At 40.0% G+C, this 115343-nt stretch carries 101 protein-coding genes and 1 tRNA gene (2 of these 102 only partly in view); 96 read left to right on the top strand and 6 right to left on the bottom strand.

All coding sequences use genetic code 11. From position 1 onward, the window contains the following. The 11 genes from BPR_RS13360 to thiI all read left to right on the top strand — a co-directional run. Positions 1-239, top strand: partial view of a DUF6465 family protein gene (locus BPR_RS13360; RefSeq protein ID WP_013282016.1) — the final stretch only. It extends 253 nt beyond the left edge of the window; 239 of the gene's 492 nt are visible here — the last part of the coding sequence; its start codon lies off the left edge, out of view; its stop codon occupies positions 237-239. A gap of 395 nt (positions 240-634) precedes the next feature. Continuing rightward, positions 635-4930: a S8 family serine peptidase gene (locus tag BPR_RS21475; protein ID WP_013282015.1), complete on the top strand. Its 4296-nt coding sequence runs from the start codon at positions 635-637 to the stop codon at positions 4928-4930. Beyond that, on the top strand, positions 4920-5723 hold the full coding sequence (locus tag BPR_RS13350; protein WP_042257109.1) for a fibronectin type III domain-containing protein: 804 nt from the start codon (positions 4920-4922) through the stop codon (positions 5721-5723). Before BPR_RS21475 ends, BPR_RS13350 begins: the two co-directional genes overlap by 11 nt. 217 nt (positions 5724-5940) lie before the next feature. Next, on the top strand, positions 5941-6972 hold the full coding sequence (gene hrcA / locus BPR_RS13345) for a heat-inducible transcriptional repressor HrcA (RefSeq protein WP_013282013.1): 1032 nt from the start codon (positions 5941-5943) through the stop codon (positions 6970-6972). A 47-nt stretch (positions 6973-7019) separates the two neighbouring features. Beyond that, positions 7020-7721: a nucleotide exchange factor GrpE gene (gene grpE, locus BPR_RS13340; RefSeq protein ID WP_013282012.1), complete on the top strand. Its 702-nt coding sequence runs from the start codon at positions 7020-7022 to the stop codon at positions 7719-7721. An 80-nt stretch (positions 7722-7801) separates the two neighbouring features. After that, positions 7802-9685 carry a molecular chaperone DnaK gene (gene dnaK, locus BPR_RS13335; RefSeq protein WP_013282011.1) on the top strand — a complete coding sequence of 628 codons (1884 nt, stop codon included), beginning with the start codon at positions 7802-7804 and terminating at the stop codon, positions 9683-9685. A gap of 111 nt (positions 9686-9796) precedes the next feature. Further along, a complete protein-coding gene (dnaJ, locus tag BPR_RS13330) occupies positions 9797-10972 on the top strand; it encodes a molecular chaperone DnaJ (protein ID WP_013282010.1) in 1176 nt (391 codons plus the stop codon). Between the two features lie 100 nt (positions 10973-11072). Beyond that, positions 11073-12110 (top strand): 50S ribosomal protein L11 methyltransferase, encoded by a 1038-nt coding sequence (gene prmA, locus BPR_RS13325; RefSeq protein WP_013282009.1) that lies wholly within the window; start codon positions 11073-11075, stop codon positions 12108-12110. Next, the gene (locus BPR_RS13320; RefSeq protein ID WP_013282008.1) at positions 12110-12862 is read left to right on the top strand and encodes an RsmE family RNA methyltransferase; all 753 of its coding nucleotides are present in this window, start codon (positions 12110-12112) and stop codon (positions 12860-12862) included. The genes prmA and BPR_RS13320 overlap by 1 nt, the downstream gene beginning before the upstream one ends. A 30-nt stretch (positions 12863-12892) precedes the next feature. After that, positions 12893-14050, top strand: a complete 1158-nt coding sequence (locus BPR_RS13315; protein WP_013282007.1) for a cysteine desulfurase family protein — start codon at positions 12893-12895, stop codon at positions 14048-14050. A 14-nt stretch (positions 14051-14064) separates the two neighbouring features. Next, positions 14065-15267, top strand: coding sequence for a tRNA uracil 4-sulfurtransferase ThiI (thiI, locus tag BPR_RS13310; RefSeq protein WP_013282006.1), 1203 nt, complete (start codon positions 14065-14067; stop codon positions 15265-15267). Positions 15268-15365: 98 nt separating this feature from the next. Here the strand turns inward: thiI and BPR_RS13305 are convergent, their stop codons facing one another. Then, positions 15366-15596, bottom strand: a complete 231-nt coding sequence (locus BPR_RS13305; protein WP_013282005.1) for an HPr family phosphocarrier protein — start codon at positions 15594-15596, stop codon at positions 15366-15368. Positions 15597-15710: 114 nt separating this feature from the next. Between BPR_RS13305 and mtaB the strand changes: the two genes are divergently transcribed. The 13 genes from mtaB (at position 15711) to BPR_RS13240 (ending at position 27615) form a co-directional block, all read left to right on the top strand. After that, on the top strand, positions 15711-17075 hold the full coding sequence (gene mtaB, locus BPR_RS13300; protein ID WP_013282004.1) for a tRNA (N(6)-L-threonylcarbamoyladenosine(37)-C(2))-methylthiotransferase MtaB: 1365 nt from the start codon (positions 15711-15713) through the stop codon (positions 17073-17075). Positions 17076-17170: 95 nt separating this feature from the next. Next, positions 17171-17446: an IreB family regulatory phosphoprotein gene (locus tag BPR_RS13295; RefSeq protein WP_013282003.1), complete on the top strand. Its 276-nt coding sequence runs from the start codon at positions 17171-17173 to the stop codon at positions 17444-17446. 19 nt (positions 17447-17465) lie between these two features. Continuing rightward, the gene (gene ruvX / locus BPR_RS13290; RefSeq protein ID WP_013282002.1) at positions 17466-17903 is read left to right on the top strand and encodes a Holliday junction resolvase RuvX; all 438 of its coding nucleotides are present in this window, start codon (positions 17466-17468) and stop codon (positions 17901-17903) included. Positions 17904-17916: 13 nt separating this feature from the next. Next, on the top strand, positions 17917-18180 hold the full coding sequence (locus tag BPR_RS13285; protein WP_029231832.1) for a DUF1292 domain-containing protein: 264 nt from the start codon (positions 17917-17919) through the stop codon (positions 18178-18180). 60 nt (positions 18181-18240) lie between these two features. Beyond that, positions 18241-19920 (top strand): ribonuclease J, encoded by a 1680-nt coding sequence (locus tag BPR_RS13280; protein ID WP_013282000.1) that lies wholly within the window; start codon positions 18241-18243, stop codon positions 19918-19920. A gap of 28 nt (positions 19921-19948) precedes the next feature. Continuing rightward, complete coding sequence (locus BPR_RS20015) at positions 19949-20422, top strand: endolytic transglycosylase MltG (protein ID WP_052301829.1); 474 nt, start codon at positions 19949-19951, stop codon at positions 20420-20422. Then, entirely contained in the window at positions 20415-21056 is a 642-nt protein-coding gene (locus BPR_RS13270; protein ID WP_408606967.1) for an O-methyltransferase, read from the top strand. The genes BPR_RS20015 and BPR_RS13270 overlap by 8 nt, the downstream gene beginning before the upstream one ends. 49 nt (positions 21057-21105) lie before the next feature. Beyond that, entirely contained in the window at positions 21106-22434 is a 1329-nt protein-coding gene (locus tag BPR_RS13265) for a peptidase U32 family protein (RefSeq protein WP_013281997.1), read from the top strand. 118 nt (positions 22435-22552) lie between these two features. Then, the gene (locus tag BPR_RS13260) at positions 22553-24676 is read left to right on the top strand and encodes a glutamine synthetase III family protein (RefSeq protein WP_085954370.1); all 2124 of its coding nucleotides are present in this window, start codon (positions 22553-22555) and stop codon (positions 24674-24676) included. A 152-nt stretch (positions 24677-24828) separates the two neighbouring features. After that, positions 24829-24901 (top strand) — tRNA-Gln (locus BPR_RS13255). Positions 24902-25034: 133 nt separating this feature from the next. Beyond that, complete coding sequence (locus BPR_RS13250; RefSeq protein WP_042257096.1) at positions 25035-25757, top strand: acyl-[acyl-carrier-protein] thioesterase; 723 nt, start codon at positions 25035-25037, stop codon at positions 25755-25757. Between the two features lie 73 nt (positions 25758-25830). Continuing rightward, positions 25831-26661 (top strand): CvfB family protein, encoded by an 831-nt coding sequence (locus BPR_RS13245; RefSeq protein ID WP_042257094.1) that lies wholly within the window; start codon positions 25831-25833, stop codon positions 26659-26661. Positions 26662-26688: 27 nt separating this feature from the next. Continuing rightward, positions 26689-27615 carry a CPBP family intramembrane glutamic endopeptidase gene (locus tag BPR_RS13240; protein WP_013281993.1) on the top strand — a complete coding sequence of 309 codons (927 nt, stop codon included), beginning with the start codon at positions 26689-26691 and terminating at the stop codon, positions 27613-27615. A gap of 50 nt (positions 27616-27665) precedes the next feature. On the opposite strand, the gene BPR_RS13235 is transcribed toward BPR_RS13240, so the two are convergent. Continuing rightward, positions 27666-27854: a YjfB family protein gene (locus BPR_RS13235; RefSeq protein WP_042257091.1), complete on the bottom strand. Its 189-nt coding sequence runs from the start codon at positions 27852-27854 to the stop codon at positions 27666-27668. A gap of 282 nt (positions 27855-28136) precedes the next feature. Between BPR_RS13235 and BPR_RS13230 the strand changes: the two genes are divergently transcribed. The 28 genes from BPR_RS13230 (at position 28137) to BPR_RS13095 (ending at position 57829) form a co-directional block, all read left to right on the top strand. After that, on the top strand, positions 28137-29219 hold the full coding sequence (locus BPR_RS13230; RefSeq protein ID WP_013281992.1) for a PucR family transcriptional regulator: 1083 nt from the start codon (positions 28137-28139) through the stop codon (positions 29217-29219). Between the two features lie 35 nt (positions 29220-29254). Then, complete coding sequence (gene ftsE / locus BPR_RS13225) at positions 29255-29995, top strand: cell division ATP-binding protein FtsE (RefSeq protein ID WP_013281991.1); 741 nt, start codon at positions 29255-29257, stop codon at positions 29993-29995. Then, the gene (gene ftsX, locus BPR_RS13220) at positions 29985-30881 is read left to right on the top strand and encodes a permease-like cell division protein FtsX (RefSeq protein ID WP_013281990.1); all 897 of its coding nucleotides are present in this window, start codon (positions 29985-29987) and stop codon (positions 30879-30881) included. The genes ftsE and ftsX overlap by 11 nt, the downstream gene beginning before the upstream one ends. 24 nt (positions 30882-30905) lie before the next feature. Next, on the top strand, positions 30906-32129 hold the full coding sequence (locus BPR_RS13215) for a murein hydrolase activator EnvC family protein (protein ID WP_013281989.1): 1224 nt from the start codon (positions 30906-30908) through the stop codon (positions 32127-32129). 18 nt (positions 32130-32147) lie between these two features. Continuing rightward, positions 32148-33449 carry a S41 family peptidase gene (locus BPR_RS13210; protein ID WP_013281988.1) on the top strand — a complete coding sequence of 434 codons (1302 nt, stop codon included), beginning with the start codon at positions 32148-32150 and terminating at the stop codon, positions 33447-33449. Between the two features lie 120 nt (positions 33450-33569). Then, entirely contained in the window at positions 33570-34352 is a 783-nt protein-coding gene (locus BPR_RS13205; protein ID WP_013281987.1) for a PP2C family protein-serine/threonine phosphatase, read from the top strand. 7 nt (positions 34353-34359) lie between these two features. Further along, positions 34360-35313: a serine/threonine protein kinase gene (locus BPR_RS20010; protein WP_013281986.1), complete on the top strand. Its 954-nt coding sequence runs from the start codon at positions 34360-34362 to the stop codon at positions 35311-35313. After that, on the top strand, positions 35310-35555 hold the full coding sequence (locus BPR_RS13195; RefSeq protein WP_013281985.1) for a hypothetical protein: 246 nt from the start codon (positions 35310-35312) through the stop codon (positions 35553-35555). Before BPR_RS20010 ends, BPR_RS13195 begins: the two co-directional genes overlap by 4 nt. A gap of 101 nt (positions 35556-35656) precedes the next feature. Continuing rightward, the gene (uvrB, locus tag BPR_RS13190; RefSeq protein ID WP_013281984.1) at positions 35657-37648 is read left to right on the top strand and encodes an excinuclease ABC subunit UvrB; all 1992 of its coding nucleotides are present in this window, start codon (positions 35657-35659) and stop codon (positions 37646-37648) included. Positions 37649-37724: 76 nt separating this feature from the next. Beyond that, the gene (gene uvrA / locus BPR_RS13185) at positions 37725-40601 is read left to right on the top strand and encodes an excinuclease ABC subunit UvrA (RefSeq protein WP_042258059.1); all 2877 of its coding nucleotides are present in this window, start codon (positions 37725-37727) and stop codon (positions 40599-40601) included. Between the two features lie 147 nt (positions 40602-40748). Beyond that, positions 40749-41741: a rod shape-determining protein gene (mreB, locus tag BPR_RS13180; RefSeq protein WP_013281982.1), complete on the top strand. Its 993-nt coding sequence runs from the start codon at positions 40749-40751 to the stop codon at positions 41739-41741. 56 nt (positions 41742-41797) lie between these two features. Continuing rightward, the gene (locus BPR_RS13175) at positions 41798-42631 is read left to right on the top strand and encodes a flagellar hook-basal body protein (protein ID WP_013281981.1); all 834 of its coding nucleotides are present in this window, start codon (positions 41798-41800) and stop codon (positions 42629-42631) included. A 119-nt stretch (positions 42632-42750) separates the two neighbouring features. Continuing rightward, positions 42751-43581, top strand: coding sequence for a flagellar hook-basal body protein (locus tag BPR_RS13170; RefSeq protein ID WP_013281980.1), 831 nt, complete (start codon positions 42751-42753; stop codon positions 43579-43581). Between the two features lie 59 nt (positions 43582-43640). Next, complete coding sequence (locus BPR_RS20005; protein WP_013281979.1) at positions 43641-44063, top strand: hypothetical protein; 423 nt, start codon at positions 43641-43643, stop codon at positions 44061-44063. An 80-nt stretch (positions 44064-44143) separates the two neighbouring features. Beyond that, the gene (gene recD2 / locus BPR_RS13160; protein ID WP_143754307.1) at positions 44144-46414 is read left to right on the top strand and encodes an SF1B family DNA helicase RecD2; all 2271 of its coding nucleotides are present in this window, start codon (positions 44144-44146) and stop codon (positions 46412-46414) included. Continuing rightward, a complete protein-coding gene (locus BPR_RS13155) occupies positions 46398-47168 on the top strand; it encodes a ComF family protein (protein ID WP_013281977.1) in 771 nt (256 codons plus the stop codon). Before recD2 ends, BPR_RS13155 begins: the two co-directional genes overlap by 17 nt. A gap of 19 nt (positions 47169-47187) precedes the next feature. Next, the gene (locus BPR_RS13150; RefSeq protein WP_013281976.1) at positions 47188-47595 is read left to right on the top strand and encodes a flagellar protein; all 408 of its coding nucleotides are present in this window, start codon (positions 47188-47190) and stop codon (positions 47593-47595) included. A 9-nt stretch (positions 47596-47604) separates the two neighbouring features. Beyond that, positions 47605-48000 (top strand): hypothetical protein, encoded by a 396-nt coding sequence (locus BPR_RS13145; protein WP_013281975.1) that lies wholly within the window; start codon positions 47605-47607, stop codon positions 47998-48000. A gap of 4 nt (positions 48001-48004) precedes the next feature. Then, positions 48005-48949: a hypothetical protein gene (locus BPR_RS13140; RefSeq protein WP_013281974.1), complete on the top strand. Its 945-nt coding sequence runs from the start codon at positions 48005-48007 to the stop codon at positions 48947-48949. 22 nt (positions 48950-48971) lie between these two features. Then, positions 48972-49829 carry a diadenylate cyclase CdaA gene (gene cdaA / locus BPR_RS13135; RefSeq protein WP_013281973.1) on the top strand — a complete coding sequence of 286 codons (858 nt, stop codon included), beginning with the start codon at positions 48972-48974 and terminating at the stop codon, positions 49827-49829. Next, positions 49826-51109, top strand: coding sequence for a CdaR family protein (locus BPR_RS13130; protein ID WP_013281972.1), 1284 nt, complete (start codon positions 49826-49828; stop codon positions 51107-51109). The genes cdaA and BPR_RS13130 overlap by 4 nt, the downstream gene beginning before the upstream one ends. A 13-nt stretch (positions 51110-51122) precedes the next feature. Next, the gene (gene glmM, locus BPR_RS13125) at positions 51123-52472 is read left to right on the top strand and encodes a phosphoglucosamine mutase (protein WP_013281971.1); all 1350 of its coding nucleotides are present in this window, start codon (positions 51123-51125) and stop codon (positions 52470-52472) included. A gap of 1 nt (position 52473) precedes the next feature. After that, on the top strand, positions 52474-52737 hold the full coding sequence (locus BPR_RS13120) for an HPr family phosphocarrier protein (RefSeq protein WP_013281970.1): 264 nt from the start codon (positions 52474-52476) through the stop codon (positions 52735-52737). A 27-nt stretch (positions 52738-52764) separates the two neighbouring features. Next, positions 52765-53961 (top strand): DUF3048 domain-containing protein, encoded by a 1197-nt coding sequence (locus BPR_RS13115; RefSeq protein ID WP_013281969.1) that lies wholly within the window; start codon positions 52765-52767, stop codon positions 53959-53961. A 99-nt stretch (positions 53962-54060) separates the two neighbouring features. Continuing rightward, positions 54061-54930: a dTDP-4-dehydrorhamnose reductase gene (gene rfbD / locus BPR_RS13110; RefSeq protein WP_013281968.1), complete on the top strand. Its 870-nt coding sequence runs from the start codon at positions 54061-54063 to the stop codon at positions 54928-54930. A gap of 30 nt (positions 54931-54960) precedes the next feature. Then, complete coding sequence (locus tag BPR_RS13105) at positions 54961-55419, top strand: divergent PAP2 family protein (protein WP_013281967.1); 459 nt, start codon at positions 54961-54963, stop codon at positions 55417-55419. A 27-nt stretch (positions 55420-55446) separates the two neighbouring features. Further along, a complete protein-coding gene (locus BPR_RS13100) occupies positions 55447-57249 on the top strand; it encodes an LIC_10190 family membrane protein (protein ID WP_013281966.1) in 1803 nt (600 codons plus the stop codon). Between the two features lie 142 nt (positions 57250-57391). Further along, positions 57392-57829 (top strand): CAP domain-containing protein, encoded by a 438-nt coding sequence (locus BPR_RS13095; protein ID WP_013281965.1) that lies wholly within the window; start codon positions 57392-57394, stop codon positions 57827-57829. Positions 57830-57887: 58 nt separating this feature from the next. Here BPR_RS13095 and BPR_RS13090 read toward each other — a convergent pair whose 3' ends face one another. Both BPR_RS13090 and gmd read right to left on the bottom strand, forming a co-directional pair. Next, positions 57888-58829 carry a GDP-L-fucose synthase family protein gene (locus tag BPR_RS13090; protein ID WP_026661776.1) on the bottom strand — a complete coding sequence of 314 codons (942 nt, stop codon included), beginning with the start codon at positions 58827-58829 and terminating at the stop codon, positions 57888-57890. Between the two features lie 16 nt (positions 58830-58845). Next, a complete protein-coding gene (gmd, locus tag BPR_RS13085) occupies positions 58846-59937 on the bottom strand; it encodes a GDP-mannose 4,6-dehydratase (protein WP_013281963.1) in 1092 nt (363 codons plus the stop codon). 204 nt (positions 59938-60141) lie between these two features. Here gmd and BPR_RS13080 point away from each other — a divergent pair, with 204 nt between their 5' ends. The 13 genes from BPR_RS13080 (at position 60142) to BPR_RS13020 (ending at position 74718) form a co-directional block, all read left to right on the top strand. Beyond that, complete coding sequence (locus BPR_RS13080; RefSeq protein WP_013281962.1) at positions 60142-61002, top strand: AraC family transcriptional regulator; 861 nt, start codon at positions 60142-60144, stop codon at positions 61000-61002. Between the two features lie 108 nt (positions 61003-61110). Further along, complete coding sequence (locus BPR_RS13075; RefSeq protein ID WP_013281961.1) at positions 61111-62049, top strand: glycosyltransferase family 2 protein; 939 nt, start codon at positions 61111-61113, stop codon at positions 62047-62049. Next, complete coding sequence (locus BPR_RS13070; RefSeq protein ID WP_013281960.1) at positions 62049-62795, top strand: glycosyltransferase family 2 protein; 747 nt, start codon at positions 62049-62051, stop codon at positions 62793-62795. The genes BPR_RS13075 and BPR_RS13070 overlap by 1 nt, the downstream gene beginning before the upstream one ends. A gap of 21 nt (positions 62796-62816) precedes the next feature. Continuing rightward, positions 62817-64223: an exopolysaccharide biosynthesis polyprenyl glycosylphosphotransferase gene (locus BPR_RS13065; RefSeq protein WP_013281959.1), complete on the top strand. Its 1407-nt coding sequence runs from the start codon at positions 62817-62819 to the stop codon at positions 64221-64223. 21 nt (positions 64224-64244) lie between these two features. Next, positions 64245-65381: a YveK family protein gene (locus tag BPR_RS13060; RefSeq protein ID WP_013281958.1), complete on the top strand. Its 1137-nt coding sequence runs from the start codon at positions 64245-64247 to the stop codon at positions 65379-65381. Positions 65382-65392: 11 nt separating this feature from the next. Continuing rightward, positions 65393-66211 carry a glycosyltransferase gene (locus BPR_RS13055; RefSeq protein WP_143754305.1) on the top strand — a complete coding sequence of 273 codons (819 nt, stop codon included), beginning with the start codon at positions 65393-65395 and terminating at the stop codon, positions 66209-66211. Continuing rightward, entirely contained in the window at positions 66212-67339 is a 1128-nt protein-coding gene (locus tag BPR_RS13050) for an EpsG family protein (protein ID WP_013281956.1), read from the top strand. A gap of 14 nt (positions 67340-67353) precedes the next feature. Further along, positions 67354-68292, top strand: a complete 939-nt coding sequence (locus tag BPR_RS13045) for a glycosyltransferase (RefSeq protein ID WP_013281955.1) — start codon at positions 67354-67356, stop codon at positions 68290-68292. Between the two features lie 2 nt (positions 68293-68294). Beyond that, positions 68295-69575, top strand: coding sequence for a glycosyltransferase family 4 protein (locus tag BPR_RS13040; protein WP_013281954.1), 1281 nt, complete (start codon positions 68295-68297; stop codon positions 69573-69575). Between the two features lie 15 nt (positions 69576-69590). Continuing rightward, positions 69591-70790 carry a glycosyltransferase family 4 protein gene (locus BPR_RS13035; RefSeq protein WP_013281953.1) on the top strand — a complete coding sequence of 400 codons (1200 nt, stop codon included), beginning with the start codon at positions 69591-69593 and terminating at the stop codon, positions 70788-70790. A 10-nt stretch (positions 70791-70800) separates the two neighbouring features. Continuing rightward, complete coding sequence (locus BPR_RS13030) at positions 70801-72024, top strand: hypothetical protein (protein WP_013281952.1); 1224 nt, start codon at positions 70801-70803, stop codon at positions 72022-72024. Beyond that, the gene (locus BPR_RS13025) at positions 72017-73027 is read left to right on the top strand and encodes a glycosyltransferase family 2 protein (protein ID WP_013281951.1); all 1011 of its coding nucleotides are present in this window, start codon (positions 72017-72019) and stop codon (positions 73025-73027) included. The genes BPR_RS13030 and BPR_RS13025 overlap by 8 nt, the downstream gene beginning before the upstream one ends. Continuing rightward, a complete protein-coding gene (locus BPR_RS13020; protein WP_013281950.1) occupies positions 73027-74718 on the top strand; it encodes a hypothetical protein in 1692 nt (563 codons plus the stop codon). Before BPR_RS13025 ends, BPR_RS13020 begins: the two co-directional genes overlap by 1 nt. 67 nt (positions 74719-74785) lie before the next feature. Here BPR_RS13020 and BPR_RS13015 read toward each other — a convergent pair whose 3' ends face one another. Both BPR_RS13015 and BPR_RS13010 read right to left on the bottom strand, forming a co-directional pair. Then, positions 74786-76537: a DUF6044 family protein gene (locus BPR_RS13015; protein ID WP_013281949.1), complete on the bottom strand. Its 1752-nt coding sequence runs from the start codon at positions 76535-76537 to the stop codon at positions 74786-74788. Further along, positions 76534-77679, bottom strand: coding sequence for an N-acetyl sugar amidotransferase (locus BPR_RS13010; protein WP_013281948.1), 1146 nt, complete (start codon positions 77677-77679; stop codon positions 76534-76536). The genes BPR_RS13015 and BPR_RS13010 overlap by 4 nt, the downstream gene beginning before the upstream one ends. 112 nt (positions 77680-77791) lie before the next feature. Between BPR_RS13010 and BPR_RS13005 the strand changes: the two genes are divergently transcribed. The 31 genes from BPR_RS13005 to BPR_RS12855 form a co-directional block, all read left to right on the top strand. Beyond that, positions 77792-78889 (top strand): glycosyltransferase family 52, encoded by a 1098-nt coding sequence (locus BPR_RS13005; protein WP_143754359.1) that lies wholly within the window; start codon positions 77792-77794, stop codon positions 78887-78889. A gap of 82 nt (positions 78890-78971) precedes the next feature. Beyond that, positions 78972-79448 carry a GNAT family N-acetyltransferase gene (locus tag BPR_RS13000; RefSeq protein WP_013281946.1) on the top strand — a complete coding sequence of 159 codons (477 nt, stop codon included), beginning with the start codon at positions 78972-78974 and terminating at the stop codon, positions 79446-79448. A 3-nt stretch (positions 79449-79451) separates the two neighbouring features. Further along, entirely contained in the window at positions 79452-80507 is a 1056-nt protein-coding gene (pseI, locus tag BPR_RS12995; protein WP_013281945.1) for a pseudaminic acid synthase, read from the top strand. Positions 80508-80515: 8 nt separating this feature from the next. Then, the gene (pseG, locus tag BPR_RS12990) at positions 80516-81616 is read left to right on the top strand and encodes a UDP-2,4-diacetamido-2,4,6-trideoxy-beta-L-altropyranose hydrolase (RefSeq protein WP_013281944.1); all 1101 of its coding nucleotides are present in this window, start codon (positions 80516-80518) and stop codon (positions 81614-81616) included. Then, entirely contained in the window at positions 81613-82644 is a 1032-nt protein-coding gene (locus BPR_RS12985) for a glycosyltransferase family 2 protein (RefSeq protein WP_013281943.1), read from the top strand. Before pseG ends, BPR_RS12985 begins: the two co-directional genes overlap by 4 nt. Beyond that, a complete protein-coding gene (gene pseF / locus BPR_RS12980) occupies positions 82645-83331 on the top strand; it encodes a pseudaminic acid cytidylyltransferase (protein WP_013281942.1) in 687 nt (228 codons plus the stop codon). A gap of 30 nt (positions 83332-83361) precedes the next feature. Continuing rightward, the gene (locus BPR_RS12975; protein WP_013281941.1) at positions 83362-84453 is read left to right on the top strand and encodes a PseG/SpsG family protein; all 1092 of its coding nucleotides are present in this window, start codon (positions 83362-83364) and stop codon (positions 84451-84453) included. Positions 84454-84486: 33 nt separating this feature from the next. Beyond that, complete coding sequence (locus BPR_RS12970) at positions 84487-86238, top strand: ABC transporter ATP-binding protein (protein WP_013281940.1); 1752 nt, start codon at positions 84487-84489, stop codon at positions 86236-86238. A gap of 17 nt (positions 86239-86255) precedes the next feature. After that, on the top strand, positions 86256-87389 hold the full coding sequence (locus BPR_RS12965) for an acyltransferase (protein WP_013281939.1): 1134 nt from the start codon (positions 86256-86258) through the stop codon (positions 87387-87389). Continuing rightward, positions 87383-89143, top strand: a complete 1761-nt coding sequence (locus BPR_RS12960) for a hypothetical protein (RefSeq protein WP_013281938.1) — start codon at positions 87383-87385, stop codon at positions 89141-89143. Before BPR_RS12965 ends, BPR_RS12960 begins: the two co-directional genes overlap by 7 nt. 8 nt (positions 89144-89151) lie before the next feature. Next, positions 89152-89643 carry a GtrA family protein gene (locus BPR_RS12955; protein ID WP_013281937.1) on the top strand — a complete coding sequence of 164 codons (492 nt, stop codon included), beginning with the start codon at positions 89152-89154 and terminating at the stop codon, positions 89641-89643. Positions 89644-89646: 3 nt separating this feature from the next. After that, a complete protein-coding gene (gene rffA / locus BPR_RS12950; RefSeq protein WP_013281936.1) occupies positions 89647-90783 on the top strand; it encodes a dTDP-4-amino-4,6-dideoxygalactose transaminase in 1137 nt (378 codons plus the stop codon). Between the two features lie 60 nt (positions 90784-90843). Continuing rightward, positions 90844-92667: a hypothetical protein gene (locus BPR_RS12945; RefSeq protein ID WP_042257081.1), complete on the top strand. Its 1824-nt coding sequence runs from the start codon at positions 90844-90846 to the stop codon at positions 92665-92667. Then, positions 92664-93191, top strand: coding sequence for a GNAT family N-acetyltransferase (locus tag BPR_RS20000; protein WP_013281934.1), 528 nt, complete (start codon positions 92664-92666; stop codon positions 93189-93191). Before BPR_RS12945 ends, BPR_RS20000 begins: the two co-directional genes overlap by 4 nt. Positions 93192-93228: 37 nt before the next feature. Continuing rightward, a complete protein-coding gene (locus BPR_RS12935; RefSeq protein ID WP_013281933.1) occupies positions 93229-94176 on the top strand; it encodes a glycosyltransferase family 2 protein in 948 nt (315 codons plus the stop codon). Next, positions 94163-95857 (top strand): DUF6020 family protein, encoded by a 1695-nt coding sequence (locus BPR_RS12930; protein ID WP_042257079.1) that lies wholly within the window; start codon positions 94163-94165, stop codon positions 95855-95857. Before BPR_RS12935 ends, BPR_RS12930 begins: the two co-directional genes overlap by 14 nt. 42 nt (positions 95858-95899) lie before the next feature. Further along, a complete protein-coding gene (locus BPR_RS12925; protein WP_013281931.1) occupies positions 95900-98524 on the top strand; it encodes a hypothetical protein in 2625 nt (874 codons plus the stop codon). Beyond that, positions 98517-100463, top strand: a complete 1947-nt coding sequence (locus tag BPR_RS12920; RefSeq protein WP_013281930.1) for a polysaccharide biosynthesis protein — start codon at positions 98517-98519, stop codon at positions 100461-100463. The genes BPR_RS12925 and BPR_RS12920 overlap by 8 nt, the downstream gene beginning before the upstream one ends. Positions 100464-100487: 24 nt before the next feature. Next, positions 100488-101759, top strand: coding sequence for a DegT/DnrJ/EryC1/StrS family aminotransferase (locus BPR_RS12915; RefSeq protein WP_013281929.1), 1272 nt, complete (start codon positions 100488-100490; stop codon positions 101757-101759). A 111-nt stretch (positions 101760-101870) separates the two neighbouring features. Beyond that, positions 101871-102485 (top strand): sugar transferase, encoded by a 615-nt coding sequence (locus tag BPR_RS12910; protein ID WP_013281928.1) that lies wholly within the window; start codon positions 101871-101873, stop codon positions 102483-102485. A gap of 9 nt (positions 102486-102494) precedes the next feature. Then, positions 102495-103445: a 1-aminocyclopropane-1-carboxylate deaminase/D-cysteine desulfhydrase gene (locus tag BPR_RS12905; RefSeq protein ID WP_013281927.1), complete on the top strand. Its 951-nt coding sequence runs from the start codon at positions 102495-102497 to the stop codon at positions 103443-103445. 2 nt (positions 103446-103447) lie between these two features. Beyond that, complete coding sequence (locus BPR_RS12900; RefSeq protein WP_013281926.1) at positions 103448-104437, top strand: ATP-grasp domain-containing protein; 990 nt, start codon at positions 103448-103450, stop codon at positions 104435-104437. A 16-nt stretch (positions 104438-104453) separates the two neighbouring features. Further along, positions 104454-105551 (top strand): glycosyltransferase family 4 protein, encoded by a 1098-nt coding sequence (locus BPR_RS12895; protein WP_013281925.1) that lies wholly within the window; start codon positions 104454-104456, stop codon positions 105549-105551. 60 nt (positions 105552-105611) lie between these two features. Next, positions 105612-106928 carry a nucleotide sugar dehydrogenase gene (locus BPR_RS12890; protein WP_013281924.1) on the top strand — a complete coding sequence of 439 codons (1317 nt, stop codon included), beginning with the start codon at positions 105612-105614 and terminating at the stop codon, positions 106926-106928. Positions 106929-106942: 14 nt separating this feature from the next. Further along, positions 106943-107917, top strand: a complete 975-nt coding sequence (locus BPR_RS12885) for an SDR family oxidoreductase (RefSeq protein ID WP_013281923.1) — start codon at positions 106943-106945, stop codon at positions 107915-107917. A gap of 60 nt (positions 107918-107977) precedes the next feature. Continuing rightward, positions 107978-108727, top strand: coding sequence for a DUF2334 domain-containing protein (locus tag BPR_RS12880; protein WP_013281922.1), 750 nt, complete (start codon positions 107978-107980; stop codon positions 108725-108727). A gap of 10 nt (positions 108728-108737) precedes the next feature. Next, positions 108738-110183, top strand: a complete 1446-nt coding sequence (locus BPR_RS21690; protein ID WP_013281921.1) for a glycosyltransferase — start codon at positions 108738-108740, stop codon at positions 110181-110183. Next, positions 110183-111382 (top strand): glycosyltransferase, encoded by a 1200-nt coding sequence (locus BPR_RS12870; RefSeq protein ID WP_013281920.1) that lies wholly within the window; start codon positions 110183-110185, stop codon positions 111380-111382. The genes BPR_RS21690 and BPR_RS12870 overlap by 1 nt, the downstream gene beginning before the upstream one ends. 12 nt (positions 111383-111394) lie before the next feature. Continuing rightward, the gene (locus tag BPR_RS12865; protein ID WP_013281919.1) at positions 111395-112495 is read left to right on the top strand and encodes a glycosyltransferase; all 1101 of its coding nucleotides are present in this window, start codon (positions 111395-111397) and stop codon (positions 112493-112495) included. Positions 112496-112514: 19 nt separating this feature from the next. Further along, the gene (asnB, locus tag BPR_RS12860) at positions 112515-114458 is read left to right on the top strand and encodes an asparagine synthase (glutamine-hydrolyzing) (RefSeq protein WP_013281918.1); all 1944 of its coding nucleotides are present in this window, start codon (positions 112515-112517) and stop codon (positions 114456-114458) included. Between the two features lie 21 nt (positions 114459-114479). Further along, positions 114480-115343 carry the 5' portion of a glycosyltransferase gene (locus BPR_RS12855; protein WP_143754304.1) on the top strand. Its footprint extends 369 nt past the window's final position, so 864 of the gene's 1233 nt are visible here — the first part of the coding sequence; its start codon is at positions 114480-114482; the stop codon falls past the right edge of the window.

Raw genomic sequence — 115343 nt, 5'->3', positions numbered from 1 at the left:
CAGCTAAGAAGACTGTTGCCAAGGAAGCTGCACCAGCACTTAAGACAAACATCGTTCTTCAGTATGCTGACAAGAATGTAACCTATGATACACTCAAGGAGAATGCTGAGAACGTTTATCAGTTTGATATGGGCAAGAATATTGCTGATATCAAGAAGCTTGATCTCTATGTTAAGCCTGAAGAGAATACAGTTTACTTTGTTGTTAACGACAAGGAACTTGGAAACTACGGTTTATAATTTATGATGAATTGCCCTGGGCGGTCGATATTTCGACTTCCTGGGGCTTTTTTTGTATATTAGGAAATTCCTCCGGATTTCCTAATATATAAAAAACGCTCCGCTTTGGATGATGCTGATAGCTGTAACTTATCGGAAACTATAGATTTTATTTTTAGAATTTCTTTAGATTTTATTAATATTTTCTTGACTTAAATTAATATGGAATTTAAACTATAAATACGGTAGGCAGATTAAAAAATGTCTATTTTTTTTACTGGAAACGCTTTATTGCTTAAAAGCGATAACGAGCCGACGCTTTAAATCAGATTAGTTTTGTCAGACTATTACGAGGAACAGATAAAAACGTACTAATTAAAAGTACTTTTTATAAATAATAAGTGGAGGATAAGTGTATGAAAAGAAAAGTTGGACCCGCTAGGGTGCTGGCAGTGATCTTGAGCGCAACTTTTGCGTTTACAAATGTAATTACTGCTGCAGCTACTTCTGGGGATGACGCTGCTTCTCTTTCTACAAGTGAGGAAGAAGTAGTTTTCGAAACAGACGATCAGAGCTCTTCTGAAGAAGAGACTGTAGTTGCTGACGAGAGCGCACAAGAAGCATCATCTGCCGCAGAAGCTGATTCAGAAAAAGCTTCATCTGAAGAAAATGAGGATGCACCTTTGTTTGAAAAGGTAGATCCTAAGGAAGAAGGACTTGAAGATCCTTCAACAGCTCTTAATGGGGAAGTAACAGAGCTGCCTGAAGAGAAAAAGGATCCGGATGAGCAGACTCGTGTCATCATCGTTATGGAAGGTGATGCGGTCCTTGATAAAGGATTTGACACAGAGAATCTTGCTGATAACAGTGAGGCTATGAGCCTCTCAGAGAATATCATTGCTGAGCAGGAGGAGACTATTGAGAAGATTTCTGAGGAAGCTCTCGATGGAGAGGAACTTGATGTTAACTATAATCTCTCAATTCTTACAAATGCAGTATCAGCTGATGTTGCTTACAAAGATATTGAAAATATCGTTAATGTAGACGGCGTTGCTGCTGTTTATGTGGCTCAGAAGTATGATCCACAGGAGACTGCAGAGCCTATGACAATCACATCAGGTGATATGGTTGGAAGTTATACAACATGGGCAGCAGGTTATACAGGCGCAGGCACAAGAATTGCTATAATTGATACCGGTATTGATGCTGATCACCCATCATTTGATGCAGGTGCTTTTGATGCTCATTTGAATGAGACAGCAGAAGCTGCCGGAAAGAGTGTTGCAGATTACTCACTTCTTACAGCAGAGGAAATTGCAGCAGTTCTTCCAAATCTTAATGTTGCACAGAAAAATCAGGGTGTTACTGCTGAGCAGTTATACCTTAATGAAAAAATCCCATTCGCATTCAACTATGTTGATAAGGATCTTGATGTAACTCATGATAATGATAACCAGGGCGACCATGGTACACACGTATCTGGAATTTCTACAGCTAACTACTATGTTCCAAACTCATCTTCTGAGAGTGGATATGCAAGACAGGATGTTGGTGTTGTAGGTATTGCTCCTGATGCTCAGCTCATTACTATGAAGGTATTTGGTAAGGGCGGCGGTGCATATAGTGATGACTATATGGCAGCTATCGAGGATGCTCTTCTTCTTAAGGCTGATGTAGTTAACCTTTCACTTGGTTCAAGTGCAGCCGGTTACTCTTCAGATTCAGAAGAATATGTAAACGGAATCTTCAAAAAGCTTGAGGGAACAAGCACTGTAGTATCTATTTCAGCAGGTAACTCCGGACGTTGGACTGATGATTCAACATATGGTGTTAACCTCAGCAAGGATGTTAACCAGGATACAGTAGGATCACCGGGATCATATACAAATGCGCTTACTGTAGCAAGTGCTGTTAATAACGGAATGGTTGGTAACTACTTTGCAACAGCTGATGGCAAGAAGATTTTCTATACAGATGGTAATGATACACTTGCTCCTAAGTTTGCTACTTTGGATACAACAGGAAACGGAACAGATTATCCATTTGTACTTATTGCCGGAACTGGCGTGCCTACGGATTATGAGGGACTGGATGTTACTGATAAGATTGTATTTGTTCAGCGTGGAGCCATCACATTTGGTGAGAAGCAGATGAATGCTGAAGCAGCAGGCGCTAAGGCTGTTATTATTTATAACAATCAGCCTGGTACGATCAGCATGACACTTCAGGGCAGCACAGCTGTTATTCCTGCAGTATCGATCACTCTTGCAGATGCACAGATAATTGCAGCTGATTCTGAGCAGATAGCAGATAATGCTTTTGCGGGAACAATCACTGTTTCTTCCAAGATTGGCGTTAAGACAGATACATCTGATGGATATACAATGAGTGATTTCTCATCATATGGTGTTCCAAGTTCTCTTGATCTTAAGCCTGAGATTACAGCACCTGGTGGAAACATCTATTCAACAAGAGACGGTGGTACATATGGTCTGATGAGCGGAACTTCAATGGCTGCTCCTTCTATTTCAGGTCAGAGTGCACTTGTAGAACAGTATATCCGTGAAAATGGACTTGCAGACAAGACAGGTCTTTCCGTTCGTACACTGGCACAGACACTTCTCATGAGTACAGCTATTCCTCTTCACGAGGATAACGATCCTAGCGCTCCTGAGTTCTCACCTAGATCACAGGGTGCAGGTCTTGCAAATGTATATAACGCAGTTTCTACTCCTTCATATGTTCTTGTAGGAGACAAGGCTGGAAACGATGGTAAGGTTAAGGTTGTTCTCGGCGAAGATCCTGAGAAGAGCGGAAATTATAGTTTTGCTTTTGATGTTTACAACATGACAGATGTTCCTCAGTACTATGTACTTGACTCTACAGTAATGACTGAGCAGCTCTATGAACAGAGCGGTATCACATATTTTGCAGGATCATCACATGTACTTAATCCTTCTGTTTCTCTTTCTGCTAGTGATACAGCACTTGTATATGACATCAATGCCGATGGTACAGTTAACAAAGACGACAGAAAGGCATTACTTCAGGTAATAAATGATTCAGCTGAGAATCAGGTTATTGATCAGAATCAGGATTACTTTGATCTGAATGATGATGGAGTTCTTAATACTAAGGACGTATATCTGTTTGGTAAGGTTTTGAATGGCAAGTCAGATGTTGCAAATCTTGGACTTGAGGTTGTAAGAGTTACAGATCAGACTACAGTTAATGTAAATATCAATCTTTCAGACGCTGACAGAGAATATCTTGCAGGCTTTGAGAATGGTATTTATGTAGATGGTTTCGTATATGTAAAGGGTAATGTGGATCTCTCAGTTCCTTTCCTTGCTTTCTATGGAAGCTGGATGGATTCTTCAATGTTTGAAGACTTTGACTTTGAAGAGAGCGTACACAATCCTGCGTACAGCGCACAGACATATACAGGTATCTCCAAGACTAACTTCCTGTCAGTGTACCCATTAGGTGATTACTCATCTGAAAACGAGATGTACTTTATTCCTAATCTTGTTACTGATGATGCTCAGTATGTTCCTGACAGAAATGCTATCAGCTCACAGAATGGAACAGCACTTGGAAGTATGTACTACTCACTTATCAGAAATGCAAGCAGAGTTATCATGTCTATCACAGACAGAAATACTGGAGAAGTTTACTACGAGGATACTCAGCTTGAGAACTATGCAGCATTCATTTATCAGGGCCAGTGGGAGAATTACATCCAGTATCTTGATCTCATGTGGAAAGGAACTGATAAGGATGGTAATGCTCTTGAAGATGGTGTAGAAGTTGATGTTACACTTGAGGCAGTTCCAAGCTACTATGATAATGTAGAAGATCCAACTACACTTAAGGGTAAGGGACTTTACCTTACAACACCTATTGCTATCGATAATACTGAGCCTGAAATTGTAGGTGCTGCTCAGAATGAAGATGGCAAGTACAATATTTCTGTTTATGATAACAGATATGTATCATCTGTTCTTATACTTAACAGAAATGGCGATATCGTTAGCAGATATGCTGTTAACCAGCTTGAAAAGGGTGTTGATTCTGTAGTTACTATTGATGCTCCTGAAGATGTTTTCTATGTAGAAGTATTTGACTATGCTTTGAATACATCTGTATATCGTTTCAATAACACAGGTCATGCTGATACTAAGTTTGTAACAGAGATCACTTTGGATAAGACAGAAGTATCTGTAAGAGAGCGCTCTAGAACACAGGTAGTTGCAACAGTTGGTCCTAAGTGGCTTGAAGAAGGCTATGACGGAGTAGAATGGACATCTTCTGATGAGAGCGTTGCAACAGTAAATGCAAACGGTGTCATCACAGGTGTTAAGGAAGGAACAGCTGTAGTAACAGCTACAACAGTTGCTACTGATAAGGATGGCAATCATCTTTCAGCTGAAGTAAAAGTAACAGTTACAAAGCGCGGCGGCTGGAATGGCACAGAAGATCCTGATGATGAGTCCGTTGAGGATGCAAGCACAGATAATTCTTCTGTAGATGAAACAGCAGTTGATGAAGCTGATGAGGATTCATCTGAAGAAATATTCTATGATATTAACGATGAGAAAAAAGATAATTCAGCCGATGAGGCTAGTGTAGAAGCTAGTGCAGAAAGCTCAGATTCATCTGCAGATGCAGCTTCAGAAGAAACTACAGAAGGAGGAGAGAATGATGATTAAGTCTATTAAAAAAGCTTTCGTTCTCGGAATGACTTCACTTATTCTTTTCGCTGGACTGCCTGCAACAACAGCACATGCGGCTGACAGCGAACCAATTCATACAGTTACAAGTGTATCAGGTAAGGAAAGCAATCCTGTTGTTACATATGAACTTAAGTTTGATAAAACAAGAGTTACTGATGGAAGAATAGCAGTTTTATATGATCCTGAAGTTCTCACACTTGCACAGGGTAAGGGAAACGTCAATTTCAGCGAAAGAGACTTCAACAAGGATTATAAGGAAGGCGACCAGACAGGTGTTTCTTTCGCATTCGTACATGATGAAGGCAAGTATGTTAAGGGATCTCTTTTAACACTTACATTCTATGTTAAACCTGGAATTGAGAGCCAGAGTACTACATTTAAAACAGAAGTATTCCAGATAAGTGATGGCGATAAAGATGTTTTGACAAATGTTGTACTTGATGATACGGTTGAGGTTGGAAGACCTAAGCTTGTAGCTCCTGCAAATGTTCAGGCTACACAGGGACTTATCGGAGTAGATGTATCATGGGATGAAGTTCCGGGTGCTGATGGCTACACAGTTTACCGTGCTGAGTCAGAAAATGGAACATATAAAGTGCTTGGTTCAACTTCTGGAAACAGCTACAATAACTTATGGGTAAACAAGAACAGAACATATTATTTCCAGGTTAAGGCTTACCAGAAGCAGGGCAAGGAAAAAGTTTATTCTGAGCCATCTGCTCCAGTATCTATAAAAGTTAAAGGTCTGCTTGAGAAATTAGGCGGCTGATATATTAGTTAATAAGTAGGAGCTTGCTTTTAGCAGGCTCCTATTTCTATGAAAAAAGACTATTAACATTTATTTTATAAAAGCAAGGTTGACATGTGAGCTTCATAGTGATAACTTATGATACAGAAGATGTTAGCACTCAAATGAAGTGAGTGCTAACACTTCAAAAATCAATACCATTCCAATGAATTTACCGGTGATTACAGAGGAAGGGCTTATGGAATTAGACGAGAGAAAAAGAAAAATACTTCATGCTATAGTCAAGAATTATTTGGAAACGGGAGAGCCTGTTGGCAGTAGAACGATTTCCAAATATACAGACCTTAACCTTAGCTCAGCTACAATACGTAATGAAATGGCAGACCTTGAAGAGATGGGGCTTATAATTCAGCCGCACACCTCAGCCGGACGTATTCCATCAGATATGGGCTACAGAGTATATGTTGATGAGATGCTCAGGGACAAGGAAGCTGAAGTTGAGAACATGAAGGAAATGCTTCTTGATAAGGAAGAGAAGCTTGAGAATCTTCTCAAGCAGGTGGCCAAGACTCTTGCAGTTGATACGAATTACGCCACTATGATCTCTGCTCCTCAGATCAGGAAGAATAAACTTAAATTCATACAGATATCCAAGGTTGATGATGAACATCTGTTGGCAACCATAGTGATAGAAGGCAATGTTATCAAGAACAAGATCATCACTGTAGAGGAAGTACTTGATGATGCTACGATGCTCAAGCTTAACATCTTGATGAATACCAGACTTGACGGACTTGCTGTTGAGGACATAAATCTTGGATTAATAGCTGCAGTCAAGCAGGAAGCGGGAATCCATAGTGAGATCATCGGCAATGTTATAGATGCAGCAGCAGAGTCAATTACAGCAGATGAGGATCTTCAGATATATACAAGTGGTACGATGAATATTTTCAAGTATCCGGAGCTTACAGATTCTGCCAAGGCCAGCGAATTGATCAGTACCTTTGAAGATACCAAGGACTTGTCCAGTATCGTAGAGGGAACTCTTTCAGCAGACGCCGAGGAGACTGGAATTCAGGTATACATAGGTAATGAAACTCCTGTCCAGGCCATGAAGGATTGCAGTGTTGTAACAGCAACATATGAGCTCGGAGATGGAATGAAGGGTACAGTTGGTATCATCGGACCTAAGAGAATGGATTACGACAAGGTAATCACTACACTTAAGAATATGAGGCATGCGCTTGATGATCTGTATAAGAAGGATTAGCAAATGTGCATTTTGAGATAGAAAGATTTGTATAGGAGGCAGTTGATTTGAGTAACACAGACAAGAACAAGCCTGTAAGCGAGCAGGACAAAGAAGTCCTTGAGAATATCATGGAAGAACTTGAGGCTGAAGCCAAAGAGAAGGCTGAGGCTACAGATAAAAAGGCTGACGAGGCAGCAGATAGTGCTGCTGAGACAGAGACTGTAGCTGAAGAGACATCTGAGGATACAGCTGAAGATAAGACTTCTGAAGACAATGCCGAAGGCAAGGAACACAAGAAAAAGAATCCTTTCGCCAAGAAGGACAAGAAAGATCCACTTAAAGAAAAAGTTGACGAGCTTAATGACCGTGTCATGAGACAGATGGCTGAGTTCGATAACTTCAGGAAGAGAACTGACAAAGAGAAGGCTCAGATGTTTGAGCAGGGTCAGAGTAATGTATTAGAGAAGCTTCTTCCTGTTATAGACAATTTTGAGAGAGGCCTTGCAGCAGTTCCAGAAAATGAAAAAGATGGAGCTTTTGCAGAAGGCATGAACAAGATTTACAAGCAGCTTGTTACAGAGCTTGAAAATCTTGGGGTAACCCCGATTGAAGCTGTGGGTAAAGAGTTTGATCCAAATCTTCACAATGCAGTAATGCAGGTAGAAAGTGGAGAATATGAATCAGGAATAGTTGCACAGGAACTTCAAAAGGGATATAAATTCCACGACACCGTGCTCAGACATAGCATGGTAGCTGTTGCACAATAAGTGATATAGGATTGCAGCAATTAAGCAATCCGAAAATTCAGATGATTTGTACATTATTCAAATAAACGGAGGAAAATAAGATGAGTAAGATTATCGGTATCGATCTTGGTACAACAAATAGCTGCGTAGCAGTTATGGAAGGCGGACAGCCTACAGTTATCGCTAACGCTGAAGGCGCAAGAACAACACCTTCTATCGTAGCTTTTACAAAGAATGGAGAGAGAATAGTAGGTGAGCCTGCTAAGCGTCAGGCAGTAACTAATGCAGATAATACAATTGCTTCAATTAAGAGAGATATGGGTACAGACAATGGTCGTACAATTGATGGCAAGAAGTATTCTCCTCAGCAGATTTCAGCTATGATTCTTCAGAAGCTGAAGGCTGATGCAGAGCAGTATCTCGGCGAAAAAGTAACAGAGGCAGTTATCACAGTTCCTGCATATTTCAATGATGCACAGCGTCAGGCAACTAAGGATGCAGGTAAGATTGCAGGTCTTGAGGTTAAGAGAATTATCAACGAGCCTACAGCAGCAGCTCTTGCTTATGGTCTTGATAATGAAAAAGAACAGAAGATCATGGTTTATGACCTTGGTGGTGGTACATTCGATGTATCTATCATTGATATCGGTGATGGCGTTATCGAAGTTCTTTCAACAAATGGTGATACACATCTTGGTGGTGATGACTTCGACCAGGCAATCATCAACTGGATGGTTCAGGATTTCAAGAATAAAGAGGGCGTAGACCTTTCCGGTGATAAGATGGCTATGCAGAGACTTAAGGAAGCTGCAGAGAAGGCCAAGAAGGAACTTTCTTCTTCTACAACAACTAACATCAACCTTCCATTCATTTCAGCAGGCGCAGATGGCCCTAAGCACTTTGATGTAGATCTTACAAGAGCTAAGTTCGAAGAACTTATTCATGATCTTGTAGAGAGAACAGCTATTCCTGTTCAGAACGCTATGAAGGATGCTGGTCTTACAAATGCAGATATCGGTAAGGTTCTCCTTGTTGGTGGATCAACTCGTGTTCCTTGCGTTGTTGAGAAGGTTAAACAGCTTACAGGTCAGGAACCTTCCAAGAACCTTAACCCTGATGAGTGCGTAGCTATCGGTGCTTCTATCCAGGGTGGTAAGCTTGCCGGCGATGCAGGTGCAGGTGATATCCTTCTTCTTGATGTAACACCTCTTTCACTTTCTATCGAGACAATGGGTGGTGTTGCTACAAGACTTATCGAGCGTAACACAACAATCCCTACCAAGAAGAGCCAGGTATTCTCAACTGCTGCTGATAACCAGACAGCTGTAGATATCAACGTACTTCAGGGTGAGAGACAGTTTGCCAAGGACAATAAGTCACTTGGACAGTTCAGACTTGATGGAATTCCTCCAGCAATGAGAGGAGTACCTCAGATCGAGGTTACATTCGATATCGATGCAAACGGTATCGTTAACGTATCAGCTAAGGATCTTGGAACAGGTAAGGAGCAGCACATCACTATCACAGCTGGTTCTAACATGTCAGATGAAGATATCGATAAGGCTGTTAAAGAGGCTCAGGAGTATGAGGCTCAGGACAAGAAGCGTAAGGAAGGAATCGATGCACGTAATGATGCAGATGCATTCGTATTCCAGACAGAGAAAGCTCTTCAGGATGTTGGAGATAAGGTAGATGCTTCTCAGAAACAGACTGTAGAAGACGATATCAAGGCTCTCAAGGAACTCCTTGAGCAGACTAAGGATAAAGAACTTTCAGACTCTGAGATTGATTCTCTTAAGAGCCAGAAAGAAAAGCTCATGAACGACGCTCAAGCAGTTTTTGCTAAGATGTATGAGAATGCTCAGGGAGCAGCTGGTGCTGGTCCAAACATGGGAGCAGGTGCAGGCCCTGATATGGGAGGCGCTTCTCAGAACACTTCTGCAGGTGATGACAACGTTGTTGATGGAGATTATAGAGAAGTTTAATTCTTTTATAATTTTATTTTACTGATGATGGTATTATACTGTTACTGTTCACTACAAAGGCGCAGTGAACAGTAGCAGTATGCTTATTATATAGAATTATTCAGGAGTAATATGGCAGAACAGAAGCGTGATTATTATGAAGTCCTTGGCGTAAGTAAAGGCGCAAGTGAGGATGAGATTAAAAAAGCATACAGAGTGCTTGCCAAGAAGTATCATCCGGATATGAACCCGGGAGATGAGGCTGCAGCTGAGAAGTTTAAAGAGGCATCAGAGGCTTATGCTGTACTGAGTGACCCGGAGAAGAGACGTCAGTATGATCAGTTTGGTCATGCTGCATTTGATGGCGGTCAGGGCGGCTTTGGTGGCTTTGATTTCAATGGTGCTGATTTCGGAGATATTTTCGGAGATATATTTGGAGATTTCTTTGGTGGCGGCAGAGCCAGAGGCGGTGCAAGAACAGGCCCTTCCAAGGGTGCTAATTTGCGTGCCAGCGTGAGGATCACATTCCTTGAGGCTGTATTTGGATGTGAGAAAGAGCTTGAGCTTACCATCAAGGATCCATGCCCAACATGTCATGGTACAGGTGCTAAGCCCGGAACATCAGCTCAGACATGTTCTAAGTGTGGTGGTAAGGGACAGATTGTTTATACTCAGCAGTCATTCTTTGGAACTGTCAGAAATGTTCAGACATGTCCTGAATGTGGTGGTACCGGTAAGGTTATCAAGGACAAGTGCGTGGATTGCCACGGCACAGGGTACATTGCCAGCAGGAAGAAGATCAAGGTTTCAATTCCTGCAGGTATAGATAATGGTCAGAGCGTCAGAATCAGAGAAAAGGGTGAGCCCGGAGTTAATGGCGGACCTAGAGGAGACCTTTTAGTAGAGGTAGTTGTATCAGATCATCCTATTTTCCAAAGAGAAGGATATGATATTTACTCCGTAGTTCCGATGTCATTTGCTATTGCTACCCTTGGTGGCACAGTTATCATTGATACTGTAGATGGTAAGGTAGCTTATGATGTTAAGCCGGGAACACAGACTGATACCAGAGTAAGACTTCGTGGAAAGGGCGTTCCTTCACTTAGAGACAAGGATTCAAGAGGCGATCATTATGTGACTCTTGTAGTTCAGATCCCTGAGAAGATTTCCAAGGAAGCCAAGGAACTTCTCAAGCAGTTTGATGAGAAGACAGGTGATTCTCTTGGAGCAGCAGACAGAGTTATGGGCGGCAGTGATGATAAAGGCCCGGACAATGGTGGCAGGAAAAAGAAGGGCTTCTTCAAGTAAAATTCATAAAATATTGACAGATATGTTATACTTCCGTAGTTAAAGTAGTGTATATTAACTACGGAAGTATTTGTGCGTTATATATAGAGGATAATTTATTATGAAATGGATGAGATTTAGAGTACGTACCAATGAAGAATCTGAAGATATCATTATCAGCTATTTGGAGGATATAGGACTTGAGGGTGCACAGATTGAAGATAACGCACCTCTTTCAGCAGCTGATAAAGAGCAGATGTTCATAGATGCTCCTGAGCTTGAACCTGATGAGAAGGATACCGGAATTGACAGTGGTGTGGCTTATCTTAATTTCTTTTTGGAGATTGACGATGAGAATATGCTTACAGTCGAACTTCCTGATGAGAACGGAGAATATGTACAGGAGAAGAGAACTCCTGAGCAGATGCAGGCGGCTATCAGAGAGAAGCTTGATGAACTTAAGAGCTTTTCAGATATTGGAGATGGCACTATCTCTGTAGACGTTACTGAGGATATAGACTGGATTAATAACTGGAAGCAGTATTTCCATAAGTTTTATATAGATGATATCCTGGTTATCCCATCCTGGGAGAAGGAAACGGAAGATGACAAGGATAAAGCTGAGATGGTTCTGCATATTGATCCCGGCACAGCTTTTGGAACCGGAATGCATGAGACTACACAGCTTTGCATTAGAATGCTTAAGAAGTATGTTACTTCAGAAACTGAGCTTTTGGACGTTGGTACCGGAAGCGGTGTATTATCAATTCTGGCTCTTATGTTCGGAGCTAAGCATGCAGTTGGAACTGACCTTGATAAATGTGCGGTCCCTGCTGTTAAAGAGAATATGGAGAACAATGGTATAGCTGCAGATAAGTTTGATATGATGATTGGCAATATCATTGATGATAAGGCAGTTCAGGATACAGTTGGGTACGATAAGTATGACATTGTTGTTGCCAATATTCTGGCCAATGTTCTGGTTCCGCTTACTCCGGTTATCCTGAATCAGCTCAAAAAGGGCGGAATATATATTACATCTGGTATTATTAACACCAAGGAAGAAGAAGTTAAAAAAGCACATCTTGATGCCGGACTCGAGATTCTTGAGATTCATCATCAGGGAGACTGGGTTTCAATCACTTCGAGGAAGAATTAATGTATCACTTTTTTGTTGAGAGTAGTCAGGTTACGCCTGATTTTAAAACTGTTGAGATCACAGGAAATGATTATAATCATATTGCCAACGTCCTTCGTATGCAGAAGGGTGAACAGTTTTCTGTCAGCATAAGGGATGATGACGAGGGCAAAGAGATCTTTTATGAAATAGAAGATATCACTGACTCCAGCGTGATCGGACATCTGTGCTTTATCGAGAAGGTGGGTAATGAACTGCCTTCCAAGATATATCTTTTCCAGGGACTTCCCAAGGTTGATAAAATGGAGCTTATTATACAGAAAGCCGTTGAACTTGGCGCATTTCAGATAGTTCCTATGTCAACCAAGAGATGCGTTGTCAAACTGGATGATAAAAAGGCAGAGAATAAGATAAAAAGATGGCAGGCTATTTCTGAGGCAGCTGCCAAGCAGAGCAAAAGAGCAATCATTCCGGAAGTGACCATGCCTATGACTATGAAACAGGCTGTGGAATTTGCCAAGGATATGGATGTTAAGATAATTCCTTACGAGAATGCCAAAGGAATAGAAGAAACCAAGCGCATTATAGAGAATATTAAGCCGGGACAGAACATCGCTGTTTTCATTGGACCGGAAGGCGGCTTCTCAGAGCAGGAGATTGACCTTTGCAGAGAAAATGATATAATGCCAATTACGCTTGGAAAGAGAATTTTACGTACAGAGACAGCGGGATTTACGATTATTTCATGGCTTATGTATCATCTTGAAGGTTGATATAAATATATGAATCAAGGTAATTAGAAAATGGAAGCATATTTAGATAATTCAGCAACAACCAGAGTGTTTGATGAAGTCGCAGCTGCTGTTGTGAAGACGATGACAGAGGAGTACGGGAACGCTTCTAGTGTTCATCATATGGGAACAGTTTCCGGAGAAAGAGTAGCTCAGGCCAGAGAGACAATAGCAAGTACTCTGAAAGTTGATCCACAGGAAATCTTTTTTACTTCAGGTGGAACAGAATCAGATAATCTTGCTGTAATTGGAGCAGCAAGAGCAAATAAGTGGCGCGGTCAGCATATCATTACAACTTCTATAGAGCATCCTGCCATTCAGGAGACAACAACTTTTTTGGAAAAAGAAGGCTTTGAGACTACTTACCTTCCTGTTGGCCCTGATGGTGTAGTTGATATTGAGACTTTAAAGGCTGCTATAAGACCTGATACAATTCTTGTATCAATGATGTTTGTAAATAATGAGATAGGTGCAATTGAGCCCATTGAAGAGGCTGGAAGAGTTATCAAGTCTATTAATCCTGATATAGTTTTTCATGTAGATGCAGTTCAGGCTTACGGCAAGGTTATGATCAGACCAAGGAGCATGAACATAGATCTTTTGTCTGTATCTGGACACAAGATTCATGGACCTAAGGGAATTGGATTTTTATATATCAAAAAGGGAACCAAGATTGTGCCAATCTGCTACGGAGGCGGTCAGCAAAAGGGTATGAGATCCGGAACTGAGAATGTACCGGGTATCGTAGGACTGGCTCTTGCAGCCAAGATGTGCTATACAGATTTTGATGCTCATATTGAAAAACTCTATGAGCTCAAGAAATATCTTGTGGAATCTCTCAAAGAAAAGCTATCAGATATTCAGATAAATGGACCGGAAGTGACCAAGGGAGCGCCACACATAGTCAGTGTTTCAATAAGGGGACTTGCTGCGGAAACAGTGCTCAATATGCTCAGCAGCAAGGGAATTTATGTGTCTGCCGGAAGTGCATGTACATCGAACAACCCTCATGTATCTGATACACTTAAGGCTATCGGACTGGATAAGAATCTTTTGGAATCCACAATCCGTATCAGTATGTCCATGATGACGACCAGAGAAGAAATAGATTATTTGATAGATACACTTTGTTCACAGGTAGATACAATGAGAAAATTCTACCGCCACTAATGAAAGGATATTATATGCAGTATCATGCTTTTATAATCAAGTATGCAGAAATCGGAGTTAAAGGCAAAAACAGATATATTTTTGAGGAAGCTCTTGTTAAGCAGATAGAGAGAGTTCTTGCTAAGTGTGATGGCTCTTTTAACGTATCAAGAGTTGCAGGCAGAATATATATTGAAGCTGAAGGCTTTGATTTCAATGAGACAGTAGACCAGCTCGGAACAGTATTCGGGGTTACAGGAATCTGCCCAGCTGTTACCATTAACAGAGATGGTGAAAATCATCTTCCGGATATTGACGGCGTGACCAAGGCGGTTCTGGATTTCATAGATGGAGTTTATCCTGACAAGCATAAAACATTCAAGGTTAAGGTCCGCAGAGTAGACAAGAGCTATCCTATGGATTCTATGGAAATGGGTGCTGAGCTTGGCGCAAGGATACTTGATGCATATGAGGATATGAAGGTTGATGTACATAACCCTGATATTCTCATAAACGTTGAACTCAGAGAGAAGCTTAATATATTCTCTGAAATTATTCCGGGGCCCGGAGGAATGCCAATAGGAACTGCAGGAAAGGCTATGCTTCTTTTGTCAGGCGGTATTGATTCTCCTGTTGCCGGTTACATGGTAGCCAAAAGAGGTGTTGATATTGAGGCTATTTATTTCAATGCACCACCATATACAAGTGAGAAGGCCAAGCAGAAGGTAATTGATCTGGCCGGCGTTGTTGCTAAGTATACAGGCAAGGTAAGACTCCATGTCATAAACTTTACTGATATTCAGATGTACATTTATGAGAAGTGTCCACATGATGAGCTTACTATCATCATGAGAAGATATATGATGAAGATTGCAGATATCATTGCAGGACAGACAGGATGTATGGGGCTTATCACAGGTGAGAGCATCGGACAGGTTGCTTCACAGACTATGCAGAGCCTTATGTGCACTGGCGAAGTTGTAACTGATATGCCTGTTTACAGACCACTTATCGCTTTTGATAAGCAGGATATTGTTGATATTTCTGTTAAGATCGATGCTTACGAGACTTCAATCCTTCCTTATGAAGACTGTTGCACAATATTCGTAGCTAAGCATCCTGTTACTAAACCAAGACTTGATATTATCAAGAAACATGAGGAAAACCTTGTAGAAAAAATTGATGAGCTTATGAAAGTCGCTCTTGAGACTGATGAGATTATTACTATAGAAAAGTGATGTGAAGTACATCTCTGCACATGAAAAAAGACCATCTTAAACTATTAGTTTAGGATGGTCTGTAATAAACTTTTTAAATGGATCTAATCCATAAAAGATTAGATCATGTAAGGCTTGAGAATCTCAAGAACCTCATCTGCGCCGTCTTCAGCATGGATATTAAGATCGATTGGCTTAGAAAGATCCAATGAGAAAATACCCATAATAGACTTTGCATCGATAACGTATCTTCCTGAAACGAGGTCGAAATCATAATCAAACTTCGTAATATCGTTTACAAAAGATTTAACCTTATCGATAGAATTTAAAGAAATTTTAACGGTCTTCATTGAGCAGATACCTCCTTCTTTTACATTTATAGTAAACGTAGAAAAGATAAAAGTCAATGACTTAAGACTTAAAAGGTAATGAGTTTTTTTAAAAAATAAATGAGATTAGGTGAAATGTTGAACAATACACTAAATAACGTAAATGGAATGAGAGTTGCTATGCATAACCTTGGCTGCAAGGTTAACAGCTATGAGATGGATGTAATGTCGATCAGGCTAAAAGAGGCTGGTTGTATAATCGTTCCTTTCACGGAAAAAGCTGATATTTACATTATCAATACCTGCACTGTGACTAACATTGCGGACAGAAAATCAAGACAGATGCTCCATAAGGCCAAGAAAGAAAACCCGGATTCCATTGTTGTTGCTGTGGGCTGCTATGTAGAGACAGGCATCGATGGAGTTAAAAAAGATGACTGTGTTGACCTTGCTGTGGGCAATAATAAAAAATCTGAAATTGTCGATATTTTGAATACATTTCTCGAGGCAAGAGGTGAGTATGATGACAAGACTCTTGGCGGAAATTCGATAATAGACATTAATCATACAAACGAATACGAGAATATGCAGCTATCAGAAATGCCTGAACATACAAGGGCATATATCAAGATTCAGGATGGCTGTAATCAATTTTGCTCATACTGTGTAATTCCTTATGCCAGAGGAAGAGTTCGCAGCAGAGAAATGAGTGAAATACTCACAGAGATAGAGGGACTTGTGCAAAAAGGATGCAAAGAAGTAGTCCTGACAGGAATACATATTGGCTCTTATGGGCTTGATAAGGGAGAGCCAATGCTTGTAGATCTTGTTGAGAAGATTGCAGATATTTCCGGAATTGACAGGATAAGACTGGGTTCTATCGAGCCACGACTTATAACAGCTGAGAATACAAGAAGGCTCGCAGCAATCGATAAGCTTTGCCCACACTTCCACTTATCACTTCAGAGTGGTTGTGATACAGTCCTTAAGAGGATGAACAGACACTATACTGCTTCAGAATTTGAAGAGAGTGTAAGACTGCTGCGTGAAGCCTTTGACAGACCTGCAATTACAACAGATGTAATTGTAGGATTTCCTGGTGAAACAGAGGAAGAATTTGAAGAGTGCCGAGCATTTGTGGAGAAAATTGATTTCTACGAGATGCATGTATTTAAATATTCACCAAGAAAAGGTACAGTTGCTGCCGGAATGAAGGAGCAGCTTACAGACAGAGAGAAAACTGTCAGAAGTGATGTGCTTCTCAAGCTTACCAAAGAGCAGTCCAAATTATATCGAGAGTCGTTTATTGGAGAAAAAGTAGATGTCCTTTGGGAGGATAGTGAGGAGATAAACGGTAAAAAATATATGATAGGTCATACTGACAGATATGTCAGAATAGCTGCCCTTGAGGGAAGTGAAAGGTATGAATCTGCCGTTTCCGGAGAAATCACTACAGAGGCGGTTCGCGGCTTTGTCAATTCAGATACGTTGCTTATTTAATTTTGTTAGTGTAATATTAATTATATTCAGACCGATCTTATGAGAGCGTGTGATGATACTCTCTAAAATAATAATATAACGAATGGAGAATAGACATGGCAGATCAGGATTTAGGAAATACCCAATATTTTAAAGTTGAGGTTGAACCGGAAACTGGTGTTAAGAAGGTTCTCTCAGTTGTTTATGATGCTCTTTTGGAGAAGGGCTATAATCCGGTTAACCAGATCGTTGGATACATTATGTCAGGCGATCCTACATACATTACTAGCCATCAGGGAGCCAGAAGCCTTATCATGAAGGTTGAGCGTGATGAACTTGTAGAGGAGATGCTCACTGAGTATATTAAGAGCAACGACTGGGCTAGAAAGTAATTATAGGGAATTAGTTAGTATGCGAATTATGGGACTTGATTACGGTTCCAAGACTGTTGGAGTCGCTATTAGTGATGAGCTTCTTTTGACAGCTCAGGGACGCGAAATCATCCGTAGAAAAGAAGAAAACAAATTACGAAGAACTTTAGCGCGCATTGAGGAGCTTATTGTTGAGTATGGGGTAACTAAGATAGTTCTGGGACTTCCGCTTAATATGGATCAGACTCCCTCTGAGCGCTCACAGTTGTGTCTGGAATTCAAGGACAAGATAGAGCGAAGGACAGGAATCCCGGTAGTAATGTGGGATGAGAGACTTACAACAGTAGAAGCTGACGAGATTATGGATGAAGCCGGGATCAGGGGACGAGACCGGAAAGAATATGTAGATATGATAGCTGCGCAGATCATTCTTCAGGATTATCTTGATAATACTGACAAAGCTATCGATGAGAAATGAACGGAGAATATTTTTGGAAAAGATTATTTTTAGTCCGGACGGAGAAGAGCCGGTAGAATTCTATTGTTTGGAACAGACAGTTATTGGTGCCAAGACTTACCTTCTTGTCACAGATGAAGAAGATGGTGACGGAGAAGCGCTTATTTTGCGCGACGACTCCGATATTAAAGATGAGCAGGCGCTTTATGCGATCGTGGATGATGACCTGGAACTTGAAGCAGTTGCAGGTGTATTTCGCAAGCTCCTTGCCGAGGATGATATAGATCTCGATATTTAACGGGGACTTTGGTTAATATCTTGTTCTACATCTCCGCCAATTATTTATGGAGGAATTAATTTGAGTAAAAAGAAAATTGAAAATACGTCCAAACTGCAGGTCATCCCATTAGGTGGCCTTGAGCAGATTGGAATGAACATCACTGCCTTCAGGTATGAAGACAGTATTATTGTGGTGGATTGCGGTTTGTCTTTTCCCGACGACGACATGCTTGGAATTGACCTTGTAATCCCTGATATCACATATCTGCAGGAAAATATTGATAAAGTAAAAGGCTTTGTGATCACACACGGACATGAGGATCATATTGGAGCGCTTCCATATGTACTGCATGAATTAAATGTCCCTGTATATGCTACAAGGCTTACTATGGGCATAATTGAACATAAGCTCGAGGAACACAATCTTCTTGGAAATACAAGGAGAAAGGTTGTTAAGTTTGGACAGTCAATAAATCTTGGCCAGTTCAGAGTTGAGTTTATCAGGACTAACCATTCGATTGTTGATGCTGCGGCTCTTGCTATATATTCTCCTGCCGGAATAGTAGTTCACACAGGTGATTTTAAGGTTGACTACACACCTGTTTATGGAGATCCTATCGACCTTCAGAGATTTGCAGAAATTGGTAAAAAAGGCGTTCTTGCACTCATGTGCGATTCAACCAATGCAGAGAGACCAGGCTTTACAGCTTCTGAGAAAACTGTTGGAAGAACTCTTGCATCTCTTTTTGATGAGCATGAGAATAACAGAATTATTGTAGCTACTTTTGCTTCTAACGTAGACAGAGTTCAGCAGATCATCAATACAGCGCATAAATGCGGCAGAAAGGTTGTTGTAGAAGGCCGTAGTATGGTCAGCATCATTGATATTGCTCAGAAACTTGAGTGCATACAGATACCTGACAATACACTTATCGATATAGATCAGCTCAAGGATTATCCTGAGAATAAGACAGTTATCATTACTACCGGAAGCCAGGGAGAGAGTATGGCTGCCCTTAGCAGAATGGCAAGTGGTCAGCACAGAAAACTGTCCATAGGTGCCGGAGATACAGTTATTTTCTCATCACACCCTATTCCGGGCAATGAGAAGTCAGTGACAAATATTATCAATGAGCTTCAGATGAAGGGTGCAGATGTTATATTCCAGGATGTGCATGTTTCCGGACATGCATGTCAGGAGGATATCAAACTGATCTATACTTTGGTTAAACCCAAGTATTCAGTTCCTGTTCACGGTGAGTACAGACATCTTATTGCGCAGGCCAATATCGCCAGAGACCTTGGAATTGCCAAGGAGAATATTTTTATCCTTCATTCAGGAGATGTTCTTGAAATGGATGATGAAGGTGCCAAGATTAAGGGAAAAGTTCCTTGCGGAGCAATTCTTGTCGATGGACTCGGAGTTGGTGATGTAGGTAATGTGGTCCTGAGAGATAGACAACATTTGGCAGAAGATGGTATTGTAATAGTTGTATTTGGAATCGATAAGGAGAACGGACAACTCATATCGGGACCAAGTATTGTTTCCAGAGGCTTTGTATATGTCAGAGAGTCAGACAAGCTGATAGATGATGCTACAGATCTTGTACTTGATGATGTGACAGAAGCGCTGGATAAAGGCATTACCGATTGGGGTAAACTCAAGAACATCGTCAAGGATGCTCTTAGTGATTATATTTGGAAAAAGACAAAGAGAAGACCGATGATCATGCCTATCATAATGGATACTAATTATTGATAGAATGTTCATGGGCCGGGAGAGACCAATGAGTGTTAGGAAATTTGTTCTTGGTCTGCTTGATGCGGCAGTTAAAATTGCATTTGTTATTGTTGTGATATTGCTTATCAGCAGATATTCCAGCTTGGCCTACAATTATGGATACCACATTTTTAACCAGGTTCCTGTATCCTCCGGAACGGGCAGAACGGTGACTGTGACTATCTCTGAAGGTGATTCTGCAAGTACTATCGCAGACAAGCTTGCAAGTGTAGGACTTATTACAGACAAAAACTTATTTAAACTTCAGGAGAAACTATCAGATTATCACGGGATGGAAGCTCCTGGTACATATGAACTGAGTACAGCCATGACACCTGAAGAGATGCTTCAGATTATGGCTGCGGGTTCTGTGAAGACTACAGAATCCGGTGCTCAGGCAGGCGAGGATGGCTCTGATAGTGAAACGGATAGTTCAGAAGATGCTGAGCCAGAGGTTCAAGAGGAAACAAATGGTGGTTGAACAGGATAGAATGACAGCTTTCATCAATTCACTTGATCCGGGTAATACCCCTTACCTTGATGAACTTGAGAGAAAAGCTAAAGAGGATGATGTTCCTATTATTCGTAAGGATACGCAGGCGTTACTTAAATTTCTGATGGTACAGTCAAAGCCCAAAAACATTTTGGAAGTTGGCTGTGCTGTTGGCTTTTCTGCTCTTCTTATGGCAGAATACAGCAGCGCAGATACTAAGATTACTACAATTGAGAAGTATGAAAAGCGTATTCCCATAGCCAGACAGAATTTTATACAGTACGACACTAATAATAAAATCACACTCATGGAAGGTGATGCGACTGAAATACTTAAAACGCTCTCTCCGGGGTATGATTTTATTTTTATGGATGCGGCAAAGGGGCAGTATATCAATTTTTTACCGGATTGTCTCAGAATTCTTAATAAAGGAGGATTATTGGTTTCCGACAATGTCCTTCAGGATGGAGATGTGATAGAATCCAGATTTGCTGTTACAAGAAGAGACCGTACTATTCATGCGAGAATGCGGGAGTATTTATATGAACTCAAGCATAATGATGCTTTAAATACAGTTATATTGACAGTGGGAGATGGAATGACCCTGTCAGTTAAACTGTGATATATAGTTTGTTAGTGTGTTAATTGTTTTTAGAAATATGGAGAAATCGATGAAAAAACCAGAGTTACTAATTCCGGCAAGCAGCCTGGAAGTATTAAAAACAGCTGTTATGTTTGGCGCAGATGCAGTTTACATAGGCGGTGATGCCTTTGGACTTCGTGCCAAGGCCAAGAACTTTAGCCCTGAAGAAATGAAAGAGGGTATAGAGTTTGCTCATGCTCACGGAGTTAAGGTGCATGTTACAGTTAATATCCTTGCACACAACTATGATCTTGATGGCGTAGAAACATATCTTCACGAGTTAAAAGAGCTTAAGCCTGATGCTCTTATCATAGCTGATCCGGGAATTTTTATGAAAGCCAGAAGAATTTGCCCTGAAATTGACATTCATGTTTCAACTCAGGCCAATAATACCAACTATGAAACATATAATTTCTGGCATGATCTTGGTGCTAAGAGAGTAGTGGCTGCAAGAGAATTGTCACTTCGCGAGATCAAGGAGATAACATCAAGAATTCCGGAAGATCTTGAGATGGAGTGCTTTATCCACGGAGCTATGTGTATTTCCTACTCTGGAAGATGCCTCCTCTCCAATTACTTTACCGGAAGAGATGCCAATAAAGGCGCGTGCACTCATCCATGCAGATGGAAATATTCTGTCGTTGAGGAAAAAAGACCCGGGGAATATCTTCCTGTATATGAGAATGAGCGCGGAACCTATATTTTTAATTCCAAGGATTTGTGCATGATAGAACATATTCCAGAGATGGTTGATGCAGGAATTGACAGCTGCAAGATCGAAGGAAGAATGAAAACTGCACTCTATGTAGCTACTGTAGCCAGAACCTACAGAAAGGCTATCGATGATTTCTTTGAATCTGAAGAGAAGTACAGGGAAAATATGCCATGGTATCTTGATCAGATTTCAAAGTGTACATACAGACAGTTTACAACCGGTTTCTACTTTGGCAAGCCAAGCGATGAAGCACAGATATATGATAATAATACCTATGTTAATGAATACATATATCTTGGAATAGTTAATGAAATAGATAACAGAGGTTATGCTAAATTTGAACAGAGAAACAAATTCTCTGTTGGAGATGATATTGAGATAATGAAACCTGACGGAACTGACGTCAAGGTTAAGGTTGAGGCTATGTTTGCTGAGGATGGAACAGCAGTGGATTCATGTCCTCATTCCAAACAGACCCTTTTTGTCAAATTATCAGAGCAGCCTGAAAAGTATGATATTTTGAGGGTTAAATCNAAAAGAACCACAGGAAAAAGAAAATATACCGGATTGCGGTATTTAAAAAAATACAGATGCCATGGGTTAATAGATGTATATTCAATTATGCATCTTAGGGACAAGTAACCTATGACATCTGTTTTTGTGTAATAGAAAGTGTGTAAAAAACACTTTGCGTTTTTAATATCTTGTTGTAATATGTAAGTGTTTTTTAGCTTTTACTCTAAATAATAGTGCGAAAGGAATGTGGAATTACATGGGTAACAATGTGAATGTTGAAGAGATTTTCGGGCAGAATGTCTTTACTCTTGCCAAGATGAGAGAGCGCCTTCCCAAGAATGTTTACAAGGAAGTTGTAAATGTTACGGAGCATGGCGGAGAGCTGTCCAAGGAATCAGCTGATGTGGTAGCAAATGCGATGAAGGAGTGGGCTGTAGAGCACGGCGCTACTCATTATACTCATTGGTTCCAGCCTCTTACAGGTATTACTGCTGAGAAGCATGATTCATTTGTTGGTAGTGCTGACAAAGATGGACGTATGCTTACTTCTTTTTCCGGCAAAGAGCTTATAAAGGGTGAGCCTGATGCATCTTCTTTTCCATCAGGAGGACTTCGTGCCACATTTGAGGCAAGAGGTTATACAACCTGGGATATTACTTCACCTGCTTTCTTAAAAGAATCAGGCGCAGGTGTTACACTTTGCATTCCTACAGCATTTTGTTCTTATACAGGAGAAGCACTTGATAAGAAGACTCCACTTTTAAGATCAATGGAGGCGATTAACAGAGAAGCTCTTCGAATTGTAAGATTATTTGGAAATACAACTGCTACCAAGGTTAACGTATCTGTAGGACCTGAGCAGGAGTACTTCCTTGTGGACTGGGACAAGTCCATGAAGAGAGAAGACCTGATCTTTACAGGCAGAACACTTTTTGGTGCTCAGCCTCCTAAGGGCCAGGAGATGGAGGATCACTATTTTGGTGTAATCCGTGAGCGCGTAGGCGAGTTCATGAAGGATCTCAATGTAGAACTTTGGAAGCTTGGAGTTCCTGATAAAACTCAGCACAATGAGGTTGCTCCCGGACAGCATGAGCTTGCACCTGTCTATGAGACAGCCAATATTGCAGTAGATCATAACCAGATCATCATGGAAACTATGAAGCGTGTGGCAGAGCATCACCATATGAGATGCCTTCTTCACGAGAAACCATTCGCGGGAGTAAATGGCTCAGGTAAGCATGATAACTGGTCTCTTTGCACAGATGACGGTATCAACCTTCTTGATCCCGGCGATACACCTAATAAAAATGTTCAGTTCCTCTTTGTTCTTGCCTGCATCCTTAAGGCTGTAGACACACACGCAGATTTGCTCAGACAGAGTGCTTCAGATGTTGGTAATGATCACAGACTTGGAGCAAACGAGGCACCTCCTGCTATCATTTCAGTATTCCTTGGTGAGCAGCTTGAGGATGTTGTAAGACAGCTTATCGAGACAGGTGTAGCTAAGTCCAGCAAAAAAGGCGGTAAGCTCAAGACCGGCGTATCTACACTTCCTGAGTTTGAAAAAGATGCTACAGATAGAAACAGAACATCACCTTTTGCTTTTACAGGTAATAAGTTTGAGTTCAGAATGGTTGGATCATCAGATTCAATGGCAAGCTCAAATACTACACTTAACACTATAGTTGCAGAGGCATTCTGCGAGGCTGCTGATAAGCTTGAAAAGGCCAAGAATTTTGATGAGGCAGTTCATGATCTTATCAAGGAGTATCTGACAGATCACCAGAGAATTATTTTCAATGGTGACGGATATTCAGATGCCTGGGTAGAGGAGGCTAAGAGACGCGGTCTTCCTAATATTGCATCAACTATTGAGGCTGCAGATACTCTTACTACCAAGAAGGCAATCGAGCTGTTTGAGAACTTTGGAGTATATACCAGGACTGAGCTTGAATCCAGAAAAGAGATCATATTTGAATCATATGCCAAGACTATCAATATTGAGGCTCTTACTATGATAGATATGGCTTCCAAGCAGATCATTCCTGCTGTTATGAAGTATTCAGGAAGACTAGCCAAGGATGTAAATGAAATAACTAATGCAGGAGTGGATGCTTCTGTACAGCTTCAGGAACTTAAAGATATTCAGAGCAATCTTTCACTGATGAAGAAGGCACTGGATGAACTTAAGAAGCTTGAGGCTAAGGCTGCCAAGATTGATGATCAGAGGGAGCTTGCTTTCTTCTACAAAGACAAGGTAAGGCCTGTTATGGCAGCGCTCAGAGAGCCTGCTGATGCTCTTGAAATGCTTGTTGATAAAAAAGATTGGCCATTCCCTACATATGCAGATTTATTATTTGAGGGCTGATTTTAAAAAAATTGAAAAAGACAAAATGGGCAGAATGCGCTCTGAGAGCGCGTTCTGCCATATGTTTATAAGCTTGAGAAAAATTTTTTAAAAAAATTTTAAAAAAGTACTTGCATTTTTATATAAACATCCGTATAATCATTTCTTGTCGATGGGCTATCGCCAAGCGGTAAGGCAACGGACTCTGACTCCGTCATTACGTAGGTTCGAATCCTACTAGCCCAGCTTTGAAACGAGATTGATTCCGATCAATCTCGTTTTTTTTTTCGTTATTGCTATTATCTTTGGAGTTCTTATAACTTATAAATGCACCATGATGTATGCGCGCATTTATAGTCAGTTTTGTCAGGGGGAAGATATGTATTCATTTGATTCAAGGATCAGATATAGTGAAGTTGATAGCAATGCAGTTCTGACAATAGAATCTCTTATAGATTATTTTCAGGATTGCTCAACATTCCAGACGCAGGATGGGCCTGCAACAATGGAGTATCTTAGGAGCAAGGGAATTGCATGGGTGCTTAATTCCTGGCAAATAGAAATAAAGAGACTTCCAAAACTCTGTGAAGAGGTAACGACAGGTACAATTCCATACATGTTGAAGGGACCTATGGGTCTTCGTAACTTTTTTATGAAGACTACAGAGGGTGAGATGCTTGCGGTAGCCAATTCCGTATGGACTCTTTTTGATTTTGAAAAGGGCGTTCCTACGAGGGTGACTCCTGAGATCATAGCGGCTTATCCTGTAGAAGAAAAGCTTGAGATGGAGTACCTTAGCAGGAAAATAGATATTCCTGATGGGGATAGCAGAAACGGCGAGGAAATACCAATTAGGAGACATCACCTGGATACTAATAACCATGTAAATAATGGTCAGTATATCAGAATGGCGCTTGAAAGTTTGCCTGATAAAACTCTGGATGTTACGCATCTTCGCGCAGAATACAAGAAGCAGGCTCTTTTGGGAGATGTCCTATATCCGGTTGTGATTAGAAGTAATATAGGAGATAATAAAGTATATACAGTAAGCCTTAATGACAAGGACAAGGAAGCAGTGTGCATTGTCCAGATTTGGGCTTAATGATATAGATAAGTGATCAGTAGTATGTTTTATGCATGTGCAATACATGCTCAAAGAAAGGACGGAAGACATTATGATTAGACTTGGAGAAAAGCAGAAATTATCTGTGATCAAGAAGGTAGACTTCGGAGTTTATCTTGCAGAAGAAGGGGCAGAAGAAAAAGTTCTTTTACCTATTAAGCAGGTTCCGGAAGGAACAGAAATAGGCAGTGAAATAGAAGTTTTTATTTATAAAGACTCAGATGACAGGCTTATAGCAACGACCAAAGAGCCCAAGATCATGCTTGGTGATGTAAGGGTATTGAGAGTCAAAGAAACAAGTAAGATTGGCGCTTTTATGGATTGGGGACTTGAGAAGGATGTTCTTTTACCATTTAGAGAGCAGACCAGAAAAGTCAAGGCCGGAGAAAATGTTCTTTGTGCGCTTTATGTGGATAAGAGCAGTCGTCTTGCTGTAACTATGAACGTATATCCTTACCTTAGAAGTGACAGCCCATATTCCAAGGACGATAAGGTCATAGGAACTGTATATGAATTAAGTGATAACTTTGGTGCCTTTGTGGCAGTTGATGATATTTATTCGGGCCTTATTCCCAAGAAGGAGCTGTTCGGCGATATTAAGATCGGAGACAGTGTAAATGCCAGGATCACATCTGTTAAAGAGGATGGAAGACTTAACCTCAGTGTACGCGAGAAGGCATATCTTCAGATGGACTCAGACGCAGAGAAACTTATGAAGATGATAGAGGAGGGTGGCGGTAAGCTTCCTTTTACAGATAAGGCTTCACCTGAGCTTATAAGGAATAAAACTCAGATGAGTAAAAATGAATTCAAGCGTGCGGTTGGACGTCTTCTCAAGGAAGGTCGTATCACAATTGGCAAGGATAGCATAGATAAGATTTAAGGCAATAAAGTTTAGAGGTAGGACCCTATGGATTACAGGAGAGCTAACAGAGCGTATTTATACATGATCCTTTCTACGATTGGCCTTGTTTTAGTACTCTCTTTATGGTATTTGAACGGCGGCGCGGAAGTATCAATCCTGATGAATAATATCCTGAGTGAAGCGGTAGTGCTGATACCTGCACTTGCAGCTGTTTTTTACAGCGGTGACAAGTTGTCGGTTCTTATACCCTTTCACAAGATTCACATTTCATCAGCATTACTTATAGTGGTGTATGTGCTGACTCTTTTTCCTTTGGTAGCATTTGTAAATTCAGTTTCGATGCTGTTTGTAGAAAACACGGTGTCGGCTCTAAGTGATGATGTTATCGCGATGCCTATGTGGGTAATGATCCTTTCAATTGGTCTTTTAGGACCTTTTATCGAGGAAGTTGTGTTCAGAGGGATCATATTGCAGAGCTATCAGAGAACTGGCAGAATAATTGGCTCTATAGTGTTGTCATCAGTTCTTTTTGGTATGATGCATATGAATTTCAACCAGTTTGCGTATGGCGCGGTTATGGGAGTAATGCTTGCACTTTTGGTGGAGGCTACGGGTACAGTTCTTGCATCGTTTATTGCCCATGCTGTGTTTAATACCATAGAAGTGGTTATGATGTTCTTAAGTAGTGATGCACTTGATGAGGCCTCAGAACTTGCAAGTGACTACATGGGTGAACTAGGTGGAACTGTTTCAACGATCATTTACCATGCATATCTGCTTCTTGCAGCTGTTTTATTTACTACGGTTTCGGTTCTGATTGTCAGGAAGATTTCTGAAATAGAAGGAAGAAAAGAATTTTTGATCGGCATTCCACGCAATAAGAGACAAGGATATAAACTTGTTACTATTCCGCTTATCATTGCAATTATAGTAGCGGTAGCATTTATGTTCTTTTCTGCAGGCTTGATTTAAGAAAAATGATGATCCCCATAACCATTAAGGCTATGGGGATCTCTTGTATCTCAGACTCTAATATCGATATTGGCGCCAACATTGGGGTTAACAGAAAGCTCTGCAGCCGAATCTATCGTCGATACTAGCGCTTCTCCAGCGCTCTCCATAGTATCAAGACTTTTTGCCAACACCGCCACTCCAACATCGTTTAGAATTTTGTTCTGAGATAATGCCATTGATAAAGCGGGAATATCCATAAGCACCTCCTGTGCAACTGCAATGTAACGTCAGATTAATTAGAATCTGTGCACATATACACTTTATCCTATCTTTTATATCGGCTTTATTTTTCTTGGCATTATACTTGCAGAGTAATCTTACCCACAAAAAAGAATGCGCGTTTTTGTTAGTTTTGACGACAAAATCAAAAAAATGAACAAAAAACGCCTGTTGGGATATAGATTTTTTTGTACATTTATATTAAAATGTCTTTAGTTTTTATTATCGCAGCGTTTATCTGGTTGCAGAAAGAGTGATAAATGATTTCTAATCAAATTCTCCAGAATACAATTGATGGGCTCAAGACTATAGCGCACGTGGATCTGTGTGTGCTTGATATTGATGGCAAGGAGGTTGCTTCTACAACTACTGACATAGGCAACGTAACTGTTGCTGCCAGAAATTTCGTGGAATCACCGGCTGACTCTCAGGAGATTCAGGGACATCAGTATTTTAAAATTTATGATGAACAGCAACTTGAGTATATTCTCATTTGTACAGGTAGTGGAGAGAATACTTATATGCTGGGCAAGATGATTGCTTATCAGATACAGAGTCTTCTGGTGGCTTACAAGGAGAGGTTCGACAAGGATAACTTTATCAAGAACCTTTTGCTTGATAACCTTCTTCTGGTTGACATTTATAGCAGAGCCAAGAAACTCCACATTCAGACGGATGCCAAGAGAGTTGCTATGATAATTGAGTCTGAGAATGGTCGTGATAATAACGCACTTGAGATTACCAGAACTCATTTTGGAAATGGCAATGACTTTGTTACAGAGGTCGATGAGGACAATGTCATAGTTGTCAAGGATGTCACAGACATGCTCAAGCCTTCTGAAATTTCCAAGGTTGCAGAGGACATGCTACAGACTCTTGAAAAAGAGGGACTTAGCGGAGTGAGAGTGGCTTATGGTACTGTAGTAGGTGAGATCAAGGAAGTGTCACGTTCCTACAAAGAGGCCAAGATGGCACTTGATGTTGGCAAGATATTCTTTGATGAGAGAAAAGTTATCTGCTATAGCGAACTGGGAATCGGACGTTTGATCTACCAGTTGCCTATACCTCTTTGCAAGATGTTTATCAAGGAAATATTCGGGGGAAGAAATCCAGACGACTTCGATCAGGAAACCCTTACTACCATAGACAAGTTCTTTGAGAACAGCCTCAACGTTTCTGAAACATCCAGACAGTTGTTCATTCACAGAAATACACTTGTGTACAGGCTGGATAAATTGCAGAAGAGCACAGGACTTGACCTTAGAGTCTTTGATGATGCTATCACATTCAAGATAGCGCTCATGGTTGTAAGATACATGAAGTATATGGAGAGGTTTACTTGATTAAACATAAATAAGCTTTTCCGGGGGAGTAAATTATGGAAAGAGGATACAGAAGAAAAAGAATAAGCAGGCAAATACCTGAGGATGAGGTTATCACGCTTGAAAACGTGACGAAATCTTATTCTACGGGTGCGCCTGCATTAAACGGAGTCACCCTTCATATCAAGAGGGGTGAATTTGTTTTTATTGTGGGTGACAGTGGATCGGGCAAATCAACTTTGATCAAACTGTTACTGCGTGAGCTTGTGCCTACTGATGGCGAGATTACAGTTTTAGGCTATAACCTCAGGAGGATCAAGCACAGTAAGATTCCTAAGTTCAGGAGAAATCTGGGCATTGTTTTCCAGGATTTCAGACTTCTCAAGGACAGGAATGTTTATGAGAACGTTGCCTTTGCGCAGAGAATAGTTCAGACTCCTTCAAGGGAGATTAAGAGAAACGTACCTTCAATACTTGCTACAGTCAATCTTGCGGGCAAGTATAAGAGCAAGATCAACCAGTTATCCGGTGGTGAGCAGCAGAGAGTTGCGCTTGCAAGGGCCTTAGTAAACAGACCTACCATTCTGCTTGCTGATGAGCCTACGGGAAACCTTGATCCTAACAATTCATGGGAGATCATGAAGCTCATGGAGCAGATCAATGAGAACGGTACTACTGTTATTGTGGTTACACATAACAGAGAGATCGTTAATGCCATGAAGAAGCGAGTTATTACCATGAAAAAGGGCGTCATTATAGAAGACGAGGAAGAAGGTATGTACATCGATGAGGATTAATAGTTTCTTTTATACGATTGGCCAAGGCTTTAAAAACCTTGGGAGAAATAAGTGGTACACACTTGCTTCTGTTGCAACTATAAGCGCATGTCTGTTTTTATTTGGAATTTTTTATGCAATCATTACTAACTTCCAGCATGTTGTTAAGACTGCCGAGGAAGGTGTTTCTGTAACTGTATTCTTTAACGAGGGAACTACAGAAGATCAGATCCTTGCAGTTAAGAGTGATCTTGAGAACAGAGCTGAGGTTAGAGAAATTGTTTATGTATCTGCAGATGAAGCATGGGAAGGCTTCAAGGATCAATATCTTGGTGAGTATGCAGACGGATTTACAGAGAATCCACTTGCAGATTCTGCAAACCTGCAGATTTACTTAAATGATGTTTCATTGCAGCCTGCGCTTGTTACATACGCGGAGTCAATATCAGTTGTCAGAGCAGTTAATCGTTCAGAAGTAACAGCTACAACTCTTAGCGGCGTTAACAAGTTGATTGCATATGTTTCAGGAGGAATCATAGTAATTCTTTTGCTGGTATCAATATTCCTTATCAGCAATACTGTTACAATGGGTATCTCTGTGCGTAAGGACGAGATCAATATCATGAAGTATATTGGTGCTACGGATTTCTTTGTTAGAGCACCTTTCGTGGTAGAGGGTATCCTGATTGGAATAATTGGCTCTATAATACCGCTTGTTATTGTATATTTTGTGTATACCAAGGCTATCGAGTATGTTATGTCCAAGTTTACAATGCTCAGCTCCCTGCTGAACTTTTTGCCTGTTGAAGTGGTTTATAACAAATTAATACCGATTTCTTTGGCAATTGGTATCGGTATTGGTTTCTTTGGTAGTTTTACGACAGTCAGAAAGCATTTGCATGTGTGATTCAGAAAAGGAAGTTTATTTGGTTTGAGCAGATTAATATCAGTCAAGAAAAAGAGAATCCTATACTTTTTTCTGAGTATAGTTATGATGGTATCTCTTTGGGGGAGCAATACTGTTATTTCTCATGCGGATGTAACTGAGGAGAGTATTAAGGCCAAGGAAGAACAGATTTCCAATGCCAAAAAAGAGCGCGATTCCCTAAAGAAGACCAAAACGGACCTTGAAAAAGTTAAAAAAGATCTTGAGAGCAGCAAATCCAATCTAAACAGTTACATTGCCAAGATTGATGCTTCTCTTACAGATGTACAGGAAAATATAGATTCGCTGGACGAACAGATTACTATCAAAGAAGGGCAGATAGAAACAACGACTCAGGAACTTGCCGAAGCTGAACAGGTTCAGAAGAATCAGTATGAAGCCATGAGAACTCGAATCAAGTTTATGTATGAGAGAAGTGGCAGTATTTATCTGGAACTATTGATCAAATCCGGCTCTTTTGCGGAAATGCTTAATAAGGCAGACTACATTGAGAGTATATCTGCTTATGACAGAGCTAAGCTTGAAGAGTACAAAGAGACTACACAACTGATTGCTTTGACCAAAGAGGCTCTTGAGGAAGAAAAAGCGACACTTGATGAAGCCAAGGAAGCAAAAGAGGCTGAACAGGCTAATCTTGAGAATCTCTTAGATCAGAAGAGTGCAGAGCTTAATAATGTACAGGCGAGTATCACTGACAAAGAGGCCGCAATTAAGGAATATGAGGCTGAGATCAAGGCTGAAAATGCAGCTATTGCAGCTCTTGAAAAAGAAGTTGCGGCTGATAAAGAGGCTTTATACAGCAGGTATACCTATGATGGAGGTATGTTCACCTGGCCATGTCCTAAATATACCAGAATATCAGATAACTATGGAATGAGAATGCATCCGACTCTTGGAATCGAGAAGATGCACAATGGTATAGATCTGGCTGCTCCGGCAGGTTCAGCCATCCTGTCTGCTTATGCAGGAACAGTTGTAGCGGCGTCATATGAAGGCTCGATGGGCAACTATGTTATGATCAATCATGGCGGTGGTTTGTATACTGTCTATATGCATTGTTCAGCTCTTTATGTTTCCAAAGGGCAGGATGTTTCTGCCGGAACAAAGATAGCAGCTGTTGGTTCTACCGGAAGATCAACGGGTAATCATCTCCATTTTGGTGTAAGATTAAATGGAGCTTATGTAAGCCCTTGGAATTATCTTAAATAAAGATTAGAGGTGTGCTAATTGGATAGTAATAATGGATTAAATCAGATCACAGAGCCTGTAGTAGAAGTGCCAAATGCGCAGGGCACACGTGCTTATGATGGCAGACTTACAAGAAGATTTATAGCCGGAATACTTATTGGCTTTTTGGTTTCGGTTTTGGTTGTTTCTGCAGCAGTTCTGTCGCTACTTTATGTGTATAAAGGAAATGGCGTACCCGGGCTTAGTGTGACCGGAGAAAGCGACCTTTTAAACGAAGACACGCTTAATAAGATTCAGGCTCTTGAAGATGTAATAGACACCTACTACTACAAGACAGATGTAGACAAGCAGGATGAGGCAGATGGAATCTATAAAGGCTTGATGAACTCTTTGGGAGATCCATACTCTGTATATTACACAGAAGAGGAACTTGATGAAATGATGAACAGCACCAAGGGGATTTATTACGGCATTGGTGCATATGTAAGCTTTGATAACACCATAAATATGGCCAGAATATCAGGTGTTATGCCCGGAAGCCCGGCAGAAAGTGCTGAGTTATGTGTTGATGATATCATTTATGAGATCAATAAAGAATCAACACAGGGGCTGACTCTTGAAGAGGTTGTTAGCCTTATCAAGGGCGAGGCTGGCACAACAGTTCATCTGACACTGGTTAGAAATGGCAGTACTTCAAACGTAGAAGTTGATGTAGAACGAGCTCAGATTGAAGTTCCGACAGTCAGCTCAGAGGTATTTGATAACAATGTGGGATATCTCAAGATTACAGAGTTTGATGAGGTAACATATTCCCAGTTCGTTGAGAACATGGCTGAACTTCGTGCTCAGAATATAGAAGGCCTGATAATTGATCTTAGATCAAATCCGGGAGGAAATCTCTCAACGGTTTGCGATATCGCAAGACAGCTCCTTCCAAAGGGAGTGATCGTTTATACAGAAGACAGAGAAGGTAACAGAGAAGACTACACCTGCGACGGACAAAATGAAATAGATATTCCGGTAGTAGTATTGGTCAATCAGTACTCTGCAAGTGCCAGTGAAATTCTTGCTGGTGCAATCAAGGATTACAACCTGGGCAAACTTGTAGGTAAGACAACCTATGGAAAAGGAATAGTTCAGAGAATCTTTGACCTGAGAGATGGCACAGCTGTCAAACTTACTGTCAGCAGTTACTTTACTCCAAATGGAATAAACATTCACGGAGTAGGTATTGAGCCTGATGTAGAAGTAGAATATGACGGCGAAGCATATGCCAAGGATAAAACAGATACCCAGCTTGACAAGGCTAAAGAGGTTATGCAAGAACTTCTTGACAAATAAAATATTAAATAGTAATATTCATGACTGTGTTTTTTCATAGAACACAGTCATTTTTTTCGGCTCATTTCGAGCGAGTTATTCCACTTTTGTTTAGGCAGATTTTGGTAAGGAGAGGAAGTTATGAGAGTAAAAGCATGTATTTGTACTGATATTGGAAACACAAGAGATATTAACCAGGATTCGGCGCTTATCAAAGTTGCCAATACAAAAAATCATGGAAGAATATCACTGATTGCGGTTTGCGATGGGATGGGCGGATTGTCCAAAGGAGAAGTGGCCAGTTGCAAGGCGATAAGAACTTTGGAGTCATGGTTTCATGAGGAGCTTAGTATGCTGCAGAATCTTACGGAAAATGAGTTATGGGATGCTGTAGAGAGCTCTTTTGACAGAATGATCAGAAGAATAAACGGTGACCTGAAAAGATATGGTAAGCACAGAAACCTTCATTTGGGAACGACTTTGACTGCTTTTTTACAGATTGGTAATAAATATATTTCGGTGAATATTGGAGATTCCAGGATTTATGCTGTCAGGGCCAAAGAGGTTGAGAAACTGACTAAAGATCAAAGCCTTGTGCAGGATAAAATTGATAAGGGGCTTATTACAGAAAGTGAGGCTCTTAGTGGCGATGAAAAGTCTGTATTATTGCAGTGCCTTGGAACTTCGCATGTTCCTATGCATGAGATCAGAAAGGGAGTGCTGAAGGACAATACTACGATCATTGCCTGCAGTGATGGCTTTTGGAGGACGTTAGAGACAGAAGAGATCAGAAAGAAGCTATGTCCGCAGATGTGCCTTACGGATGAAGATATGCTACATCAGTGCAAAAAGCTTGTTGAAAAAGCTAAGTCAAGGAATGAAGAAGATAATATCACCGTTGCGGCCGCATGTCTTGAAATGTGAGGATGGCATGGAAGAATACAATATAATAAAACCTCTTGGCAGTGGAGGGAACTGTAACGCATTCTTGGGAAAAGAGATATCATCAGGAAAACTGGTTACAATTAAGAAAAGAAAAACTGAAGATTCTAATCTTTTTAATGAGTCTGTAATACTAAAAGAGCTGGACCATAAATCTGTACCGTCTTTGTACAAAAGAAGCTCTGAAGAACTGATTCTTGAATATATCCCCGGTAATAGTCTTGAAAAAACACTAATAAGAAAAGGCCTTTTCACAGAAAAAGAAGCTTTGCATATAGCTTACGAGCTTGCAGGAATAATGAGATATCTTCATGGAAGGCGAAAACCGGTTATATATAGGGATTTAAAACCTTCCAATATTGTTATGAAGCCCGATGGACATATATGCTTGATTGATTTTGGGGCAGCAAGATTCTATGAGGCGGGAGATGCATCTGATACGCTGAATCTGGGAACACTTGGCTTTGCAGCTCCGGAGCAATTCGGAAATCTTGGACAGACTGACCCGAGAACGGATATCTACTGCTTTGGGATGACAATACTTCAGCTGGTATCAGGAGTTGATACCAAAGATAAGGATGAAGTGGAAAGCTTCAAGAAAAAAGGCATTAAAGGAATATCGGATGAATTTATAGCTATTGTTGATAAATGCACTAGGGCGGACAGAGAGGACAGGTTCAGGTCTTTTAGAGAAATACAGGAAGAATTAGAGGCAATACCTAAACGAAGAAAGGCGAAGAAGTTTATTAAGGCAGCTAAGGTTCTGGCACTGGCTGTAGTATTATCGGGGGTTATTTCTGTAGGAATCATGAATGCAGAAGAAGTGACGATCTATGCAACAAATGATTTTAATGAGAGAATGCCGGCGGTCAAAATGAGACTTGGATATGCGAGAACGTGGATTGAAGAATTTTTAGAGGAAAATGAGGTTGTAATAAAATGATGATTTTTGTTTTAACATTTGGAATAGTGCTTATAGCGCTGCTCGTTATCCTGGGGATTGGAAGTCTTCTCGGAAATGCGGGAAAAGAGCCATCGCGGATTACAGAGGGGAGAGCTACAGCAGCAATGTGCACAACAAGACTTTTGGAAACAGAGGATTATAGTGAGGAACTTTCTGAGGATGATTTTGTAATTGAACAGGATCTTGTTTACACATACGACTCACTGAACATATGTTCCTAAAATTATAGACATATATTTTTATTGATGTTATACTTGCTCCATAATTAGATAGTTGTGATTTATTATAGGACGTTGATCGATTTCACGAGAAAGCGGGCAGTATGGAGTTCAAGATACACAGCGAATATAAACCTACAGGTGATCAGCCCAAAGCCATCAAGGATCTGGTTGAAGGGTTTAAGGCGGGAAACCAGTTCGAGACGCTCCTTGGAGTTACGGGTTCCGGTAAGACCTTTACCATGGCCAACGTTATACAGGCTCTTCAGAAGCCTACCCTGATCATTTCACATAACAAGACTCTTGCGGGACAGCTTTATGGCGAGATGAAGGAATTTTTTCCGGAAAATGCAGTAGAGTACTTTGTGTCCTACTATGATTACTATCAGCCTGAGGCATATGTCCCTCAGACCGATACCTATATTGCCAAGGATTCGGCAATTAACGATGAGATAGATAAGCTAAGACTATCGGCGACTGCTTCTCTTGCAGAGCGCAAAGATGTGATCGTTGTTGCCAGTGTTTCATGTATATATGGACTTGGTAGTCCTGAGGAGTTTAAAGGGATGTCTATTTCCCTACGCCCGGGAATGAATAAGGATAGAGATGAGACCATCAAAGAGCTGGTAGCTATCCAGTATAATCGTAATGATCTGGAACTTAGCAGATGTAACTTCAGGGTTCGGGGTGATACAATCGAGATTTTCCCTGCTAATGCGGATGACTACCTCATTCGTGTTGAGTTCTTTGGGGATGAGATAGACAGAATATGTGAGATTGAACCGGTTACGGCCAAGGTCAGGAGTGAGCTCAGCCATGTGATGATATACCCGGCTTCTCATTATGTTGTTCCACAGGAGAAGATTAATATGGCCTGTGACAATATAGAAAAAGAGCTTGAGGAACAGATCAGGTTTTTCAAGGGAGAAGACAGGCTTATAGAGGCGCAGAGAATATCAGAGCGAACTAATTTTGATGTTGAGATGATGAGAGAGACAGGTTTTTGTTCAGGTATTGAGAACTATTCGAGACATCTTAACTTCATGAAACCGGGAGAGCCACCACTCACACTTTTGGACTTCTTTGACAGGGACTTTCTGATAATTGTTGATGAGTCGCATATGACTATTCCTCAGATAGGAGCCATGTACCATGGTGACAGGAGCAGGAAGCTGACTTTGGTAGATTACGGTTTCAGACTTCCATCAGCTCTTGATAACAGACCTCTGAATTTTGAAGAGTTTGAAGAACATATCGATCAGATGTTATTCTGCTCTGCTACTCCGGGTAAATATGAGGAAGAACATGAGCTTCTGAGAACTGAGCAGGTGATCAGGCCGACCGGCCTATTAGATCCGGAGATTTCGGTCAGACCGGTTGAGGGACAGATTGATGATCTGATCGGAGAGATCAGGACGGAGGTTGACAAGAAGAACAAGGTTCTGGTTACAACCCTTACTAAGAGAATGGCGGAAGATTTGACGGAATACCTGGCTGAGTCAGGAATCAGAGTCAAATATCTTCACTCGGATATAGATACACTGGAGAGATCTGAGATCATCAGGGATATGAGACTTGATGTTTTTGATGTACTTGTTGGTATCAATCTTCTAAGAGAAGGCCTTGATATACCGGAGATTTCGCTGGTTGCCATAATTGATGCTGATAAAGAGGGATTCCTCAGGTCAGAAACCTCACTTATCCAGACAATAGGACGAGCAGCCAGAAATGCAGAAGGTCGCGTTATCATGTATGCCGATAATATGACAGACTCAATGCAGAAGGCTATTGATGAGACTAAGAGACGACGGGCAATTCAGGAAGAATACAACAAGGAACATGGCATTACTCCACAGACTATCAAGAAAGCTGTCCGCGATCTCATAGCTGTCACCAAGGCAGTGACCAAGGAAGAGTTCAAATTTGAGAAGGATCCTGAGTCAATGGATCAGGCTGAACTTGAGAAGCTTATCGGAGATGTGCAGAAGAAGATGAAGAGAGCTGCTACAGAGCTTGACTTTGAAACAGCTGCAACTTTACGCGATCAGATGATAGAACTCAAGAAGATATTAAATGACCTGACTGAGGGGAAATGAGTATTGTCCCTGTGATTGGATACTGATTATAAAGAGCTAATTTACGGAGTTTAGTATGACTGTAGAAAATAGTAAGATGACCAAAAAAAACACCACGACCAAGAGAATTTTGCCCTCTGACATACATGACTATATCAGGGTTCGCGGTGCCAATGAGCATAATTTGAAAAATGTGAGTGTCAAAATACCAAGAGAGACACTTACAGTATTTACCGGACTTTCCGGATCAGGTAAGTCTTCTCTTGCGTTTGATACCATTTTTGCAGAAGGACAGAGAAGGTACATGGAATCATTGTCCTCCTATGCCAGAATGTTTCTTGGACAGATGGATAAACCAAATGTCGAGAGAATTGAGGGATTATCACCCACTATTTCAATAGATCAGAAATCCACCAACAAGAATCCCCGTTCAACCGTTGGTACCGTTACTGAGATTTATGATCATTTCAGGCTTTTGTATGCGAGAATTGGTATTCCGCATTGCCCTAATTGCGGAAGAGAGATCAGACGCCAGACAGTTGACGAGATGTGCGATCAGATCATGTCGCTTGGAGAGAATACCAAGCTGCAGATCTTGGCACCTGTTGTCAGAGGTAAAAAGGGTGAGCATGCCAAAACTCTGGACAGAGCCAGAAGAGCCGGATATGTAAGGGCGAGGATTGATGGCAGTCAATATGAGATTTCAGAAGAAGAGATCAAGCTTGATAAGAATATTAAGCATTCCATTGAGATTATCGTAGACAGACTTGTCATTCATGCAGATAATGAGAACCTCAGAAGAAGATTAACAGATTCTGTTGAGAGTGCTCTTGCGCTTGCTGATGGTCTTTTGCTGGTAGATGTTATTGACGGGCAGGAACTTAGCTTTAGCCAGAACTTTGCATGTCCTGATTGCGGAGTAAGTATTCCGGAAATTGAGCCCAGAAGCTTTTCTTTTAATAATCCATTTGGAGCATGCCCTGATTGCTTTGGACTTGGATACAAAATGGAGTTTGATGAGGATCTGATGATTCCCGACAAGAAGCTTTCGCTTAATGATGGATGCATAGTGGTTATGGGATGGCAGTCTGCCAATAAAGAGGGAAGCTTTACTAACGCTACACTTAAGGCCTTGGCCAAAGCATATAAATTCAGCATGGATACTCCTTATGAAGATCTTCCTGAGAAGGTACGCCATATGTTGATATATGGAGCTGATAAGACAGTATCTGTTCATTATGAGGGCAGCAGAGGGGTAGGAGATTATCCGATCCTCTTCGACGGTCTTATCAAGAATGTGGAGCAGAGATATAAAGAGACCTTTTCCGAGACTATGAAAGCTGAGTATGAAGAGTATATGAGGATAACTCCCTGTCAGCTTTGCGGTGGTCAGAGACTTAAAAAGGAATCCCTGGCAGTAACTATTGATAACAAGAATATTTATGAGATTACTTCTATGTCCATAGGAGAGCTTCATGATTACCTGGAAAATCTCAACCTTTCTGAACAGCAGGTAGTGATCGGAGCGCAGGTTCTCAAGGAAATAAGGGCAAGAGTTGGATTCCTCATCGATGTTGGACTCAATTACCTGTCTCTTTCAAGAGCGACAGGAACGCTTTCAGGTGGAGAGGCTCAGAGGATAAGGCTCGCAACTCAGATTGGTTCGGGACTCTGCGGGGTATGCTATATTCTTGATGAACCCAGCATCGGACTTCATCAGAGAGATAACGACAAACTCCTCAATACTCTTAAGAATCTGAGAGACTTGGGCAATACGCTTATTGTTGTTGAGCATGATGAAGATACAATGAGAGCTGCGGATTATATTGTTGACGTAGGACCGGGGGCAGGCTCTCACGGAGGCAAGATTGTAGCTACCGGAACTGCAGAAGAAATTATGCAGGTCAAGGAATCAATTACAGGACAGTACCTGTCAGGTAAGCTCAAGATAGAGGTTCCCGATGTCAGGAGAAAGCCAACCGGTTTTATCAAGGTTATAGGAGCAAGTGAGAATAACCTCAAGAATATTGATGTGGAGATTCCACTTGGAGTAATGACAATTGTTACAGGTGTTTCAGGTTCAGGTAAGAGCTCGCTTGTAAATGAGATACTTTATAAGAGGCTTGCACGAGACCTTAACAGAGCTAGATGTATCCCTGGTAAACATAAAGATATAGAGGGCCTTGACCAGGTTGATAAGGTTATAGCGATTGATCAGTCACCTATAGGAAGAACTCCAAGGTCTAACCCAGCTACATACACAGGAGTCTTTGATATGATAAGAGATCTTTTTGCCGGAACACCGGATGCTAAGGCAAGAGGCTACAAGAAGGGAAGATTTTCTTTTAACGTCAAAGGCGGAAGATGTGAAGCCTGCGGCGGAGATGGAATCATCAAGATTGAGATGCATTTCCTTCCGGATGTTTACGTCCCTTGTGAGGTGTGTGGCGGAAAGCGCTACAATCATGAAACTCTTGAGGTCAAGTACAAGGGAAAGAGCATATATGATGTACTTGATATGACAGTTGAAGAGGCTCTTGGCTTTTTTGAGAACGTCAAGACTATTAAACGTAAGATCCAGACCCTTTATGATGTGGGCCTTGGTTATATTAAGCTTGGACAGCCAAGTACTGAACTTTCAGGTGGAGAAGCTCAGCGAATCAAACTGGCTACAGAACTTAGCAGAGTTGGAACAGGCAAGACAGTTTACATTTTGGATGAACCTACTACGGGTCTTCATTTTGCCGATGTACAGAAACTTGTTAAGATCATGCATAAGCTGGTAGAACAGGGAAATACTGTTGTTGTTATAGAGCATAATCTCGATGTCATCAAGACCGGTGATTATATCATTGATATGGGACCTGAAGGCGGATCAGGAGGAGGTACAGTTGTTGTTAAGGGAACTCCTGAAGAGGTTGCCAAATGCAAAAAGTCATATACTGGTGCATATATTAAAAAAATGCTTAAGTAAAGCGCCTAAACTGCCGATACAATATACGGATGGATTTGCCTCTTTTAAAACTGCCTGTTTTGGTTTATAATCGAAATGATATTATGACCTAATTGGCAGAACCGGAAACGATTTTGCTTTTATATTTGAAAGGGGTACTAAGGAATTATGCAGTACGCAGATATTGGAATTGATTTAGGTACAGCCTCTGTACTTGTTTATATCAGAGGTAAGGGCGTAGTACTTAAGGAGCCATCAGTTGTGGCTTATGACAGAGATACAGAAGAGATCAAGGCCATTGGTGAGGATGCCAGACTTATGCTGGGCCGTACACCTGGCAATATTGTCGCAGTAAGACCACTTAGACAGGGCGTTATTTCCAACTATAAGATTACAGAGCAGATGATGAGATATTTCATCAAGAAGGCTATTGGACGCAGAATCCATCGTAAGCCATTTATTGCAGTTTGTGTTCCAAGTGGTGCTACAGAAGTTGAGAAGAAGGCTGTAGAAGACGCTACAAGACTTTGTGGCGCCAGAGATGTTAAGACTATTGAAGAGCCTATCGCTGCAGCTATCGGAGCAGGAATCGATATTACAAAGCCTTGTGGCAACATGATTGTTGATATAGGTGGCGGTACATCTGATATTGCTGTTATTTCCCTTGGCGGAACAGTTGTAAGCACATCAGTTAAGGTTGCAGGAGACGATTTTGACGAAGCTATTGTTCGTTACATGAGAAAGAAACACAATCTTCTTATAGGTGATCGTACTGCTGAAGATATTAAGATCAAGATTGGATCAGCTTACCCACGTGCTGAGGATGACTATATGGATGTCAGAGGAAGAAACCTTGTAACAGGTCTTCCAAAGACTGTAAGAGTTTCATCTGAGGAAACTGAGGAAGCACTCAGAGAGCCTACATCACAGATTATAGAAGCTATCCACAGTGTTCTTGAGAACACACCACCAGAACTTGCAGCAGATATTGCTGACAGAGGAATTGTTTTAACAGGTGGCGGAGCACTTCTTCGCGGACTTGAGGATCTTATCTATTCTAAGACAGGCATCAACACTATGACCGCAGAGGACCCTATGACAGCAGTAGCTATCGGAACAGGTCGTTATGTGGAGTTTATCGTTGGTTACCACGAGGATTAATACCCTGTTCAAGGACTGAACGGGCGATAAGACCAGGATGGTATGAGGAAAATTGGATGGTAAAAGGTCTTTATACTGCTTACACCGGTATGATCAATGAACAGCGCAGGATGGATGTGCTTACCAACAATCTTGCTAATGCCAATACTAACGGATACAAAAAAGAAGGATTAACAGCGAGAGCTTTTAGTGATCAGCTCGCGCTGAAAATAAAGGATTATACTGATGCCCCAAACACTGCACGTGGATTGGGCATCATTAATCCTGGTGTAAAAATTGGAGAGAGCTACGTTGACTGGAGCGAAGGCCCAATGAAGGAGACTAAGAATACCTTCGACTTCGCTATTGGTGGACGTGGCTTTTTTGCTGTAGAATACACAAATAAAGCGGTTAACATTGAGAGAGATACGGCCGGGCAAATGGATGTAATGTATACCAGGGACGGATGTTTTACTATGAATGTTAACGGCGAGATCACTACGCAGGACGGGGATTATGTCCTTGACGATAGTGGAAGCCATATCCAGCTTGATCCTAATCTGCCTGTAGAAATAGACACACTTGGAAACGTGATACAGGATGGGGCTGTCGTTGCTAAGATCGGAGTATATGATTTTGAAGCCACGACTTACCCTGATGGGAGGATAAGTTACGACAATCTTCTTCATTACGGCGAGAATTTCTTCATTCCTGCTGGGGATGACGCTGGCGCAGAGGTTGTGGAAAATGCCAGAGTGTATTCAGGATTCCTTGAGCAGTCTAATGTTTCTGTTGTCGACGAAATGGTAAATATGATAGCGACACAGAGAAATTATGATACGAACCAGAGAATGATAACTACCATAGATGATACACTTCAGATTGCTGCAAACCAGATTGGAAAAGTTTGATATTAAAATTTAGAATATTTTAATAAAGTCTTCTAGTGCTAAGACCGATATATAGATAGAACAAAGATTACCAGTCACGGAGGACGGTAATAAGGCATTATCGAAATCGGAGGTGGCTTATGGTAAGAAGCTTATGGTCCGCTGCAACGGGTATGAATGCCCAGCAGACGAATGTTGATACTATATCTAATAACCTGGCCAATGTTAATACAGCAGGATACAAGGCACAAGGTGCTCAGTTTAAATCTCTCCTTTATCAGGAACTTCAGACAGTTACAACTACAGCTAATGGCGCTCCCAAGCCTGTTACTTCACAGGTTGGTTTGGGTACCAGAGTTGCGTCCATAAATCAGTATTTTAAGCAGGGATCTTTTTTGACAAATGATAACCCTGCGGCTATGGCTATCAGCGGAGATGGATTCTTTGGATACCTTGGAAGCGATGGGACATCCAAATATTATACAAGAAATGGTAACTTTAGCTGGGCTTTATCTGAGGCGGGCGGAACAACTCTTGTACTGACGACTGCTGAAGGAAATAAAGTTATGGACATCAACGGTGCTGAAATTACAGTTGATGGTAACAGAGTTGCCAGCAGAATCACAATTGGCGGTGATGGTAAAATCTATTATCCTGATGATGCAGGTGTTCCACAGGATCTTGGTAAGCAGATTGGATTATGGCAGTTTCCTAACAGAGAAGGTCTTGAAAGAATAGGAAGTGTTGCATTCCAGGAGACTCCGGCTAGCGGAGCAGCAATAAACGAGAATACTGCGGCAGCAGGAATCAAGAAGAGCGAAATTGTTCAGGGATATCTTGAAGGCTCAAATGTTAACGTAGCTACTGAAATGGTTAACCTTATAGTTGCTCAGAGAGCATATGAGATGAATTCAACAGCTATCCAGACTACAGATGAGATGATGCAGACGGCTAACGGCCTTAAGAGATAATTCCTAGGTGATATGTAGTATAGGATTCAGACAAGTAATTTGGTAGCGGGGGGAAAGCTATGGCAGGACTTGATATAAAAGGGATAAATGCTACGGCGCTAACTGAATATGCTATAAATGAGAGTAAAAATGCTTCTGCAACTATGATACAGAACAAGATTAAAAATGTATCTGACAAATCATCTGATGATGAGTTGTGGGCGGCGTGTAAAGGTTTTGAAGCTTATTTCCTCGAGCAGATGTTTAAAGAAATGCAGAAGTCGGTAGACTCCCTTAAACCTGATCCGCAGGACAGATCAACAAGTACTCTTGTAGATTTCTTTAAGGGCGAAACTCTTCAGGATATATGTGGAACAGCGGTTGATACACAAAGTAATGGCTTTGCTCAGATGTTATATGAAAATCTTAAACGAAATTATGATATTCCTACAGCCCCTGAAGAGGCTGCAGGTGGGACAGTTACAGAGGATGTCAATAAATAATTTTGAAATATGCTTAAAAGCGCTAAATTCTTAAGAAAGATTAAGAATTTAGCGCTTTTTATTGTGTTATAATGCCTATTATGGAAAATGAGAACGAAGTAATAAAAGGATATATTGAGCATTTTATTTACAAGAACGCCGAGAATGGTTATGGGGTTGTTAATCTGATCTCAGAGGATGAAGAAATTGTCTGTACAGGTAATTTCAAGGATGCAGATGTTGGAGACAATCTTGAGATACAGGGGACTTTTGTAACTCATCCTGTTTATGGAGAACAGCTTAAGGTAACAAGCTTTAAAGTTGTCCTTCCTGATGATGCTGTTTCTATGCAGCGCTATCTTGGATCTGGAGCCATTAAGGGAATTGGAGAGGCTCTTGCGGCCCGCATTGTTAAAAAGTTTGGTGATGATACCTTCAGGATAATAGAGGATGAGCCTGAACGCCTTGCGGAAATCAAAGGAATCAGTGAAAAGAAGGCAATTGACATTGCCGTTCAAATGGCAGAGAAAAGAGAAATGCGTGATGCCATGATATTTTTGCAGCAATACGGCATCAGCAATACTCTTGCAGTTAAGATCTTTAGTAAATACGGCAGCAGGATTTATTCAATTATTAAGGAAAACCCATACCAACTAGCTGATGATATAAGCGGAGTAGGATTCAAGACAGCTGATGAGATTGCCGGTAAGGTAGGAATAGCAGTAGATTCTGAGTATCGCATCAAGTCGGGGATATTGTATTGTCTTTTACAGGCATCTCTTGATGGCAATACTTATTTGCCAATGGAGCAGCTGATAGATAAGACTGTAGAAATCTTATCAGGAGGCCCTGGGGGAGTGATAGACAGGGATAATGTGAACACACAGATCAGCAACCTCATGATGGACAAAAAACTTGTCTGCAAGAATAATGACCAGATATACTCTGCAAGTTATTACTATGAGGAGCAGGGGTGCGCCGTGATGCTGGAAGGACTGAACCTTGCAGAAGATGTCACGGCAGATGAAAGACAGCGATATCTTGATAGGATCAAGGATATAGAAACAAGACGGGGAGTGCAGCTTGATGACCTGCAAAGAGAGGCGGTTTTAAAGAGTATCTCTAATGGTATTGTCATTATTACCGGAGGTCCCGGAACCGGTAAGACTACAACTATCAACACTATCATCAATTATTATGCCGGAGAGGGGCTTGATATTATGCTTGCTGCGCCTACAGGAAGGGCAGCTAAGAGAATGACGGAAGCTACCGGGTATGAGGCAAGAACAATACACAGACTTCTTGAGGTCTCAGGACAGGTAAGTGATGATGATGACGGTCGCCAGGGAGGCGTTCATTTTGAAAAGAACAGGGAAAATCCTCTTGAAGCCGACGCGATAATAATCGACGAGATGTCTATGGTCGATATTCATCTCTTTTATGCACTGCTAAAAGCACTTGTACCGGGGACTCATCTTATTCTTGTGGGAGACAGTTCACAGCTACCAAGCGTAGGACCTGGACAAGTCCTCAAGGATCTTATTGGAAGCGGGAAATTTCCGACTATTATTCTGCAAAAGATATTCAGACAGGCAGAAGAAAGTGACATTGTTATGAATGCGCACAGAATCCACAATGGTGAAAGGCCTGTTATTGATAACAAGAGCAAGGATTTCTTTTTCCTGGAAAGAGATGACAGTAATGTTATTTACAAACATATGATACAGCTGATAAGAGACAAGCTTCCAGGGTATGTCGGGGCAGAATCTTATGATCTGCAGGTTCTTACTCCTATGCGCAAAGGGCCTCTTGGAGCAATACAGCTAAATCTTGTCCTTCAGGAATACTTAAATCCGCCTGATGCGTCCAAAAAAGAGCATGCATATGGTGATCAGGTTATTCGTGAAGGGGACAAGGTCATGCAGATCAGGAACAACTATCAGGCCCAGTGGGAAGTAATGGGCAAATACAATGTTCCGATTGATTCCGGAATGGGTATCTTTAATGGCGATATGGGAATTGTAAGAGAGATTAATGAGTATTCACAGGAAGTGGTGGTTGAATACGATGAGCACAGACGCGTCAGATATCCGTTTTCGGATCTGGATGAAATTGAGCTCTCTTATGCCATTACAATACATAAATCTCAGGGAAGCGAGTACCCGGCGGTTATAATGCCTATTTTAGGTGGCCCGAGAATGTTACTTAACAGAAATCTTTTATATACAGCAGTGACTAGAGCTAAGAACACAGTCTGTATTTTGGGGAGCAGTCAGACTCTTTTTAATATGGTGGATAATGAGCAGCAGCTCAAAAGGTACACGGGACTAAAGGATAGGATATTAGATATTTTTAATGCTTCAGAGTGTTAGTGATAGTTTTACGGAAGTAGTGTATGGCGCGATCAGACTTATATATCCCAGACATTGTCCTGTTTGCGATGGCCTTCTTCCGTGGGCAGAAATTGAAAATGGGAAAATAATTAAAGGGCGTCTTATACATAAATCCTGTGCCGGTAAGATCAGATATATCAGAGGGGCAACGTGTATGAAATGCGGCAAACCTCTTGGAAAGTCTGATAAAGAAAATGAATACTGCTCGGATTGTATCAGAGTCCATCATGTTTTTGACAGAGGGTACTCGGTTTTTGATTACAGAAGCATCTCGGGTTCTATTTATAAGTTTAAATATATGGGCAGGCAGGAATATGCTACATTTTACGGGGTAGCTGTTAAAAGGCATCTGAGAAAAGAGCTGTTGAAACTTGGAATAGATGCAATTATTCCGGTGCCGATGTATAAAGATAAACAACGTTTAAGAGGATATAACCAGGCAGACTTACTATCTGATGCTGTTGGAAGAGAATGCAATATTCCAGTTTATAAAAATGTTATAAAAAGGAATAAAAATACGCTTCCAATGAAGAAATTAGACGCTCGCGGGCGTCGCAATAATTTGAAAAAGGCTTTTAATATAGTACAAAATGATGTAAAATTTAAATGCATACTTATTATCGATGACATCTATACAACTGGAAGTACTATTGACGAGATCGCCCATGAGTTTCGGATTGCTGGTGTAGACAGAATTTATTTTCTGACTCTTGCAATCGGGCAAACTACTTAAAATAAACGGAGGTCACTATATGAACTTACGGAATTGTGCAAGATGCGGTAAAATGTTTAATTACATCGGAGGTCAGCCTATTTGCGATCCTTGTAAGAAAGCGATAGAAGAAGATTTCCAAAAAGTAAAGCAGTACATTGTCGATAATCCGCGTGCAGGGCTCAAGCAGATCGCTGAGGATAATCAGGTTACTACTAAGCAGATTCAGCAGTGGATCAGAGAAGAGCGACTCATGTTTACAAGTGATTCTCCAATTCAGCTTCAGTGCGAGAATTGTGGACAGCTTATTCAGACAGGAAGATTTTGTGCTAAATGTAAGGGATCAATGGCGAACAATCTGAATCAGACTTTCGCTAAACCTCAGCCTCAGATACAGCAGCCGGTCAAAAAAGAACAGAAGGCTGGAATGCGCTTCCTGGATACATAAGGAGCAGCAATGTTAGATGAAGAAAAAGTCATTTTGATGACCAAAATGACTGCGTTCATAGATCGTGAAGGCAAGAAAAATGACGCGATCAACACTTATTTTAGAAGTGATTATGTTGGTTTCAATATAATTAAATCTGTTATAAGCGCAACGATTGTATTTTGCATTTTTCTTGGGACTTATGTTCTATGTAAATTTGAGGAGGTTGTATCAAACCTCTATAACACAGAGAATCTATTGTCAGTAGGCAGGAAGTGGTTGATATACTACCTCCTGCTTGTTGGCGTGTATTCACTTGCAACATATGTCATTTATTCCATTCGATATACCAAAATGCGAAAGAGTATGAAGGCATATTATAGCAATTTAAAAAAACTAGCTAGAATGTACGAGAAAAAGGATTGATAATATGACTTCTTTATTGGAACTAAAGCAATACATCAGCAAATTCTATATCAAGAATGAAACTTATATTTCATATGTTTGGAAGTTTCTTCTGGCTTTGATCACAATTGCGATCATCAACAATAAACTTGGATATATGCAGCCACTTAACAATATAGCCATTGTTCTGATGGCTTCACTTTTGTGTGCTATTTTGCCTGCTAATTTTATTGTGTTTATCGCAGCAGTGTTTATTCTGGGGCATCTATATTCCGCAGCAGTGGAAAGTGCGCTTGTTGTAGCTATTATTTTTCTTTTAATGTTTCTTTTGTATTTTAGATTTTCTCCTAAGGATACATTGGCAGTTCTTTTGACTCCAATTTTCTTTTTTATGCATATTCCTTATGTTATGCCACTTGCAATGGGACTTTTGGGCTTACCAACATCGGCAGTGTCTGTTGCTTTTGGACTGGTGATCGCGTATATGATCAACTATTTTTCTGCAGGAAACAGCGTGGGCAAAATAGGAACAGATGTGGAAGAAACCTCAACACAGTTCCAGTCAGTACTCAAGGGAATACTGGGAGACAAGACAATGCTTGTTATGATCATTGTTTTTGCAATAGCAATCGTTATTGTATATATGATCAGAAGAGCTTCAATCGACTATTCTTGGAGAATCGCTATAGCAGCAGGCTCCATCAGCATAATAGTAGGAATGCTTGTTGGAGATCTGGTTTTGGAAACACAGATATCATTTTTGGGTGTGATACTTGGGACAGTTGTATCCGCTGCATTGATGCTTGTGGTTGAATTTTTTGCATTTAATGTGGATTATACGAGAACTGAGAAAGTACAGTTTGAGGATGATGATTACTATTATTATGTCAAGGCTGTACCTAAGGTAACAGTATCTGCTCCTGAGAGGAGAGTTAAGAAGATAAATCGTGCCAATGGAAGGCGCAGATGATATAAAGGAAATATTGTAGCATATGGATTTTCTCTTTGATATTAACAGAACAACTTTACATATGCCTACTATCAGGTTCTTTGATGTACTGGAAATATTTATTATTGCATTTTTGGTATATCACATTCTGGTTTGGGCCAAAGATACCAGACTATGGTCCCTGTTAAAAGGGGTCATAGTTATTGTTGTGTTTATTCTTATAGCAGCAATATTCAATATGTCTACTATTTTGTGGATTGTTGAAAAGGTTATTGGTATCGCTATTACAGCCATGGTTGTTATTTTGCAGCCTGAGCTTCGTAAGGCGCTGGAAGAACTGGGAAGAAAGAACTTTTTTGCCAATCTTTTTGCTATTGGTGATGGAAGAACAGAGGAGAGATTCTCTGACAAAACACTTAATGAGATAACAAGAGCCTGTGTTGAAATGGGTAAGGTAAGGACTGGTGCTCTTATAGTTATTGAACAGAATCATCCTCTTACAGAGTATGAACGAACTGGAATTGATGTGGATGGTATAGTTACCAGCCAGCTTCTCATAAATATTTTTGAGCATAATACCCCACTACATGATGGCGCTGTCATCATCAGAGGAAACAGGATAACATCAGCTACATGTTATCTGCCACTTTCAGACAATATGGGAATTGGAAAAGAGCTTGGAACAAGACACCGTGCAGGAATCGGAGTGTCTGAGGCAACAGATTCCCTTACAATAATTGTGTCAGAAGAAACAGGCAAAATCAGTGTTGCATATGAGGGAGAACTTGAAAGAGCTGTTGATAGTGACAGATTGCGCGAGCGCTTGAGACTTCTTCAGAATAAGCATAAAACTGAAGCTCCGGTCAAGCATTTTGCCAGAAAGGCCAGGGCTAAGAAATGAAGAAAATAACAGCTAACTGGGGATTAAAACTGGCTTCACTCATATTTGCAGTAATAGTGTGGTTTTTGGTTACAAATATTAATGATCCTGTTATTTCGGTAAGATATACCAATGTCCCTGTATCTATCAAAAATGGAAATTTAATAACTGAGAAGGGGCAGGTTTATACAGTTCTTGATGGAAGCGATACGATAAGCTCTGTTACTATTTATGCACCAAGAGGTGTAATTGATTCGCTTAGTCAGAGCAATATTGTTGCTACAGCAGATATACAGAAACTATCAAGTCTTAATACAGTAAGTATTGATTGCGTGACTAATAAATATTACGACAAGATAGATAAGATTGTTCTTAGTTCTGATGTGGTCAAGCTGAATGTTGAGAGAAAGGCCAGCAAGAGTTTGGCTCTTTCAGCAACTACCTCCGGAACTATTTCAGATGGATATATTATCGGCGATGTGACTACTGAGCAGAATATGGTCAGGATAAGCGGACCGGAGTCTTTTGTTAATAGTGTTGCCAAGGCATCTGTTGACGTAGATGTTACCGGTTTTACATCAAATATCGGAACAGATGCGGATATTGTACTGTATGATGCTGAGGGAAATGTGCTGGATACATCACAGCAAGGCGTCAATATGAATATTAAGACGGTAAGAGTCAATATTCAGATTCTTGAGACCAAGTATGTACCAGTTAATTACACTATCAAAGGCGAGCCGGCTAATGGGTATGCGCTTACAGGACAGATTGACAGTACCCCTTCAGAAGTATTGGTGGCCGGCAGGAGCAGTGTTATTTCCGGACTTACAGCTCTGAATGTCGAGGATGACAGCCTTGATGTTTCGGGATATACAGGTAATTTAACTGCTACAATAGATTTGTCACAGGCGTTGCCGTCAGGAACTGTATTTGGGGATGATGATTTTAATGGAACAGCTTCGGTTGTGGTTTATATAGGGCCTGTAGTCGAGGAAACATTTGAAATCAGTACTAATAAGATAACAATCGATGGTTCGGAAGATGGATTTGAAATATTTGTTGACGACAGCGAATATAATCAGGTTTCACTGACACTTCAGGGGCTTAGAAGCAATATCAATGCCGTTAATCCATCGAGTATTTCCGGAATAGTCAGAGTGAGCGATATCTTGACAAGCAATGATCTGGACAAGCTTGCACCGGGCACATATACAGCTCCTATTGTGTGGAGTATACCGGATGGTGTATATTGTAAGTCTGCTGTAAGTGTTTATGTAACAGTTAGAGAATTAGAGTAAAGAGGTTTTTATTATGAGTAGATTATTTGGAACAGATGGTGTAAGAGGAGTAGCAAATGACGAACTTACTCCCCTTCTTGCCATGCAGCTGGGACAGGCAGGTGCATATGTGCTTTCTAAAGAGGTTAATCACAGACCTACGATCATGGTGGGATGTGATACAAGACTTTCCGGAGATATGCTGGCCAGTGCTCTTATGGCGGGAGCGTGTTCGGTGGGAGCTGACGTTGTAAATGTTGGTATTATTCCTACACCTGCTGTTGCTTATCTAACCAGAAAATATCGTGTTGATGCAGGTGTTGTTATTTCTGCTTCACATAATCCGATGGAATTTAATGGTATTAAATTCTTTGATGCTAACGGCTTCAAACTTCCTGATGCAATGGAGGATGAAATCGAAGCGCTTATCAAAAATAATATGGACGGTGTCAAGATGCCGACAGGTGCAGGCGTCGGTAAGATCAAGAACCGTACTGATGCAAGAGAAGAATATATCAATCACAACCTCAATGCAGTAGATATAAATCTTACAGGAATGAAGATCGTAATGGACTGCGCAGAGGGTGCTTCATATTATACATCAGTAGAAGCAATCAGACAGCTTGGGGCAGAGGTTGTTGTTATTCACAATAATCCTGATGGAACTAACATTAACGCAGGTTGTGGCTCTACTCATATGGAAGAACTGATGGGAAGAGTTGTAACAGAAAAAGCAAATGTAGGACTTGCTTTTGATGGAGATGCTGACAGATTTCTTGCTGTTGATGAGAATGGTAAAATGGTCGATGGCGATGAAATTATGGCCATCATCGGAAAGTTTATGAAAGAAAATGGTAAACTTGCCAAGAATACAATAGTTGCGACAGTAATGAGTAATCTTGGATTCTTCAAAATGGCTGAGAGAGAAGGTATTCAGGTTGACAAGACTAAGGTTGGCGACAGATATGTACTTGAACATATGAAAGAGATTGGCGCAAACCTTGGCGGAGAGCAGTCAGGACATATTATTTTCCTTGATGATAACACAACAGGAGATGGACTTCTTTCAGCACTTCACCTTCTTGAGGTTATGGTTTCTACAGGCAAACCTTTGTCAGAACTTGCAAAAGTTATGGAGGTAATGCCACAGGCTCTTGTTAATGCACATGTGCCTACACACAAGAAGGATTCCTTTATGGAGTATCCTGAAATTGCCGGAGCTATTGCTGAACTTGAAAAACAGTTTGCCGGAGATGGAAGAGTGTTGATCAGACCTTCAGGAACAGAACCTCTTGTCAGGGTAATGATCGAGGGAAAAGATCAGAAACAGATAGAAGACGAAGCCAAAAAACTTGCTAAGCTCATTGAGGAGGTTATGCTGTAATATGGTTAGCCAGAAGGTAGTTATTACAAATCCTACAGGGTTACATTTAAGACCAGCAGGAAATCTTTGCAAGGTTGCAATGAACTACAAATCGCATATCACATTTAGTTATGGTGAGAACACAGCTAATGCCAAGAGTGTTCTCAGTGTTTTGGGAGCGTGTATTAAATGTGGGGATGAACTTGAATTCAAGTGCGAAGGCCCAGATGAACAGGAAGCGATGAATGCTCTTGTTGAGGCTATAGAGAACGGACTTGGTGAGTAATATTAGAAAAAGGGGAAGTCGTTAATTATGAAAAGATTTAAAGCTTTGGTATTAGCAGGAATAACAGCTGCTATGTTAATTGGTTGCGGTAATTCTGATGATGATGCGGTAGTTGGCATCAGCATAGAGAAACTTGAAGATGTAGCGCCTGTTGTTGAAGCTAGTGTAGAAGCTTCAGTTGAGGAAGCCAATGAGGACATGCCACCTCAGGAAGGTATGGTCAGAAGCTATTTTACAAATGAATGGGTAGATGAGTCAGTTAATACCAACAGACCACTGGCTGTTATGTTTCCTATTAACAAGGAGGCTCAGCCACAGTATGGACTTAGCAATGTTGCAGTTTTCTATGAGATAATGGAAGAAGGCAGCATGAGCCGTCAGATGGGTATTCTTGAGAATTGGCAGAATCTTGACAGAATCGGAAACATCAGAAGTATAAGAGATTACTTTATTTATGCAGCTCTTGAGTATGATCCGGTTATTATTCATTTCGGCGGACCAGAGCTGTATGTTAGCGGCGTTCTGACAGGTAAGAATAGACCTGATGGAGTTGATGATGTTGATAACTTAAATGGTGTCGGCGGTAAGGCAATGGGCCCTGATTACGGAGCATTCTTCCGTGTACCTGAAGGAAGTACATCTGAGCATACTGCTTTTACAGATGGAGCACATGTTTCATCAGCTATTGAGAAGGCTGGTTTTTCTCAGACACATCGAAGTGAGTATTTCCAGGATGGACCACATTTTACATTTACCGGATATACTAATCCTAATACATTGGATGATTATGCAGATGCTGTAGAGGCAACTGAGATTGATATGGCAGGATGTTATCCTGTAACTAAGTCAGCTCTTAAATATGATCCAGAAAAAGAAGTTTACCTCAAGTCTTTATATGGTGAAGCTCAGAAGGACGCAGTAACCGGAGAGCAGCTTGCATTTTCAAATGTAATTATCCAGAGAACATATCATGAAGTTCGTGATTCTAATGGATACCTTGCATATCAGATGCATGATAAGACAAGAGATGGTTACTATATTACCAAAGGCAAAATGATACATATGACTTGGGAGAAGACTTCAGATTATTCACCAACTAAGTACTATGATGACAATGGTCAGGAGATTACTTTTAATACAGGTAAAACAATGATTTTTGTTGTTCAGGAAAAAGGCGGTTCATTCTCTAAATTTGAAGTAAATGGAACAACATATGAAGATTGATGCCGATTAGTAGAATATATATTATCAGAATTGATTGATAACTGCGGACGGCAGAAATGCCGTCCGTTTACGTTAATTATAGGAAGGTCGGAATTAGTTATGGAGAAGATTATAGTTACTGGTTGTAATGGACAGCTCGGAAGGGCTATTAACAAGGAACTCAATGGTAAATATGAAATCGTTAACACTGATGTGTTTGAAGGCGCAGGTATTACTCCGCTTGATATTACAAATGTTGATGATGTTATCAGGCTTGCAAGAGAGGTTAAGCCATCTGCAATCATAAATTGCGCAGCTTATACTGCTGTTGATAAGCAGGAATCTGATGTAGATCTTTCTTATAAGATTAACGCTATCGGACCAAGAAATCTGGCAATCGCATCTACAGAAGTAGGCGCTAAGCTTGTTCATGTTTCTACAGATTATGTATTTGAAGGAAACGGGACAAGACCATATGTTGAATTTGATAAGACAGGCCCTGTAAGTGTTTATGGAAAAACAAAGCTTGCCGGTGAAGAATTTGTTAAGCAGTTCTCTGATAAGTATTTTATTGTAAGAACAGCCTGGCTATATGGAGATGGCAAGAATTTCGTCAAGACTATGCTTGGTCTTTCTGAGAAAATGGATGAAATAAGTGTAGTTATGGATCAGCAGGGAACTCCTACAAGTGCCAAGGAACTTGCTAAGGCTATAGCGTATCTTTTCCCTACAAATAACTATGGAGTGTTTCATGGCACCTGCGAAGGATCTACAAACTGGGCTGATTTCACTGATGAAATATTCAGGATTGCCGGTAAGTCAACTAAGGTTAATCATGTTACAACGGCTCAGTACCTTGAGAAAAATCCTCAGGCTGCTCCAAGGCCAGCATATAGTATTCTTGAAAATTATATGTTGAAGCTTACATCTGATTATATGTTTGCTGATTGGCATGATGCTATAGAAGAATACTTAAAAGAATTACTTTGATTTGAGCTTTGGTATTGGAGACTTTTTTATATGCAATTTTTTAATGATTTACTAAATAATAGACTATTATTGGCAGCTTTCTTTGGATGGCTTTCTGCCCAGATTCTCAAGACTATAATATATGTTCTTGTTAACAAGGAGTTTAATGCAGAGAGACTTACCGGAGATGGAGGTATGCCAAGTTCCCACTCAGCAACAGTCATGGCACTGGTAACAAGTGCTTTTTACTATTTTGGAGCAGGTAGTTTTGAATTCGCGATTTCAGGAGTTCTGGCACTGATTGTCATGCATGATGCGATGGGGGTCAGAAGAGAGACTGGTATTCAGGCTAAAGTTATCAACAATATGATGGACTGGTTCCAGGAACTCGACAGCGATATTCCGGTAGAAGAAAGGCTTAAAGAGTTTGTTGGTCATACTCCACTTCAGGTTCTTTTTGGAGCCATTCTCGGAATTGTTGTAGGAATCATAGTCTGTAACTTAAGCTGATAATATTATTTGGGAGAAAAATAGTTAATGCTGTCAGTTGTTCTTATTTGGATATATGTGATAGCCACTACTTATTTAACCGGCTTTGCATTGCTTAAGTTCATAACTTCTCTTGATTGTATGCATTCTCAGAAGGGCAAGGGGGCATACAGAAAGTATAATGCACATTTCAGAACAAGTTATATTGTTGCCGGACTTGTTGTTAACACTACCTATGCTGAGATTTATAGCCTTTTTGAAGGCGTTGGACTTGTGGCTAATTTCTTAATGATAACAATTTGTGTTGTCATTGCGGTTTATTATAGAAATGAACTTATAGCTGATCTTGTAGAAGTGCTAAGACTTTTTGTTTCGGGAAGAAGCGGTTATTTGTATTTGGCAATTTTCCTGATAATGGCTTATGGTACTTCTCACGGAATAATGCATTATGATTCTGATCTGTATCATGCGCAGGCCATCCATTGGATAGAAGATTATGGTGTAATTAAGGGGCTTGGAAATCTTCATGTAAGGCTTGCTTATAATAGCGCATCTTTTGCATTATCAGCCTTGTATAGTATGAGCTTTCTTTCCGGAAAATCTTATCATGTAATGGCAGGATTCTGTGCCTTGATGCTTGCCTGGGAATGCATCGATATTAAGGATATTGTCAGAAGAGGACATCCTATACTGTCTGATTTTGCCAGAGTAATGGGTATTTACTATCTTTTTACAATATTTGATGAAATGGTTGCTCCGGCATCTGATTATTTTTTATCCACGATTGTATTTTATATTGTTATTAGATGGCTTGATATGAATGTTAAGCATGAGAGATCATATGTGCCGTACATTATGCTTTCTCTTCTTGGTGTATATGCAGTTACTATTAAGCTTTCAGCAGCTCCAATATTGATTCTTGCTATTATTCCTATATACAGGCTTATAACAAATAGAAGTGCCAAGACTATGAAAGCTCTGGGACTTTCCGTATTATTGGCGTTTATTATTGTTGTTCCCTTCCTCATTAGAAATGTAATAATTTCGGGATGGCTTGTATATCCGTTTACTTCCGTGGATTTATTTAATGTGGCATGGAAGATTCCTAAGGGACTGGCTGATTATGATGCCAAGGAAATTAAAACCTATGGAAGAGGATTTACAGACGTAGCGACATATGGGGATATGCCTTTTAAAGACTGGATTGGTCCATGGTTTGCCGGAATCCACGGGATGAATAGGGTAATGGTAATCTTGGATATCGCTGCTATCTTGGTATATTTTGTCTGTCTAATTTATTTCTTTGCAATAGCAATAAATAAAAAGGCTAAGCTCAAAGATAATAAAGTATTTAATATAAGTGATCGCAGAATGGTTAATTTTGCTGATTTTCTTACTGTAAGCGGAACAATGGTAGCTTGCCTTGTATTTTGGCTTTTTACAGCTCCGCTTATAAGATATGGGGAAGTATATGTTTGCCTGACATTTGCGATTGTGTTTGGAAGACTTCTTATTCGTCTATTTAATTACATAGGAAATGAGAACAAGTTTACGAGAAGAAGCATTGTGGCTTTTGCTCTGATATTTGTGATATGGCTTTTGTATAAGGGCGTCAATCTTGTAAGAGCGGATATACCTGGATATAATACAGCAAATCTTTTTACTCAACAGGATTACGGACAGTATGATGTAGAGTCGTTTGAAATATCAGGAGTTACGTTTTATTATCCAAAAGAAGGCGACAGGATCGGGTACAAGTATTTTCCTGCGGCAACAAAAGACCTTAGTGAAGAGCTACAATTCATTGGGTATGGTATAACAAGTGGGATTGTTTCAAAACAGGAACACTGAAATAAATATTAATCAATTTGGAATAATTTCTAAAAATTACATTAAATGTATTAAATAAAGTTCATAAATATATTTCAATACGTCTAAATAAAGTATCATTGTAGTAGAGGTATTGCTCGACTGCGAGGTAAGGGGGTACTTTATGAAGAAGATTTTAATGCTTTTAATGGCTATTATGACGGTTTCGATGCTTTATGTGCCGATAACTGCGGAAGCTTCAAGTGAGGATGATGTTCTGACTATGATGAATGCGGTCAGGGAGTCTGCCGGGCTTGAAGCTTTTACTATGGATGAGGACTTACAGGATATTGCAGAAATCAGAGCTTCGGAATGTGCTCAAAAGTTTTCACATATACGTCCTAATGGAAAGGCCTGGTATACTGTCTCTAACCTGACTAATGGTGAAAACCTTGCCCATGCAGTTAATTCTACACAACAAAAACCGGAAAATGTAGTATATGCATGGACTCTTAGTCCTAAACATTATGCGAATCTTGTACGTAGTTCATTTACTTCAGTAGGAATTGCATATTATTGTAATGAAAATGGGGAGACTTTTATAGCCTGTGAATTTCATTAATAAAAAAACAGCCATGCAGGAAAAATAAATTCCTGCATGGCTTATTTTTTGCTATCTATTAGCGCTCTGCTCTCATAGGATTATGAAGGAAATCATCATAAGCAAGACGGATACCGTCATCAAGCTCTGTAGTGTATTTCCAGCCAAGTTTTTCAGCTTTGGAAACATCAAGAAGTTTACGAGGAGTTCCGTTTGGCTTAGAAGGATCCCAGCGAATCTCTCCTGTGTAGCCTACAATAGCTGCAACCTTTTCAGTGAGCTCTTTGATAGTGAGCTCTTTACCAGTTCCGGCGTTGACTGTCTCGTTTCCACTGTAGTTATTCATAAGGAATACACAGAGATTTGCAAGATCATCAACATAGAGGAACTCACGAAGTGGGCTTCCGTCACCCCAACATGTTACGTATGGAAGGTTCTGCTCCTTGGCTTCGTGGAAACGACGAATAAGAGCAGGAAGAACATGTGAATGTGTTGGGTGATAGTTGTCATTTGGTCCGTAAAGGTTAGTTGGCATTACAGAGATATAATCTGTGCCATACTGCTTATTAAGGAATTCACAGTATTTAAGACCTGAAATCTTGGCAAGAGCGTATGCCTCATTGGTCTTCTCGAGCTCAGATGTCAGAAGACAGTCTTCTTTCATTGGCTGAGGAGCCATACGAGGATAAATGCATGATGATCCAAGGAATTCTACCTTCTTGCATCCGTTCTGCCATGCTGAATGGATAACGTTCATCTCAAGGATCATGTTCTCATACATGAAATCTGCAAGAGCTTCTGAGTTACCCATGATTCCGCCAACCTTGGCAGCTGCAAGGAATACATATTCAGGCTTTTCCTCTGCAAAGAATTTCTCAACCTGATCCTGTCTTGTGAGGTCAAGTTCTTTGTGTGTTCTGGTAATAATGTTTGTATAACCCTGTTTATTAAGTTCTCTTACAATTGCAGAACCAACCATTCCTCTGTGGCCTGCAACATAAATCTTAGCGTTTTTTTCCACTTTGATCGCCTCTTTCTTATTTATCGATACCCTTCTCAAGGAATTCAGCAAGATTGAATTTAACGTGCTCGTTAGCTCTTTCAACTGCAACCTTCTTCATATCATGTTCAACCATGATCTTAACAAGCTCTTCGAAGGATGTTGTCTGTGGATTCCAGTGAAGCTTCTCTTTAGCCTTGGTAGGATCACCTAAAAGGTTAACAACGTCTGTAGGTCTGTAGAAATCAGGAGATACCTCTACAAGAACCTTACCTGTTGCCTTGTCATATCCCTTTTCATCAGCGCCTTCACCCTTGAATTCAAGCTCGATACCAGCATAGTGGAAAGCAAGCTGTGCAAATTCACGAACAGAGTGCTGAACACCTGTAGCGATAACGAAATCTTCAGGCTTATCGTTCTGGAGAATGAGCCACATGCACTCAACATAATCCTTGGCATAACCCCAGTCACGAAGGCTGGAAAGGTTACCAAGATAAAGCTTGTCCTGCTTGCCCTGAGCAATTCTGCTGGCTGCAAGAGTGATCTTACGTGTAACGAATGTCTCACCGCGTCTCTCTGATTCGTGGTTAAAGAGAATACCTGAGCAGCAGAACATGTTGTAAGCTTCACGATACTCTTTGATGATCCAGTAACCATAGAGCTTGGCAACAGCATATGGGCTGTATGGATGGAAAGGAGTCTTCTCGCTCTGAGGAACTTCCTCAACCTTACCATAAAGCTCAGAAGTAGATGCCTGATAAATACGGCATGTATCAGCAAGTCCGCACTGACGAACTGCCTCTAATACTCTAAGAACACCTGTAGCGTCAACATCAGCAGTAAACTCAGGTGAATCAAAAGATACCTGTACGTGTGACTGAGCTGCAAGGTTGTAGATCTCATCAGGACGAACCTTGCCAACTACACCAAGAATACTCATGGAATCGCCAAGATCACCATAATGAAGGTGGAAGTTAGGGTGTCCCTCAAGATGAGCGATTCTCTCTCTGTAGTCAACAGAAGATCTACGGATTATTCCGTGAACGTCATAACCTTTTTCAAGAAGGAACTCTGCAAGATAAGATCCGTCCTGACCGGTTATACCAGTAATAAGCGCTTTTTTAGCCATATTTTTTTCCTCTCAATTTAGAACATAATTTGCATATTTCCTGCTTATTATAAAGACAAAAAAAGAGTATGAAAATTCACTTTCTTGATTTTGATTTGCATTATCTTGACATGACAATTATACTATGTATGAAACTGTATTAAATACACATGTTATCGCTATATTATTTCTTTTGCTATCGGTATAAAGAGGAGATCAGCATAAATGCAGGAAAGATTGTTTCAGGGTGAATATGTATCTTCCAACAGAATGTTGTATACGCCATCAGAGTTTGCTAAATCAAATCTGATGTATTTGCAGGAAATAGGTGAGCTGAAAGCCAAGAAAACTCATACAAGTAAGAGACAGAATCTGGATTCATTTCTATTTTTTTATGTAAAAGAGGGAAGTGGAACACTTGATTATGGAGGAAGAGAATACACAGTAAAAAGCGGAGACTGCGTTTTTATAAATTGTAAAAATCCTTATCTTCACAGGACTTCAGAAGACTTATGGGCGCTGGAATGGATTCACTTTAATGGTGAAAGCATGCTGCCCATTTATCTTAAATATGTAGAGAGAGGTGGACAGCCGGTTTTTAGACCTGATAGTGGTCTGGAACCTGAGAAAATATGGACTAATATTGACGAAACAGCCAGATCTTCAGATTATATCAGAGATATAAGAATAAATGAGTATCTGTCAACGCTTATTACCTTTCTAATGAGCTTTAGCTGGAATCCCGAGGCAGCGCAGGTTTCGAACAACTCAAAGACGATCATGAATCTGAAAGACTACCTTGATTTGCATTATTCTGAGAAGATCAGCCTAGATATGCTGGCAGATATGTTTTTGGTAAACAAGTACTCTTTATCGAGAGGTTTTAAAGAGCAGTATGGCACGTCAATCATCAATTATCTGCTAATCACACGTATTACACATGCCAAGCAGATGCTGAGATTTACGGATGAAACTGTTGAGGAAATAGGAAGCAGGTGCGGGATAACTCCGCTTTATTATTTTTCAAGGATATTCAAACAGATAGAAGGTATAAGTCCCCTGGAATACAGGATGCAGTGGAAATAGTGATTGCCATTGAAAGAACCGGGGGATAAGTGTAAAATATTTGATAGGATTGCGGTAGTATGCGTTTATGGCGCAATCAAATGAAACATTGATTATGGAGATTTTGTAATGGAACTGTTAAGCGTTATTGTCCCATGCTATAACGAGCAGGAGAATATAGTAGATTTTTATAATGAACTTTTTAAATATGAGGGCTTTTTCAAGGATAGAGATGTTGATATAGAACTTATCTTTGTAAATGATGGCTCAAAAGATGATACTGTTTCTATTGTTAAAGAGCTTCATGCAAAAGATGAGAGAGTGCATCTCATAAACTTTTCAAGAAATTTTGGTAAGGAAGCGGGCATGTATGCCGGACTTCAGAAATCCAAGGGAGATTATGTGGTGGTTATGGACTGCGATCTCCAGGATCCACCGGCTCTTTTACCTGATATGTTTAAGTGTATCGCTGAGGAAGGATACGACAGTGTGGCTACCAGACGAGTAGACAGAAAGGGCGAGCCGCCTATCAGATCTTTCTTTGCAAGGCAGTTTTACAAGATCATCAATAAGATGTCCAAGACTGAAATTGTGGATGGAGCAAGAGACTACAGACTTATGACAAGGCAGTTTGTAGATGCGATCCTTTCTCTTGAGGAATATAACCGTTTTTCCAAAGGAATATTTGGATGGGTCGGATTTAAGACAAAGTGGCTTGAATTTGAGAACATTGAGAGGAAGAAGGGTGAGACCAAGTGGTCATTCTGGAAGCTGTTCTTGTATGCACTTGATGGAATTGTGGCTTTCTCAACTGCACCGCTTGCTATGGCGTCAGTATTTGGCGTGTTATTCTGCTTTATAGCCCTTATTTTTATAATATTTATAGTAGTCAGACAGCTTACAGTTGGAGATCCTAACAATACAGTTGGCTGGGCTTCTACTGTTTGTATCATCTCTCTTGTGAGCGGAGTTCAGCTCTTTTGCCTTGGAATTGTTGGACAGTATCTGTCCAAAGCGTATCTTGAGGTCAAGAAGCGTCCTATGTACATTGTAAAAGAGGAGTTATAATGGTCAGCATTATTGTTCCGGTATACAATGCAGTTAAATATATAGAGACTACAATTGATATGGTGAGCAGGCAGACCTACAAGGATTGGGAGCTTATTCTGATAGACGATGCGTCTACAGATGGGAGTGCCGATCTCATTGAGAAAATAGTTGCAAGTCAGGGCAAACGAGTAAGGCTCATTAGAAAAAGTGTCAATGAAGGCGCAGCCGCTGCCAGAAATACCGGGATAGATGCATCAGCCGGTAGATATATTGCTTTTCTGGATGCGGATGATGTCTGGATGCCGGATAAGCTTCAGAAGCAGATTGCTTTTATGGAGAAGACCGGAGCGGCTTTTTCTTTTCACTCATATGAGTTTGGTGACGACAAGGCAAATCCGACAGGTAAGATAGTAAGGGCACCGAAGACGCTAAGCTTCAGGCAGGCTCTATCCAGAACTGTTATCTTCACTACTACAGTAATGTTCGATACAGAGAAAATTGACATGGAGATAATCCATATGCCTCAGGTTCCGAGCGAAGATACAGCTACGTGGTGGAGAATACTTAAGAGCGGGTATGTGGCTTATGGATTGGATGAAAACCTTGCCATTTACAGAAGGCCGGCAAGATCGTTGTCATCAAATAAATTTATCGCTATACAGAGAATTTGGTTTTTGTATAGAAATATTGCGGATCTTTCGATAATACAGTCTGTTTTTTATTTTGTGGGATGGGCTGTCAGAGCTACACTTAGAAGATTATGATCTGCAAAAAGGGGATTTCGTATGAAAAACGTGGAATCAGCTAAGAGAATCCTTGTGCTTTTTTTGGGATTCGTTGGTTTGGGGATGCAAACCGCTGTTTATGCTTTTTTTTGGTTTAAAACATATTATCCAATAGTTGCAGCTACTCGTATCAGCCAGGATGGTTATGTGCTTGGCGGCGGACTTAAGCTGTATTTTAGAGGACATCTTCTGATACTTGGAATTTACTTTATTCTTCTATTGTTCTTTTCCAATACTTACGGAGGGCTGAAAATAGGCTATCTCAAGCCTATGGATGTGTTCTTTTCTCAGATTTTTGCCCTTTTCATGGTAAACTTCATATCTTATTTCCAGATATCTCTTTTGAGAAACTGGTTGGTAACGGTAACACCGATGGTTATGATCTTCCTGATCCAGCTGGCGATTTCTTTTTTGTGGGCATATGCGACAAATGGCTTGTATATGAAGATATTCAGGCCAAGGAGACTCTTGCTTGTAAGTGGAATATATCCGGTAGATGATATTACGCATAAGTTCAATATGAGAAAAGACAAATATGACATAGTTAAGTCTATGAACATTTCCGAGGGAATCGAGAAGATATATGAAGAGTGCCTTGGAAATTATGACGGAGTCATTATTTGGGATGTTCCAAGCCAGTACAGAAATGGTCTTGTTAAGTATTGCTATGGCAGAAATATCAGAATTTATGTTATGCCTAAGATAACGGATGTTCTTTTAAAAGGATCTACTCAGCTGCATCTTTTTGATACACCGGTTCTTTTGCTGAGGGAATATGCTATTAAGGTTGAACAGAGGGCAATTAAAAGGGTTATAGATATTGTGCTGTCTCTTTTGCTCATAATTCTTTCATCCCCTGTAATGCTCATAACAGCTATTGCAATCAAGCTGTATGATGGAGGCCCTGTGTTGTACAAGCAGGTCAGATGCACTCAGAACCGCAGAGAATTCAAAATCATGAAGTTCAGGAGTATGCGCGTCGATGCGGAAAAAGATGGGGTGGCAAGACTTGCATCCAAGAATGATTCGAGAATTACTCCAATTGGTAAGTTTATCCGCAAATGCAGAATAGATGAGCTTCCACAGCTGTTTAATATTCTTGTAGGTGACATGGCATTTATAGGTCCAAGACCTGAGAGACCTGAGATAATAGCTCAGTATCTGGAAGAAATGCCGGAGTTTGCATTCAGAATGAAGGTTAAGGCCGGACTTGCAGGATATGCGCAGGTTTACGGCAAGTATAATACTACTCCATATGACAAGCTCAAGCTGGATCTGACATACATAGAGAATTATTCTGTATGGCTTGATATTAAGCTGATGCTCTTGACGGTTAAGATTTTGTTTACGCCCGACAGTACGGAGGGTGTTGATGATAATCAGATCACTGCACAGAAAAATACGTGATCAGCATCTTAGGAGAATGGGATGGAAAGAGGAAGTAAGGGACATAGAGAGGAAACTCTGAATCTTAGATGTTTTTATCTCAGACTTATCAGGAAGATTTGGATTGTGCCTTTGGCAGCTGTAATAGGGGCTGCTATATGTCTTGGCATATATACTCTGGCTACTGTGACCTATGGACCTGCCAGAAGCTACAGGGCTGAAGCGAGACTATATGTGAGCTTTGCCTACGATGAGAACAAGGGAACTCTTGTTGATCACTACAATGCATATACATGGCAGCATATGTTGATGCCTACGGATGATATTTTGAATCCGATAATTGCTGAACTGGAAAAAGAACAGATTTATGTCACTGAATCTGACGGTCTCAGCGCAACATATGGCGATGCCAAGTCTATCACAAAAGATGAGCTTCTTGCCTCTATAAATGCAGATACTCCTTCTGATGTAAGGCTTATGCTCTTATCGGCTGAGAATTCTGACAAAGAGCTTGCTGATTCGATACTTCGTGCGAGTGTTAAGTCTCTCGAAGAATATGGAAGCAGTAATAAGGCTTTTGATTCAATAAAGTGCCTTAGCATAGACGAAGCAAAACTTGTTACTTATTCAGACAGAAGCTTTGCGGCTGCTGTGTTTGGTGCTATCTGTGCTGCAGTTGTTGCTATTCTGATAATGCTACTTATCGCAGCTATAGATGATGCAATTTATATCCAGGAGGATGCAGAAAAAAGATATTCTGTAAATGTTCTTGGAATCCAGTGTAAAAAAGCGGACGATTTCTTTAAGAATGAGTTGATTGCAGGGCTAAATAAGGCAACAGAAGGTTATACACAGGTTGCTGTTATTTCAACTGACAGTGTTGAAGATGAAAAGGTATCTAAAGCGGACACTGAAGCCATAAGTGCAATTATTTCAGGAACAGATGCCGGTGCAAACGTCAGGCTTATACCAATGGCAGTTCCGGGAACAGTTCTTGATAATTACAGGAAAATAGGAACCTGCGATGGAGTTATTCTGTGTGTTCCGTTTGGAACAAGAAATGGAGCAATGACAGAACATATTCTTGCGCAGCTCAAGAAACATGAATGCCCTGTTCTTGGTATCGTTATAGCAAGAGCTGACAGTAGATTTATGCGTAGCTACTATGGTATTAAATGATGGTAAAAGATATGAGTGATAAGAGACTACAGATTCTTGTTTCGGCAGTCAATAAGGATGCTCAAAAGCTGCCTGAGGCTATGAATATTGAATCTGATGCGGTTATAGTAAATCAGCTTATTGGGCAGGATGAGAAGTCTTGTGCAGAAGAGTCGGAAGAATATATATTTAGAGATCACGCGATCAAAATTATGAGGCGCCATGAAAAAGGCGTCGGGAGATCAAGGAATCTGGCGCTGGATAATTCAGACCATGAAATCATCCAGTTTGGAGATGATGACATAGTATATGACAGCGGATATGCTCAGAAGATATTAGCAGAGTTTGATGCTCATCCAAAGGCGGATATACTTCTTTTTAATGTTAAAGCTCAGCCGGGCAGAGAGACATACTGGAATGAGGATTTTGCCAAAGTTACGTGGAAAAACTATGGCAGATATCCGGCTTATGCCATATGCGCCAGGAGAGATAAGCTGATTTCGAGTGGAGTCAGATATTCCCTTTTGTTTGGCGGTGGAGCACCATATATGAATGGTGAGGACAGCCTTTTTTTGCATGATTGTCTGAAAGCAGGCCTTTCTGTATACAGGACTGATGTGGCAATCGGCCATGAGCTTGTAAGTGAGTCTACTTGGTTTAAAGGATACACAGAAAAATTCTTTTTTGACAGGGGCGTTTTATACCACTTTTTATACGGTGGAATGGCCTTCGCGCTTGGATTTAGATTTTTGTACAAGAACAGATTGACTATGTGTGCTGAAATGGGACTTTTTAAGTGTTATAGAGTTCTTTTATCAGGTATCAGACATGGAAGGACGATCAAAGAATAAATGGCAGTTTATTTATCTCTTACAGTGATAGTGCTGCTGATGGCACTACTTGTTAAGCAAACTGACAAAGACGGAGGAAGTATCCGCATATATCAGGGTATGAGCAGGCAACAGATGGTTAATCATGTCACCTGCCTTATTATTTTTGTGCTGCTCTTTGCCGTTTCTTCACTTAGATTAAATGTTGGAAATGATTACCTTAATTATGTCGAGCTGATGCATCTTGCCTATAGCCGTGCTTATGTTCCGACAGAGGTAGGCTTCAATGTTTTGGCCAGGGTTATATATTTTCTGTGCGGATTTGAAAACTATGTTTTGATATTTGCTATCTTTGCCTTTGCTACAATTTATTTCTTTATGAAGGCAATGTATGAACAGAGCAAATGGTTTACCATGAGCATTGTAATGTTCATGCTCCTCGGGTATTATTTTCAGTCACTTAGCACTGTGAGATATTATCTGGCATTATCAATAGCTCTTTATTCGGTTAAATATGTAATTAACAGGGACTGGCCGCGATTTGTGCTGGTAACTTTGATGGGAAGTCTTTTCCATAAATCGCTTTTACTTGTATTACTCTTATACATAGTTGCACAGCTGAATTGGAAGAGATGGATGTATGTTGGATTTGGGATTCTTGGCGTTTCATGTCTTTTCCTGAAGGATTATTATCTTAAGATTGTAATCATGCTGTATCCGTCCTATAAAGATACAGAGTATCTCGAGGGTGGAACAAGTATTGTTAATATAGTAAGGTGTGTGGTCATATTGGCTCTTTCTCTTTGGCTGTATAAAGATGCCATAAGAGATAGCAGGAGAAACAGGTTTTACTTTATTTGTAATATCATGGCGCTTGTTCTGTATGTGTTTGGATCATTTATACCCGTTATTTCAAGAGTTGGATATTATATGACTGTGACGCATCTATTGTTTGTACCATCACTTATTATGGAGATAAAAGATGATACAAGGAAAAAGGCATTAACAGCTTGTACTATAATAGCATGCGTTATGTATTTTGCCCTCTATATGAGAGGTGCTGCTAATGACGGAATTCGAATTTTGCCTTATCAGACTTTTCTTTTTCACGATCTGCCACTTACTCTTTCAGAAAGAGGCTACTATTAAGGGAGACTTATGCTATGAAGAAAAACTTTTTTACAATTATCATAGTATCCTATAATCCGGGAGAAAAACTGTTCGAAACAATAAGAAGTGTTGAGAAACAGACTTTTACAGATTACAGAATTCTCGTTAAAGACGGAATGTCTACAGATGGCTCTATAGAGAAATTGAAGGAAGAATATGATGTAGCTATTGCCGGCGCAGGCATTGATAAGACTATTACGTTGCTTGAGAGCTGTGACAATGGAATATACCACGGAATGAATATAGCCACTGCCTTTTTGAAGAGCAGGATAATTGAAAACAGGGCTATCAGGGATGATGTGGAAAACACTGAGGAAGTAAAACTATTAAAAGCCGGTGAAGAACCATCATATATCTTTTTCCTTAATTGTGGCGACAGATTTTATGATGAAAATGTCTTAAAGAATATGCATGATGCGATAAATAATAAAAATGCCAGAGAGGGAACAACGCTTCCTGCAATTTATTATGGCGATATTTTTGACAGACAGACTGGGCATAAAGTCGCTTCAAATCCGCAAATTAACGATTACGCATGTTATAGAAACGTTCCGTCTCATCAGGCCTGCTTTTATGATGAGAGACTTATATACAAGAATCCTTTTGACCTTAATTACAAGGTAAGGGCAGATTATGAGCAGTTTCTTAGATGCTTTTATCGTGATAAGGCATCCACATACTATGTGCCTATTGTTGTTTCAAGCTATGAAGGCGGAGGCTACTCTGATCAGAATAAGAAGCTTTCAGAGGAAGAGAGAAAAGAAATCATTAAACATTATCTGACAGGAGCACAGATAAGAAGATATGATTTTCTAAGAATAGTAACCTTGTCTAAATTAAGGACTGCTCTTGCCTCTAATAAAATAACAGCAGGTTTTTATAATGCTGTTAAGACAGCAATCTATGGAATAAAAGGTGGTAAGGAGGAGTAATATTGAAAGTTTTATGGCTGTGTAATATTATGCTTCCGGCTTATGCCAAAGCTCACAATCTCCAATATTCTTCAAGGGAAGGATGGCTTTCGGGCTGCTTTGAGAGAATAAACAGGGAGCCTTTTGCAGAAAGAGAAATTGAGCTTGGAGTATGTTTCCCTGTAGGCTCAGAATCCGATGCTTCCAAAGAGGAAATAGGCGGGGTAACATATTATAGCTTTGTTGAAGATTTATCTCACCCTGAGAAGTACGATGGGACAATAGAGAATAGATTCAGAGAGATACTAGATGACTTTAACCCGGATATTGTTCATATATTCGGAACAGAATTTCCGCATACACTTGCCATGCTCAGGTCTTTTGGCAATCCTGACAGAGCACTTGTGGGAATTCAGGGTGTTTGCTCAAGAATTGCTGATGAATACATGGCAGAAATACCGGAGCAGGTGCAGCAGTCAGCTACTATCAGAGACAGACTTAAAGAGGATTCTCTTTTGCAGCAGCAGGAAAAATATAGAGTTCGCGCTGAGCATGAAAGAGAGGCTATTCTCTTAACAGGAAATATCACAGGAAGAACCGCTTTTGACAAAGAGGAGACTTCTAAAATTAATCCTCAGGCAAGGTATTTTTCTATGAATGAGACTATGAGACCTGCTTTTTACACAGGAAAGTGGGAAGAAAAAAATGTCAGACCTCATAGTATCTTTTTATCCCAGGGAGATTATCCTCTAAAAGGGTTTCACTTTGTGCTTGAAGCAATGCCACTTATTTTAGAAAAATATCCGGATGCCCACCTTTATGTTGCAGGTAATAACATAATAGGCAAGGGGCAGAGCAAGTATCCGTATTTCCTCAGAGCTAGCGCTTATGGCAAGTATATCAGATCTCTTATAGCTACAAATAAGCTTAAGAAAAAAGTAACTATGGTGGGAATGCTAAGCGAAGAGGAAATGAAGCAGCAAATGCTTGAAAGCAGTCTTTTTGTATGTGCATCTGTTGTGGAAAATTCACCAAACTCATTGGCAGAAGCAATGCTTCTAGGGATGCCGATCGTTGCTGCAAAAGTGGGTGGCGTGCCAAGTGTGATCCAGGGAAATAAAGAGTGTAGCTTCTTTGAGAAAGGTGATTATAGAGGGCTTGCAGAAGCTGTTATACAGATGTGGGATGAACCGGTTATTTCAGGAGTCTATGGCGATAATGCCAGAAAGCATGCCCTTTTATCGCATGATCCGGATACTAACTACAAGAAGCTGATCAGCATATACAGAGATATTACTTCATGAGAATAGGATTATCAGATGGATAAAGGAATGGTAGTTACCTTTGTTTCCAATTACATAAATCATCATCAGCTTCCTTTTTGTAATGCTATGAACAGCATGGAGGATGTAGAATTTCACTTTATCCAGACATCTCCTATGGAGGAGAAAAGAGTGGAAATGGGATGGGCTCTTGACGTTACAGACATTCCATATGTATCACTTTTTTACGAAGACAGAAATGAGTGTAAACGGCTTATTCTGGATAGTGATGTAACAATCCTGGGGTGGTCTGACGGACTCATTTCTGATATTGAACAGGAAAGATTATCATCCGGTAAGCTGACCTTTAGAGTAAGTGAGCGAATTTACAGGGAGGGTCAGTGGAAGTTTATAAGTCCTAAGGGTATTATAGCCAAGTATAGGGAGCATATCAGATTTAGAAACAAGCCTGTATATCTTTTGTGCGCCGGGGCATATGTTGCTTCAGACTTCGATCTTATAAGGAGTTATCCGGGGAAAAAACTGAGATGGGGCTATTTTCCGCAGATCAAGAACGAAGATTATGTTAAGCCTGAGTTAACTGATTGTGTGAATATCTGCTGGGCCGGAAGGATCATTGAGCTCAAGCACTGCGAGCATGCAATTGAAGTAGCCAGATTACTTAATGATAAAGGCTATAGTTTCCATATGGATATTATTGGAGATGGCAATAAGAAGGCAGAAATAGAGGCTTTGATAGACAGATACAATCTGCAGGGCAGAGTTGCATTACATGGAGGGAAAAAACCTGACGAAGTAATAGACTTTATGCAAAAGGCGGATATATATCTTTTTACAAGTAATTATCTGGAAGGCTGGGGAGCAGTTGTAAATGAAGCTATGGAATGTGGATGCGCGGTGGTGGCATCACATGAAGCTGGCGCTGTGCCTTTTCTGATAAGAGATGGCGTAAATGGACTTACATATGAAAATGGCAGTATAAGGGCTTTGCAAGACAAGGTCTTGTATTTATTTGAAAATCGAGATAAAATTCGAGAGTTTGGCAAAAGAGCAAAAGAGACTATGACAAGAGAATGGAATGCTCAAAATGGAGCGAAGGAACTTGTCAGATTCTCAAAAGAATTTTTAGACGGGAGAGAGCCAAGACCATGTGCAAGCGGACCTGTGAGTCTTGCAACTAATATACGCCCTGCCGGATTTATCCGCTCTTTGCAGGAAAAAAACAGATTGGAATAAGAGTAAAGTAATGAGAACTATTGATAGGATTTTTGATGTTGAATTTGAAATTGGCGATGTGAAGATTAAATGCTTCGATATCCTCGTGGCGATTGTCCTGACTACTCTTGGGATGATGTTCAGGTTTTCACTGTACGATGTTAAATCAGGAGACTATGTGACAGCTTTTGCAGACTGGATGAAAGAATGTCATGCAGCAGGTGGTTTTGCATATCTTGGTATCAAACCGGGAGTATCTGATGCAAGTACTTTTGACTATAACTGTATGTTCCAGTATTTGATCGTAATACTCCACTATATTGGCGGAAATATTAGTGATATGTATCTGGTCAAGACATTGTCGGTTATTTTTGACTTTGTCTGTGCAGTTAACCTTGGAAGGATTGCTTATCATGTATCAGGCAGAGATATAAAAAAGGGAATGCTTGCTTATTTTGCAGTTCTGTTCCTTCCAACTGTTGTATTGAACAGCGCAGCTTGGGCACAGAATGATTCTATATATACAGCTTTTATCCTGTTGTCACTTCTTCATGTATTAAAGGGAAATGATTTTAGAGCATTTTTGTATCTGGCAATATCTTATAGTTTCAAGCAGCAGGCAATCTTTTTTATGCCATTTATCATTCTAATGTGGCTTAAAAATAAGATAAAGATCAGATATATCCTTGTTATTCCTGTGTTCCATGTTGTTTCCATGATTCCTGCAGCTATAGCCGGAAGAACATGGGGAGACCTTTTGGGAATATATGGTAATCAGGTAGAAATGTTTACAAGACTTTCCATGAATTACCCCAGCATATATACAATAATAACATCAGATCTTGATAGAAGCGTGAGACGCCTGATAATAAGAGGCGGAGTTATGGCTACAGTGATCATTTTCGGCATGATTGCTTATTATATGTACAACAAGAAGTTTAAAATAACTGAGAAGTTTATGATAACGCTAGTTATATTTACTGCAGAGCTGTGCTGTTTCTGCTTGCCTGTAATGCATGAGAGATATGGATATATGCCGGAGATGCTGGCAGTAGTTTATGCTCTTTATAGTTATAAGAGACTGCCTGTATGCGCATTTTTGCAGGTAATATCTATGATCACTTATACAAGATACTTATTTGGTGCTACGGTTACATATTTATGGCCGCTGACAGTTGCCATGCTTGCAATTATTCTGACTGTAGGCTATGACCTTTATAAGCAGATGCAGATTCCGGAGGAAGTAAATGCCTGAGTTTGACAAGAAGATATCTGTTATCATTCCTGCATATAACATTGAAGATTTGTTAGGAAGATGTGTAGAATCTGTTGTGTATCAAGATTACCCCAAAAATCTTCTTGAAATTATAGTTGTAGACGATGGCTCCACTGATGCAACCGGCAAGGTTGCTGATGAATTGGCGGCCAGATTTGAAAATGTTACTGCCATCCACAAAGAAAACGGTGGATCCAGTAGCGCCAGAAATGTTGGAATAAGACATGCGTCAGGCGAATATATCGGATTTGTAGATAGTGATGACTATATAGATAGTCGTATGTACTCTGCACTTATGTCAGCAGCTATTGAGTATGATGCTGATATGATCCAGATTTCGAGAGATGAAATATCAGAAGATGGCACAAAGAGGGCTGACGTAGTAATTCCTCCGCAGGAAGTAACAGTAATTGAGCCATCTGAGCATTTCAGGACTCTTTTGATGCATACAGGTGATGCGTCTTATTGTACTAAACTTGTAAAGAAATCTCTTTTTACTGATGATATGCTTTTTCCGGAGGGAGAGCTTAATGAAGATTTCTTCCTGATGATACATATGCTTGGTATGGTCAACAAGGTAGTTATTTTACCTTGGCAGTATTATCATGTTTTTTACAGGCTTGGAAGTAACTCACGTAGAAAAGTTGAGGACAAGGACTATTTTCCATCTGTTTTTACTGACATTGTCAGAAATGCAGATGTTGTTCTCGAACTGGTTAAAAAAGATTTTCCGGAACTTGAGAGCGTGGCTAAGCGATTTGGGGCTGTTCAGAGACTGGACTATCTATTACATATTCCTGTTTCCAAGATGACTAAAGATAACGAGTTCTATATGAATGTTGTCAGAAATATCAGAGGCAATCTGGGTGAGATACTAGGAAACAGTTATCTGACAGGTAAGCAAAAGGCATATCTTATGATACTTGCGCCTGCACCAAGATTTGTACGTAAACTCCATGCCTTAATAAGAGGTTTGAACTAATGAAGAAATGTGGCATTTTACTCATTTTTGTGTTATCGATAATTGTAAATGTTTATTTTGGCTATCAGAAGGCGGGATTTCATGAGGATGAGTACTATACCTATTATTCTTCTAACAGAAGCGTGGGCTTATACCAGCCAGATAGAGAGTGGCAGGATAGGCAGACGATATTAGATGAATTTGTTGTCAAAAATGGCGAAGGCTTTAACTATGGACTTGTAGCACTTGTTCAGTCCTGGGATGTGCATCCGCCTTTTTATTATATGATTTTTCATACGATCTGTTCGCTATTTCCGGGTGTATTTACGAAATGGACAGGTATCATAACTAATCTGATTGCATTTTCTCTTACATTTTTAGTACTTGACCTTATTCTCAAGAGACTAAGGGTGTCATTCTTAATGGAAATGCTTGGCCTATTATTCTATGGATTTAATCCTCAAACTATATCAGGGAATATGCTTACGAGAATGTATGCCTGGCTGTCATTTTTTGTCGCGCTGTGTGCTTACTTACATATCAGGTTGGTACAGGATTATAAATCCATGAAAACCTTAAATGCTTCTGAGCACAAAGAAACTCAGAAAGTCAGTTTTGTTGGAGCACTTAAAGAGTATGGAATGTATATCCTTCCGGTAGCTGTGACATCTTATTTGGGTTTTCTTACGCAATACTTTTATTTGTTCTTTTTTGTTTCTATAGGAATAGCCTATACTGCATGGATAGTGTTTTTTAATAAGAACATACGATATGGAATCACCTATGTGATCAGTTGTGCTGTTTCACTTGGCCTGGCTGTCATATCGTATCCTGCAAGTCTTCATCACATGCTGGGTGGATACAGGGGCAATGAGGCGGCAGGAAGCTTGTTTGACATCGGAAATACGTTGATGAGACTGTCTTTCTTTGCAGGGCTTTTAAATGACTTTGTATTTGCAGGTCTATTGTGGATGATCATTGGGACGATCATTGTGCTTGCAATAATTGGAATCATTAAATATGCAAAAGACAATACAATAACTGATAAAAACTATGATAATGACTATGGTAAAAGAGTTTTTACAGCAGATTTTGTAATGCTGATAATTGGTACTATAGGGTATTTTTTGATCACTACAAAGACAGCACTTTTAGTTGGGGCAGCTTCTAACAGATATGAGATGCCTGCCTATGGTCTTGGGATAATCATACTAGCGGTAACAATACACAGGCTTGGCGTAATATGGCATATAGGAGATACTGATGGTGACGCTGAAAAAAAACATTCACAGAAAGGCGCAAGTACTATCATTGGAATAGCTCTATGCTGCATAACGGTTGTTACCTTGTATAAGGGGTTGTTTATCGATAATAGAGTATTGTTCATTTATCCGGAGGATAGGGAGAAGATTGCATTTGCATCTGAAAGACATGATAAAGTAGCAGTTGTAATGTTCAATCCGGCCACGCCTCATAACGTATGGAGGCTTACTGATGAGCTTCTGGAGTATGATAAGGTTTATTACATGGATGAAGAAAACAATGATCCGCTTGATGACGTAGAGATTATGAATGCAGGTGAAATAATCCTGTATGCGGCCGATGATGATAATCAGGAGAACGCTATCAATAATCTGATGCAATATGCATCGTTAAATGAGCGTGAAAAGATTTATACCGAAGAAATGTGGAATACATATATACTTAGATAAAAAATCCCTAATCCATAGCTTTATTTCATGGATTAGGGATTTTTTTGGCCTTCATATACAGTTCAAATTACTGAAGATCATATACATATATAGTATAAGGACTGCTGTCATCTGAGTAAGTTCCTACAAGCTTGATTCCAAGCTCATCAGCATTGGAAAACTCGATTCGTGAGAATATGTATTTGCAGTCAAGGCTTTTAAGCTCATCAAGATTTACAATAAGTCTTTTATCGGTTACTTCCAAATTACGAAGCGGAGCATAAGTGTTTTCATCTGAACCGGAGTATAAGCTTACCCTTGCTCCCCAGCCTTCGAAATAAGATTTAAGAGAAGGTGAACCTTCAAGCGCAGGTGCAATAATGCTTGTCCACTTGTCTTTGTATTCCTGAGCATACATACCAAGGTATCCGTCAACAGTTGCAATTCCATTGTAGTTGAGCACTGCAGGATGCATTCCGTAGGCTGCTGACCATTCACCATTATAATCAATATCATCTATTATTTTATCAAATAGCTTTGTTGAATAGAATTCGTTGTAGTTAACATATGTCGTATCACGATGTTTGATTATCTTGAAAGCCTGATTGTAACAGGTGTAGTAAAAGTCGTTATAAACCTGAGGAATAAACATAACGATGAGAACGGCAAGAGTTACTATCAGGTTAGCAAGTGGTCTGATGTTCTTCTTGCCATAGTCATACATTCTGACACATACGAGTAAGAGCTCTGCGTACCAGAGAAATGTATTAAAGTATGCTGTCCTTGCAAATTCAAAGCCTGTAAGAGGGGGAATTAACATCTCAAACAGGTGTCTGAATGGAGCATACTGATACAGGCCAAAGATAAGAACATTGAAGATGATCCACAGCATTACAAGATTGATGGGATCTTTCATGATCCTGTCAGCCTGTTTTTTCTTGATGTAAAGAGCATTTATGATAACAATTGCAATCAAAACAACACCAAGAACGATGTAAGTATGTGAGTCCTCAGAGTGGAAGGAAGCATTAGCAAACTCTGAAAGTGCTGTCAGCATAGCCTGTCCAAAGCTGATGTCACCATGATCCATTGTTGTTCTGATAGTTACTGTATCAGTAAATAGCATCTCTTTAAACAATCTGTATTCAAAGAGAATATAACCTAGAGACAAGATAACGATTGAAACAAATGTGCTCTTAGGAAAACGCTTATCTCTGATCCATAGGATGACCACTGCGACTACCATGTAGGACAGGATAAAGAATCCATGGTAAGAAAAATAAGATAACAGTGGATATAAAAAGACTCCGATATATAAAGGAAGTCTTTGTTTAAAAGTCTCAGCAAAATAAAGTTTTCTGAGCAGCAGGATAATAAAAGGAACAGATGTAAATGCTATGCCGTAGGTTGGAAATACAGGAATCATACCATATGCTGCGGCAATTACTATAATAAGCGGCTTATAGTTCTCATAACGATCCTTGTAAACATCTTTTGCAAGCAGAATAAAGGAAATCATACCAACTGCTATCTTGGCTGCATAACCTGCTAAATAAGCCCAAACGCCAGGAAGCAGGATGTAAAAGAGGTTATAGATCAGAAATTCTGATCCAAATAAATCTCTTGGAACACCATGAAGAATTGGTGCATTAGCGCCCTGAGAGAACCAAAGACCTGCTTTCTTGAGCATTTCATAGTGAGCCATGAACAGGTCCAGATTATCATGGATCTGGAAATAGCTTTCACCTCTAAATATAAGGAACACCGCGGCCTGAATAGCCAGCAGTGTTCCTGTTAAATATAGATACCAATACTTTTTAAGAGTATTTGTCTTTGTCATGATTCGTAATCTTCTCCTACAGTGAACTTAGGTGTCCATTTACCATCAATCTTCTCGAATAGATCTCTGTTAACGTATTTATCGACAACTTCCCAGAATTCTTCTTTGGTTATACCAAGGTATTTGCAGGTCTTCTCGATATACTGTTCTCCGCATCCACCATCGTATTCGTTTACATACCATTTGCCATCTTCACGGCTAAAACGACCTTCTCTGATATCGTAACAAATCTCGTCTGTTGCATAACCAAAACCGAATTTGAGGTACTTGATCATCTGGTTAGGAATCTGAAGGTCACAATCAAGAGCTGTATATCTTCTGTAACGACCAAGATCGTGGAGGTTACCACTTCTACCTGTGAGGCCTCTTGCAACTGCGAAATCAGCGTTTGTAACCTGTGACCACTCTCTTACGTAATACTGAAGGAAAATGGCTCTTATTCCTTTAGCCTGCATCTCCTCAACAGTTGGAATTTTGTATAAGAACAGGTCTTTTTCTGTGATGTTGTTTGAAAGATCAACAAAGCTGTCAACGCTTGCACCACGAATGGTCTCGAGCTGCATTACGGAAAAAGCATTTCCTGTAGCTTCTTGATTCTTGGCTGCGCCAAGTGTAAGAGCAGCATTTTCACCCTGAATGATAAGAGGAATATTAAACTTAACAGCCATAATGTAGGCTGAAGCCCAGAGACAGTATTCAGAAGCAGCTATGATATTACCTCTTTCAAAGAATGACTTTCTGGCAAGCTTCTTGGCTACGATAGGATTAGGTCTGATTGAAATGATATCAAAACCAAGGTTATTAAGGTTCTCTATATTCTTGCGGCCAATCTCTGTGATCTCATCAGGCATGCAGTTAATGAGAAGAGGATTAAGTCCAAGTCTTTCCTTGGCGTAAACTGCCTGGAAGGTTGAATCCTTACCACCTGAAACTCCGATGATACAGTCATATGTATTTCCACGTTTTTTGGCCTCTGCCTTGGCTTCCTCAGCAAAAGACTTAAGCTCTGCCTGACGTTCTTCCCAGTTTATTGTTGCCTTGGATTCTTCATAACGGCAAGCGAAACAAATCTGTTCGTCATCAAAAATAATACCCGGCCTTGTATCAGGCTGAAGGCAACGTTTACAATATCGCATTTTCATGTGCGTAATCTCCTTTGTTTAGGCATAAATTTAAATCGATTTAGTATACTACTAAATAATAAGGTAAGGCAAGTGGATGACAAGGATACCTTTTGATTATATACTAAAGGGCATGAAAAGGGATAAAACTAACAGGCGAGTATATATTTGCCACACTTATTATCATGTTTATATTGCAGTTGTAAAAGAGCTTGTAGGGAGACGGGAACGAAGTGGTAGTGCTGACATAATTCTCAGCACCATGTCAAATGACTTTGAGAGCCTTGAAGACAGACTTAAGAAGTCAGGAGTCTTCGAAAATATTTACACTTATGACGAGCAGGAAGATGTTACCTCAGAGAAAGTGATGAAGTATCACAGGGACAGAGGAAATATCATCCTTAATTTGATGCAGAGAATTACATATACAAAACTCCTTGGTAAGCTTCAGGAGGATTACATACCAACAGATATTTCTAAATATGGTGATGTGTATGTCTTCTGCGATTCAGATCCAATCGGATATTACCTCAATTATAAAAAGATTCATTATCATGCCGTTGAGGATGGACTTAACTCGGGACTTCTTGACGATCAGGCAAGAAATGCCAACAAGGGAGCCTGGCCGCTTAAAAAAGCTATGGCCAAACTTGGACTTATTTTTATCGAGAGCGGTTATAGCAGGTATTGTCTTGATTATGAGGTAAATGATATAAAAGCCAATCATAGTCTTCCGCCAAATGTTGTGGAGATTCCAAGAGAGGAACTTGATAAGAAACTTTCAGTAGAAGATCACAGGATTCTGGTTGAAATATTCCTCACTGATCCGGACAGACTTGTTGGACAACTGCTTAATAAAAGTGCATCTGATGCAAACAAACCAAATGTTATGATATTGACTGAACCTTTATGTGAGCTTGATGTCAGAAAGAGAATGTTTGCTGATATTGTGGATGAGTACAAGGATGATTACAGAGTCATAATCAAACCTCATCCCAGAGACCTTCTGGATTATGAAAAAGAGTTTCCGGGGGTAGTTGTTGTTAAGGACAGATTCCCCATGGAGGTCCTGGGAGACATTACAGGATTTAAGGTTGATAAGCTTGTTTCTGTGATAACGCAGATTGACAATGTGTATTTTGCCAAAGAAATAGTTTATTTGGGACTCGATTTCCTTGATAAGTATGAAGACCCAAGCATACATAGGAAAACAGAGATGCTTGATAAATGATAGTAAGTGGCGCGGCAAACAGATAATTCAGTCCCGGTATGGCAAAACAGAATAATCGGACAGAATTCGGAAGGTGAGATATATGCAGCTTAGGCGTGCAACTATGGATGATGCACTAGATGTTTTATCCTGGCGTAATGATGAGACTACACGTATGAATTCATTTACACAGGATGAAATATCCAAGGAAAGTCATCTCAAATGGTTTAAGAAAAAACTTGATGATGATAATTGCCTTATGTATATCCTTGAAGATAAAAATGTGAAGGCTGGCAGCATCAGAGTTGATATCACTGATGATGTCGGAGAGATCAGCTACATGATAGCTCCGGGCGAGAGAGGAAAGGGCCTTGGAAAGGGTATAATAGAACTGCTTGAAACTATGCCTGAAATTGTCGGTAATGATAATAGAAAACAGATTAGATGTCTTGTCGGGTTTGTTAATAAGGACAACATAGCTTCGGCCAAATGCTTTAAGAGTAATAAGTATACAGAGCTGAATGCTGGTGATATCAAGTGTTATATTAAAATAATGACTGATATAGATTCTATGGAGTGAGTAATGTTTAACGATAGTATTAAGATTGGAAACAAACAAGTAGGCAAAGATAATAAGGTAATGATAGTTGCCGAATTGTCAGGCAATCATAACGGCGATTATAACAGAGCTGTTGAGATCATTCATGCTGCGGCTGAGGCAGGAGCCGATGCTGTTAAGTTACAGACGTATACAGCTGATACAATAACAATAGATTGTAATAAGCCATGGTTCATGACTTCTGAGGGAAGTCTTTGGGAAGGACGAACACTTCATGACCTGTATAAAGAGGCATATACGCCATGGGAGTGGCATGCTGGACTTATGGAGGAGGCTCATAAGCTTGGACTTGAGTGCTTTTCATCTCCATTTGACTTTACAGCTGTAGATTATCTTGAGAACCTGAATGTTCCTGCGTATAAGATAGCAAGCTTTGAAATAAATGACATACCTCTTATCAGGAAGGTGGCAAGGCTTCATAAACCAATAATTTTTGCCACCGGTATAGCTTATGAAGAAGATATAAGGCTTGCACTTGACACTTGCATTGAAGAGGGAAATAAGGACATTATTCTTCTTAAATGTGTGAGTGCTTATCCTACGCCATATGACATGGTCAATTTGAGAATGATGGAAGATCTGGCAGAAAAATATGGTTGCATCGTAGGATTATCTGATCATACACCGGGAAGTGTTGTGGCTACAGGCAGCGTAGTTCTTGGTGGCAAGATGATAGAAAAACACCTTACTCTCAATAGGTCTGCTGGCGGTGTTGACGATGCTTTTTCAATGGAACCCGCTGAATTTGCAGAGATGGTCAAAAATGTAAGGATAATGGAGATGGCTCTTGGCCAGAAAGAGTATGCCATATCTGACAAGCAGGCTTCTGAAAGAAGACTTAGCAGATCGCTTTTTGTGGTTAAGGATATCAAGGCAGGAGAAAAACTAACTCCTGAGAATGTCAGATCTATCAGGCCTGGAAATGGTATGCATACCAAACACTATGAGGAAGTCTTGGGAATGACCGCCAAAAGTGATATTGAGAAGGGAACACCACTTAGCTGGGATATTATAGAATAACACGAGATATGATTGGAATCAGAGCAGACGCTAACAGCATAATTGCCACAGGCCATGTGATGCGTTGCATCAGTATAGCAAGGGCTATTAAGTCTTTGGGCGAGGATGTCACGTTTTTTGTGGCAGATGATGAATCACTTAAGCTTCTTGGGGGCAGCATTACTGAGAATGAGTTCGAGGTTGTTGTTCTTGGAACAGATTGGCAAAATATGGACAGTGAGTCAGAGCCATTGATAAATGAGCTCGTGACCAGAAATGTAAAGACTCTTTTAGTAGATTCATATCAGGTTACGAGGACATACTTTGATAAGCTCAAAGATGTATGCAGAATAGCATATTTAGATGACCTAAGCCGTGAGGCATATCCTGTAAATGTGCTTATAAATTACAGTGGTTATTCTACCAATATGGGATATGACAAGGCATATCAGGATGTTACAGGTTATAATAATGAAAAGACATCATTATGTCTTGGACTTCAGTATGCACCGCTTAGAAAACAGTTTTATGATCCTGTTTCTGAAGCAGAGACAGATGCTGATACTATCAGTTCTTTTTCATCCCGGGACTGTAAGCATGTTTTGATATCAACAGGTGGTGCAGACATGTGCAATATGCTTGAGCTGCTCATTAACATGATAATAAAAAGCAAACTACAGAATACGGCTATCTGGCACATTGTTGTAGGGGATTATGTTGATGATCCGGATAGGATAGTTTCTCTAATAGAGGGATGTTCTAATATTGTAATTCACAGGTCAGTCAGGAACATGGCTTATCTTATGAATAGATGTGATATTGCTGTTATGGCGGCAGGAACTATGCTTACAGAATGTGCTGCCTGCGGACTTCCTACCATCTTTTACCAGGTTGCGGATAATCAGAAATACAATGTTGTATTCTGGGGTGCTTCAGAGGGAATGTTTTTTGCAGGAGACGTGTCCGAAGGTGAAGCGAATAAGATGGTTGTGCTTGATAATATACAGAGTAAGATAATGAATTATCTGAATGGTACAGAATCTCTTAAGGGTATGTCAGACAGCCTTAAGAGCATAACAGACGGGAGAGGCGCTATTCGTATAGCCAGAGCGCTGATGGGACAAGTATGAGAATAAGTATAATAGTACCTGTTTATAATATGGCAGGTGATAACAAACTTAGGTTTTGCATGGATTCTCTGACTTCGCAGCATTTGGAAGATTATGAGATAATAGCTGTAGATGATTGTTCTACTGATAATTCTCTCGAGATTCTGAGGGAATATGAGGACAAATATCCCGGATTGGTTAAAGTTATCCACAGTGAGATCAATAAGCACCAGGGAGGCGCCAAGAACCTCGGAATTCGTGAGGCATCAGGTGACTGGATTGGCTTTATTGACGCTGATGACTGGATCGATCCTGATATGTACAGGCTTATGCTGGAAAAAGCAGATACTACCGGGGCTGATATGGTTGGATGCGACCTTACACTTGTAAGTGAACATACTTATCAGGTTTCTGATAATGTTGAAAAAAACGGAAATCCATCTATGTCAGGTGTTCTGGACCATGATAAGAAAAAGCAGCTTATTCTGGACGGAGGAAGACTTGTAGTCAAGATTTATAAAAGAGCAAATGTTATTGATAACAAACTCTTTTTCCCGGAAAATATTTTTTACGAAGATAATGCCATGAGCAATTCTTTTCTGCTGACTGCCAGTCATTATGAATATATTGAAAAGCCCTGGTATTACTATTATCAGCATCAGGGATCTACTGTTCATTCTTTTTCTGAAAAGATGTGTCAGGATAGGATGGAGGCCGGAAGGATAATGCTTGGAGAAGCCAGAAGACTTGGCTTTTTCAATGAATTCAGACAGGAAATTGAGTTTATTTTTACTCAGTTGTTCTATGTTAACACTTTGTTTACTTATATGCCTTGTGTTAAACCTGCCAGAATGTCTTTTGTCAAAGAGCTTACAAAGGAGATGAAGGAAACATTTCCTGAATTTGAAAATAATAGTTATTATGTAGATAGAGTAGGCGGAGAAGAAAAAAAGCTTATAAGGCTTGCGTGCAAGTCCACAGCTTTGTTCTATGCATATTACAGACTGCTATGGGGATATAGAGGTTTGAGAAAGAGGCTTAAGAAATAAATGAAAGCACTAGCACTGATAACTGCCAGAGGAGGCAGTAAGAGAATTCCTAGAAAAAATATTAAGGATTTTAATGGAAAACCAATAATAGCCTACTCAATTGAGGCTGCACTTGGATCAGGTGTTTTTGATGAAGTGATGGTATCTACTGATGATGAAGAAATTGCAGAGATATCAAGATATTACGGAGCTCAGGTTCCGTTTCTTAGAAGCGAGAAAACTTCAAATGATTATGCCACTACATCTGATGTTATAAATGAGGTAATAAGTGAGTATGAGAAGCGCGGCAGGAGGTTCGATATTTTAACATGCATATACCCTACAGCGCCATTTATAACAGCTGATAAGCTTAAAAAGGCAGTAGAAGATCTGGAAAGATCCGATGCGGATACGCTTATACCTGTTGTGAGATTCTCATATCCACCACAAAGAGCTATGGAGATACATGATGGTAAGCTTGTTTTCAGGCAGCCTGAGAATCTCAAGGCAAGGTCACAGGATCTGACACCACATTTTCATGATGCCGGGCAGTTCTATGTAACCAGAACAGAGAGTTTTTTGAAAACAAATAATCTTTTGATGGGCAGTATAATACCTCTTGAACTTTCAGAATTGGAAGTTCAGGATATAGATAACGAAGTTGACTGGAAACTTGCTGAACTTAAATACAACCTTCTGAACAAGTAACCTGATGTATTCACGACATGAGGGAGATATATGGATAAGAAACTGATCTGGATCAAGGCTAATGGTAATAGTGAACTTGCGACTGGACATATCAGGCGCTGCATGACTATTGCCAGTGAACTGATGAGAAATGGTATGGATGTTGAGTTCATATTATCTGATGAGTATAGTGCCAATGTACTGATAAACTTATCGGATCAGGAAAATACGGCTTTTGATGCCAGAATTCTTCATACCATATATTCTGAGCCTATGGGTGACATACCTGTTTTGCAGGGAATGCTTCAGGATCAGGTGCCGGATTTCTTCCTGATGGATTCGCCTTTTATAACGCCTGAATATGTCGATGAAGTTAACAGGCTATTTGAAGAGTGCGGTCACAAGGTAGCAACAGGATATATTGACGATTTCAACAAAAATGATTATCCTGTGGATTTGATAATTAATTATGACGTTTCCGGGCCAAAAGATATATATAGTGCCAGGATAAAGCTTTTGGGCGGGCAATTTGCTCCCCTTAGATCAGAATTCGGACAGACAGAATACGTTATAAATCGGCATGCCAAAAGAGCTTTTTTGTCTGCCGGAGGAACAGATTCCCATTACGTTTTGGGGGATATTCTGGCGGAAATCTACGAAGCAGACAGTCCATGCAGAAAAGTTCTTGATAATTCAGGACTTTGCTGTGATGTAATAGTTGGGGCTTTGTTTGAGGCTGACTACAAGAGACGTTTGCAGGAGATGGCAGACAGACATAAGGCTATCACATTGCATAGCGCAGTTGGAAATGATATGGCAGCCATAATGAGTAAGTGCGATTTTGCAGTTTCTGCAGGTGGTGCTACTATGTACGAGCTGTGTGCAGTAGGCGTGCCAACAGTCATTTTTAGTTTTAATGACAAGCAGGCTGATTTTGCCAAGGGCTTTGATAAGGCTGGTGCCGGCAAATATGCAGGAGATGCCAGAGATGATCACAGGCTTGTTCAGAAAATTGTCACCTGGGGAACCGCGGCAGTAGATAATCCGGGCTTTAGATCCAGAATGAGTAAGAAAGCCAAGGAAATCATAGACGGCAAGGGCACAGAAAAAATAGCGGATGCTATATTAAATCTTTTGATGTAGCCTCCTTGAAAGGGTTTGGATTAAGAAAAATATATGCGTAGGATTTTTAAGAAGATCAATATTCTTTTAGACAGAAAACAGAAGTTGCAGATGGTGGGGATTGTTTTTCTGATGCTCATCGGAGGTATTCTGGAAGCTCTTGGAATTGCCATTTTGGCGCCTATTATGCAGATTGTGGTAGATCCGCAAAAGGTTGAGGAGAGCAAGTATCTGTCAGCCCTGTACCATGGTCTGAACCTGTCTAGTACTACTCAGCTTGCCGAAGTTATCATGGCAAGTCTTATTCTTGTTTTTATAATTAAGAATCTGGTGTTATTTCTGATAAATGTAGTGCAGCTTAGATTTACATATACAAACCAGTTTGCAACATCAAGGCGCATGATGATCAACTTTATGCTCAGACCCTATGAGTATTACCTTAATGCAGATACAAGCGTTATTCAGCGTAGTATCACCTCTGATGTCAATAACATGTACGCACTGATACTCAGCATTTTGCAGCTTACCAGTGAGATAATTGTATTCATATGTCTAGTGGCATTCCTTCTTAGAATGGATGCTTCTATGACTCTTACCATTGCACTGTTACTTGTAACCGTTCTGCTGATCATCAAATTTGTGATAAAGCCTGTCATGGTCAATGCCGGCCAGGACAATCAGGACTATTACAGCGGATTGTACAAGTGGATAAATGAGTCGGTTACCGGAATTAAAGAGATCAAAATTGCAAACAAAGAAAACTATTTCATAAATGGTTATGCAGATTGCGGAGCCGGATATGTTTATGCGGTACAGAAGTACAATCTTTATAATTCAACACCCAGACTTTTGATTGAGACGATAGCTGTAGCCGGAATGATAGGATATATGCTTCTTGTCATGATGAGAGGAACCTCACTTTCCACACTTCTTCCGCAGCTTACTGTTCTTATGGCAGCGGCTACAAGGCTTTTGCCAAGTGCCAACAGAATTAACAACTATCTTACATCTATTGCTTATTTTGAGCCCTTTATGATGAATGTAACAGATAACCTTCAGCAGGAAATCCACGATGGCTCAGTATCATATAATAGTGATGACTATAGGAAAAAGAAGGAAGTTACCAAGCTTCCTGTTAAAGAGCACATTGAGATGACTGATATTTGCTACAAGTATCCTAATACGGATTCTTACATACTCAATAAGGCTGCTATGAGCATACCTGTTGGTAAATCAGTGGGAATTGTAGGAACCTCCGGTGCTGGAAAGACTACAATAGTGGATGTTCTCCTTGGCCTCTTAAAGCCTGAGAGCGGTAAAATATATGCTGATGGCGCTGATGTAATGCAGAACTACCAGGGATGGCTCAAGAATATTGGTTACATTCCTCAGACTATATTTATGGTTGATTCAACAATACGTAAGAATGTTGCTTTTGGCTATCCGGATGATGAAATTGATGACAACAAAGTCTGGAATGCCCTAAAGGAAGCTTCACTTGATGAATTTGTCAAAAATCTTCCGGAGGGTCTCGATACACAGATTGGAGAGCGAGGAATCAGACTTTCGGGTGGACAGAGACAGAGGATCGGAATTGCCAGAGCTCTTTTTGAGGACCCTGAGGTACTGGTTCTTGATGAGGCTACATCAGCTCTTGATAATGAGACAGAAGCTGCAATCATGGATTCAATCAACAGACTTCATGGAAAGAAGACTCTTATCATTATAGCGCACAGACTTCAGACAATTGAGAAGTGCGATATGGTTTACAGAATAGAAGATGGAAAAGCGGTTCGTGACAGATAACTGCGGTTGGAGGCGTAATGTCCGGTGGGGATAAGATAAGTAAAAAGAGAAATGCAAATTTTGAATTGTTGAGAATCGTAGCAATGCTTATGATTCTGACACTTCATTATAATTCGCATGCGGATGTTTTGCTTCATTTAGGAGTTCCGGCTGGAAGAGTACAGCTTTTTGCAACTATTTTGGAAGGCTTTTGTATCACAGGTCTAAATGTTTATGTATTTCTAAGTGGTTATTTCCTGTCCAAATCCAGGATAAAGCCCAGTAAAATAATACAGCTGATATGTCAGGTTTATTTTTATACTATTTTAATATCGGTTGCTATGATGATAGTCGGCGTATATGTCGTACATACAGACGACTCTGTTTTTAAAACAGTTCAGTATCTGTTCCCTATTTCGTCAGAGCATTACTGGTTTGTTACTGCTTATATCATTATGTATGTTTTTGCTCCAATCATGAATGCAGCAGTAGATGTGCTGACCAAAAAGCAGCTCAAATATACTATCCTTGGACTTCTTATATGGTTCTGCTTTATTAAGAGCGTTGTACCTGTGATGTTTGTGACGGACCATTTTGGGTATGACTATGGATGGTTTTTGTGCTTATACCTTATAGCTGCTTATGTTAGAAAATATGATGTAGTGCTATTCTATAATGCAAAAAGAAGTGCGTTGGTATTTGTATTTTCCTGTCTTATGATTGGAATTATGAGTGTTGTAATCTATTACTATAATCTGAGATTCGGCGGCCTCAATTACTACGCTGAAGTGCCGATACATCTTAACTTTGTCTTTACTCTCACAGGTTCTTTGGGACTTTTCTCATTATTTAGGTTCTACAAGATGAGAGAAGGATGGTTTGCAGATGTAGTTCGATTTATTGCTCCGCTTACTTTTGGAGTTTATCTACTGCACATGCACATTGAGATAAAGGACAGATGGGTGATTTGGCTTACACATCTTCTGGGAGAGGTACCGACAGAGAGTATTATTTTGTATTTGTGGCATCTTATAAGGTCAGTTCTTATTGTGTTTGCTGCAGGAGTTTTTGTAGATTGGATCAGGAAGATGATCTTTGATTATGTTGGGCGTGTATTACATGATACCTGGCTTTTTAGAAAACTCAGAAAATGGGATGATGATTTATGCTAAAAAATATCAGAAGCTATTTTTGGAGATTTAAAAAATATCAGTCACCTCTGGAAAAATATATTTTTCCACTGGTTTTGTTATTATATCCGCTTATAGGGGTGAATGCTGGCCTTGATATTACAGATACAATGTATAACATGGCCAATTACCAGTATATAGACCACATTTATCCAATGTGGTTTTTTTCTACTTTTCTAAGTAACGTAGCAGGAAGCATTATAATGCATTTACCCTTTGCCGGGACTATGCTTGGCTTTGGTGTTTATACTACTCTGATAATAAGTGCTATAGCTCTTATAGTATATTATGCTCTTTTGGAATACATGCCTGGATGGATGATATTTATTGGATTGTTTATGGCTGAGAGCCTTTCCTGGTGCCCGAGAGTAATAATGTACAATTATCTTACATATTTGTTTTTTACTCTTGGAACCTTGTTTTTGATAAAGGGGATGTTTGCCTGGAATAAACAGGGAAAAAAACTGTTTATAGCAGGAGTTTTCCTGGGACTTAATGTGATGGTAAGATTCCCAAACATTGTTGAAACCGGGATGATACTTGTTCTCTGGTTTTATTGTGCGATTACCAGAGAAGAATTTATTAATGCTATCAGGAAAACAGGAGTATGTATTCTTGGCTTTTTAGTAGGAGCAGGAGTTCCATATATGATGATCAGTGTTGTTTATGGACCTGCTGCATACTTTGAAATGATTGCAAATCTTTTTGGAATGACCGAGAATGCTGCAGATTATTCATCAGGCGGAATGATTTCCCTGATCATTTCGGGCTATACCGGATCTGCTATAGCTATGCTTATAATGATTCCTTGTTTAATGGCAGGATTTATTATGTTTTTGCTATGGGAGGACAGATACGTATGGGTAAAAAAAGTTCTGTTTTCTGCAGGCCTCCTTATCCTTGTCAGATATTATTTCGCAAAAGGTGTTTTTACGAGAAATTATTTCTACTATGACAGTGTATTTAAAGCGGCAATGATGTTTGTAATAATAGCGATAATACTTGCTATTATCGGAACTATAGGGTTTCTGAATGGGAGCAGACAGGAACAGACATTAGCATTTACTGTTTTGATGATAGTTTTATTAACTCCACTTGGAAGTAACAATTATACGTATCCGGTAATTAATAATCTGTACATTGTAGCTCCGATTTCTTTGTGGCTTTTTAGAAGGCTTATGCAAAGACTGGGCGAAAGAGAATATAATTTTGCCTGGCAGAGTATGATAACAATGGTTATTGTAACTGTTTTGGCTCAAGGTCTTTTATTTCACAGCACTTTTGCCTTTGGGGATGGAACAGACGGTCGTAAGAGAGATACTGTATCATCTACTATATACAAGGCACAGGGCATGGTGTCGACAGGCTATAATATAGAATCTCTTGAAAAACTAGCAGCAGCCCTTGGAGAGATGAGTTTAATTAACAACCGCGTGGTATTATTTGGCGGTGTTCCCGGACTTGCGTATCTTTTTGATCTTGAGCCGGCAATTGGAACCGTATGGCCTGATCTTGACAGCTATGGGACAGATAATTTTGAAAAAGAGCTACTCGAATTATCAGTATCAGATGATCCTGAGCCAACGGTTATAATTGGCAAGAATATGCAGGAATATGCCAATATCAGTACGAAATATGATATTTTATTGGACTATATGAATGAACATGGTTATAATAAGGTGTTTGAGAGCGAAAGGTTTATGGTTTTCGCTACTGGTATTGAAAGTGAGGACTGATTGCAGTTATGAGAGAAAAGAAAGATATTTTTGACAAAATCATGTCTTTGCCCATTCTGAATATATTTGAACCTTTTTACAAGAAGCATAAAGAAGGTTTGCTGTACCTCTTTTTTGGAGGACTTACTTTCTTTTTGAGCATTTTTCTTTTTTGGTTCATGGATAGTGTGATGCACATTAATGAGGTGGTCAATAACTCTATCGACTGGGTGATATGTGTAGCATTCCAGTTTTTTACCAACAGGACATGGGTATTTGATGGAAAGGTAGAAACCAAAAAAGATTTTCTGAAACAGGCTGGATCTTTTACATTAGGAAGACTTTTTACACTTGTAGTTGAAGATCTTTTGATACTGATCTTTATTACATGGCTTGGACTTCCGAAGATGCCTGTAAAACTTGGCGCTACATTTGTTGTAATAGCACTTAACTATATTATCAGTAAACTGATTGTCTTTAAGAAACCGGGCCAGTCAGAGAATCTGGCTTCAGAGGAGTAATTTATGCGTATCAATTTTAATGTACCTCCATTTACTGGAAAAGAATTTGAGTATATCAAGGAATGCGTTGAGAATCAGAAAATATGTGGTGATGGTCCATATACTGCCAAGGCAAATGAATGGATTGAGAAGAAGACAGGAGTAACTAAGGCACTTCTTACAACATCCTGCACACATGCTACAGAGATGTCAGCTATCCTTGCTGGGATCAAGGAAGGAGATGAAGTTATCCTTCCATCCTATACCTTTGTTTCTACAGCAAACGCTTTTGTCCTTAGGGGAGCCAAGGTAGTTTTCGTAGACATCAGACCTGATACAATGAATATAGATGAGAATCTTATTGAGCAGGCTATTACTCCCAAAACTAAGGCAATTGTTCCTGTTCACTATGCTGGTGTTGCCTGCGAGATGGACACTATCATGGATATTGCCAAGAGGCATAACCTGATAGTTATCGAAGATGCTGCTCAGGGCGTTATGTCCACATACAAAGGAAGAGCTCTCGGCTCAATAGGTGACTTTGGTAACTTTAGCTTCCATGAGACCAAGAACTACAGTATGGGAGAAGGCGGAGCACTTCTTTTAAGAGATGAGAAGTATGTTGACGACGCTATCATTATCAGAGAAAAGGGAACTAACCGTACTCTTTATAAACTTGGCAAAGTTGATAAATACAGCTGGATAGAGCCAGGATCTTCTTACCTTCCAAGTGAAATGAATGCTGCTTATCTGTATGCACAGCTTGAGAAGGCCGATGAGATCAATGACGCCAGAATGGACCATTGGAACAGATATTACAATGCTCTTAGACCACTGGAGGAAAAGGGCCTTATCGAACTTCCGGTTGTTCCGAAGGAATGCGTACATAATGCGCATATGTTCTACATTAAATGTAAGGATCTTGAAGAGAGAAGCGGACTTATTAAGTATCTTACCAGCAACGACATACTTCCTGCTTCTCATTACGTACCTCTTCATTCTTCCAAGGCAGGACTTATCTATGGTGAATTCAGAGGAGAAGATAAGTACACAACAAGAGAGAGTGAGAGGCTGTTAAGACTCCCAATGTACTACAAACTTACAAATGAAGATCTTGATGAAGTAGTTATGAGAGTCAAGGAGTACTACAAGTTCAGCTAATTACGTAGCCTGATCAAAAAAATAAGAGTTGGGGTGATCATGAGAAAGTCACGGAAGTTTATGAGCTTAATAGTATCCGCTGTGGCAGTACTGGCTGTAATGGTAGTGACACTTATATTTGGTGACTATTTTTTCGATCTCAACGATGATGTACTGATGAAAGATATTCTTTCGGGTGCCTATACAGGCGTGCCTGAGGGACACAATATACAGATGCTGTATCCAATTGGTTTATTTATCTCTGTTTTATATAGAACAGGGATAAATCTTGACTGGTACGGCATCTTTTTATGTGCACTCCAATACTTATGCCTGTTCATTATTGTGATGAAAATAGAAGATTGGGCACACGATAATGTATCGAGATTTTTCTATGCAGTAGCTTCTTTTGCTGTTATTTTGGGCTTTTTCTGGCCGCATCTTTTGTATGTGCAATACACGGTAGTTTGTGGGTTATTATCTGCTACTGCTGCATTTTTGATACTCATGTCGGACGAGAATGACAGAAAGAGCCGCATTACCTCTGTGATATTTATAATACTTGCTTACTTAATAAGGTCAGAGATGCTTCTTTTAACACTTCCTATGGTAGGAGTTGCAATTCTGATCAAGTGGGCAATGCTAGAATCTTATAACAGGAAATGCATGGCTGCATCCGGTAACGGTGCTAAGAAAAAGCTGCTAAGTAAATACACCTTGCTATGCCTGATTATCCTTCTTGGGCTTTTTGTAAGCAGTGGAATTCATAAAATTGCATATTCAAGATCGGACTGGAAGGAATTTAACAGGTTTTTTGATAACAGAACTGAGCTGTATGATTTCCAGTACATTCCGGATTATGCAGAAAACAAAGCCTTTTACGACAGTATAGGCCTTTCTGAGAGTGAACAGAAGCTACTTGTTAACTATAATTTTGCACTTGATGATGAGATAAATGCTGATATTCTGGGAAAAATTGCAGATTATGCAGCCAGAACAAGGGGCGAGCAGGCATCGTTTTCTCAAAGATTTAAACAGGCATTTTCCCTGTATGTCTACAGACTTCATCATGTGTCAGAACCTGTTTCATATGAGTATCCGATGACTGATTATCCATGGAATGTCGGAGTTTTATTGTTGTATCTGTTTTTGCTTATTAATATTCTGCACGGAAGCATAAAAGGGAATAGGCATAAGCTGTTATGTGTAGGTCTTACAATAATTCTTTTTGCATGCAGATCCGTGCTGTGGCTGTATATAATCCTAAGAGGAAGAGATCCTATACGTATCACACATCCACTTTATATTATAGAAATCCTTATTCTTATAGGAATGATGTTTTTGGTATCCATATTTGTTGATGATACATCCAAATATCAGAGTATCAGAAAGAGTATTGTGTGGACCCTTGTACTTATTATGGGTATAGTAGGTACGCTTAGTATATACATGCAGGAAAAGATAATAAATAATGAAAATAACGACAGACAGGTCATGCTTAATAAATACCATGCGTTATATGATTATTTTGACGAGAACCCAGATAACTACTATCTTGTAGATGTGTATACCAGTGTTTCACTAGGAGAAACAGTTCAAAAGGCAGCGACTTTTTCAGAGAAAATGTTTGACAGAGTCGATAACAGCTTTGATAATCATGACCTTTTGGGAGGATGGGCATCTAAGAGCCCTATTTATAATAAAAAGCTTGAAAGGGCAGGCTTTGATAATGCTCAGGAGGCACTACTATCCGATAATACGTATTTTGTACAGAATAAGGCCTTTGATATTGAATGGTTATCTGACTATTATCAGGAAAAAGGCATAAACATCAGAATGCATGTAGTGGATGAAATTGCGGATGCCTTTACTATTTATAAATTGGAAAGAGATATATTGGAATGAGTGAAATAGAGATACTAAAAACAGGTAAACTTTTGAGCCTTAGAATGATAACAAGAGAGGACACTGATCTTGTTGTTAAGTGGCGTAATAATCCAAGAGTCAGGGACAATTTTGTATACAGGGAAGTATTTACCAGAGAGATTCATGAAAACTGGCTTGAGAAATCTGTATTTACAGGTGATGTGGTTCAGATGATCATCATGGAAAAAAATAATCTTAGACCTGTCGGAAGTGTTTACTTAAGATACACAAATGAGGATAAAACTGAGGCAGAATATGGTATTTTTATCGGAGAGGACGATGCTATTGGAAAGGGCTATGGAAATGAAACAGCCTGTTTGACTACTGAGTATGCAAGAGATGAGCTTGGAATTAAGAGACTGATCCTTAGGGCTTTTTGCTATAATACTGCTGCTATCAAGAGTTATACGAAAGCAGGTTTTGTTAAATATCAGGATTTGCCGGGGGTTTTGTGTAGTGATGGTCAAAAAAGTGATATGATACTCATGGAGAATAATTTGTAAATCAGGAAATACATTTAATTTGAAAGGTGATATTCCGATGGCGGAAAAAGTAATAAGCTTTGTTATTCCCTGCTACAGGTCAGAGAAAACGCTTGGCTCAGTAATAGATGAAATAGACAGAACCATGGCTACAAGAGATGATTATAGCCATAATATTATCCTGGTTAATGACGGATCCCCTGATAATACCTGGGAGGCCATTTGCCAGGAGGTTAAAAAAGCATCTGACGGACATATTCTTGGAATCAATTTTGCCAAGAACTTTGGACAGCATGCGGCGCTTATGGCTGGACTTGGAAGGGCAAATGGGGACTACGTTGTCTGTCTTGATGATGATGGCCAGACACCTGCTGACGAGGTATTCAAACTCATAGATGCACTTGAAAATGGTGCTGATGTAGCTTATGCAAGATATGAACACAAGCAGCATAACGTTTTCAGAAATTTTGGAACCTTCATGAATGAATCAATGGCAACTATAATGCTTGGTAAGCCCAAGGATTTGTATGTATCAAGCTATTTTGCGGCCAGAAGGTTTATTGTAGATGAGATGGTCAAATATGAGAGCTCATATCCTTACGTAATTGGTCTTGTTCTTAGGACAACCAAAAATATAGTGAACGTGGACGTTCATCACAGAAAACGTGAGGTGGGTCAGAGCGGATATACTTTTTCAAAGCTTCTTGGCCTGTGGATAAACGGCTTTACTGCCTTTAGTATCAAACCTCTTAGAATAGCTACTTTTACAGGATGTTCATTTGCTGCACTTGGCTTCATTTATGGTATTTATACAATTATCAAGAAATTTGTAAGACCGGATGTTCCTGTTGGATTTTCGGCACTTATGAGCGCAGTCATTTTTATTGGGGGAATGCTTATGCTCATGCTGGGAATGATCGGAGAATATCTGGGAAGAGTTTATATTTCTCAGAACAAGAATCCACAATATGTTATTCGTGAGACAACGGAAGATGGAAAAAAGTAATTTGGGGAATCAGGATACAATAAGAGCTAACAGATCAGCCTGGCTTTTGTCAGGCTTATTTGGCGTTTTATCAGCATCTTTTATAGTCTGGGGATATCAGCTTGAAAAAAACGACAGCATAAATATATCTGACCAGAATTCTTTATTAGTATTAGTACTTATGATATTGGTATTTACAATTGATACTAAACATATTTGGGATAATTATACCCAGAGCTTCCATGGCAGGAAGTTTATGGGAACTTTCAGACTTGAGAAGATATTTGGACAGAAATGGGAAGAGCCGGGAAAACATGATTTTCTAATCAGCTGGATTATTCTTATTGCTCTTAACCTGCCTGTATTATTGGGAGTTTATCCTGGATTTTTTGTATATGACGCACAGGATGAACTGATGGAAGTCATAACCAGAAGTTTTTCAACGCACCATCCTCTTGTTCACGTGCTGCTTCTAGGCGGAACTATTGCACTCGTTCATAAGTTTACCGGGTCCTGGAATCTTGGTATTGCAACATATGTCTTTATACAGATGCTCGTGATCACAGCTGTTTTTGCATATGTTATTTCTTTTATGAGAAAGAGATTCATAGGAAAAAGGGGAAGAATACTGTGGATATTGTATTACGGTGTATTCCCACCAATCGTCATGTTTACACTGTGTTCGTGCAAGGACGGACTGTTTTCCGCATTTCTCATACTTCTGACAGTTCTTTTGATAGAACTTACAGAGAATCCTCAAAGTTTTATTTCAGATAAAAGAAAAATAGGTCTTTTTATATGTGTGGCAGCGCTTGTACCGTGCTTCAGACATAATGGTTTCTATGCATATCTTGTATTTATACCATTTGCACTTTTTTATTTCAGAAAGCAGCTCAAAACGGCAATTGTTCCAATGCTTCTTATTCCTGTGATACTGTATGTTATTATTTCTGCCGCATTGTCAGCTGCGCTTGGCTGCGAAGGAACTCATCATCAGGAAAAACTGACTGTGCCAATCATGCAGATGGCAAGAGTCTATACATATGATAAAGAGAGTTTGTCACAAGATGAGCTAAGTACTCTTTGCGACTATATTCCTGATACTAATCTTGACCTATATACTCCCAGAGTGGCAGATCTTGTTAAGGTAGCCTTTAATAATGAGAAATATGAGCAGGACTCAAAGAGCTTTTGGAAATTGTGGTTTTCTCTTTTGAAAAAGCACCCTATGACGTATCTTAACGGCTGGATGCTTACTTCGTATGGTTATTGGTATCCTGCAGCTGATATAAATGTCTATAAAGGGACAACTGTTTTTACTTTTACATACGATCATAGCTCATATTTTGGTTATGAAGTTGAACAGCCCGGAGAGAGGCACAGCCTGATACCGGCTATTGACAGGATATATAGATACATTTCTATAGGCACATTTCATGATGATTATCCTGTGGCGGCATTACTGCTGTCACCGGGACTAATGCTTCTCATATATTTGTTTACTTTTATGTATCGCATTTCACAAAAGAACTACAAAAGGGTAGTACCGTTTATTCCAATTGCATTAACTTTCCTTACGGTATTGTTGGGGCCAACTTATCTTCCAAGATATGTCTTATATCTTTGGACAGGGTTTCCTCTTTTGATGTCGACTGGGTCTGTGAGCGATTTGATTAAGAATAACAGGTGTGTTAATATTTAATGATGGCTTTTTGTGCCCTTTAATAATTAAGGACTTGATAAAATGAGACAAATAATCAGCAGGAAAACGGCAATTACTATAACAACAATACTACTTGCACTTGTGGCTATACTCAGTATTTTTCCACTGAGAATATGGACAAATGTCAAAGAGTATTCTGCAGGAGGAGAATATACACAAGACTCCGGTGTTATTAACTATGAATACACACTAATGCAGAAGTTTGTGACTCAATATGACAGGCTCAGCAGTGTAGACGTTTATGTATCTGAAATGATAAATGGCAGATATATAGGCGTTTCTGTGTATGATGAAAATGCAATTGAGATACTGAGAACTTTTATTGATACTGATGGACATGACCTTCCGGGGTTCATTAATGTCCCTCTTGAGCTTAATCTGGAAGTTGGAAAAGAGTATTATATAGGTCTTAAGGGCTGCAGATCCAAATACCTTGTAGGTCTTGAAGACCTTTCCGGTGAGGCAGGATATGTAGGCAGTCTTTATTATAACTGGGAAGAAATCCCCGGGCAGCACATTTATGCAAGATACAATTACAGAATGCCGGTTTCTAAGAGCGCTTCACTTAGTGCAATCCTTGTTATTGCATTAGCGTGCTTTATAATACTTGCGGTCACAGGTGCTTTTTATAAGAAATTCCCGGAGAAAAATGCTTTGTCTACAGGAGAAAGTCTTCTGAGAGTTGTAGCTAATCCAATTGCTGCTGCATTCTTTGGAGCACTTATGATAATGGTATTTCCTCTAAAGGTCTTTGATCTTAGGGTGGCAGATATAATTTTTTATGAAATTGGTCTCATTATCGCAGCCGGCATGGCATTTTACGGAATCAATCACAAGGTTGTAAGCCATAAGTTTGGTATTTCGTTTTGGAATGGAATTAATGAGAAAAACAGAATTGTGTATGCACTTCAGATGCTGATGATAGCATTGGCTATATGGCATGCAAGTGATTATATGAACGGCCTCTATGACATATTTCACACTTTGTCTGAGAGACGTATGGTCATATGCCTTTTGCTTCTGATCATACTGACGTTTTCATTTACAGATGTATTTAATATTTATAATCTTCTGTGGCTGATAGTTTCCTGTATAGGTGCGATCAGTTATTACAGAGCCAATGTACTTGGCCCCGATGAGAAAGAGTTCGATCTTCACAACATGGCACTTAAGTACCTGATCATAATCGTGATACTTGCGGGCTTTGTAGTGATCAATCTGATAAGATCTCTTGTATCAAGCATTACGCACAATATTCGAAGTAGCAAAAAAGTATTTAATACCTGCAGACGGATCAGCGTATTTGGATGCGTTCTGATACTGTTGTTTGCTATGCTTATCATATTTAGAAATACAAGGACCTGGGGAATATTCCTTACTCTTATTTATGGCGGATTGTATTTCAGACTGTATTATTGGAACGGCAAGAAGGATTGGTATAAGATTCTTTCAGGCGGGCTTATGCTGAATTTTGCGATATCTTTGGGATATTCGCTTTTGCACAGATACTTCCCCGGATATGTGAGCGGAAGATTTGGATTTATTTTCCATACAGTTACTGTAACAGCTGAGTATCTTACATTTATGGGCGCCGTTGCTACTGTAATGCTCGCCATAAAGGTTGTTGCTTTCCCAAAGGGATTACATTTTACTGAGTTGTTTAAAACTGCCTGGAAAGAGATAATTCTTTTTGGATGGATCATGGCTTACGCCATATTTACTGTGTCGAGAACAGCTTATGTAGCAATATGTGCAGTAATTCTTGCAGTTTTACTCGTTGTTGTAAGCCAGTATAAGCGGCAGTTTTTCAGGATAATCGCTGTAATGCTCGTATCTGTGATCGTATGTTTTCCTGCGGCATTTACACTTCAGAGAATCATTCCTACTGTAGTTACGCAACCGGTATTTTATGTAATAGATGATGCTGACGCCAGTATAAGAGGCGGAGCGTCATGGGATAACCCTAATTTCATGTGCGTAGAGAGATTTGTAAATCTCTTTGGACTTAAGATTTTGGGAATAGAGGCGGACGATTATTTCTATCCTGTTGACACATACAATTATGATGAAAAAGGGCAGCCGGTTCTGGACAATTACGGATATCCAATAGAAAATTCTGTTGAGGAATATTATCAGCAGGGTGCAATTTTGCTTCCACAGCCCGTTGGAGATTACCTTGTAGCAAATGGATTTACACATGCTGAGTACCTTATGCTCATGGATACACTCAATGAGTATGTAGATGTGGACAACAGACTTGATGTCATATCCAATGGTCGAATTACTATTTTTAATTCATATTTGAAAGATATGAATATGTTTGGTCATGAGGCAATGGGTGCCGAGCTTCCAAATGGTGAGATAGCTGTTCACGCACATAATACCTATATTCAGGTGGCTTATGATAATGGAATTATCACAGGCGTTGTATTTGTGCTATTGATTTTGGCAGCGCTCATATCCGGGGCTGGTATGTATAAGAAAAATAAAGAAAAGAATCCGCTCACACTGATTTCTTTTGCAATTACAATAGGTTTTGTTGTGGCTGGAATGACAGAATGGGTATTTCATTTATGCAACCCTATGACTGTTGCACTTATGCTGTCATTTGCGGGGATGATTTTTAAGGAAAAGACAAATGAGTAAGAAAAAAGAACCTTTTAATTATCAAAAGCTTTATAGAAGGACAGGGCTTATCATATATGACATAATCAGCATCATTTTAGCAAGCTATGTGGCTATTCTGATCAGATATGAATTTAATCTGGATTCAATTCCGGATCATTTCATGACTCCTGTAAATACCTTTTTGCCAATAAATATACTGCTTACATTTTGTGTGTTCTATATATTTAAGCTGTACGACAGTCTATGGGCTTATGCCGGTGAAAGGGAAATGCAGAACCTGGTAATGGCCTGCGTGATTTCAGGTGTGATAAATGCGATAGGACTCCAGTTCTTTAAATCCCAGTCACAACCTGTTCCACAGAGTTATTATTTCCTGTATACCTTTATCCTTATCTCACTTATTTTTGTCAGCAGGTTTTCTTATAGATTTCTTCGCAGTCAGAAGCACAGAGCCGAGAACAGGAATAATAGTAAAGCGGTGATGGTAATTGGTGCAGGAGAAGCAGCAAATATCATTATCAAAGATATTATTACAAGCAACTATTCTACTATGTCCATTAAATGTATTATCGACGATGATCCTAATAAATGGGGCAAGTACATTCAGGGCATCAGAGTAGTAGGCGGTCGTGACAGAATCGAGGAATGTGCAGATCTGTACGATATCGATGAGATCATTGTTGCTATTCCATCTGTATCAAGACCGGAACTTAGAAAGATTCTTGAGATATGTAAGAACACTAATTGTAAGCTCCGCTCTCTGCCTGGAATGTACCAGCTTGTAAACGGTGATGTTAATGTTTCAAGACTTAGAGATGTAGAAGTAGAAGATCTCTTGGGAAGAGATCCTATTGCTGTTGACATGGATCAGATTGCGGGCTATGTTGCAGGCAAGGTTGTTATGGTAACAGGCGGTGGCGGATCTATTGGATCCGAGCTATGCAGACAGATTGCAGGACATAAGCCTAAGAGACTTATAATTGTAGATATCTATGAGAATAATGCTTACGATATACAGCAGGAGCTTATCCGTAAGTACCCGGAAATGGATTTGGTTGTGCTAATAGCTTCTGTCAGAAATACACTTCGTATTAACAATATTTTTGAGGAGTACAAGCCTGATATTGTTTATCATGCAGCTGCTCATAAGCATGTTCCGCTCATGGAGACAAGTCCCGGAGAGGCTATTAAGAACAACGTATTTGGAACCTGGAAGACTGCCATGGCAGCAGCAATGAATGGAACCAAGAAATTCGTTCTTATCTCCACAGATAAGGCTGTTAACCCTACTAATGTAATGGGAGCCAGCAAGAGAATCTGTGAGATGATTGTTCAGACTTTTAATAAGCACTATGATACTGAGTTTGTGGCAGTAAGATTTGGTAATGTACTTGGGTCAAACGGATCGGTTATTCCTCTTTTCAAAAAGCAGATTGCCTCGGGCGGCCCGGTAACAGTAACAGATCCTGAAATCATCAGATATTTTATGACTATAACAGAAGCGGTATCTCTTGTCCTTCAGGCAGGTGCTTATGCTAAGGGCGGAGAAATATTTGTCCTGGATATGGGCGAGCCTGTCAAGATACTTGATCTTGCTGAGAACCTGATCAAACTATCAGGATACAAGGTTGGAGAAGATATTAAGATTGAGTTTACCGGCCTTCGTCCCGGTGAGAAGCTTTATGAAGAGATGCTTATGGATGAGGAAGGCCTTCAGGATACATCCAATAAGATGATCCATATTGGCAAACCTATTGATATGGATGAGATGAAGTTCTTTTCACAGCTCGAGAAACTAAATGTTGCTGCAAGAGAAGAATCTCCACATATCAGGGAGCTGGTAAAAGAGATAGTTGAAACCTATAACCCGGATGTTCACAGATATGTTATGACAAGAGACAGGAAAGAAGCACTTGAGAAAACCTCAGAACTGATAAACAGCGGAGCTATACAGTAAACAGGTGCTTTAAGGAGAAGTATTATGGAAATGAAACCTTTTGAGGAAACAGTATATCTCTCATCGCCTACAATGCATGGTGATGAAATCAAGTATATTCAGGAAGCTTATGATACTAACTGGATGTCCACTATTGGAGCCAATATCAATGAAGCAGAGAAGATGATCTGCCAGAAGGTTGGATGTGCAGATGCAGTAGCTCTTTCAGCAGGTACAGCGGCTTTACATCTTGCAATCAAACTTGCAGGAGAAAGGCTTTATGGTCAGGCAAGAGTAGGACATGGTACTTTGGAGGGACACAAGGTATTCTGCTCCGATATGACATTTGATGCTACGGTTAATCCAATTGCCTATGAGGGTGGAGAGGCTGTATTTATTGATACTGAATATGACACCTGGAATATGAATCCCAAGGCTCTTGAGAAAGCGTTTGAGATTTACCCTGAGGTCAGACTTGTAGTAATTGCTCATCTCTATGGAACTCCTGGTAAGATGGATGAAATACGTGCTATTTGTGATAAGCACAGAGCTCTTATCGTTGAGGATGCAGCAGAATCACTTGGAGCTACTTATAAAGGACAGCAGACTGGTGTTCTTGGTGATTACGGAATCATTTCTTTTAACGGAAACAAGATCATCACAGGTTCAGCAGGAGGAATGTTCCTGACAAATAACCTGGAAGATGCACATAAGGTTCGCAAGTGGTCAACACAGGCAAGAGAGGATGCGCCCTGGTATCAGCACGAAGAGCTTGGCTATAACTATCGTATGAGTAATGTTGTTGCCGGTGTGGTAAGGGGGCAGATTCCTTATCTTGAAGAGCACATTTCTCAGAAAAAAGCTATTTATGAGAGATACAAGGAAGGATTCAAGGATCTTCCCGTTACTATGAATCCGTTTGATGATAAGAACAGCGAGCCTAATTTCTGGCTTTCATGCATTCTTATTGATAAAGACGCAATGTGTAAACAGGTCCGCGGTGAAAAGGATGCTCTCTATGCATCTGAGCCTGGCAAGAGCTGCCCTACAGAGATTCTTGATGCTATCTCAAGGCTCAATGCGCAGGGAAGACCAATCTGGAAACCTATGCATATGCAGCCTGTATACAGAATGAATCCATTTATTACAGAGAGTGGAAATGGAAGAGCCAGAAGCAATGCATATATCAACGAGGGAGCTGTACCTGATGTAGGTATGGATATTTTTGAGAGAGGTCTCTGTCTTCCAAGTGATAACAAGATGACTAAAGAGCAGCAGGATGTGATCATAGAAGCTGTTAAAAGGTGCTTTGTGTAGAGCACTTGCTGAGGTTCTTTCGAAGCTAGTGCGAACCACTTCTGTGCACTTAACGAGGTAATTACGAGTTTAGTGCAGCAGAAGTTTCATTGACTACTTGCTGAGGTATATATGTACAAAAAATATATAAAAAGAATACTCGATATAGTTTTATCTCTTTTGGTGATAATTCTATTTAGCTGGCTTTATCTGATACTGGCTGTGCTTGTCAGAGTCAAACTTGGAAACCCAATAATTTTCAAGCAGCAGAGACCGGGTAAGGATGAGAAGATTTTTGGAATGTACAAATTCAGATCTATGACTGATGAGAAAGATGAGAACGGAAATCTCCTTCCTGATGAAGTCAGACTCACGAGCTTTGGCAAGAAACTGCGAGCAACAAGCCTTGATGAACTTCCGGAGTTCTTCAACATCCTTAAAGGAGATATGAGTTTTATCGGTCCAAGGCCGCTTCTTGTCAAGTATCTTCCATACTACAATGAGAGAGAAAGACTTCGTCACAGTGTCAGGCCGGGACTTACAGGTTATGCTCAGGCGCATGGCAGAAATGCTATTTCCTGGGAAAAGAAATTTGAATACGATGTTTACTATGTTGAGCATCTGACTTTTTGGATGGATATTAAAGTTATTATTGATACAGTGAAAACTGTATTATCACATGACGGGGTGGTTCTAAATGCACTTCCTGATTTTGATGATTACAGAAAAGAGCAGAATAAAGAGTAAACCTCAGATATGAATAATATGACCCCTACCTATAAACTTGATAGCGATGAGCTTAACAGTCTTTACGTTAAAAGAGAGGATATGATTCCCTACTCATTTGGCGGCAATAAGGCCAGAAAAGCAGCTCTTTTTTTTGAGGATATAGAAAAAGGTGATTATGATTATGTAGTAACCTATGGCAGCAGTCATTCCAATCACTGCCGGGTTGTTGCCAATATGGCGGCTGCAAGTGGCAGGAAGTGCGTTATCATAGGCCCTTCGGAAGTAAGTGATAGCACTTATAACAGCTATATGATGGATCTTTTTGGAGCTGAGCTTATAACAGTGCCTGTGGACAAAGTCAGCAGCACAATTGATGATAAGCTTAGTGAGCTTAGAAGTGCCGGTCACAAGCCATATTTTATAATTGGGGGTGGTCATGGCAATATCGGGACCAGAGCCTATGACCAGTGCTATCAGGAAATAAGACAGTTTGAAAAAGACAATAACATAAAATTCGACTATATCTTTTTTGCATCCGGTACGGGAACTACTCAGGCGGGACTTGTATGCGGGCAGCTGTTAAATGAAGATGACAGGAAGATTGTAGGAATCAGCATAGCAAGAAAGAATCCCAGAGGAAGAGAAGTGGTGCTTGATAGCATCAGAGAATACCTTGGCAAAGAGCCGTTATCAGTATCCGGTAAAGAGATTACTGAGAATGATATTCAGGACAAAACAATCTTTATAGATGATTATACCGGAGATGGGTATGGGGCAAACAGTGCTGAAATACAGGATACAATAAAAGAATCACTTGTTAAGTATGGAATGCCTCTTGATAGTACCTATACAGGTAAGGCCTTTCTTGGAATGAAAAAATACATCAGACAAAAGGGTATCGCCGATAAGAATATTTTGTTTATCCACACCGGTGGAACACCACTGTTTTTTGATGACCTTAATAAAATGCGGAGGTGAATATGAGTACAAACATACTTATTTTAAGTGCAGGAACACGTAATAAGGTTGTACAGGCCTTTAAACATGAACTTGCCAATAATGGAAATGTAATAGCTACAGACTGTTCTAATATAGGACCTGCTATTTATGATGCTGATAAGGCGGTTATAGTGCCTAAGATCAAGGATCCATTTTATATTGATCAGATTCTTGGTATATGTAAAAAGGAAAAAATAAACGGAGTGTTCAGTCTGATAGATCCGGAGCTTTCACTTCTTGCAGAGAACATGGACAGGTTTACGGAAATAGGAGTTACTCCGATCGTATCATCGTATGAACTGTGCGAGACCAGCCTTGATAAATATCAGATGTATGAAATGCTTGTCAAGCTTGGAATTCCTACTGCCAAGTGCTATCTGTCAATCGAGGATTTTGAAAATGCGATGTCTGCCGGTGAAGTAAGTTATCCGGTTTTTGTTAAGCCAAGAAGAGGAAGCGCTTCCATCAATATAAATGCAGTTGAATCCAAGGAAATGCTGATAGCTCTTTTCCATGATTATGATGATCTGATCATCCAGGAGTATATGCAGGGGCAGGAATATGGTGCTGATGTCTATATTGATATGATTTCCGGAAAATGTACATCTATTTTCCTCAAGGAAAAGATCAAGATGAGAGCCGGTGAGACTGATAAGTCAGTATCTGTTAAAGATGAGAGGTTGTTTGAACAGATCGTATCATTTGTTGAGACTGTAGGCTACAGAGGGATGATCGATATCGACCTGTTCTATGATAATGCTACAGACACATGGTATCTGTCTGAAGTTAATCCCAGATTTGGAGGAGGTTATCCACATGCCTATGCTTGCGGCGTAAACTTTCCGAGACAGATAATAAATAATCTTAAAGGTATAGAGAATCCGGTCAATATCGGAGATTATCAGGAAGGCGTTTATATGATGAAGTACAACGAGATATGCGTTCTTCCGGAGGAAAAACTCGTTAAATAAAGAGCAGGTGAGTATTATGCCCAAGGCGTTAATTTTGGCAAATTCATCGAGCGGTTTATACGACTTTCGTAATGAATTATTGCTGAGTTTGTTAAAGGAAGGCTATGAAGTAGTGATAAGTCTTCCCGATGATCTGAAAAATAAAGAACTGAGTGCAGAAGGCTGCAGAGTTGTTCATACAGAAATAAACAGGCGCGGAGTAAATCCTATTCAGGATATGGCGCTTTTTAAGGCTTATATCAGTTTATTAAAAAGTGAGAAACCTGATATTGTTCTGACATACACGATCAAACCAAATATCTATGGTGGATTTGCCTGCAGATTATTGAAAGTACCTTACTTTTCAACAATTACAGGGCTTGGCTCTACCTTTGAAAGAGGTGGAGTGCTATTAAAACTTATAATAGCGATGTATAAAGTATCCCTTAAAAAATGCAGATGCCTGTTTTTCCAAAATGAAGCGAACAGGAAAGTGTTTGAAGAGCATGGGATAATGGCAAGAAAGCATGAAACTGTAAGCGGATCAGGTGTGAATCTCGATAAACACAAGTTTGAAGAGTACCCAGGACATGCTGATGATGTTACGAGATTTTTGTATATCGGAAGACTGATGAAGGAAAAGGGGACTGAAGAGTATTTATACTGTGCGCGTAAATTACGCGATAAGTATGGAGATAAAGTGGCTTTTTCTGCAGTGGGATATTTTGAAGATGACTACGAAGATAAGGTAAAAGAGGCAGAGGAAAAAGGCTTTCTTAAGATGATTCCTTATCAGAAGGATATACATCCATATATAAGAGAGGCAGATGCTATTGTCCACCCGTCATATCATGAGGGAATGTCAAATGTACTCATGGAAGCGGCTGCTACAGGAAGACCTGTTATTGCTTCAAATATTAATGGTTGTAAAGAGATTGTTAATGACAAGGTTTCAGGACTTCTTGTTAAAGTCAGGGACAGAGATGCCTTGTATGAAGCACTTGAAAAATTCATGGAAATGAACCTTGAGGATAGAAAAAAAATGGGACTTGCAGGAAGAAAATGGGTTGAAGACCATTTCGACAGAATGCAGGTGGTTGAGCAATATATGCGGGAATTGACACGCGTAGTATAATGTCTATGTGTGTAAAATAATAAATTAAAAAGAAACATTTTTTAGTGTGGAGGAAACACAATGAGTTTATATGAGAAGCTCCTTTCAGGAGAGGAGAAATTGTCTTTAGTCGGACTTGGCTACGTTGGAATGCCAATCGCTGTTGCATATGCAAAGAAGATCAAGGTTGTAGGCTACGACTTTAATGCTGCCAAGGTTGAACTTTATAAGAAGGGTATCGATCCAACAAGAGAAGTTGGTAATGATGCTATTAAGGAGACAACAGTTGAATTTACAGCTGATCCTGAGAAGCTGCGTGAGTGTAAATTCCATGTAGTAGCTGTTCCTACACCTGTTAATGATGATCATACACCAGATCTTTCACCTGTAGAGGGTGCAAGCCATACTCTTGGTAAGTATCTTACCAAGGGATCAATTGTTGTTTATGAGTCAACTGTTTATCCAGGAGTTACAGAGGATGTTTGCGTTCCTATTCTTGAGCAGGAATCAGGCCTTAAGTGTGGTGTAGATTTCAAGGTAGGATATTCACCAGAGCGTATTAACCCGGGTGATAAGGTACACAGACTTGATACTATTACCAAGATTGTTTCCGGTATGGATGAAGAGACACTTGAAGAGGTTGCAAATGTTTACAGTCTTGTAGCTCTTGCTGGTGTATATAAGGCACAGTCAATCAAGGTTGCTGAAGCTGCCAAGGTTATTGAGAACTCACAGCGTGATATCAATATCGCTTTCATGAATGAGCTTTCAATGATCTTTAATAAGATGGGAATCGATACTAAGAGTGTCCTTGAAGCTGCAGGTACAAAGTGGAACTTCCTTAATTTCAGGCCAGGTCTTGTAGGTGGTCATTGTATTGGCGTAGATCCATACTACCTTACATACAAGGCAGAGGAGCTTGGATATCATTCACAGATTATTCTCTCAGGCCGTCGTATCAACGATGACATGGGCAAATATATTGCAGAGTCAGCAGTTAAGAGACTCATTGCTAACGATATTCCTGTTAAGAATGCCAAGGTTGCAATTCTTGGATTTACATTCAAGGAGAACTGCCCTGATACACGTAACACTAAGATCATCGATATCTATAATGAACTTGGTGAGTATGGAATTACTCCAATAGTAGTAGATCCTCAGGCTGATGCAGATGAAGCTAAGCGACTCTATGGCATTGAGTTCAATAATCTTTCAGATGTTAAGGATATGGATCTTGTTATCATGGCTGTTGCACATGAGGAGTTCAAGGCTTACAAGCCAGCAGATATTGCAGGATTCTTTAATGCAAGTCATAAGACTAAGGTATTTATGGACCTTAAGGGAATATTTAACCTTGAGGACTACAAGGCTCCAGAGTTTGATTACTGGAGACTGTAATAGGAGATAAAGAAATGGGTTTTAAAGATCTGAAATTTCCGGAAGGTTCTGTATTCCTCGTAACAGGTGGAGCAGGCTTTATCGGTTCTAATATTTGTGAAGCACTTCTTGATATGGGCTATACCGTAAGATGTATGGATAATCTTTCAACAGGACATATTGAGAATATCCAGCCATTTATGAGCAATCCTAGATTCACATTCATTGAGAAAGATATCAGAGATCTCGATGCATGTATGGAAGCTACAAAGGGCGTAGACTATGTTCTTAATGAAGCTGCCTGGGGCTCTGTTCCAAGGAGTATTGAGATGCCTCTTTTATATGAGGAGATCAATATCAGAGGAACTATCAACATGATGGAAGCTTCAAGACAGAATGGTGTTAAGAAGTTTGTATACGCTTCAAGTTCCTCTGTTTATGGCGATTCAACTATTCTTCCCAAGAAGGAAGGACAGGAAGGAAATGTTCTTTCTCCTTACGCTCTTACCAAGAAGACAGATGAAGAGTATGGTAAGCTATACAAGAAGCTCTATGGACTTGATACCTATGGACTTAGATACTTTAATGTATTTGGTAGAAGACAGGATCCAAACGGTGCATACGCAGCTGTTATTCCTAAATTCCTTCGTCAGCTTATGAATGGTGAAACACCTACTATCAATGGTGATGGTAAGCAGTCCAGAGACTTTACTTATGTAGATAACGTAATTGAAGGTAACCTTCGAGCATGTCTTGCTTCTTCTGAGGCAGCAGGCGAAGCTTATAATATAGGAGCTGGCGGAAGAGAGTTCCTTATAGATGTATATCATCATCTTACAGATGCTCTTGGAATGGATGTTGAACCTATCTTTGGGCCTCCTCGTGCAGGTGATATCAGAGATTCTAATGCCGACATCTCCAAGGCAAGACAGAATCTTGGCTATGATCCTTCCTATGATTTCAAGGCAGGAATCGAACTTGCCATAGAATGGTACAAAGAAAACTTATGATGATATAAGTCTTCAAAGTCAAGCAATCCGTATATCATCATAAAGTTGGCGAGAAGAGCAATGCATATAACGATCAGAATAGATGACATCACACCCGATATGGACTTTGAAAAGTTCTATAAATTCAAGGCAATTCTGGATAAGCACGGAATCAAGCCTTTGATCGGTGTGGTGCCGGACAACAAAGACAAGAAACTTCAAAAGAGCGAGCCAAGAGAAGACTTTTGGGAATACATCAGAAGCCTTCAGCAGGAAGGCTGGGTTGTAGCTATGCATGGATACAATCATGTATATACTACAAGGGAAGCCGGAATGTTTCCTATCAGTGACAAGTCTGAGTTTGCAGGAGTCGCATATCCCAGACAGGATGAAATGATCAGGGAAGGGAAACGTATTTTGAAGAGCCATGGTATAATTACAGATTTTTTCATGGCACCATCTCATTCTTATGACAAGAATACCTTAAGAGCGCTTAAGGTTAACGGCTTTCACAGGATCACAGATGGATTTGGAATATCGCCATACAAAATGGACGATATTACTTTTTATCCCATATCTGTCAGTAGAGCCAGAACTCTCTCCAGCAAAGAAGAGGGTATAGTATCATTTGTATACCATACAGCAACAATGTCAGGAAGAGATTTTGAGAATTTTGAGAAACTGTTTGACAGAGCTGAAGTGGTATCTTATGACGAGTTTTTACATTATGACATAAAGGTTCGTGGACTAAGTGAAGAAGTCCGGGAATTTATGACTGCTAAGGCTAAATTTTATGCAGTCAGATTAAAGAGGAACCTATCAAAAAAATAAGGTGAATCATATGGAATACGGGTATGGACAAATACGTATACTCCACGTATTAGGGGGACTTGGTGTTGGTGGAGCAGAATGCCGTATCATTGATCTTTATCGCAACATGGATAGAGACAAGATACAATTTGATTTTCTAGTACACTATTCACCTGAGAAAACAGGAAAAAAGAGTCCGACTTCTGATGAACTTATGGCTGTCAGGGAGCCGGACTATTTTGATAATAGCGTTAAAAAACTGGGAGGCAGAATATTTTGCGTCCCTAAGTTTGTTGGAACAAATCTGGTAGAATATAAGGCTGCTTTAAAGAGGCTTTTTAAGGAGCATCAGGGCGAGTGGAAGGTAATCCAGGGGCACATGACCAGTACCGCTGCGATTTATATCCCTATTGCCAGAAAATCCGGAATTCCTATATGTATAGCACATGCAAGAAGTGCAGGTGTGGATAATGGAGTCAAGGGAATTGCAACAAGGATCTTCAGAGCTCCTCTTCAGCATGAAGGGCTGACAGATTACAACTTTGCCTGCTCAAGGGAGGCGGGAATATCTGTTTTTGGCAAGGATATGGTAAATGCCGGAAATGTCAGGATAATCCCAAATGCCATAGATCTTGGTCGATTTGCTTATAATGAGCAGGTTAGAGATAAGATAAGGAAAGAGCTGGGGGTTAGTAATGCCCTGGTCATAGGACATGTGGGAAGCTTTAGATATGCCAAGAATCATGAGTTTTTGCTGAATGTATTTGCACAGGTATGCAGAATACTGGACAATGATGATCTCAATCAGTACAGTATGCTTCATGGAATGAGAATAAGGCTTTTGATGCTTGGTAAAGGCCCTCTTATGGACGATATGAAGAAGTTGGCTGACAGGCTTCATATATATGACCGTTGTATATTTGCAGGAAATAAGAGTAATGCCAGCGAGTATTATCAGGCGATGGATTATTTCTGTTTTCCATCAAGATATGAAGGCCTGCCTGGAAGCGTTGTAGAGGCACAGGCAGCAGGCCTGCAGTGTCTGGTTTCTGACGCGGTAACTCCGGAGGTTAATGTAACAGAGCTTGTATCTATGCGTAGCATCAATTCTGAGCCAAGAGACTGGGCTCGCAAGATACTGGATGATCTTTTATTCCATGAAGACTATCATAGTGATGCCCTTCAGGAAGAAATCAAGCTTAACCAGACGCTGACAGCCATTGCAGGCGAGAGACCGGAGAGCATTTTTGAAACAGATGATATGCCTGATTTTGACCTTCTCGATGAAGGTACAGGTTTTGATGCGGTAAATACTCCCAAGGCAGCAGAGAGAGAGCATCACAGGTCTATAGAATACTCTATTGGTGATCGTAATCAGTCCTCTGCTTACATTCAGAGTAAACTACGTGCTGCCGGTTTCGATGTCAAAGCTCAAGCAAGAATTATGGGCTTTTTCTATGAAAGAGGACATTTTTAATGAATGATAAAAAGAATTTGATGCTGATAGTTCCAATGTTGCATCAAGGCGGCTTTGAACGTGTATGTATTACAACAGCAAGGCTCATGCAGGAATATTATAACGTCTATGTACTTATTTTCAGCTCTAAAGATATCAACTACGATATTACGGGACTGAATATAATAGATATTGATGTTCCTGCCCAAAAAGGTCTTGTTAACAAGATCATCAATGTATTTAAGCGAGTAAAACTAGTCAGAAAGAAAAAGAAAGAACTTGGTATAAATGTGTCCTACAGTTTTGGCAGTTCTGCCAATTATGTCAATGTTTTATCCAGAGGAAAAGAGAAAGTCCTGACAGGACTCAGATGTCAGACAGATATGGAGAGTCCTAAGCAGGTAAAGCTTTTTTGCAGCAGATCGGATCAGGTTTTGTCATGCTCAAAAGAAATAATGAGGCAGTTAGCTGATGACTTTGGGTATAACAAGAGCTCTTATATCTATAATCCTCTTGATGTTGAAGATGTGCAGAAAAAGGGTAGCGAAGAAGTAAAGGATTACCCATTTGATGAGCCTGGAACCAGGGTTATAGCTTCAATGGGAAGAAACGATTACATTAAGGGTATGTGGCATCTTGTTAAGGCTTTTTCCATTGTTTATAAAAAACATCCGGAAGCCAGACTTGTAGTACTCGGCGCAGGTAACTGGAGTGAGTACGAGGAACTGTCTAAAAGACTGGGAGTAGAAGGAAAAGTTGCTTTTCCGGGGGTCAGGAAGAATCCTTTTCCCTATGTGGCTAAATCAGATATATATGTATGTAGTTCTAACCACGAAGGATTTCCCAATGCGGTTTTGGAAGCAATGGCACTTCAGAAACCGGTTATTTCAGCTGATTGTAAGACAGGACCAAGAGAGATACTTCTGTCTGAAAAAGAGTATGATAAGCTTATTTCTGATAAGCCGGATGGATCAAGTATTACAGAGAGTGTTCATGGCGAATATGGTATTCTTGTTCCTGATATGGATGAGAATGTGAACATGGATCCGGAGGTTATTACTGAAGGCGAAAGAATTCTTGCGGGAGAAATATGCAATTTACTTGAAAACGCACAGGAATTTGAGCATTTATGTGTTAAATCACATGAAAGAGCACTGTCATACACACCTGACAGATATAAAGAGAGTATTCATACGATACTCACCAGATATGAGGAATAAGGCAATTATAATATGAAATCGATAGCATTTCACTTAAACTGCCTTTGCCAAGGCGGAGCAGAGAGAGTAGTATCTAACCTTGCAAACCGTTTTGCGCAAGAAGGCATAAAAGTCTATGTTGCGACCGAATGGTATGATGAAAACGAGTTTGAACTTGATGAGAGAGTTACAAGAGTTCATGTCGGTCTTCGCAGTGAAGATGAAAAAAAGAGCAGAGTAACAAAATTTTTGTTGCGAGTTAAGTATTTGAAAGAGTTTGTTAAGGAGTATCAGCCAGACGTATTGGTTGCATTTGCTCACAGAGCCAATTATAGAGCGCTGATGGCAGCAGGTAACAGTAATATTCCGGTTGTTATATCTGTTAGGATAAATCCTATCGGATATTATGATGCTTTTTCGGATAAGGTACAGATTAAATGGTTGTTCCCAAAGGCGGCAGGATGTGTTTTTCAGACTCAGGAGCAAAGAGACTTCTTCAAGCCGTATTTACAGGATAATTCGACAATCATAATGAATCCTATAAATCCCAAGTATTTTAAAGTTAACAGGAGTGATTCGCCTGATAAAACTGTGGTACATCATGCCAGACTAGTGGATTTTAAGAATCAGCCAATGCTGGTAAGAGCTTTTTTGAAGGTTCATAAAAAGCATCCTGATTATGATCTCAAGATTTATGGACCGGATTCTATGGACGGAACTAAAGAAATCCTGGAGAAAATCATTAGTGATAATAATGCAGATGGTTTTATTCATCTGATGGGACCATGTGATACACTTGAAATTGAGATACCTAAGGGTGAGGTTTATGCTTACTCTTCTGATTATGAGGGAATGCCCAATTCGCTTCTCGAGGCAATGGCTATGGGAATGCCTGTAGTGTCAACAGACTGTCCATGTGGAGGTCCTAAAGCAGTTATAAGAGATGGCGAGAATGGTTTCCTCATACCTGTTGGAGATGAGGATGCGCTTGCTGACAGGATAAGCAGACTGATCGAGGATAAAGAGTTGTCTGCCAGAATGGGGCGCAGAGCAAAAGAAATTGAACAGGTTGCAAGCCTTGATGCAATATATGTTCAGTGGAAAGAGTATCTTGATAAGGTTACTCAAAAATAATCTGGAGTAAATATATTACATGTGCGGAATTTGCGGATATATATCTAAGAAGAGAATTTCAGAGGAAGATCTTAGGATCATGAATGATACCATGTATCATCGTGGTCCTAATGATAGTGGACTTGCAATATACGAGGGAATGGATGGATATAGTATAGGTCTTGCTCACAGGAGACTTTCTATTCTGGATCTGTCACCTCTTGGACATCAGCCTATGCATTCTGCAAATGGCCGTATTTCGATTGTCTTTAATGGAGAAATATATAATTTCCTTGAACTCAAGGAAGAATTAAGCGGATATCCTTATAAATCAAGCTGTGATACGGAGGTTATTATAGCGGCTTACCTGAGATGGGGCATTCAGATGGTAGATCACATTCATGGTATGTTTGCCATAGCTCTTTATGACAGGGAAACTCAGGACGTTTATCTGATCAGAGACAGGATTGGTAAAAAACCTCTCTACTACTGGCTTGATCATGACAACCTTGTATTTGCTTCAGAACTTAAGCCTATTATGAAATGTCCGGGCTTTAAAGGCGAGATCAGAAACCAGATTATTCCGAGATATTTGTTGCAGCAGTACATTATGGCGCCTGACACCATATTCAAAGATGTATATAAGCTGGAAGCCGGAAGTATACTGAAGTTTAGAAATGGCAATATCAAGAAATGGAAATACTGGGATATTAAAGAGGTTTATGCCAGAGAAAGTGCCGATCAGATAACTTCTTACGAGGAGGCTAAGGAAGGCCTCAAGCAGCGCCTTCGACACTCAGTTGCAGGCAGAATGATAGCAGATGTTCCTCTTGGAACTTTTCTTTCAGGAGGATATGATTCATCTCTTGTCACTGCTATTGCACAGGAACTTTCTGATAAGCCGGTTAAAACCTTCTGTATCGGATTTGATGTTCCTCAGTACAATGAGGCTGCTTATGCCAAGGAAGTTGCGGCTCATCTTGGCACAGAGCATACAGAACTGTATATTTCAGAAAAAGAGATGTTTGATCTTGTCAGCAGTATTCCTCAGTATTACGATGAACCATTTGCTGATAATTCAGAAATACCTTCAATGCTGGTCAGCAAGCTTGCCAAGAATGATGTTACTGTAGCACTTTCAGGTGATGGCGGCGATGAGTTCTTCTGCGGCTACAATGTGTATGACAACGTCAGACAGGCTCAGATGCTGGAAATACCGGGTGCTATAGCCTACGGTATCGGACAGCTCCCATGGGGAAATGGTAAGCTTCTTGATAAGATGCCTTTTAGAGTTAAAGTAGTTGCTGGGAACAGAAATCCTGAAACTAAGACTCAGCTCGTGTCCGAGGGATATGTGAGAGCATCACACGCTTTTATAAGCGGAGAAGAGACACTGGATATTCCTATGACTGCAAGGGATTATCTTGCAACTGACTATAATCTCAGAGAAAATATAGCACCTATCTTGTATCCGATGGAATCAGTTTATAAGGTTGATGATTTCCAGATCAGGAGAATGCTTCTTGATATGGATACCTATCTTCCTGAGGATATTCTGACCAAGATGGACAGAGCATCAATGAAGTATTCATTAGAAGCAAGATGCCCTATCATGGACACTGAAGTTATGGAGTATTCATTTAGAATACCTCATAAGTTTAAATATCATAATGGTGATAAGAAGCATATCCTCAAGGATATTGCCTACGACTATATACCAAGAGAACTCCTTGACAGGCCCAAGACAGGCTTTGGGGTTCCGATGGATCAATGGCTCAGAGGCCCGCTTAAAGAGCAGCTTCTTGACTATAGTAGTACCTCATTCCTGAAAAAACAGGGAGTGTTTGATCCGGACTATGTTTCCAGATTTATAAATAATTATGTTGTCAACGGAGATGCAGGCCCGGCGACAGGTGCAAATTATAGTAAGATCGCATGGTCTTTCTATATTTTCCAGCAGTGGTACAACTTTTACATGCTTTGATCAGAAGATTAAAGAGCTTTTTTGAGGAAAGAGAATTTGACTACTAATTCCAGAGAAAATAAACCGCATATTGCCATGTATATAGGTTCACTTCAAAAAGGTGGAGCAGAGAGAGTGATGACCAATCTTGCAGTCTATTTTCATGAACAGGGATACAGGGTATCTCTGGTAACAACGTATCTGGCTCCTGTCGAATATGAAGTCAAACATGCAGCCTGGAAGGTAGTGCCAGCTGGATATGAAGGGGCAGAGCTTGTCTGTGACCCTGACGAGAATCCTGCATGGGTAGATCCTCTTGGCAATGAAAAAAATGGAATTCGCAGATATTTTTCAGCTCTTTTGAAAAGTGAACAGGAAGGGCGGATTAAGAACTTTAAGAAAAGAAGTGACAAGCTCTCTGCTATCTGGAAGAAGCTTTCTCCTGACCTTATTCTGAGCTTCATTGGCAAGAACAATATTATGGCATTGTCTACTGCTACTAAGGAAGGCTTCAAGGTAGTGGTTTCGGTGCGCGCTGATCCTTATATGGAATACAATACCATGGCGCTCAGGAGCGGTATGCTGGCTACCTTTGGAAAGGCGGCAGGCATTATAGTACAGACAAATGATGCTAAAAAGTTTTTCCCGCCACATATCAGGAAAAAGTGTACAATTCTTCCTAATGCCATAAATCCTTCATTCCTTCGCAGAAGATTTATTGACGAGAGGGAAGGTAGCATTGTTATGGTGGGGAGACTCGATGAGAATAAGAACCACACCATGGTCATGGAGGCTTTTTCTGAAGTGCTCAAAAAAGGTTTTGGATCCATGATCCTTAAGATATACGGAGATGGTCCTGACAGAATTAAACTCCAGCGAAAGGCTATAGAGCTTGGCATCGATAAA

The organism is Butyrivibrio proteoclasticus B316, assembly GCF_000145035.1.
Taxonomy (GTDB): Bacteria; Bacillota; Clostridia; order Lachnospirales; family Lachnospiraceae; genus Butyrivibrio; species Butyrivibrio proteoclasticus.
Note: the sequence above shows the minus strand (reverse complement) of the source record. Positions and strands in the feature narration are given on the sequence as shown.

Coding starts and splice junctions, on each gene's coding strand:
- BPR_RS12955 (WP_013281937.1), top strand. CDS start 89,152: ATGAGAGAAAAGAAAGATATTTTTGACAAAATCATGTCTTTGCCCATT.
- BPR_RS13145 (WP_013281975.1), top strand. CDS start 47,605: ATGTTAGATGAAGAAAAAGTCATTTTGATGACCAAAATGACTGCGTTC.
- BPR_RS12975 (WP_013281941.1), top strand. CDS start 83,362: ATGGATAAGAAACTGATCTGGATCAAGGCTAATGGTAATAGTGAACTT.
- BPR_RS13045 (WP_013281955.1), top strand. CDS start 67,354: ATGAAGAAAAACTTTTTTACAATTATCATAGTATCCTATAATCCGGGA.
- BPR_RS12885 (WP_013281923.1), top strand. CDS start 106,943: ATGGGTTTTAAAGATCTGAAATTTCCGGAAGGTTCTGTATTCCTCGTA.
- BPR_RS12870 (WP_013281920.1), top strand. CDS start 110,183: ATGAATGATAAAAAGAATTTGATGCTGATAGTTCCAATGTTGCATCAA.
- dnaJ (WP_013282010.1), top strand. CDS start 9,797: ATGGCAGAACAGAAGCGTGATTATTATGAAGTCCTTGGCGTAAGTAAA.
- BPR_RS13025 (WP_013281951.1), top strand. CDS start 72,017: ATGCCTGAGTTTGACAAGAAGATATCTGTTATCATTCCTGCATATAAC.
- BPR_RS13020 (WP_013281950.1), top strand. CDS start 73,027: ATGAAGAAATGTGGCATTTTACTCATTTTTGTGTTATCGATAATTGTA.
- BPR_RS13140 (WP_013281974.1), top strand. CDS start 48,005: ATGACTTCTTTATTGGAACTAAAGCAATACATCAGCAAATTCTATATC.
- BPR_RS13035 (WP_013281953.1), top strand. CDS start 69,591: ATGGATAAAGGAATGGTAGTTACCTTTGTTTCCAATTACATAAATCAT.
- asnB (WP_013281918.1), top strand. CDS start 112,515: ATGTGCGGAATTTGCGGATATATATCTAAGAAGAGAATTTCAGAGGAA.
- BPR_RS13070 (WP_013281960.1), top strand. CDS start 62,049: ATGGTCAGCATTATTGTTCCGGTATACAATGCAGTTAAATATATAGAG.
- uvrB (WP_013281984.1), top strand. CDS start 35,657: ATGGAGTTCAAGATACACAGCGAATATAAACCTACAGGTGATCAGCCC.
- BPR_RS12985 (WP_013281943.1), top strand. CDS start 81,613: ATGAGAATAAGTATAATAGTACCTGTTTATAATATGGCAGGTGATAAC.
- pseF (WP_013281942.1), top strand. CDS start 82,645: ATGAAAGCACTAGCACTGATAACTGCCAGAGGAGGCAGTAAGAGAATT.
- BPR_RS12935 (WP_013281933.1), top strand. CDS start 93,229: ATGGCGGAAAAAGTAATAAGCTTTGTTATTCCCTGCTACAGGTCAGAG.
- BPR_RS13120 (WP_013281970.1), top strand. CDS start 52,474: ATGGTTAGCCAGAAGGTAGTTATTACAAATCCTACAGGGTTACATTTA.
- glmM (WP_013281971.1), top strand. CDS start 51,123: ATGAGTAGATTATTTGGAACAGATGGTGTAAGAGGAGTAGCAAATGAC.
- BPR_RS12970 (WP_013281940.1), top strand. CDS start 84,487: ATGCGTAGGATTTTTAAGAAGATCAATATTCTTTTAGACAGAAAACAG.
- BPR_RS13350 (WP_042257109.1), top strand. CDS start 4,920: ATGATGATTAAGTCTATTAAAAAAGCTTTCGTTCTCGGAATGACTTCA.
- BPR_RS12920 (WP_013281930.1), top strand. CDS start 98,517: ATGAGTAAGAAAAAAGAACCTTTTAATTATCAAAAGCTTTATAGAAGG.
- BPR_RS13175 (WP_013281981.1), top strand. CDS start 41,798: ATGGTAAAAGGTCTTTATACTGCTTACACCGGTATGATCAATGAACAG.
- BPR_RS13245 (WP_042257094.1), top strand. CDS start 25,831: ATGATTAGACTTGGAGAAAAGCAGAAATTATCTGTGATCAAGAAGGTA.
- BPR_RS13230 (WP_013281992.1), top strand. CDS start 28,137: ATGATTTCTAATCAAATTCTCCAGAATACAATTGATGGGCTCAAGACT.
- BPR_RS13205 (WP_013281987.1), top strand. CDS start 33,570: ATGAGAGTAAAAGCATGTATTTGTACTGATATTGGAAACACAAGAGAT.
- gmd (WP_013281963.1), bottom strand. CDS start 59,937: ATGGCTAAAAAAGCGCTTATTACTGGTATAACCGGTCAGGACGGATCT.
- BPR_RS12865 (WP_013281919.1), top strand. CDS start 111,395: ATGAAATCGATAGCATTTCACTTAAACTGCCTTTGCCAAGGCGGAGCA.
- BPR_RS12890 (WP_013281924.1), top strand. CDS start 105,612: ATGAGTTTATATGAGAAGCTCCTTTCAGGAGAGGAGAAATTGTCTTTA.
- BPR_RS13260 (WP_085954370.1), top strand. CDS start 22,553: ATGTGGAATTACATGGGTAACAATGTGAATGTTGAAGAGATTTTCGGG.
- BPR_RS13060 (WP_013281958.1), top strand. CDS start 64,245: ATGGAAAGAGGAAGTAAGGGACATAGAGAGGAAACTCTGAATCTTAGA.
- BPR_RS13250 (WP_042257096.1), top strand. CDS start 25,035: ATGTATTCATTTGATTCAAGGATCAGATATAGTGAAGTTGATAGCAAT.
- BPR_RS21475 (WP_013282015.1), top strand. CDS start 635: ATGAAAAGAAAAGTTGGACCCGCTAGGGTGCTGGCAGTGATCTTGAGC.
- uvrA (WP_042258059.1), top strand. CDS start 37,725: ATGACCAAAAAAAACACCACGACCAAGAGAATTTTGCCCTCTGACATA.
- dnaK (WP_013282011.1), top strand. CDS start 7,802: ATGAGTAAGATTATCGGTATCGATCTTGGTACAACAAATAGCTGCGTA.
- BPR_RS13240 (WP_013281993.1), top strand. CDS start 26,689: ATGGATTACAGGAGAGCTAACAGAGCGTATTTATACATGATCCTTTCT.
- hrcA (WP_013282013.1), top strand. CDS start 5,941: ATGGAATTAGACGAGAGAAAAAGAAAAATACTTCATGCTATAGTCAAG.
- BPR_RS12930 (WP_042257079.1), top strand. CDS start 94,163: ATGGAAAAAAGTAATTTGGGGAATCAGGATACAATAAGAGCTAACAGA.
- rfbD (WP_013281968.1), top strand. CDS start 54,061: ATGGAGAAGATTATAGTTACTGGTTGTAATGGACAGCTCGGAAGGGCT.
- BPR_RS21690 (WP_013281921.1), top strand. CDS start 108,738: ATGGAATACGGGTATGGACAAATACGTATACTCCACGTATTAGGGGGA.
- BPR_RS13095 (WP_013281965.1), top strand. CDS start 57,392: ATGAAGAAGATTTTAATGCTTTTAATGGCTATTATGACGGTTTCGATG.
- BPR_RS13005 (WP_143754359.1), top strand. CDS start 77,792: ATGAAAAGGGATAAAACTAACAGGCGAGTATATATTTGCCACACTTAT.
- BPR_RS12925 (WP_013281931.1), top strand. CDS start 95,900: ATGAGACAAATAATCAGCAGGAAAACGGCAATTACTATAACAACAATA.
- BPR_RS12960 (WP_013281938.1), top strand. CDS start 87,383: ATGCTAAAAAATATCAGAAGCTATTTTTGGAGATTTAAAAAATATCAG.
- thiI (WP_013282006.1), top strand. CDS start 14,065: ATGCAGTATCATGCTTTTATAATCAAGTATGCAGAAATCGGAGTTAAA.
- BPR_RS13055 (WP_143754305.1), top strand. CDS start 65,393: ATGAGTGATAAGAGACTACAGATTCTTGTTTCGGCAGTCAATAAGGAT.
- BPR_RS20015 (WP_052301829.1), top strand. CDS start 19,949: ATGAGTGTTAGGAAATTTGTTCTTGGTCTGCTTGATGCGGCAGTTAAA.
- BPR_RS13155 (WP_013281977.1), top strand. CDS start 46,398: ATGCTTCAGAGTGTTAGTGATAGTTTTACGGAAGTAGTGTATGGCGCG.
- BPR_RS13030 (WP_013281952.1), top strand. CDS start 70,801: ATGAGAACTATTGATAGGATTTTTGATGTTGAATTTGAAATTGGCGAT.
- BPR_RS13295 (WP_013282003.1), top strand. CDS start 17,171: ATGGCAGATCAGGATTTAGGAAATACCCAATATTTTAAAGTTGAGGTT.
- BPR_RS12905 (WP_013281927.1), top strand. CDS start 102,495: ATGAATAATATGACCCCTACCTATAAACTTGATAGCGATGAGCTTAAC.
- BPR_RS13235 (WP_042257091.1), bottom strand. CDS start 27,854: ATGGATATTCCCGCTTTATCAATGGCATTATCTCAGAACAAAATTCTA.
- BPR_RS13320 (WP_013282008.1), top strand. CDS start 12,110: ATGTATCACTTTTTTGTTGAGAGTAGTCAGGTTACGCCTGATTTTAAA.
- mtaB (WP_013282004.1), top strand. CDS start 15,711: ATGTTGAACAATACACTAAATAACGTAAATGGAATGAGAGTTGCTATG.
- BPR_RS12900 (WP_013281926.1), top strand. CDS start 103,448: ATGAGTACAAACATACTTATTTTAAGTGCAGGAACACGTAATAAGGTT.
- BPR_RS20005 (WP_013281979.1), top strand. CDS start 43,641: ATGGCAGGACTTGATATAAAAGGGATAAATGCTACGGCGCTAACTGAA.
- BPR_RS13015 (WP_013281949.1), bottom strand. CDS start 76,537: ATGACAAAGACAAATACTCTTAAAAAGTATTGGTATCTATATTTAACA.
- BPR_RS13105 (WP_013281967.1), top strand. CDS start 54,961: ATGCAATTTTTTAATGATTTACTAAATAATAGACTATTATTGGCAGCT.
- BPR_RS13195 (WP_013281985.1), top strand. CDS start 35,310: ATGATGATTTTTGTTTTAACATTTGGAATAGTGCTTATAGCGCTGCTC.
- BPR_RS12965 (WP_013281939.1), top strand. CDS start 86,256: ATGTCCGGTGGGGATAAGATAAGTAAAAAGAGAAATGCAAATTTTGAA.
- BPR_RS13075 (WP_013281961.1), top strand. CDS start 61,111: ATGGAACTGTTAAGCGTTATTGTCCCATGCTATAACGAGCAGGAGAAT.
- BPR_RS12915 (WP_013281929.1), top strand. CDS start 100,488: ATGGAAATGAAACCTTTTGAGGAAACAGTATATCTCTCATCGCCTACA.
- BPR_RS13050 (WP_013281956.1), top strand. CDS start 66,212: ATGGCAGTTTATTTATCTCTTACAGTGATAGTGCTGCTGATGGCACTA.
- BPR_RS20000 (WP_013281934.1), top strand. CDS start 92,664: ATGAGTGAAATAGAGATACTAAAAACAGGTAAACTTTTGAGCCTTAGA.
- BPR_RS13130 (WP_013281972.1), top strand. CDS start 49,826: ATGAAGAAAATAACAGCTAACTGGGGATTAAAACTGGCTTCACTCATA.
- BPR_RS20010 (WP_013281986.1), top strand. CDS start 34,360: ATGGAAGAATACAATATAATAAAACCTCTTGGCAGTGGAGGGAACTGT.
- BPR_RS13080 (WP_013281962.1), top strand. CDS start 60,142: ATGCAGGAAAGATTGTTTCAGGGTGAATATGTATCTTCCAACAGAATG.
- cdaA (WP_013281973.1), top strand. CDS start 48,972: ATGGATTTTCTCTTTGATATTAACAGAACAACTTTACATATGCCTACT.
- BPR_RS13305 (WP_013282005.1), bottom strand. CDS start 15,596: ATGAAGACCGTTAAAATTTCTTTAAATTCTATCGATAAGGTTAAATCT.
- BPR_RS12910 (WP_013281928.1), top strand. CDS start 101,871: ATGTACAAAAAATATATAAAAAGAATACTCGATATAGTTTTATCTCTT.
- BPR_RS13010 (WP_013281948.1), bottom strand. CDS start 77,679: ATGAAAATGCGATATTGTAAACGTTGCCTTCAGCCTGATACAAGGCCG.
- BPR_RS13170 (WP_013281980.1), top strand. CDS start 42,751: ATGGTAAGAAGCTTATGGTCCGCTGCAACGGGTATGAATGCCCAGCAG.
- recD2 (WP_143754307.1), top strand. CDS start 44,144: ATGGAAAATGAGAACGAAGTAATAAAAGGATATATTGAGCATTTTATT.
- mreB (WP_013281982.1), top strand. CDS start 40,749: ATGCAGTACGCAGATATTGGAATTGATTTAGGTACAGCCTCTGTACTT.
- BPR_RS13100 (WP_013281966.1), top strand. CDS start 55,447: ATGCTGTCAGTTGTTCTTATTTGGATATATGTGATAGCCACTACTTAT.
- pseI (WP_013281945.1), top strand. CDS start 79,452: ATGTTTAACGATAGTATTAAGATTGGAAACAAACAAGTAGGCAAAGAT.
- BPR_RS12945 (WP_042257081.1), top strand. CDS start 90,844: ATGAGCTTAATAGTATCCGCTGTGGCAGTACTGGCTGTAATGGTAGTG.
- BPR_RS13115 (WP_013281969.1), top strand. CDS start 52,765: ATGAAAAGATTTAAAGCTTTGGTATTAGCAGGAATAACAGCTGCTATG.
- BPR_RS13065 (WP_013281959.1), top strand. CDS start 62,817: ATGAAAAACGTGGAATCAGCTAAGAGAATCCTTGTGCTTTTTTTGGGA.
- ftsX (WP_013281990.1), top strand. CDS start 29,985: ATGAGGATTAATAGTTTCTTTTATACGATTGGCCAAGGCTTTAAAAAC.
- BPR_RS13315 (WP_013282007.1), top strand. CDS start 12,893: ATGGAAGCATATTTAGATAATTCAGCAACAACCAGAGTGTTTGATGAA.
- BPR_RS13150 (WP_013281976.1), top strand. CDS start 47,188: ATGAACTTACGGAATTGTGCAAGATGCGGTAAAATGTTTAATTACATC.
- rffA (WP_013281936.1), top strand. CDS start 89,647: ATGCGTATCAATTTTAATGTACCTCCATTTACTGGAAAAGAATTTGAG.
- BPR_RS13000 (WP_013281946.1), top strand. CDS start 78,972: ATGCAGCTTAGGCGTGCAACTATGGATGATGCACTAGATGTTTTATCC.
- BPR_RS12895 (WP_013281925.1), top strand. CDS start 104,454: ATGCCCAAGGCGTTAATTTTGGCAAATTCATCGAGCGGTTTATACGAC.
- ruvX (WP_013282002.1), top strand. CDS start 17,466: ATGCGAATTATGGGACTTGATTACGGTTCCAAGACTGTTGGAGTCGCT.
- pseG (WP_013281944.1), top strand. CDS start 80,516: ATGATTGGAATCAGAGCAGACGCTAACAGCATAATTGCCACAGGCCAT.
- ftsE (WP_013281991.1), top strand. CDS start 29,255: ATGGAAAGAGGATACAGAAGAAAAAGAATAAGCAGGCAAATACCTGAG.
- BPR_RS12880 (WP_013281922.1), top strand. CDS start 107,978: ATGCATATAACGATCAGAATAGATGACATCACACCCGATATGGACTTT.
- prmA (WP_013282009.1), top strand. CDS start 11,073: ATGAAATGGATGAGATTTAGAGTACGTACCAATGAAGAATCTGAAGAT.